Below are 110,754 nucleotides of genomic sequence, written 5' to 3'. Positions count from 1 at the left end.
CGAGGAGTGGGGGCCCGCTCTCGAGGCCCAGCTCGACGGGTCCGCCCGACGGGCGAGCCGCTGGCGCCGGATCCGGGCCGCCATCCCGACCAGTCCGCTCGCGATCACCGTCCTCGGACTTGTCGCTTGCGCTGCCTTCCAGGGCCTGTGGGCCATGGGTCGGGACGTTGACGCGACGATGGTGCGTGCGGTCGAGTACGCCGACGAGGGATACACCGACTGCGGGGTGCGGTGGCCCGACAGCATCGACGGGTCGGTCTCGGGCGGCTACGCCGAGGTCGACTGCTACGAGCCGTACCCCGCCGTCGGCGACACCGTCCCGGTTCGCGCCCTGGCCTTCCCGTTCGAGGGCAGCGCGTTGGACAAGGAAGGGACCTACGAGGGCCTGACCTCCGTCACCGCGGGTCCGGCACTGCTCAGCCTCCTCGTCCTGGGGGGAGTCACCCTGACCCGGTTGCGCCGTCCGGCGATCCGCCTGGGGCGGCTGGCCACCCCCGAGGTCAGGGTGGCGCCGGCCGTCGAGGTCGCTGCTGACGCGGACCTCCTCAGCCTCGTCGAGGCGCTCGAGGTCAGGGAGGGGTGGGACCGGGACGGTTCCGGAGCGCCGCCCGAGCAGTCGGCCTGGGCACCCATCCGCATCGCCCTCTCCAGTGCGTGGTGGTGGCCCGCGGTCGTGCTCGGGGCGGCCGCGTTCCTCGCCTTCGAGCTGCCGATGCCGCTGCAATACGGGCTGGGGGCAGGTGCGGTCGCCGCCTTGGCCTGGGCACTGGCGCGGTCGGTCGGGACGCTCCTGACGGTCCGACGCGCGTATGCCGGGCCGGTCACGTCCGAGTGGGACTACCGGCTCGTGCGTGACGTGGACGACGACTGGTGCGCGCTGCTGGTGCTGGGCCGCACCCCGCAGTGGATGGTCTACCTCGCCGGCCCGCAGCACCCACCGGTACGGGGCCGCTGCGGAGTGCGCGGTGAGCTGGTCGACGGTGGCGCCATCCACCTCCGGATGGCCGGAGAGTTCTGGCCGACGAGCTCACCCGTGCTGCGGGTGGACGAGGAGATCCTGTCCGACATCCGGGAGGACGTCGCCCACCGCCTCGGTCCCGCGGGTGGTCCGCAGGCGCGCCCCGGCAGCGGCGCGGTCGGGTAGGCCCCGGGAGCCCGATCCTCCGGCGCGGGGACGCCGCGCGAGCGGTCAGCCGGTCGCGCGGAACCCTCGCAGCCGCAGGCTGTTGGTCACGACGAACACCGACGACAGGGCCATCGCCGCACCGGCGAGCATCGGGTTGAGCAGGCCGGCCGCGGCCAGGGGGATCGCCGCGACGTTGTAGCCGAACGCCCAGAACAGGTTGCTCTTGATCGTGGACAGGGTGCGCCGGGCGAGGCGGATGGCGTCGGGCGCGACACGCAGGTCGCCGCGCACGAGGGTGAGGTCGCTCGCCTCGATGGCGACGTCGGTGCCGGTCCCCATGGCCATGCCGAGGTCGGCGGTGGCCAGGGCGGCCGCGTCGTTGACGCCGTCGCCGACCATCGCCACGACCCGGCCCTGCTCCTGGAGCCGTCGCACGACGTCGACCTTGTCGGCCGGCAGCACGTCGGCGATGACGTTGCCGGGGTCGATGCCGACCTCGGCCGCCACGGCTCGGGCGGCCTGCTCGTTGTCGCCGGTGAGGAGGTGGGGAGTCAGTCCCAGCTCGCGCAGGCGCGAGATCGCTTCTGCCGACGTGGGTTTCACGGTGTCGGCAACCGTGAGGATGCCGCGTGCCTGCCCGTCCCAGCCGATGACGACCGGCGTCGCGCCCGTGCTGCGGGCGTCGGAGAGTGCGGCCTCCAGCTCCGGTCCGACAGCGATCGACCAGTCGGTCAAGAGCTGGGGGCGGCCGACGACGACGGCCCGTCCGTCGACCACGCCCTGCACGCCGAGCCCGTCGGTGCTCGTGAAGCCCTCGACGGGGAGGCGGTCCAGGCGGGCGGCCTCGCCGCCGGTGACGATGGCCCGGGCGATCGGGTGCTCGGACCCGTGCTCGATCGAGGCGGCGACGGCCAGCACCGCGTCGCGGTCCTCCCCGGCGGCCGGGACGACGTCGCGCAGGGTCATCTGCCCGGTCGTCACGGTCCCGGTCTTGTCGAGGACGATCGTGTCCACGCGGCGGGTCGACTCGAGCACCTCGGGGCCCTTGATGAGGATGCCGAGCTGCGCGCCGCGCCCGGTGCCGACCATGAGGGCGGTCGGCGTGGCCAGTCCGAGGGCGCAGGGGCAGGCGATGATGAGCACCGCCACGGCAGCGGTGAACGCGGGCGTCCAGCCGCCACCGGTGCCCAGCCAGAACCCGAAGGTCCCGACGGCGAGGGCGATGACGACGGGGACGAAGACGCCGGAGATGCGGTCAGCGAGACGCTGCACCTCGGCCTTGCCGTTCTGCGCGTCCTCGACGAGCCGGGCCATCTGGGCGAGCTGGGTGTCTCCGCCGACGCGGGTGGCCCGCACGAGGAGCCGGCCACCGGAGTTGACGGTCGCGCCCACGACCGGGTCGCCGACACCCACCTCGACGGGCACGGACTCACCGGTGAGCATCGAGGTGTCGAGGGCCGAGGCGCCGTCGGTGACGACGCCGTCGGTCGCGACCTTCTCGCCCGGGCGGACGAGGAACTCGTCGCCGACGACGAGCTGCTCGACGGGGATGCGCTCCTCGCGGCCACCGCGGAGGACGGCGACGTCCTTGGCGCCCATCTCGAGCAGTGCGCGCAGGGCGGCGCCGGAGCGCCGCTTCGCCCGGGCCTCGGCGTAGCGCCCGGCGAGCAGGAAGGTGGTGACCCCGGCCGCGGCCTCGAGATAGATGTTGGAGCCACCGTCACTGCGCTCGATGGTGATCTCGAAGGGGTGCGTCATGCCCGGGGTCCCGGCGGTGCCGAGGAACAGCGCGTAGAGCGACCAGCCGAAGGCGGCCAGCGTCCCGACCGAGATGAGCGTGTCCATCGTCGTCGCGCCGTGCCGCAGGTTGACCCACGCGGCCCGGTGGAACGGCCAGGCGCCCCACACGACGACCGGCGCAGCGAGCACGAGCGAGAGCCACTGCCAGTACGTGAACTGCAGCGCCGGCACCATCGCCATCGCGACGACCGGCACCGTAAGCACGGTCGAGATGAGGAGGCGGTCACGCAGTGCCCGCGTCGGGTCGGCCGGCGCCCTGTCATCCCCCTCCGCGCGAGGCGCGTCGGGCGCGGGAGGCAGGGTCGCGGCATACCCGGCCTGTTCCACGGTCGTGAGCAGGTCGTCGGGTGAGATGGTCTCGGGGAACTCGACCCGCGCCTTCTCGGTGGAGTAGTTGACGCTCGCGGTGACGCCCTCGAGCTTGTTGAGCTTCTTCTCGATCCGGTTCGCGCACGAGGCGCAGGTCATCCCGGTGATGTCGAGGTCAATGCGCGTGGTCACTGCTGCCTCCTGACGGCAGGTCGGCGGGCGAGCCCGCGGTGACGGTGAAGGCGGCTGTGCGCACGACGCCGGCGTGCTGGAAGTCGAGGAAGAGCCGGTAGGTGCCGGGACTCGGCACGGCGGCGACGAAGGGGACCTCGGGCCCGGGCTTGGTGGTGCCGTCGCCGGGGTGCCCCTCGGGGTGCACGTGGAGGTAGGCCAGGTCACCGGTGCGCAGGGCCACGAGGTGGCCGTAGGCGCCGAGGTAGGGGTCGAGGTCGGTCACGGGGCGGCCCTCACGGCTCACCGAGAGGGTGAGGTCGGAGTCGCTGCCCGGTGTGAGGTCACCCGCGAGCGTCACGGTGTAGCCGTCGACCGTGGCGGTCCGCACGTCGTGCTCGGGTGGCGCGACGGGCACGGGGGCACCGGCGACCGAGACGTCGGCGCCGAGGGTGACCGGGTTGCCTCCACGGGGTGCCGTGTCGGCGAAGACCCGCCAGCTCCCGGGCGTCAGCGCGAGGGTGGTGCTCCACACCCCGTCGGCGTCCCGGGTCGGGTGGACGTGCTGGAAGCCCGAGAAGTCACGGCGGACCGCGATGAGGTGCAGCTCCTTCTCGTGCTGCGGGGTGTAGTCGAGCACGGGGGTCCCGCTGGGGCCCTCGATGAGCAGCTGCACCGGGGTGCGCGGGCCGGCGGGCAGGTCGGTGTCGAGCAGGCGCAGCGTGTAGCCGTCCTGGGAGACCTGGAGCCCACCGGGGAGCTCGGACGTGGCTTCGGGGCTGGGTGACGCCACCGACCCCGACGCGCTGGACGACTCGTGCGTCGCGCCGTCGTGTGCCGGCGCGGCCTCGACCGGCCCGAAGGCACGGCCGGCGGCGAGCGTGATGCCGAAGACGGCGGCGAGGGCGGCGAGGAAGCCGACGACCCGCAGGGAGGTGCTCATGCCAGCTGGTAGCCGGCCTCCTCGACGGCGGCGCGCACGGCGTCGTCCTCGAGTGGCTCGGTGCTGGTGACGGTGACGGCTCCGGTGGCGAGGTCGACGTCGACCTTCTCCACGCCGTCGAGCTCGGTGACCTCCTCGGTCACGGAGGCGACGCAGTGGCCGCAGGTCATGCCGGTGACGGTCCAGGTCTGGGTGTTCATCGTGTGCGCTTCCTTCTCTTTCATCTCGCCTCGTGTGCCTGAGCGGAAGTCCTGGCTTCCGGTGGGGCACACAAGGCGCGGGGTGGGGGTGGGGTCAGTGGGGTCAGGACTTCACGAGGCGGGCGATCGCGTCGCTCGCCTCCTTGAGCTTGACGTCGGCCTCGGGTCCGCCCTGACGCGCGGCGTCCGCGACGCAGTGGCTCATGTGCTCGTCGAGCAGCCCCAGCGCGACGGACTGGAGGGCCTTCGTCATCGCCGAGATCTGCGTGAGGATGTCGATGCAGTACTTCTCCTCGTCGACCATCTTCTGGATCCCGCGCGCCTGGCCCTCGATGCGGCGCAGTCGCTTGAGGTAGTCGTCCTTGTGGCCGGCCGCGATGTACGCGTGCTGGTGTCCGTCGTGCTCTGTCATGCGTCGATACTATACCCCCCTTGGGTATACCGCAAGGGGCGGAGGCGCGTCAGTGCCGCCCGTGGCGGTCGCGGCTGCGGAGGCGACCGGCCGGGAGCTCGGGAGCGGGCAGCCAGCTCAGCCGGCCGGCATACCCCTCGACCTCACCGAAACGCTCAGCGCGGGCCTGCCACTGCTCGCGGAAGGCGACGATCTCGTCGTGGTCCCGCCCGATGAAGTTCCACCACATGACGATCGCCTCGTCGTAGGGGGTGCCACCGAGCACCACGGCGCGCGTGGGCTCCTCGGCGACGACCGTGAGCTCGGCGAGCCCGGCGTCGACCACCCCGAGGTCGCCCCGCTCCAGCGGCGTCCCGCAGAACGTGACCCGCCCGGTGTCGACCAGTAGGGCGTGCTCGTATGCCGTGTCCGCCGGCACCGTCCACGACGCACCTGCCGCGAGCGTCACCTCGGCCCCGAGGAGGGGGGTGCGGGTGGTGATGGGTGAGGCGTGGCCGCCGAGCTGCCCGATGAAGACGCGCCCCTCGACGCCATCGGCCAGAGGCACCACTGGTGCGGCGTGGTGCTGGAACTCGCGCTCGAGGTCGCGGTCGGCCTCGGGTAGCACCACCCACAGCTGGACGCCGTGCAGGGTGCGTGTCGCCGACGTCGAGACCTCGGAGTGGGCGATGCCGTGCCCGCTCGTCATGAGGTTCACCTCGCCGGGGCGGACCATCGCGTGGACGCCCCCGCTGTCCCGGTGCTCGACCTCGCCCTCGAAGAGCCAGCTCACCGTCTGCAGGCCGGTGTGCGGGTGGGGCGGCACGTCCATGCCGCTCGTCGCGGCGACGTCGTCGGGTCCGTAGTGGTCGACGAAGCACCACGCGCCGACGAAGGAGCGGTCCCGGTGGGGCAGCGTGCGCCGCACCGTCATCGAGCGGGGGCCGCCCAGCGGCACCTCGCGGGGGGAGAGGACGTGGACCTCGGACATGGTGTTCCTCGGGGCTGGCGCGGTGGTGTGGTGGGGTGGTCTCATGACCAGCATGGCTGATGACGTCGTCGTGACGAACAACCCGGACCGCCACCGCTACGAGGCTCACCTCGATGGAGAGCTGGCCGGGTTCGCGGCCTACCACCTCTCGCCCGGAACCATCGCCTTCACCCACACCGAGGTGGACGACCGCTTCGAGGGGCGGGGCGTCGGGTCGGCGCTCGCCCGGGCGGCCCTCGACGACGTCCGTGACGCGGGCGGGCGCGAGGTCCTGCCGCTCTGCCCGTTCATCCGGTCGTGGATCGAGCGCCACCCGGACTACCGCTCGCTCGTGCACGTCGCCCCGGACGGCGAGGTCGCTGCCTGACCCGGGCTCAGCCGGGAGGGCCCTCGTCGCCGAGCGGCTTCTGGAACCACGTGACGTCACGCCACGCGCCGTGCTTCCAGCCGATCCGCTGGTAGGTGCCGACCTCGTCGAAACCCAGTGCCCGGTGCAGCGTGACGCTCGGGTCGTTGGGCATCGTCACGCCGCCGCACGCCATCCGCATGCCGAGCGACTCCAGGCGACCGAGCAGCGCGGCATACAGGGCGCGTCCGAGCCCACCACCGCGGGCGGTGACGTCGACGTAGACGCTCACCTCGCAGGAGAAGCGGTAGGCCTCCCGGGCCTTGAAGGGGCCGCCGTAGGCGTACCCGACGACGGCACCGCCGCGCTCGGCGACGAGCCACGCGTGTCGCTCCTGGGCGGCCGCGATCCGGCCGGCCATCTCGTCGGCGGAGGGCGCGACCTCCTCGAAGGTGGCCGTCGTGTGCTCGACGTAGTGCGCATAGATCGCTGCGCAGGCGGCGGCGTCCTCGCTCGTCGCGTCGCGCAGGAGCACGCCCGGGCCCGGGTCCATGGCGACATCCTCCCCGACGACACCGGCGCTCAGCGGGCGCGGCTCACCCGGGCCTCGTCCCACACCGGCTCGGGCGTCTCGACGACCCGGCCGTCGCTGCCGAAGACGAGGAAGCGCTCGAAGCTGCGCGCGAACCACCGGTCGTGGGTCACCGCGAGCACCGTGCCCTCGAACGCCGTGAGCGCCTGCTCCAGCGCCTCCGCCGAGTGCAGGTCGAGGTTGTCGGTGGGCTCGTCGAGCAGCAGCAGCGTCGCCCCGCTCAGCTCGAGCAGCAGGATCTGGAAGCGCGCCTGCTGCCCGCCCGAGAGCGAGTCGAAGGTCTGCTCGCCCTGCCGGGCCAGCTCGTAGCGGTCGAGCACCCGCGCCGCCTCCTCGCGGCCGCGGCCACTGCGGTGCTCGTCCCCGCGGTGGAGGATGTCGAGCAGGGTGCGGCCGCGCAGCGCGGGGGAGTCGTGCGTCTGGGCGAACCAGCCGGGACGGACCCGCGACCCCAGACGGGCGACGCCGCTGTGCCGCACGGGCTCCGGGGCGATGTCCCCGACGGGCCGGTGCTCGACGTCGGGGTCGCTCCCGCCGGAGGCGAGCAGCCGGAGGAAGTGCGACTTGCCCGAGCCGTTGGAGCCGAGCACCGCGACGCGCTCGCCGAACCACACCTCGAGGTCGAACGGCCGCATCAGCGAGTCACTCACGGGGGTGCCGGGGTCGGGAGCGAGCAGCTCGAGCCCGGTGCAGACGACCGCGCGCTTGGCGGTGCGGCCGCCGGTGAGGCGCATCTTCACGTTCTGGCCCAGCGCGACCTTCTCCGGCGGCCCCGCCTTCTCGAAGCGGTCGAGACGCGTCACCGCGGCCTGGAGCCGGGAGGCCATGTCGGAGTTGTATGCCGCCTTCTGCCGGTACATGACCACGAGGGCCTTGATCTTCGTGTGCTCGTCGTCCCAGCGGCGACGCATCTCCTCGAGCCGGTCGTTGCGGTCCACCCGGGCCTGGTGCCACGTCGCGAACGAGCCGGGGTGGGTCCAGGCCGTCGCACCGTTGGCGCCGGGCTCGAGGGTGACCACCGCCGTGGCCACCCGCGAGAGCAGCTCGCGGTCGTGGCTGATGAAGAGGACGGTCTTGTCCGAGGCGATGAGGCGCTCCTCGAGCCAGCGCTTGGCGGGCACGTCGAGGTAGTTGTCCGGCTCGTCGAGGAGCAGCAGGTCCGAGGGGCCGTCGAGCAGCGCCTCGAGCACGACCCGCTTCTGCTCGCCGCCCGACAGGGAGGTGACGGCACGCCACTGGGCCCGTTCGAACGGCATGCCGAGGGCCTGGGTGGTCACCGTGTCCCAGACGGTCGTCTCGAACTCGTAGCCGCCGGCGTCGCCCCAGTCGGCGAGGGCCTGGGCGTAGGCCATCTGCGACGGCTCGTCGTCGACCTCCATGATCCGCAGCTCGGCGGCGTCGACGGCGCGGGCGGCGGTGCGGATGCGCTCGGGCGCGACGGAGACGAGCAGGTCGCGCACGGTGGAGTCGTCACGCACCTTGCCGATGAACTGGTTCATCACGGCGAGGGTGCCGGAGAGGGTGATGGCCCCCTCGTGCGCGGCGAGGTCGCCGGAGATGATCCGGGTCAGGGTCGTCTTGCCGGTGCCGTTGGGGCCGATGAGCGCGACGCGCTGGCCCTCCCCGACCCGGAACTGGACCGCGTCGAGCAGGGGGCGGCCGTCGGGGAGAGTGAACCCGACCTGGTTGACCTCGAGATGTGCCACGGGAGTCGAGTCTCCCTCGTGGTGGGCCCGCCGTCACCCCGTTTTCGCACGGCGACCGCCGCCGCGGCGCGGGTAGGTTTGTGGACATGGCCACGGACGCGCAGCACCCCCTCGACCTGTTCGGCATCGACGGGCTCCTCGGTGCCGACGACCGGGACATGCGCGACACCGTGCGCACCTTCCTCGCCGCGGAGGTCCGCCCCCATGTGGCCGGCTGGTTCGAGTCCGGCTCCGTGCCGGTGCGCGAGCTGGCGCCGCGGCTCGGCGAGCTGGGCCTGCTCGGCATGCACCTCGAGGGGTACGGCTGCGCCGGGACGAGCGCGACGGCATACGGGCTGGCCTGTGCCGAGCTCGAGGCGGTCGACTCGGGCGTGCGCTCGCTCGTCTCCGTCCAGGGCTCGCTCGCGATGTTCGCGATCTGGCGGTTCGGGAGCGAGGAGCAGAAGCAGGAGTGGCTGCCGCGGATGGCGGCCGGCGAGGCGATCGGCTGCTTCGGCCTCACCGAGCCGGACTACGGGTCGAACCCGGCCGGCATGCGGACGCGCGCCCGTCGCGACGGTGACGACTGGGTCCTCGACGGCACGAAGATGTGGATCACCAACGGCTCCGTCGCCGACGTCGCGGTCGTCTGGGCCCGCACGGACTCCAGCGACGGTGAGACGGTGCGCGGGTTCGTCGTGCCGACCGACTCGCCCGGCTTCTCCGCGCCCGAGATCACCGGCAAGCTGTCCTTGCGCGCCTCCGTGACGTCCGAGCTCGTGCTCGAGGGCGTGCGGCTGCCCTCGTCGGCGATCCTCCCGGAGGCGCGCGGCCTCTCCGGCCCGCTGTCGTGCCTGTCGGAGGCGCGGTTCGGGATCATCTTCGGGGCGCTGGGAGCGGCTCGCGACTGCCTCGAGGTGGCCATCGCCTACACGCAGGACCGCGAGATCTTCGACAAGCCGCTCGCCGGCTACCAGATCACCCAGACCAAGCTCGCCGACATGACCCTGGAGCTGGGCAAGGGGATGCTCCTCGCGCTGCACCTCGGTGCGCTCAAGGACGCCGGCACGCTGCGGCCCGAGCAGGTGTCGCTGGGCAAGCTCAACTCGTGCCGTGAGGCGATCGCCATCGCCCGCGAGTGCCGGACCCTGCTGGGCGCGAACGGGATCGCGCTCGAGTACTCCCCGCTGCGGCATGCCAACAACCTCGAGTCGGTCCTCACCTACGAGGGCACCTCCGAGGTCCACCAGCTCGTCATCGGCCAGGCGCTCACCGGGCTGCCGGCGTTCCGCTGAGGGAAGAATCCGGCCGGATAGCGGTTTATCAGCTGGGGCCTAGACAGGCCTAGCGGCACACATCGAAGGAGAGACATGACGGAGAGCTCGTTCGTCACCGACTACGAGGCCGCCCGGGAGCTGTTCGCCCGGGGCGACTACCGCGAGGCCGGAGTGCTCTTCCTCGAGCTCGTCGACCGGAGCGCCCTCGAGCCGCCGCTGCACGGGACGACGGAGCTGCGGCTCTACCTCGCGCGGTCGTACTACCACTCGGCGCAGCTCACCCGTGCCGAGGAGATCCTGCGGGCGATGCTCGTGGACAACCCGGACGACCACTACGCGCTGCTGCTGCTCGGCCGCACGCTGCAGCGCCAGTCGCGCCACGACGAGGCAAAGCCGCACCTGGCGATGGCCAAGCTGCTCGGCGGCTACGACATCGACGGTCCGGAGCTCCCGGGGCGCTGACCAGGCCCGCTCATCCCTTCGCGTATGCCGTGGAGCTGCGCGGGTGCTCCCGCACGTAGTCCTTTCGGACCAACCGTGGACAAACCTTCGACAAAGCCTTGACAAAGGGTGGACAGGGGAGTTGTCTAGGCACAGCACCTCAGACCGCAGGGGCTCAACAAGACCAAGGAGAACGACATGAAGAAGCTCGCCACCACGGCCGCCGTCCTCGCCCTCGGAGCCGCCACCGTCGCGGTCGCCCCCGCCGCCAGTGCCAAGCCCGACACCGGGTGCATGCAGGCCGGCATCGCCGTCCTCAAGGACGCCGGACTCTTCTCCACCGTCGCCGAGAGCGGTCTGCCGATCGCGACCGCGGTCGCCGTGGGCGTCAAGCCCCGCGCCACCACCGACGTGGGCTCCCTTCCCGCCACCCTCCCGCTGAGCACGGTCCTCGCGGACCACCGCGCCGGCGACGACAGCCTGTTCATCTACCCCTGGTGCTGAGGTAAGCCCCGACCTCGAGCACCCGCCCCCACGCGCCGCCCCTCACCCCGTACACGGGTGGGGGGCGGCGTCCTGCTGCCTGGGAGCTCGCTCCACGGCGCCACGACGACGCCGGGGCCAGCCGGCGCAGGGGGAGCGGGTCAGGCGGGAACGGGACCGTCCGTGCTCGAGGGGACCGAGTCGAGAGCGACCCGGAGCGCGGCGATGCCCTCGCGGAGGCCGTGGCCCAGACGCTGGGCGCCCGTGACGTCGTCCTGGTACCCACCGCCCACGGCCACGACGAGCCCGGGGTGGTGCTCGACGAGCCGGTCCACCACGGCCTGAGCGGGGACGACGTCGGCGAGGCGGGGGACCGACATGACCGCGCCACCGGCCCGGCGCACGGAGACCGCCACCTGCCAGTCCTCAAGCGGCAGGTCGGCTCCGAGGTAGGCGGTGTTGAGCCCCGACTGGCGGGCGGCCACCGCGAAGGCGAGCAGCCCGAGCTCGTGACGTGAGCCCGGGGGGAGCCCGAGGACGACGAGGGGCCCGGTGCGCTCGCAGGCCGTCGCGTCGTACAGCCCGGCGAGGCGCCGCTGCACGGCATAGCTGATGAGGTGCTCGCCCGCGGCGGTCATGCGACCGTCGGCCCACGCGCCGCCGACGGCGTTGAGCACCGGCATGAGCCACTGCTCGGCGACGACGGTGAAGGTGTCGCGCGCGAGGGCGCGGTCGAGGACCGCCCCGACCCGCTCGACGTCGAGCTGTCCCGCGGCGTCGAGGAGCTCGTCGAGCTCGTCGAGCGACGCGTGGACCGGCGCGGACCCCCCGTTCGTCGCCTCCACCGCCGCGAGTGGCCGGGTCGCTCCTCCGCCCACGCGCCGGAGCGTCTCTGCTGCGGCCTCGCTCGCGGTCCACCCGTCGTTGACCAGGGCGGCCATGATCGAGAGCGCGCGCACGTCGTCGTCCGAGTAGAGGCGGTAGCGACCCTCGGAGCGGGAGGGCGCGACGACGCCGTAGCGGCGCTCCCACGCCCGGAGCGTGGCCACGCCGATGCTCGTGAGCTCGGCTGTGCGCTTGATCGTGTACATGGTTTGTACAGCGTAGTCCCGCCAGCCCCGGCTGGCTATCGCATCGTGGCGCTGCGGGCTTCGAGCGCCAGGAGGTGCTCCTTGGCAGCCGGCCCGCCGGCATACCCACCGACGTCCCCGTGCACCGCACCGCCGGCCGGCAGCACCCGGTGGCAGGGCACGACGACGCACACCGGGTTGGCCCCCAGGGCCGACCCCACGGCGCGCGCCGCACCCGGCCGGTCGATCGCCGCCGCGAGCGCGCCGTAGGTCGTCGCGGCGCCGTAGCCGACCCGCGAGGCCAACCGGGTGAGCACCGACCGCTGGAAGTCGCTGGCCAGCACGAGGTCCGGCGTCACCGAGAACTTCCTCGTCCGCCCGTCGAGGTAGTCGGCCAGCTCGCGCCGGACCCCGTCGAGCCGCGACGGGTGGCGCAGGACCCGCGGTGACACCACGTCGGCCACCCGCTGCAGCCACGCGGACTCCGCCGCGGCATCCGGGACGTAGACGCTCGTGACGAGACGACCGTCGGCCGTCATCGCGAGCAGCAGCCGGCCGACGGCGGTGTCCTCGAGGGCATACGACACGTCCGACTCGGGCAGGACGGGCGGGTGCACCGCCGGGTCGAAGGACGGAAACTCGGTGGTGGTCATCGCAGCTCCTCGGCGTCGAGTCGGAGGGTGGCGAGCGCGTCGGACACCAGCCGGCGGCTCATCGTCGGGGTGGTCCCCAGGGCGGCCGCGACGGCACGGTGGTCGAGGTCGCCGACGTACTTGAGCACGACCGCCTCACGCTGGCGGGGAGGCAGGGCGTCGACCCGAGCCCACAGCCCGTCGTCCGGCACCACCGGTCCGTCGATGACCGGGGCGGTGGGCAGCGTCGACGGGTCGTCATGGGCCACGGTGCGACGGCCGGCGCGGTGCGCGTCCATCGCGCAGCGGTGGGTGATCGTCAGCAGCCAGCCCTTGAGGTTGCGTGTGCTCGTGACGCGCGGATAGGCCGCGAGCGCCTGCGTCCACGCCTGTTGCGCGACGTCGTCGCCGAGGTTCGGCCCGGCGAGGGCGTGCGCGAGGCGACCGACGTCGCGCCAGTGCGCGTCGACGAGGCTCTGGAACGGGGGCAGGCTCACGATGGGACAACGGTATGCCGCGAGGTCGTGTGAGTCGTACGCCTCACCACGGGTGCCGCGGTGCCACGATGGAGGCGTGGATGCTCCGACAGCGAGGCACCTGCTCGAACGCACCCGTCCCGTCGTGGTGGCCCACCGGGGGGCGAGTGCCGAGGCCCCGGAGCACACCCTCGCCGCGTACACGACGGCCTTCGACCTCGGCGTCGGCGGGATCGAGTGCGACGTCCGGCTCACGGCCGACCACCACCTCGTGTGCGTGCACGACCGACGCGCCGACCGCACGAGCAACGGTGACGGAGTGATCTCGACGCTCGAGCTGGCGCACCTCGAGGGCCTCGACTGGGGCAGCTGGAAGCGGCTCGACGACGGGACCTCCGGCGAGCAGGCCGACCGCGACCCCGAGCGCGGGCGCCTGCTCACCCTCCGCAGGCTGCTCGACGCCCTGACCGCGCAGCACCACGAGCTGCTCACCCTCATCGAGACCAAGCACCCGACGCGCTACGGCGGCCTCGTGGAGCGCCAGCTCGTCACGGTGCTGCGGGAGTTCGGGCTCACCGGGGGCGACCGGCCACGCCTGCCGCACGTGCGCGTCATGTCGTTCTCGCTGCTGGCCCTCTTGCGCATGCGGGGCCTGGCTCCGGACGTCCCCCTCGTCTACCTCGTCGAGCACTCCGCTCCCCGGTTCTCGTGGGACGGCTCGCTGCCCACCGGCATCACGAGCGTGGGCCTCGACATGCGGATCGTCCGCCGCACGCCGTCGGTCGTGCGCGCCCACCAGCGACGGGGGCACACCGTCTACGTCTGGACCGTCAACGACGACGAGGACGTCGAGCGGTGCTTCGAGCTCGGCGTCGACGTCATCATCAGTGATCGGCCGCGTCACGTTCTCGCCCTGCTCGACTAGAGTCCCGCACGTGACCTCAGCGGACAGCGACGCGACCAGGACGCCACGGGACGGCGGTCCCGCCCTCGACGAGTTCGGCGGGACCATCGGCCAGGGCCAGGTCCGGACGATCCGGGCGCCCTGGGGCGCCTCGACGGTGACGCGGGTGCGCCACGCCGTCGTGCTCGACCTCAGGGCGCGCGACCTGGCCGAGCAGACCATCGACGAGTCCGAGATCGTCGTCTCCGAGCTGATGACCAACGCGATCCGTCACGCGCGTCCCCTCGCCGACGGCTGCCTCCGGGTGCGCTGGAAGGTGCGCGGCGAGGTCGTCGAGCTCGAGGTGACCGACGGTGGCGGCGACACCGCTCCCGTCCCCGCGCCGGCCGCCGTGTGGGTGTCGAGCGGCCGCGGGCTGCGCATCATCCGCTCGCTCGCCCACGAGTGGGGCGTCGGCGAGGACAAGGGCGGACAGACGGTGTGGGCCGCCGTCGGCGGCCCCAGCCGCCGCCGCGCCACCTGACCGGCGCCTGCCGCGCCGCCTGACCGGCGCCTGCCGCGCCGCCTGACCGGCGCCTGCCGCGCCGCCTGACCGGCGCCCGCGCGCCGCCTGACTTGAGCACTCCTCTCCCGGCACTACGCTGACCGCCATGGGCAAGGCTTCGCGACGACGCAGGACCACCGACGACTCTGGCGCACCCACCGCGCGGCAGCGCTCTGCGCCCGTCCCCTACGTGAACCGTCCCTTCGAGGGGCTGCCGCAGGAGACCGAGTGGGTGGCGATCCGCGAGATCCTTCCCGCGGCCACCGCCTCGGTGACCTTCGCTGACGGCCGGGCGCCGGAGGGTGCGGAGCGCGCGACCATCGCCACGGTGCTGCCCATGGCCTGGCCGGCCGTCCACCGTGCGGACGGCACCGTCCTCGTCGGCACCCAGTCCGGCTCGACGAGCGGTGACCCGAGCCGTGACCTCGCGGCCCAGCTCCTGGCCGGGGCCGCCGCCGAACCCGGCAGCGCCGTCCAGCACGTGCCCGCCGCCACCGGTGACACCCCGCGGCTCCAGGACCTGCTCGACACCACGGCGGCCTTCGAGGTGGAGGTGCACGAGGGCTTCGACTTCTGGGTCGAGGGCCAGGACCTCGACGAGGAGGGCCGCGCCTCCCTCGACCGCGCCAACGCGTCGGTCGTCCCGACCCGGCGCATGTCCGCGCTGCCCTCGGCCTACTGGGTGCGCATCGGTGAGCGCACCTACATCCGCCTCGTCCTGCCCGACGACGAGGACCACGCCACCGACGCGCTCGCCCGCCTGCACGCCGCCGGCGAGACCAGCCTGGGCGAGCACACGCGCCTCCTCGGCGCCTTCCGCGCCTGCGGGCTGCTCGTGCCCGTCTTCGAGGTCCCGGCCGACAGCGACCCGGACACCCACGAGGACGCGCTCGGCGCCTTCGGGACCCGGTATGCCGCGGCGCTCGCCTCCGCGGAGCCCCTCACCGCTGCCGAGCGCCGGGCCCGCTCGGGCCTGCTCAGCCGCCAGGTGACCCTGCGCTGATGCCGGCGCCTGACCGCACGGTCGCGGCGATCATCCCCTGCAAGGACGAGGCCGACCGCATCGCGGCCACGGTGCAGGCCGTGCTCGCCCTGCCCGGCGTCGACCGCGTGGTCGTCGTCGACGACGGGAGCAGCGACGACACCGCCGCCGTGGCCGACGCGGCCGGTGCGGACGTCGTGGTCCACGCGCGCAACGCCGGCAAGGCCGCGGCCCTCGAGACCGGCGTGCGCCACCTGCGCCTTCTCGAGGCGGCCGACGCCCACGGGCCCCGGCACCTGCTCTTCGTCGACGGGGACCTCGAGGACTCGGCGGCCAACCTGCACGTCCTCCTGCCGCCGGTGCTCGGTGGCCGGGCCGACATGACCATCGCGACCCTGCCGCCGCAGAAGGTCGCCGGCGGTGGCCACGGCTTCGTCGTGCGCCTGGCCCGCGAGGGCGTCGCGCGGCTCACCGGCTGGACCCCGGTCCAGCCGCTCTCCGGCATGCGCTGCCTCACCGCCGAGGCGTTCGAGGCGGCCAGCCCGCTCGCACCCGGGTGGGGGGTCGAGGTCGGCCTGACCGTCGACGTGCTCACCGCCGGCCTGCGCGTCGAGGAGGTCCCCTGCGAGCTCCAGCACCGCGTCTCGGGCCGGAACTGGCGCGGCCAGGTGCACCGCGCCGAGCAGTACCGCGACGTCTGGCGGGCCCTCACCCGACGTCGCCTGCGTCGGGCCCTCTCCGAGCGTGCACCCGGTGTCGCAGCCCGACTCTGACGGCGGGCGCCGCGGCGGCCGGCTGCGCACCGGCCTGCTCGTCACCTCCTTCGCCCTGCTCCTCCTCGTCGGCCTGAGCCTGCCGAACGCCGCCGCCTCCGACCTCGGCGACCGCGGCTGGGCCCCGGGGACGCTCCTGCCGTTCACGCTCGGCCCGGCGCTGGTCACCGTAGCCATGTGGACCGCATACACGCTCGGAGCGGCGGCGGTCGTCCTGTCCCTCGCACGCCGCGACGGCGAGCTGCCCCGAGCGGTCGTCGGCGTGCTGGCGGTCGCCGCGGCCCTCACCACCCCGTTCGGGTCGGGCGACCACGTGAGCTACGCGGCATACGGCCGCATCCTCAGCCTCGGCGACAACCCCTGGCTGGAGTCGCCGCAGGGGTGGCGCGGTGGCACCGACCCGGTCGTCAGTCGGGTCGAGGCGCCATGGACCGAGGAGCCCAGCGTCTACGGTCCCTTCGCGACCCTCGTGCAGGGGTTCACCTCGCTCGGCGGCGGGGACAACCTGCGCGAGACGGTCTGGCTGTGGCAGCTCGTCGTCGTCGCGTCGTGGCTCGCCGTCCGCTGGTGCCTGCGCCGGCTGCTGCCCGGCCGGGCCGCTCGCATCGACGCCGTGTGGACCGCGAACCCCCTCGTCTTCTCGGTCGGGGTGCTCGGCGCGCACGTCGACCTGCTCGCCACCGCGCTGGGCGTCGCGGCGGTGTGGGCGGCCCACCGGTGGGTCGGCACGGGTGGCGCCGTCCTGGCCGGCGCCCTCGCTGGGCTCGCCCTGTCGTCCAAGTTCACGTATGCCGTGTTCGTCCTCGCGCTGCTCCTCGCCCTCGGTGCGCGGCGGCTCGGCCGGGTGGCCGCCGTGGTCCTCTCCGCCGCCGTGGTCACCGGTGCACTGCACCTCTGGGCCGGGCCCCACGTCTACGAGCAGCTCGGGAGGTCGGCGCGGGCCGTCTCGCTGGCGTCACCGTGGCGCTGGCTGCTCGAGGTCAGCGGCGGTGGGGTCGGGGTCCGCATGGCGATCTCGGTGCTGGCGGCGCTCATGGCCCTCGTCTTCGCCGTGTGCCTCGCGCGGCTGGTGCGGCCCCGCCTCGGGCCACCGAGTGCCCCGGACGTGGGGCCGTCGGCGCTGGCGTGGGTCGTGGTGCTCGCGGGCGGGTACGCCCTGGCGGCGAGCTACTCCCTGCCGTGGTACGACCTCATGGTCTGGTCGGCGCTGCCCGCGGTGGCGGTGGGCGCCGTGGACGCCGTGCTGCTCGCGCGCCTCTGGGTGATGGCGGTGGCCTACACGCCCGGCCGGGTGCTCGGGATGACGCCGGGCGTCGAGGACGTGACGATGGCCGTCCGCACCAGGGTGGCTCCGCTGGTGCTGCTGGCGGCGTGGGCCTGGCTGCTCAGGAGCGCCTGGCGCGGCGGGTCGGTGCCACGGCGCGCAGGTCGTCCTGGAGGGTCCGCACCACGACGCTGACGATGAGCGGGACCGCGACGGTCGCGCCGACGGCGGGGATCGCCGTGCCGGAGTCGTTGATGAGGAAGCCGATGGTGAGCGTGATGACGAGCGCGATCAGCCCGGCCCGCAGCGTCGGCGCCGCGTCCGCCGACTTGCCGAGCCCGCGCGAGCCCCACGAGGTGGGCCGTGCGAGGACGTAGATGACGAAGAGCAGGGCGGCCGGCACGAGCAGGGTGAGCGGGGCGTTGCCGAGCAGGATGCTCCAGTTCTGCTCGGCCTTGCGGACGACGATGTCGAGGGCGTCACCCTCGAGGATCGACTGGATGAACCGCCCGAGGTGGCTGCGGTCGTCGGGGCTGCGCAGCCAGTCGAGGAGCGCCACGCCGAAGAAGAGTCCGACCGACCCCAGCCCGATGAGCAGGACCCGCTGCCACGTCATCCGCAGGCCGAGGATCGACAGGACGAGGTAGGCGATGCCGGGGATGTAGGCCGGGGGGCCACCGCCGTCGGCACCCCAGAACGGCGCACCGTCGATGACGACGGTGCCGACGCCCAGCGCGAGCACGACGGCCGCGGCGACACGGGGCCGCCGGGCCTTGACGAGGAAGCTCGAGACGGCCGTGGCCAGCAGGATCGAGGAGGTCGCGAAGAGGGCGAAGGTCACGTTGCCCATGCCGTAGAAGCGTCCGGCGACAACCGGCTGCAGGCCCATGAGCGAGGACTGCTGGAGGCGCGAGCCGGTGATGACGTCGCCGGCGAGGACCGCCATCGTCACGGCCGCGACGAACGCGAGCGGGCCGAGGGCCGCCCTGCCCCACGGGCCGCGCAGCGCGGCGAACGCGATGAGGGCGACGAACAGCCCCACGGCACCGACGATCGAGACCATCGGGACGGGGAAGCGCCACCACGGCAGGAGGTTGGCGAGGAAGGTCGAGGCCGGGACCGACGCCGCTGCCACCGCGACGACCCGGACGACGCCGAGGACACGACGTCGCGTGTCGGGTCCGCCGATCTTGCCCTTCCAGACGAGGAGGACGAGGAGGTAGATGACGAGCTGCCCGTAGGCGAAGGTGTTGAAGAACGGCGGGACGAGGCTGTGCACCTCGTGGCTCGCGAGGTCGTAGTCGACGAGCTTCTGCAGCCGCTCCCGCGCCCGCCGCTCGGAGTTGTCGGGAGCGGGGTCGCTCGTCATCCGCGTCCCGCCGAGGCCGGTCGGGACGTCGATGCCGGTGACCGCCATGACGGTGACGGGGATGTCCTGCGCCTGGACGAGGCCGGGCTGGCGCGTCGACGGGGCGTCGAGGCGGCCGGGGCCGAAGTTCGGGCCCCGGGCCACGGCGAGCCGCAGGCGCTCGGTCCGCCCGGCGTCGGACAGGCTCGCGACGACGAAGTCGGCACCGCCCGGGGCGGCCTCGATGACGGCCCCGATGCGCTTGTCGACCTCGGCGACCTGGGCGCTGCGACTGGCGCCGGGGGCCGTCTCACCCTCGGCGACGTCCTCCGGGTCCCGGACGCTGCCGACGTCGACGATCGTCAGCGGGCACGTGTTGAGGTCGACGAGCAGGGTCTCGTCGGACCACGGGGAGTAGCGGTCGACCGTGCCGTCCGCCATGGAGGCCGCGATCGCGGCCCCCGGCCCGACCGGCTTGATGCAGACGTCGGAGGCGGCGGCGGCCTCGCCGAGCATGCCCAGCCGGGCATCGAACTTCCGGCTGGCCGCGGCCTCGACGTAGGTCTGCCACTGCGGCACGACCCCGTCGGTCGGCTCCTCGAGAGGGGCGCAGGGCCGCTCCTTCACCGGTCCGGTCCCCTGGCGCGGGCCGGCGGCGCGGCCCCCGGCCGAGACGCCGAGCCAGCCGTCGACCGGGCAGGTGTTGGTGTCGACCGAGCGGATCGACATGGCCGCGCTGGAGCCGTCGCGCAGCAGCGTCCACAGGTTCGGCGTCGCCTCCTCGGAGACGTCGGTCCACGTGATGCCGCCGGTGCCGATGAGGACCGTCGCGCCGAACGGGGGAGCGGCCAGGGCGGGTGTCGCGGCCGACGCGACGCCGAGACCGAGCACCGCCGCGACAGCGGTCAGCAGGGCGGCCAGGGCTCGACGAGTCACGCGGCGGATCTTACGTGGGCCGTGTGGGCGCCATCCGGGCGTGCGCGGCGAGGTGCCGTCCTCAGTCGGTGAGCAGCTCGAGCAGGGCCTTCTCCGCGGCGGCCTGGCGGCGCTCGGGGCTGCGGAACCGTCGCGCCCCCACGTCGATCGTCTGCCCCGACTCGTACTTGTCGAGGACCCGCGGGTCGACGTAGGAGTTCTTCGCGATGGTCGGCGTGTTGCCGAGGTACTCGGCGACCTCGGCGACGGCGGTCTTGACGGCCCGTCGGCGCGAGGTCACGGTGTCACCCTTCTCCTCGGACTCGGCGAGCGAGAGTGCGGCGAGCACGGTGGCGTGCCAGGTCCGGAAGTCCTTGGCCGTGAGGTCACCGCCGAGCAGCTCGGCGAGGTAGGCGTTGACGTCGGGCGCGGTGAGGTCGGCCCACCTCCCGTCCTTCTCGTAGGCGAGGAGCCGCTTGCTCGCCGTGCGCCGCCGGCGCATCGGCTCGAGGGCCTCGATGGCGGCCGGGTCGTCGATCTCGATGGTGTGCTCGATGTTCGACTTGCCGACGAACCGGAAGACCAGGACCCCGCGCTCCTTGCGGACGTGGCTCCGCTCGAGGGTGGTGAGGCCGAAGGAGCCGTTCTCGTCGGTGTAGGTGTCGCTGCCGATGCGGAAGTAGCCGCGGTCGAGCAGGCGCACGGCCGCCGCCGCGGCCTTCTCGAACGGCGTGCCCTCACGCGTCAGGTCGCGGGCGACCCGCCGCCGGGCGGCCGGGAGCCGGGAGGCCACCGCGGTGATCCGGTCGAACTTCTCGCGGTCGCGGCGCTCGCGCCACACCGGGTGGTAGAGGTACTGACGACGACCCGCGGCGTCGGTCCCGACGGCCTGGATGTGGCCGTTGGGCAGGGGGCAGATCCACACGTCCTCCCACGCCGGCGGGATGGCGAGCGACTTGATCCGGTCGACCTCCTCGGCGGGCAGCCGAGCACCGTCGCAGTCGAGGAAGGTGAACCCCTTGCCCGCGCGGCGGCGGGTGCAGCCGGGGGTCCGGGGTGAGACGGTGCGCAGACGAGCCATGACGTGACCCTGCCACGCGGAGTTGCGGCATACGGGAACAATGGCCGGGTGACCTCGACGAAAGCGCCGCCGGCGCGCTGGCAGTGGCCGCTCGCGATCGCGCTCGTCGCGCTCGCGGCCGTGCCGGTGGTCCTGCGCTACCTCGTCTTCTGGCCGCTGGACCAGTGGCAGGTCGACGTCGAGGTCTACCGCGAGGCGGGCGTCTCGATCCTCACCGGCCGGCCGATCTACGCTGCCATGACCGAGGCCCCCCAGCTCCTGCCGTTCACCTACCCGCCCTTCGCGGCGATCCTCGCGATCCCGCTGGCGTGGGTGCCGTTCGGGGTGGCGGGCTGGCTGTGGACCGCCGCCCAGGTCGCCGCCACCACCGCGATCGTCTGGTATGCCGGGTGGCGGCTGCTGCACCGCGCCGGACCGTGGCTGCCCCTCGCGCTCGCGGCGCTCACCGCGCCGATGTTGTGGCTGCACCCCGTCTCCGACGGGATCCGCTTCGGGCAGGTCAACGCCTTCATGGTGCTCGCCTGCCTCATGGACCTGCGCCGGCCGCGGCCGGGGCTGCTGCGCCACGTCCCGCCGGGGGTGCTCGTCGGCATCGCGATGTCGATCAAGCTCACGCCCGGGGTCTTCGTCATCCACTACCTCGTGTGCCGTCGGTGGAAGGAGGCGGCGACGGCGGTCGGCACGGCGGTCGGCGTGACGCTCGGGGCGTGGGCGCTGCTGCCCGAGGCGTCGTTCGCCTTCTGGGGCGGGGCGCTGCAGGACCCGGCCCGGCTCGGGCCGAACTTCGGCACGTCCAACCAGTCGCTGCGCGGGTTCCTCCTGCGCGTGGGGCCCGACGGCGTCGGGGGCACGGCGATCTGGCTCGTGCTCGTCGCCGCCGTCGGGGTGTTCGGCTACCGGCTGGCTCGCGAGATGTGGCGCCGGGGCGACTCCGTCGCGGAGGTGGCCGTCGTGGGTCTGCTGGCCTGCCTGCTCTCACCGGTGGCGTGGATCCACCACTTCCACTGGGTGGTCGTCGTCGTCCTCGCGCTGCTCGGGGCCCAGCCGTGGCGTTCGCGTCGACGGCTCGTCGCGGGGCTGGTCGTCCTGGGGTGGTTCCTCATGCGGATGCCGTGGTGGGGCATCTCCTGGCTCAACCACCCGGAGTGGCCGGAGCTCCCCGGACGGGTGCTCCAGAACGCCGACGTGGCGGGCGGGCTGGTGGCGCTGGGGCTGCTGTGGTGGGTCAGCCGTGAGCCCGACCGGGCGGCCCGGCGATCAGACGACGCCGACGATCTGCAGCACGCTGACCGTGGCGAGCACGAGGCAGACGACGCCGCCGATGCGGCGGATCGTCGACAGCCGGATCCGCTGGAGCAGGGTGCGGCCCAGCAGGGCCGCGAGGCCTGAGACGGCGGCGAGCGCGAGGAACGCGCCGAGAAAGACGGAGAGCGGGTCGTCGAAGCGCAGCACCATCGAAGCGGTGAGGATCTGCGACAGGTCGCCCCACTCGGCGAGGAAGAGGATCGTGAAGCAGAACGTCACGACCTTCCAGCCGGCGAGCTGCTTGGCCGCGGACTTGGCACCGAACTCCTCCTCGGCCTCCGCCTCCTCCTCGTCGGCCTTGCTGGCACCGCGGAGCAGGATGATGCCGCCGATGAGGAAGAGCACGGCCGCGAAGATCTCGATCGGCTTCTTGGGCAGCTGGTTGAGCACCCCGCCGATGGCCACGGCGACGAGCGTCTGCACGAAGAACGCGGCGACGACGCCCACCCAGACGAGCAGCGGGCGGAACCGCGTCGACATCACCAGGGTCGCGATGAAGGTCTTGTCCGGGAGCTCGACGACGAAGATGGTCGCGAACACGATGGCGATGGTGACGAAGTCGATGCCCATGGTGGGCACAAGGGTACGAGCGGCCCTGAGCGGTCGTGGACGTGCCCGCGGGACGGGACGGCACGGCATACGCTGGCCGTCATGTTCGGGACCAACGGAGTCGAGGCGGTCGTCCTCCTCCTCGTCGCCCTGCTGCCGGTGGCGCTCCTCGTGGTGCTCGCGGTCCTCGGCGTGCTGGTGCTGCGGCTGCGACGGCAGGTCGACCACCTCGAGCGCCAGCGGCCGGTCGGTGCGGGCGACCTCGAGGCGCTGCGGGCCGACCTGGCGCAGGCGCTGCGGCACGTGGCCGTGGTCCGCTACGACGCCTTCGGTGACATGGGCGGCCGGCTGAGCTTCAGCGCCGCGATCGTCGACGACCGTGGCGACGGCGTGGTGCTCAGCTCGATCCACGCCCGCGGGGAGTCCCGGACCTATGCCAAGGGCATCGCCGCCGGCGGCTCCGACACGACCCTGACCCCCGAGGAGCAGCAGGCCCTCAGCGCCGCCCGGACCGGAAGGCAGCGATGACCACGCGCTACGGCTACCTCGGGCCCGAGGGCACCTTCACCCAGATGGCGCTGCTGTCGTGGACGTCGTCGCACGAGGGGGAGCACGTGCCGTTCGGGTCGGTCGACTCGGCGCTCGACGCGTTGCGGCGCAGCGAGATCGACGCCGCCATGGTCCCGATCGAGAACTCCGTCGAGGGAGGCGTGTCGGCGACCCTCGACGCGCTCGCCTCCGGCGACCCGCTCGTCGTCATCGGCGAGGTCAACGTGCCCATCACCTTCGTGCTGGCCGCCCGGGGCGGGATGCCGCTCGCCGACGTCCACGCGGTCGGCACGCACTCCCACGCCTGGGCGCAGGTCCGCGGGTGGATGGACCGGCACCTGCCGGGCGCGACCTACGTCCCGACGCTGTCGACGGCGGCGGCGGCTGCCGGCCTGGGCGCCGGTGAGGGTGCGCAGGGCTACGACGCAGCGGTGTGCGCGCCGGTCGCCGCCGCCAACCACGGCCTCGAGGTCCTCGCCGAGGACATCGGCGACCGGGCGGGAGCGGTGACGCGCTTCGTCCTCGTGGCGCGGCCCGGGTCGTTGCCCGAGCGGACCGGCGCCGACAAGACGACGGTGGTGCTCTTCCAGCGCGACGACCGTGCCGGTGGGCTGCTCGAGCTGCTGGAGCAGTTCTCGGTGCGGGGCATCAACATGACCCGGCTCGAGTCGCGCCCGACGAAGGACTCGCTCGGGTCCTACTGCTTCTCCATCGACTTCGAGGGGCACGTCCTCGACGAGCGCGTCGGTGAGGCGCTCATGGGGCTCAAGCGGGTCTGCGCGGAGGTGCGCTTCCTCGGCTCCTACCCCCGGGAGGACGGGGCCCTGACCGCCGTCGCGCCGCTCACCGGGGACGCCGACTTCAGTGCCGCCCGCGACTGGCTCCGCAGCCTCCGCAACACCTGACCCCTGCCTGACCTTCCCCGTTCGGGGTACTCAACAGCCCAGGCGCAGGCGGGCATGCCGCGCGGCAACCGCGCCGTTCCGGGCAGGCCACCCGCACGCCTGCCTGCGCAGCCCCGGGCTCGCAGCTCCTTTGCCGCGCATCGTGCTCGGCCGGATCGCCCACCCACCGTCCCGGCAGCACCTACGGTGAGCCCATGGAGCCGATGCCACCGCTGCAGGGCGCGGTCCGCCCGACGACGGTCGAGGTCGAGACTCCCCCGAGGCATCCGCGCCTCGCGGCTCTGGGCGACCTGGCGCTGGGCATCGTCTTCGTCGCGTTCATCACCGGTCGGCTGCACGACGAGGGCTTCAGCTGGTTCCTCGTCGTCCTGCTCATCGTCGCGTCAGCCGGCCTCGCCGCCAAGATCGCGACCCACAGCCGGCTCCTCTGGAACCGCCGGGCCGAGGGTCAGGGCGTCGCGGAGCCTTCGTAGGTCGCGACCCACGCGTCGATCTCGGTCCAGTGCTCGTCGAGCCAGCGCTCGATCCCGGCCGGTTCGTCGGGGACGTCGGACGCGGCATACGTCTGCGTCCTCACGAGGAACGGGCGGTCGGTGAACGGGATCGCGTCCCAGATCTCCTTGGGCGTCGACAGCTGCCCGAAGCCGGCGTGGGCGACGATCATGACGTCGGCGTCGGGGCGCTCGTCGAGGCAGGCGATGACGCCACGGGTCTTGGGCGGCAACGTGTTCCACAGCGAGATCGCCCGGCGGGCCTTGAGCTCGTGGCCTGCCTCGCGGAGCCGGTCGATGAGCCGCCGGCGACGGTCCGGTGAGAAGTTCTGCCCCTCCGGGAAGAGCAGCAGCACGTCGTCGTGCTTCAGCCCACGGGCGAGCGCGCGCACCCCGGTCGTCCGGTCGTCGCCCGCGCCGGTGCGGCTGGGCACGAAGTACGAGCGCATGCGCGTCAGCAGCGCGTCGACCGTCGGGTCCCAGCGGAGCGCCTCGGCGAGGACGATCTTGGGCATCCGCTCGGCGGTGTGGCCGAGCAGCCAGGCCAGCGCGAGGGAGTCACCGGGTCCGGCGTGACGGGCGAACGCGATGAGCGGCGACCCCTCGGACCCGAAGTGCATCCGACCGTCGAGCCGCACCTCGAACCCCACCCAGCGCCGGGCGAGGATCATCGCCCGGTTGAGCCCGGCGAGGAAGACCGCCTCGTGGTCGTCCTCCCACGACGGACCCTGCGTGCCGCGGTGGCACAGCGACAGTCGCCAGCACTCCATGAGCATCCGCACGTCGACCCAGACGAGGCCGACGCCCAGGCAGCTCACCCGGAACAGCCGGGCGCGCCGGTCGACGAAGGACGCGAACGCGCCGACGACGATGACCGGGGTCGCGAGCCCGGTGAGCGCCGCCGCTCCGACCGGCCACACGACGGGCAACACCCGTCGCACGACCGGTGGCGGTGGGGGGATGCCCGCGAGACCCATGCCGGGAGCGTATGCCGTCCGGTCAGGCCGGTGGGGACGTCTCGAGGTATGCCGACGACGCGGCGTAGGCCTGCTCGGCCCGGGCGGTGAGCCGCGAGCTGCGACCGTAGGCCAGCGCCACCGACGGGGACTCCGGGGCGCCGCTGGGGAGCACGTGCACCTCGACCCCGTCGGGGATGGACTCCATCTCGTGGACGTAGCGGTGGCGTCGGGAGATCTCGAACGCCACGACCCCCACCTCCCACGGCCGGCGCGGCGGCGCGAGCGGCTGCTCGACCCGGCCCACCTGAAGGACGAACACCCGCGTCGCCCCGAGCGCGAGGGCGCGGCCGACGGGGATCGAGTGGACGAGGCCGCCGTCGAGGTGGTGGCGCCCGTCGATCTCGACGGCGGGGAACAGCCCCGGCACCGAGCACGACGCGACCACCGGGTCGACGAGCCCGCCCGACGAGAACCACGCCGACCCGGCCGTCTCGATGCACGCTGCGACACACTGGAACTCGACCTCGAGCTCCTCGAACGTGTCGACCGGCAGGTGGTCGTCGATGATGGAGCGCAGGGGCGCGCTCGACAGCAGGTGCGTGCGGAAGCGCGCGAGCCGCGCCGCCGAGCGCATGGGGTTCTCGAGGAAGATCCCGCTCGACCCCACGGCCTGCCAGGCGTCGGCGAGGGTGCGGATCCCGGCGGGGGAGGGGTCGGCCGCGACGAACGCGCCGTTCATGGCACCGATGCTCGTGCCGACGACGAGGTCGGGCCGGACGCCCTGCTCGGCGAGCGCCCGCAGCATGCCGAGCTGCGTGGTGCCGAGGACCCCACCGCCGCCGAGCACGAACGCCGTCGTCATGACGGCCACCCTATGCACCGCCGGCAGCGACACCGACGGCAGCGGTCATAGGGTGAGGCATGCCCGGCGCCGCGTTCTTCGACCTCGACCGCACGCTGCTCCAGGGCGGCACCGGACCCCACCTCAGCCGGGCCATGGTCGACCTCGGCCTCGCGCCGCGCTCGCTGCCGGGGCAGGGGCTGCTCTTCAAGACGTTCGACCTGCTGGGCGAGAACCTCGCGTCGATCTTCCTCGCCCGGCAGGCCACGCTCGTGGCTCGCGGCAAGGACTCGCAGAGCTTCGACGACGCCGCGACCACGGCAGCCACGGTCATCGCGGAGCTGGTGCACCCGTTCGCCTTGGCCCTCATCGAGCAGCACAAGGCCGAGGGCCGCCCGGTGGTCATGGCCACGACGACGCCCGAGCACCTCATCAAGCCGCTCGCCGACCTCCTCGGCTTCGACCACGTCCTCGCGACCCGCTACGGCACGAGGGAGGACGGCCGCTTCGACGGCTCGATCCGTGGCCCGTTCGTCTGGTCGACGGGCAAGCTCGCCGCCGTCCGCCACTTCGCGGCGCAGCACGACATCGACCTGCGTGAGAGCTTCGCCTACTCCGACAGCATCTTCGACCTGCCTCTCCTCCAGGCCGTGGGCCAGCCGGCCGCCGTGAACCCGGACCCCCGACTGGCCCTGTATGCCGTGGCTCGCCGGTGGCCGATCGTGCACTTCGACGTGTCGCCGGGGGTGTTCAAGATCCCCGTGGTCGGCATCGAGCTGCAGCGCTTCGCGCTCGAGGCGCTGCGCTCGACGTTCTTCCCCTGCGCCCGCTTCGACATCCAGGGCATCGAGAACATCCCGCGGCACGGACCGGTCATCCTCGTCGGCAACCACCGCAGCTACTTCGACGTCGCGGCCATGGCCAATGTCATCCGCCGGTCGGGGCGCACCGCGCGGGTGCTCGCCAAGAAGGAGCTCTTCGAGGTGCCGGTCCTCGGACCGCTCGTCGGCGCCATCGGGGGCATCCGCGTCGACCGGGCCGAGGGTGGCCAGGAGTCCTACGACATGGCCGCGCTCGCCCTCGAGGGCGGCGAGATGGTGGCCCTCCTCCCGCAGGGCACCATCCCTCGGGGCAAGGCGTTCTTCGACCCGGTCCTCAAGGGCCGGACCGGCGCCGCCCGGCTCGCCGCCGCCTCCCGCGCACCGGTCGTCCCCGTCGGGCTGTGGGGCACCGAGAAGGTCTGGCCGCGCTCCTCGGCGATGCCCCACCTGCTGTCGCTGGCCAACCCCCCGACGGTGCGGGTCCGGGTCGGCGAGCCGGTCGAGCTCAACCACCGCTCACCGGCAGCGGACACGAAGCGGATCATGGAGGCCATCAGCGAGCTCCTCCCGCCCGAGGCGCACCAGCCGCACGAGCCGACGGAGGACGAGCTGCGGTCGACCTATCCCGGCGGTCGCCTTCCGAACTGACCCGTCGCCATGGGGCTGTGGAGGACGGCGGCACGGTGTCGGCAGCACGGCATACGGTGGTTCCCGGTTCGCGCGGACGGAGGAGGTGGGCCTGGTCGTGCCACAGGATCCCCGCACCCTCGCCGAGGTGCCCGACCGGATGCTCGTCGAGGCCTTCGGCGACACGACGTTCGAGCGCGGTCGGGCGTATGCCGGTGCCGGCCGGGTCACGAGCATCACCGTGTCCGACGCGGGTGCGTGGGCGTCGGCCCGGGTCATCGGCAGCGGCCCGCACATCTACCGGACCGAGCTCTCGCTGCGCCACGACGACCGCGGCCCCTGGGTCGAGGGCGGGTGCAGCTGCCCGATCGGGCGGGACTGCAAGCACGCCGCCGCCCTCGCGCTGATGCTGCGTGCCCAGCAGCCGTGGCGCCGGCTCGACGTCGTCTCGGACCGCGGGCCGACCGGCTCGGAGGAGGACGACGAGGCGGCGCGCACCCAGACCTGGCGGGACGCCCTCGACGAGCTGCTCGACGTGCCCGACCCCGCGACGGCGTCGTCGCCGGGCAGTGTCGGTCTGCTCCTCGACGTCGAGACGCCGACCGGGCGCGCCGCGCGCTGGGACATGCTGCCCCCGACCCCGTCCGTGCACCTGCGCCCGGTCGTGCCCGGCGCCGCCCCCGGCCGGTGGATCCGCACCGGCATCTCCTGGGAGTCGGTGAGCGGCGGCTACTACTCCTCCTACGCCCACCATCTCGAGGGCGCGCCGCTCGACGCGCTGACCGCCATCGCCGACGCGTTCCGGCGCAGCAGCCGGCTGTCCGGCTACGGCCGGATGCCCGCCGGCATCCCGCTCGGGCAGGTCGGCCGGGGCTGGGTCGAGCTCCTCACCCGGGCCCGCGACGCCGGCATCGTCCTGCTGACCGACGCGACGGGCACCGGGGAGGTGCACCTCGAGCCCGAGGTCGGCCACTTCGTCCTCGACCTCAGGCCGACCGGCAGCGGGGACGTCCGCGTGGTGCCGAGCCTCGACCTGCCCGGCGACGGCGACGTGGTCACCGTCGGTGAGCCGCCCACCGGCTGGTTCCGCCAGGAGGGCGCCGACCTGCGCCTCGGGGGCTTCGGTCCCGACGTCGACCTCGCCGCCACCCGGGTCGTCGAGCGCGGCCCCTTCACCATCCCGCAGGACGAGTGGTCGACCTTCGCCATCCAGACGCTGCCGGTGCTCCAGCGCCGGGCCGTGGTGCGCACGCACGACGGCCTGGAGCTGCCCGAGGTGGCCCCGCCACGCCTGCACCTCGCCGTGCGCTTCGCGGCCGACCACGTCGTCCACCTGGCCTGGGCCTTCCGCTACGGCCCGAGGGACGCGCCCGTCACCGTGCCACTGGCCCGGGAGCCTGGGGTGGTGCGTGACCCCGACGCCTTCCGCAGCGCCGCCCTCGAGAGCGAGCTCCTCGCCGCGGCCCCGTCACGTCACCAGCTGCCCGCGCTGTGGGAGCCGAGCCGGGCCGGCTGGGCGCTGCGCGAGGAGGCCACCCTCGGGGGGTTCGACACCGTGGCCCTCGCCGAGCTGCTGCCCTCGCTCGAGGCCGACGAGCGGGTGGAGGTCGAGGTCACGGGCACGCGGACGGCATACGCCGAAGTGACGCAGGCGCCACGGATCGCGGTCGGGACGAGCGAGAGCTCGGACGGCAACGACTGGTTCGACCTGCGGATCAGCGTCACCGTCGGCGAGCACGAGGTTCCGCTCGCCGACCTCGTCACCGCGCTCGCCCGCGAGGAGGATCGGCTGCTGCTGCCCGATGGCGCCTGGTTCACGCTCGACTCGCCCGAGCTGCAACGCCTCCGCTCGCTCGTCGAGGAGGCGCGCGCGCTCCAGGACCGGCCGACCGACCCGCTGAAGCTGTCGGTCCTGCACGCCGGTCTGTGGGACGAGCTCGTCGAGATCGGCGTCGTCGAGGAGCAGTCGGGCCGGTGGCGGCAGTCCGTCGACGCCCTGCTCGGGGTCGACGACGCCGACGCCCCGCCGCCGGCCGAGGTGCCGGGCGCGCTCAAGGCGACCCTGCGGCCCTACCAGGAGGAGGGCTTCCGCTGGCTCTCGCTGCTCTGGGACCTCGGCCTCGGTGGGGTCCTCGCCGACGACATGGGACTGGGCAAGACCCTCCAGGTCATCGCGACGGCGCTGCGCGCCAAGGAGCGCGGCGACCTCGCCGACCCGATGCTCATCGTCGCGCCCACCTCGGTCCTCGCCACCTGGGCCGGTGAGGTCGAGCGGTTCGCGCCCGACCTGTCCGTCGTCGTCCTCGACCGCACCCGTGGCAAGGCCCGGGTCCCGCTCGCGCAGGCCATCGCCGGCGCCGACCTCGTCGTCACGACCTATGCCGTCGCCCGCATCGACGCCGAGCAGTTCCGGACGGTGCGGTGGTCGGCCGCCGTGCTCGACGAGGCGCAGTTCGTCAAGAACCACCAGGCGAAGACGTATGCCGCGATCCGCCGGCTGCCCGCGCGGGTCACCTTCGCGCTCACCGGCACCCCGCTCGAGAACTCGCTCATGGACCTGTGGTCGCTGCTGTCGATCGTCGCGCCCGGCCTGCACCCGAGGCCCCAGGTCTTCCGCGACCAGTGGGCCCGGCCCATCGAGGCCGGGACGGCTCCCGAGCTGCTCACCACCCTGCGTCGGCGCATCCGGCCACTGCTGCTGCGCCGCACCAAGGACGCGGTCGCCTCCGACCTCCCGCCCAAGCAGGAGCAGGTGCTCCACGTCGCGCTGCACCCGCGCCACCGCGCGATCTACGACCGGCACCTGGCCCGCGAGCGGCAGCGCCTGCTCGGGCTCATCGACGACCTCGACGGCAACCGCATCGCCATCCTGCGGGCCCTCACCGTCCTGCGGCAGATGGCCCTCGACCCCGCCCTCGTCGACGCCGACGAGTACGGCGGGGTGGCGCCGAGCGCCAAGGTCGAGGCCCTCGTCGAGCAGGTCACCGAGCTCGCCTCCGAGGGGCACCGGGCGCTCGTCTTCAGCCAGTTCACCGGGTTCCTCGCCCTGGTGCGCGCCCGGCTGGATGCCGAGGGGATCGCCTATGCCTACCTCGACGGGTCCACGCGTAACCGCGCCGACGTGGTGCGGGACTTCCGCGAGGGCGAGGCGCCCGTGTTCCTCATCTCGCTCAAGGCCGGTGGCTTCGGCCTCACCTTGACCGAGGCCGACTATGTCTTCGTCCTCGACCCGTGGTGGAACCCGGCCGCCGAGAACCAGGCCATCGACCGGGCCCATCGCATCGGCCAGACGAAGTCGGTCAACGTCTACCGGCTCGTCTCGACCGACACCATCGAGGAGAAGGTCGTGGCACTGCAGGACCGCAAGCGCGACCTCTTCGCCCGGGTCGTCGACGACGGCAACCTGCTCTCGAGCGCCCTCACCGCCGACGACCTGCGCGGGCTCCTCGACCGCTGACACCCCATGGGCCCCCACGGGCCCCACGACCACGACAGTCGCGGGTGGACACCAGCACGCATGGGACAGTGACGGCATGAGCCAAGGGCCCTCGGACGAGACCGATCCGGACGACGCGGGGTCGGGTCCCGTCGAGCCGACCGTCGTCGAGCAGCGGCTCATGCGCGGGGTCGAGCACGTGGCCGGGGTGAGCGACCACCTGGTCCACCACCCGGCGCCCAACAGCGCGCGGGCCTTCGTCAACGCGTTCTTCGGGGACCGGCTCGACCTCTCCGGGTCCCCACTGGCGCACACGATGGGCGTGCGCCGGCGCGGGCGCTCCGTCCCGCTCACCGCAGAGGGGTTCGCCGCGGCCTTCCCGGGTGCGACCGGCGCGGTCGTCGTGCTCGTCCACGGGCTCGTCGTCCACGAGACCGCCTGGCAGCGGGGGCGGTTCGGCCACCGCCTCGAGGAGGACCTCGGGTTCACCTCGGTCGCGGTCCGCTACAACACCGGGCTGCGCATCTCGACCAACGGCCACGAGCTCGACCGAGTGCTCACGGCGCTCGTGGCGCACTGGCCGGTGCCCGTCACCCGGCTCGTCCTTCTCGGCCACTCGATGGGCGGGCTCGTCATCCACAGCGCCCTGGCCCAGGCCGACGTCGAGGCCGACTGGATCCCGCTCGTGAGCGACACCGTGACCCTCGGCTCACCCCACCTCGGCGCCCCGCTCGAGCGCTTTGCCAACGGGTCCGCGCGGGTGGCCGGCAGGCTGCGGCACTCGCGCCCGCTCGCCACGCTCCTGCGCGCCCGCAGCGTGGGGATCCAGGACCTGCGGCACGGCAACATCCTCGACGAGGAGTGGGACGGCCTCGCCCTCGACGACCGCACCGGCCGCCGTCTCGACGTGCCCCTCCACCCCGGCGTGCGCCACCTCGCGATCGTCGGCCTGCTCGGCCGGCGCATCGACGGCCCGGTCGCCCAGCTGCTCGGTGACGGGATGGTGCCGGCGTCCAGCGCCCGTGGCTCCGGCCGGCGCGCGCCCGGGAGCCGGCGCTTCGCCGAGGAGGACGTGGTCGTCCTGCCCGGGGTGGGTCACCTCGCGCTCGTCCACGAGCCGATCGTCTACGACGCCATCCGCGACCGGCTCAGCCGGGACCCGGGTGACGTCGAGGCTGGTCAGGAGGGTCCGGGCAGGTCAGGCTAGGCGCATGAGCGAACAGAAGACCGCGCCCACGACCGTCGTCCTGTTCGGTGCCACGGGGGACCTGTCCCGGCGCAAGCTCATCCCCGGCATGCTCCACCTCTTCCAGTCCGGCCTGCTCGACGACCTCCGCGTCGTCGGCACCTCGCTCGACGAGCTCTCGACCGAGGGCTTCCGGGACCTCGCGTACGAGGCGATCAAGGAGTTCTCGACCCGCGAGCTCGACGAGTCGGAGTGGGTCGAGTTCGCCCAGCGGCTGCACTACGTGCCCCTGTCGGCGGGCGCCGCGGCGCTCGGGGAGGCGGTCCGCGCGGCGGAGGACCTGCTGCCGGGGGACACCGAGCTGCGCCTGCACTACCTCTCCGTGCCGCCCAAGGCCGCCCTGTCCGCGGTGCAGACGATCGCCGAGGCCGGGCTCGTCGAGCGCAGCCGGGTCGTCATGGAGAAGCCCTTCGGCACCGACTACCGCTCCGCGGTCGAGCTCAACCGGCGCCTGCACGAGGTGTTCGCCGAGGAGCAGATCTTCCGCATCGACCACTTCCTCGGCAAGGAGCCGGCCCAGAACATCCTCGCGTTCCGCTTCGCCAACGGCCTCTTCGAGCCGATCTGGCACCGCAACTCGATCGCCCACGTGCAGATCGACGTGCCGGAGACCTTGGGGCTGGCCACGCGGGGAGACTTCTACGAGAACACCGGCGCCTACCGCGACATGGTCGTCACCCACCTCTTCCAGATCCTCGCGTTCACCGCGATGGAGCCGCCGACCTCGCTGGAGCCAGAGGCGATCAGCCGCGAGAAGAACAAGGTCTTCGAGTCGATGCAGCCCATCTCCCCGAACGACGTCGTGCGCGGCCAGTACATCGGCTACCTCGACGAGCCGGGGGTCGCGCCGGACTCGGACACCGAGACCTACATCGCGCTGCGCTGCCACATCGACAACTGGCGCTGGGCGGGGGTGCCGTTCTTCCTGCGCACCGGCAAGCGGATGGCCGAGGGTGCCCGGATCATCTCGATCGCGTTCCGTGAGCCGCCGCAGTCGATGTTCCCGCCGGGCTCCGGGGTCGGTGACCACGGCCCCGACCACCTCACCTTCGACCTCGCCGACAAGGCCCGGATGTCGCTGTCCTTCTACGGCAAGCGACCGGGACCGGGGATGAAGCTCGACAAGCTGTCGATGCAGTTCGCCATGCAGGAGACCCACTGGGCCGGGGCGGTGCTCGAGGCCTACGAACGGCTCATCTACGACGCGGTCCGGGGCGACCACACGCTCTTCACCTCGGCCGAGGGCATCGAGCGCCTCTGGCAGATCAGCACACCCCTGCTCGAGAACCCGCCGGTCGTCCGGCCCTACGCGCCGGGGACGTGGGGGCCGAACCAGATCCACCAGCTCGTCTCACCGCACACGTGGCGGTTGCCCTTCGAGCGCAGGTGGCGGGAGAAGAACCCCGACCCCGGTCCGCAGTCACCTGTCGAGGGTGGCGCCCGACGCTGAGGTCCGTCCAAGCGACGGGTCGGTGCGGACGATGAGCGACTTGGGCCGCACCTCGAAGCGGACCCGGCTCGCCTGGCCGATGACGTCGCCGTCGATCTCGACGAGCTGCGGCGCATCGAGCGAGACGAGGATCGACTGGCAGCGGTAGCGGTCCATCTTGGGGTGGTTGCGGCCACGCTTGGCGAGGATGTGGACGGCGACGCCGGCCCAGCCAACGATCCCCTTGGGGGTCACGGCGACGACGTCGAGGATGCCGTCGTCGATCTCGGCGTCGGGCATGAGGGTGATGCCCCCGGTCAGCCGGCCGCAGTTGCCGACGACGATCGTGCGGGCGGTGTGCGCGATCGGGTCGCCGCCGTCGATGCGCAGGCGGGTCGCGAAGCGGGCACCGAGGAGGTTGCGGGCGCCACTGGCGACGTAGGCGCCCCAGCCGATGCGGGCCTTGGCCTCCTCGGACGTGGCGTGCATGATGCTCGCGTCGAGGCCCAGGCCGGCCATGACGAGGAAGGCGTGCTGGTTGGCGGCGGGGTCGGACCCGTGCTCGTCGTCGGCGCCGACGTCGGGTTCGGTGGGGCCGTCGTGGGCGGGGTCGAGCTCCTCGGGCGAGCTCTGCCTGGCCGTGGGGTCGAGCGTGAGCCAGCCGACGTCGATGTGGCGGTTGCGCCCGGTGAGGGCGACCTCCAGTCCCTCCGCGAGGTCGAGCGGCAGCTCGAGGTTGCGCCCGAGCAGGTTGCCGGTCCCCGCGGGGATGAGGCCCATCGGGGTGGAGGTGCCGGTGAGGACGTGCGCGACCGTCCGCACCGTCCCGTCGCCGCCGATGGCACAGACGAGGTCGGGCTGGTCGGCCAGGGCCGCCCGGGTCTGCCCGTAGCCGGGGTCCTCGACCGTCGTCTCCCGGATCACCGGCTCGTCCCACTCGCCGTGGGCGGCGACGGTGCTGCGCACCAGTGCCCGGACGGACTCGGGGTCCTCGAACTTGCTCGGGTTGAGGATGACCGCGACCCGCTTGCGCGGGGGCGTCGGGGTGTCCTCCGCCCGGTCGGGCCGGAAGGACGAGCGTGACGGACGTGGGGACGAGGCGTGCCGTCCGGGGGACCGGGACGAGGAGGTCGCCACGAACACCACCGCTGCCAGGACGAGGAGGACGGCGAGGATCCCGAGGACCACGGGCCAGGAGTCGGTCACGTCAGGGACCGTACCTCACCTGCGAACACGTCACGGCAGCGTCGTTCGGACGCCTACCCTGAGGCAATGAGCAGCATCGAGCCGGACGCCAAGGACTGGACCTGGACGCTCGACCGGGCCTGTCCGGACTGTGGGTTCGACGCCGCAGCGGTCCCGCCGGACGACATCGCTCGGCTCGTCACGGCATACACGGAGCAGTGGGCGGGGGTGCTCGCCCGACCGGACGTGGCGACCCGGCCGGACCCGACGACGTGGTCCCCGCTGGAGTACGCGTGCCACGTCCGCGACGTCTGCGACCTCTTCGCCGACCGGGTGGGGCTCATGCTCGACGAGGACGGCGCCGCCTTCGCCAACTGGGACCAGGACGCGACGGCGGTCGAGAGCGACTACGCCTCACAGGACCCGCGCGTCGTCGCGGACGAGCTTGCCGTCGCCGCCGACCGTCTCGCGCAGGCGTATGCCGGCCTGTCCGGTCCCGCGTGGGAGCGCCGGGGGGTGCGGTCCAACGGGTCGGAGTTCACCGTGCTCACCCTCGGCCGCTACGGCCTGCACGACCTCGCCCACCACCTCTGGGACGTCCGGGCGTGAAGCCCGCCTGGATCTACGTCGCGCTGGGGCTCGCCCTCTTCCTCGCCGTCATCGTGCCGCCGGTCCTGCACCGGTGGAAGGTCAACGCCCCGATCGTCCTCGTGACCCTCGGCCTCGTCCTCGGGCTGCTGCCCGGCTTCCGCGACCTCGACCTCGACCCCACGTCGCACGAGGTGGCGGTCACCCACATCACCGAGTTCACCGTGCTCGTCTCGCTCATGGGCGTGGGGCTCGCGCTCGACCGGCCGCTCAGCCTGCGCGACGTCGGCTCGTGGCGGACGTGGTCACCGACGTGGCGCCTCCTCGGCATCGCCATGCCGCTGTGCATCACCGGTGTCGCGCTGTTCGCCTGGGGTGCGCTGGGGGTGGCGGTGCCGGCCGCACTGCTGCTGGGCGCGGCGCTCGCGCCGACCGATCCGGTGCTCGCGTCCGACGTCCAGGTCGGCGGCCCGAACGAGGGTGAGGGGGGCGGTGACGTCGAGGACTCCGAGGAGGTCGACGAGGACGACGAGGTCCGCTTCGCGCTGACGAGCGAGGCCGGGCTCAACGACGGGCTGGCGTTCCCGTTCGTGTACGCCGCGATCTTCCTCGCCACCATGGGGGGCGTGGCCGAGTGGGGTGGTCGCTGGGTGGCCTGGGAGCTCGTCGGCAAGATCGCCATCGGCGTCGCGGTGGGCGTCATATCCGGTTGGGCGGTCGCCCGGCTGGCGTTCACGGCCCGTGTGGAGGAGCTCCGTTTCGCGGCGACGGGCGAGCCGCTCATCGCCATCGCGGCCCTGCTCGCGACCTACGGCGTGGCGGAGGTGATCGGTGGCTATGGATTCCTCGCCGTCTTCACCTGCGCCATGGCGATGCGCAGCTTCGAGAGGGCGCACTCCTACCACCACGACATGCACGAGGTCATCGAGCGACTCGAGCGGCTGCTCACCCTCGTCGTGCTCCTGCTGCTCGGCATGGCCCTGACCAACGGGCTGCTCGCCAACCTCGACTGGCGCGGCGTCGCCATCTCGCTCTTCCTGCTGCTCGTGCTGCGTCCGCTCGCCGGGCTCGTGTCGTTCCTCGGCCACCCGCACCGCGAGGGGCCGCGCGACTTCGACCGGCGCGAGCGCGTCGTCGCCGCCGTCTTCGGCGTGCGTGGCGTGGGCTCGCTCTTCTACCTCGCGTATGCCGCGTCGCACGCCGAGTTCGACGAGATCCGCTGGCTGTGGTCGGTCGTGGCCTTCACGGTCGTCGTCTCCGTCTACCTGCACGGGTTCACCGCGCCCTTCGCCATGGCGTGGCAGGAGCGCGGCGAGCAGTCGACCAGGGACGCCGCCGCGCGCACCTGAGGGCACACTCCGCCTCGGTCCCGCGGAACGCGCGAGATGCCGCTCGTTCCGCAGGACGCGGGCACGGCCACGTCCACATGAACAGGTCGTCTCCGCAGACGCTGTCGGTGAGCGTGATGATGCTCTGCACTGTCGGCGCGCTGGCTCGGGTGTTCTAGGCCCATGCCGTCGACGAAGACACCTACGACACTGGTACGACGACATCCCCGACTTTATTGGGGAGTTCCCACAGATCTCATCGGTCTCGTCCATCCGGCTTGGTGAGCGCTGGGTGCTCCGGCAGAATCGGACGGCTGGGACGAGGAGCCACACGACCTTCTCCGCGCTCTCATACGCGTTCACGCTCGCAAGGTTGCAACTGCCCTCGAAGCCGACCTCACGGACAGCTGGTTGCTCGTCAACATGTGGGCGATCCGCAAGTGACGACGTTCCCTATCCCCTGCCTGAGAGCCACACCGCTTCGGCCGTAATGGTCGTGTGGCGTTGTCGGTGCTCGCATATAGCTTGAACGTATGGAGGCGACGCCAGCGGTAGAAGGGCCTGAGGTTCAGGTTCTCTCCGTCGTGTCGTCGTTGGCCGACCTGAACCCCGAAGGGCTGACCGAAGCCGAGCGTGTGTCGGTTGTGGCGGCGCTGGAGCGACTCAAGGGTGCCTCAGCCGCTGGCCAGGCGCGCCTGACTGCGGCTGCTGTGGTGGACCGCGAGGCACTCGGTGAGGACTCGCGCAGCGTTCGGGCGGACCTCGCGTTGGCGCGATGCTGTTCACCGACCTTGGCCGACCAGCACGCCGGCGTCGCCAGAGCGCTGGTCCACGAGATGCCGATGACGATGGCCGCGCTGGAGCGCGGGGACATCAGCGAGCGGCGCGCGACCATCGTCGTCCGGGAGACCGCCTGCCTGAGCCTCGAGCACCGCGCCGAGGTCGACCGGCGTCTCGCCCCGACGATCGCCTCCCTCGGTGACAAGGCCCTTGCTGCCGCCGCCCGCCGGGCCGGTGCCGCCCTGGACGCCGAGTCGCTGTCCGAGCGGAACCGGCGTGCTGTGGCGAGCCGGCGGGTGTCGGTGCGCCCTGCCGCCGACGGGATGGCCTGGTTGTCGATCCTTGGTCCGATGAAGGACGTCATCGGCGCCCACCTCGCCCTCACCGCCGAGGAGGGTCGCCGGAACGTTCTCGACCCCGACCTTCCCTCCGGCCAGTGGGAGGTTGCCGCGGCTACGGCCCGTGCCGATGTCCGCGGCAAGGGTGCGTGGCTCGCCGACCGAGCGCTGGAACTCCTGTCAGGGCGTGCGAAGGGACAGCCTCAGCCGGTCGAGGTCGGCCTCGTCATGACCGACCGCACCTTGCTGCCGGCCGCGTTCGGGGGTCAGGCGCCCACCGACGACGTGGCCAACATCCCCGGGTGGGCGCCGATGTCCGGCCGTGAGGCGCGCGCGGCCGTGGCCGACGTCCTCGATGCCGAGACGGGTCACGGCGAGGCGTTCGCCTGGTTGCGGCGGCTCTTCACCGACCCCACGGGTCGTGACCTCGCCGCGTGCCCTGGTGCGACGCGCCAGCCGTGCAGGCCGATCACGTGACCGCAGCCCACGCGAACGGCCCGACGGACGCTGCGAACGGCGCCGGGCTGTGCCAGCGGCACAACCTCATCAAGGAGCTCGACGGCTGGCACGTGAGGGTCGAGTCGACAGGTCTCGACGGGACCGGACCACACGGCGTACGCATCCAGACCCCGACCGGGCGCACCCACGACGCCACCGCACCACCGATCCTCGGCGCGGGCTGGCTCGAGCCCCACCGTGACGTCCACATCCAGGACCTGCCCCTCCCGGCAGACCCGTGGGGGGGCTGGATTCCGGACCCACCCGACGAGTGGTTCGTGCGCGACGACGAGATGCACGTCGCCTGACCACATCGAGGTCACCACTAGGCTGGCGCGCGTGATCGACCTCAAGCTGCTCCGCGAGAACCCCGACCGAGTGCGCGCCTCGCAGCGCGCGAGGGGTGAGGACGAGGGCGTCGTCGACGCCGTCCTCGCGGCGGAGGAGAAGCGGCGCTCGAGCCTCACGGCATACGAGCAGCTGCGGGCCGAGCAGAAGTCGATGGGCAAGGACGTCGCCAAGGCGCAGGGCGACGAGAAGCAGGCGCTGCTCGCACGCACCAAGGAGGTCGCGGCCCAGGTCAAGGCCAACCAGGCCGCCGCCGACGAGGCTGCCGATGAGCTCGCGACCCTCGCACGGACCATCGGCAACGTCATCGAGGACGGGGTCCCGGTCGGCGGCGAGGACGACTACGTCGTGCTCGACGAGGTCGGCACGCCGCGCGACTTCGCGGCCGAGGGCTTCGAGCCCAAGGACCACCTCACCCTCGCCGAGGGCCTCGGCGCCCTCGACATGGAGCGCGGCGCCAAGGTCTCGGGCTCACGCTTCTACTTCCTCAAGGGGGTGGGCGCGCGCCTCGAGATGGCGATGCTCAACCTCGCCATGCAGCGGGCCATCGAGGCCGGGTTCGTCCCGATGATCACGCCCACCCTCGTCAAGTCCGAGGTCATGGCCGGCGCCGGCTTCCTCGACCACCACGCCGACGAGGTCTACCGACTCGAGGCCGACGACCTCTACCTCACCGGGACGAGCGAGGTGGCGCTCGCCGGCTACCACGCCGACGAGATCCTCGACCTCGGCCAGGGTCCGGTCCGCTACGCCGGGCAGTCGACCTGCTACCGCCGCGAGGCCGGGAGCTACGGCAAGGACACCCGCGGCATCATCCGCGTCCACCAGTTCAACAAGATCGAGATGTTCGTCTACTGCCGGCCCGAGGACGCCACCGCCGAGCACGAGCGCCTCCTCACCTTCGAGCGGGAGATGCTCGAGGCCATGGAGCTCCCCTACCGCGTCATCGACACGGCGGCCGGTGACCTCGGTGGCCCGGCGGCGCGCAAGTACGACTGCGAGGCGTGGGTCCCCACCCAGGGCCGGCACCGCGAGCTGACCTCGACCTCGAACTGCACGACCTTCCAGGCCCGCCGCCTCAAGACGCGTTACCGCGTCGCCGGTGGTGGCACCGAGGTGGCGGCGACGCTCAACGGCACTCTCGCCACGACCCGCTGGCTCGTCGCGATCCTCGAGAACCACCAGCAGGCGGACGGCTCGGTGGTCGTGCCGGCAGCGCTGCGCCCGCTGGTCGGGCTCGACGTCCTCACCCCCGTGGGCTGATCCTCCCCGGAGTGAGGTCCGATACGGTCGCTCGATGGGAACCCGCCGCCGCCGTCCCCGCGTCCATGAGCTCGCGCCGCTGCTGCGGCCCAAGCCCATCGTGTGGAGCTCCCGACGCCGACGGCTCGACTCGGCGCTGACGATCGCCGACCTGCGCACGGTGGCCCGGCGACGGACCCCGCGCAGCGTCTTCGACTACACCGACGGCGCCGCCGAGGGCGAGATCAGCCTCCGCCGCGCGCGGGAGACGTTCGATGGCCTGACCTTCCACCCCTCCGTGCTGCGCGACGTCGGTGTGGTCGACACGTCCACCACGATCCTCGGCGCGCGCTCCGAGCTGCCCTTCTCGTTCGCCCCCACCGGGTTCACCCGGATGATGCAGCACGAGGGCGAACCGGCGGTCGCCCGCGTCGCCGAGCGGGCCGGCATACCGTATGCGCTGTCCACCATGGGGACGACGTCCATCGAGGAGGTCGCGGCAGCGGCACCCGGCGGCCGGCGCTGGTTCCAGCTCTACGTCTGGAAGGACCGCTCCGCCGGCGAGGCGCTCATGCGCCGGGCCGCCGCAGCGGGGTACGACGCCCTCGTCCTCACCGTCGACGTCCCGGTGGCCGGGGCGCGGCTGCGCGACGTGCGCAACGGCTTCTCCCTGCCGCCGGCCCTCACGGCGAAGACGGTGCTCGACGCGGCCATGCACCCGAACTGGTGGGTCGACCTGCTCACCACCGAGCCCCTCGAGTTCGCCTCGCTCACCTCGTGGGACGGCCCGGTCGCGGAGCTGCTCAACTCGCTCTTCGACCCGACGATGACGCTCGACGACCTCGCCTGGGTGCGGTCCGCCTGGGACGGGCCGCTCATCATCAAGGGTGTCCAGACGGTGGCCGACGCCCAGCGGGTCGTGGACGCCGGCGCCGACGCGATCGTGCTCTCGAACCACGGTGGCCGCCAGCTCGACCGCGCCCCGGTGCCGCTGCGGATCCTCCCCGAGGTCAGGGCGGCGCTCGGTGACGAGGCCGAGATCCTGCTCGACACCGGCGTCATGTCGGGGGCTGACATCGTCGCCGCCCTCGCCCTCGGGGCCGACAGCGTGATGGTCGGCCGCGCCTACCTCTACGGCCTCATGGCCGGTGGCGAGGAGGGCGTCCAGCGGGCGGTGGACATCCTCGGGAGCGAGGTGCGCCGGACGATGGCGCTGCTCGGCGTCGGCTCCGTGGCGGAGCTGACGCCCCAGCACGTCACCCTCTGAGGTGGAGCACGGCGGCCAGCCGGTCGCCACGGGCCGCCACGGCGGACGGGATTTGACAGAGTTAGGTAACCCTAAATTAGGGTCGCCTTACTGCTCTGTCGCCGCGCCTGCGTGGCCCGATCCCAGAAGGTTCCATGCTGACTCGCCGCACGATCGTCGCCGCCGCCTCCACGGCCGTCGCCGCCCTCGCCCTCACCGCCTGCTCCACCGGCCCGACCACTGAGGCCGCGGCCGACCCGGCGACGTCGTCGTCCGCCGGCGTCGACAAGGACGGCTTCCCCACGACGATTCGGCACGCGTTCGGCGAGACCACCGTCAGCGCCGAGCCGAAGCGCGTCGCCACCGTCGGCTGGAACGACGCCGACGTCGTCGTCTCGCTCGGTGTCGTCCCGGTGGGCGCCACGAAGATCACCTGGGGTGGCAACCCGAAGGGTTCGACCGACTGGTTCGACGCCGGCGTCACCGAGCTCGACCCCGACGCGCAGGTCACGCGCTACGACGACACCGCCGGTGTCCCCGTCGAGGAGATCGCGGCGACCAAGCCGGACCTCATCCTCGGCGTGAACTCGGGCATCTCCAAGGAGGAGTACGACAAGCTCTCCAAGATCGCGCCGACCGTGGCCTACCCCGGCGCTGCCTGGGGCACCTCGTGGGAGGACAGCGTCAAGCTCGTCGGCCAGGCCCTCGGCCGCACTACCGCGGCCACGCAGGTCACCGCGGACACCAACCAGCAGATCGACGAGGCCGTCGCGAAGTACCCCCAGATCAAGGGCAAGTCGGCCGCCTGGGCCTGGTTCACGCCGACCGACCTCTCCGTCGTCAGCCTCTACACGACGAGCGACCTTCGCCCGCAGATCCTGCGTCGCTTCGGCATGGTCGACTCCCCGACGGTCACGGCGCTGAGCAAGGGCAACACCCAGTTCAGCAGCAACCTCTCCGCCGAGAAGTCCTCGACGCTCGACGCCGACGTGCTCATCTTCTACGTCGAGAAGCCCGAGGAGGTTCACGTGCTGAAGAAGAACGCGCTCCTCGGCCAGATCCCGGCCCTGAAGTCCGACCGCTACGTCGCGAGCGCCGACAACGCCGTCGCCCTGACGATGTCGTCGCCGTCGCCGCTCTCGATGCCGGTGGCGCTCGAGAAGTTCCTCCCGAAGATCGCCTCGGCGGTGGACGGAACGCCCGCACAGTGACCGTCCGGGCCACCGTTGCGCCCGGTATGCCGGCCCACCCAGAGCGTGGGACCCGCGCCCAGCCGGCAGCCCCGGCCCACCTTCCCTCGAAGGTCGGCCGGGGTGGCCGCGTCCCCGCGACCGCTGTCGTCGTCGGCGGGCTGCTGGCCGTCGCCTCCGCGGTCGTGCTCTCACTGCTCGTGGGCACCCAGTCCGTCGCGCCCGCCGACGTCGTCGCCGCGCTCACCGGCACTGGGGTGTCCGAGGACGTGGCCGGCGTCGTCGCCTCGCGGGTCGACCGGACCCTCATCGCCCTCGTCGTCGGTGCCGCGGCCGCGGTCTGCGGCGTCGTCCTCCAGGGCCTGACCCGCAACCCCCTGGCCGAGCCGGGCATCCTCGGCATCAACTCCGGCGCGGCCCTGTCCGTCGTCATCGGGATCAAGCTCTTCGCGATCTCGGGAGTCGGCGGCTACGTCTGGTTCGCCCTCGCGGGAGCCTGCGTCACCGCGGTGCTCGTCCAGCTCCTCGCCCTGCTCGCGCCCGTGCGCGCCCAGCCGGTGACGATGGCCCTGGCCGGCGCCGCCGTCATGGCGACCTCGACGAGCATCGTCGGCGCGATCCTCGTCTCCGACCGGGGCGCCCTCGACGTCTTCCGCTTCTGGCAGGTCGGGTCGGTGGCCGGTCGTGGCGCCGGCATCATCCTCGACGTCGCCCCCTTCCTCCTCGTCGGCTTCGCCCTCGCCCTCTCGTCCGGCTCGGTGCTCAACACCGTCGCCCTCGGCGACGACCTCGCCCGGGGGCTGGGGCAGCGGGTCCTGCTCCACCGGGTCCTGGCCGCCGCCGGCGCCATCCTGCTCGCCGCCTCCGCCACGGCGCTCGCCGGGCCGATCGCCTTCGTCGGGCTGGTCGTGCCGCACGTCGTGCGGGCCGTCGTCGGGCCGGACCACCGGCGCATCCTGCTGGGCACGGTCTTCGCCGGGCCGGTGCTCGTCGTCGTCGCCGACACCCTGGGCCGCGTCGTCGCCGCGCCCAGCGAGGTGCAGGCCGGCATCATCTGCGCCGTCGTGGGCGCGCCCTTCCTCGTCGCGCTCGTGCGCCGGACGAACGTCGCATGAGCACCTCAGTGCTCTCGCTGCGCGCGGCGAGGCGAGGTGTCCACCGCCGCCAGCGGCTCCTCGTCGCCGCGCTGGTCGCCCTCGTCGTCGGCCTGTTCCTCGTGCGGGCACTCCTGGGCGACTACCGCATCTCGTTCGTGGACGGCATACGCATGGTCACCGGGACCACCATCCCCGGTGCCTCCTTCATCTTCCTCGAGTCGACGCTGCCGCGGGCCTGCATGGCCGTGCTCGCGGGTGCGGCGTTCGCCTCGGCGGGCGCGGCCTACCAGTCGATGCTCCGCAACCCGCTCGCCAGCCCCGACGTCCTCGGCATCAACCTCGGCGCCAGCGCTGCGGCCGTCTTCGCGGTCGTCCTGCTCGGCTGGACCGGCACCCCCGTGGCCGTCGTCGCCTTCCTCGGTGCGGTCGCGGTGGCCGCGACGATCCACGGCTTCGCCGGGCGCGGGGGTGCGGCCACCGGGCGGATGATCCTCGTCGGTGTCGGGCTGGCCGCGGTCCTCAGCTCGGTCGTGCACTGGGTCCTGCTGCGTGCCGACATCTACCGCGCGCAGGACGCCCTCGTCTGGCTCACCGGCAGCCTCGGCTCGGTCACGTGGAGCGAGATCTCCCGCCTCGCCGTCGTCGTGGCCGTCGGGCTGCCGCTGCTGGCCGTCGTCACCCGCCAGCTGGGCGTGCTCGGCCTGGGCGACGACCTCGCCGCCGGCCTGGGAGTGCGCGCCGGCCGGCTGCGCCTGCTCATCACCGCCCTCGTCGTCCTCCTCACCGCGTCGGCGACCGCCGTGTGCGGACCCGTCGCCTTCGTCGGCTTCCTCAGCGGCCCGATCGCCCGCCGCCTGGCGCGCGGCCGCACCTCCATCCCGGCCGCGGCGCTCGTCGGCGCCGCGATGGTCCTCGCGGCCGACTGGGTCAGTGCGTATGCCGTGCCCGGAACCGCCTACCCCGTCGGTGTCGTCACCGGGCTCGCCGGCGCCCCCGTCCTCGTCTGGCTGCTCGTCGCCGGCCGCCGATCGATCCAGGAGAGCTCATGAGCACGCTGCAGGCCGAACGCCTCACCCTCGCCTACGACAAGCGGGTCGTCGTCGAGGGCCTGGACATCGTCGTGCCGACCGGCCGGGTCACCGCCGTCGTCGGCCCCAACGGCTGCGGCAAGTCCACCCTCCTGCGCGGGCTCTCCCGCCTGCTCGCACCGACGGACGGGCGGGTCCTGCTCGACGGCCAGGTGATCGGCGAGCTCCCCACCAAGGAGGTCGCCAGGCGGCTGGGCCTGCTGCCGCAGCAGCCGATCGTCCCGGAGGGCATCACCGTCGCCGAGCTGGTCGAGCGCGGCCGCCACCCGCACCACGGCCTCTTCCGGCAGTGGTCACGCGAGGACGAGGCGGTCGTCGCCTCCGCGCTCGAGATGACCGAGCTCGTCGAGCTCGCCGGCGTGCCCGTCGACAGCCTCTCCGGAGGCCAGCGCCAGCGCGCGTGGATCGCCATGGCGCTGGCGCAGCGCACCCCCGTGCTGCTCCTCGACGAGCCCACGTCGTTCCTCGACATCGCCCACCAGATCGACGTGCTCGAGCTCGTCCGCGACCTCAACGAGCGCGAGGGCACCACCGTCGTCATGGTCCTGCACGACCTCGCGCTGGCCGCCCGCTACGCCGCCCACCTCGTCGCGATGTGCGGCGGGCGAATCGTCGCCGAGGGCGCCCCGTCCGAGATCGTCACTCCCACCGTCATCGAGTCGGTCTTCGGGATCGCGGCGTCCGTCGTCGCCGACCCCACCACCGGCGACCCGGTCGTCATCCCCCACCGCAGGAAGCGAGACCCGTCATGACCGTCCTCGACCGCGTCGCCATGAAGGCGGCCACGACCTACGCCCGGCTCACGATGGCCTCACCGATCTACCGCGAGGGGGACGCGCAGTTCGAGATGACCGTCGCCGCGGTCAGCGACCTCGGCGGCGGGATGCGCCGCATCACGTTCGTCGCGGACGAGCTGCGCGACTTCCGGCTCGTCGGCGCGGACGAGTACTTCGGGCTGCTCATGCCCCGGGCCGGCGCGGCCCTGACCCTGCCCGACGGCACCCGCGAGAACGTCCGCGCGGCCATCGCCGACATGCCGGAGGGCGAGCGACCGGACCTGCGCTGGTACACGGTTCGGGCCCACCACGCCCACAACGGCACCATCGACGTCGACGTCGTCACCCACGGGGACTCCGGCCCCGGGTCCGCCTGGGCCTGCGCCGCGACGGTCGGTGACCGCGTCGGGTTCCGCTCCGGCGGGGCGCTGTTCCGCGGGCACGAGTGCGACGGCCCGATGGTCCTCGTCGCCGACGAGACGGCGCTGCCGGCGCTCGCCGCGATCCTCGCCGCGCACCCCGAGGTCGTGGACCGGGCCACGATCCACGTCGAGGTGGCCGACCGGGCCGTGCTCGCGGCGTACGCCTTCGGCGGAGCCGACGTCCGGGTGCACGACCGCACCGACGGGGTGCCCGGCTCGGCCGTCCTGCCCGCCCTGCGGGCCGCCGAGCTCGGAACCATCGCCTACGCCTGGCTGTGCGGCGAGTCGGGGATGGTCACCGAGGGCCGACGCGAGCTCGTGCGGCACGCTGGGGCCGACCGGCGCCACGTGCTGTTCTCGGGCTACTGGAAGCTGGGGCAGCAGCGGGGCTGAGCCCGGGGCTGGATAGGTTGGCGCCATGACGGCCACCCCCCACCTCGTCGCCCTCGACGTCGACGGCACGACCATCAACCACGCCGGTGACATGTCACCGGCGGTGCACGCCGCCGTCCGCGCCGCCGTCGACGCCGGCCACCACGTCACCATCGCCACCGGGCGCGCGATCCTCGCGACCCTGCCGATCCTCGCGAAGCTCGGGATCAGCACGGGGTATGCCGTGTGCTCCAACGGTGCGGTCACCCTGCGTCTCGACCCGCAGGCCCCCGAGGGGTACGAGGTCATCGAGGCCGTGACGTTCGACCCGCGCCCGGCCCTGGAGCTGCTCCGTGGCGAGTGGCCCGACGCCGTGGTCGCCGTCGAGGAGCTCGGCGTGGGCTTCAAGGTCAGCGCGCCGTTCCCCGAGGGGGAGCTCGAGGGACAGATCACGGTGGTGCCGTGGGAGGAGCTGCTGTCCGAGCCGGTCACCCGCGTGACGTTCCGGTCGCCGGGCGGGACAAGCGAGGACTTCACCGAGCTGACCGAGCGGATCGGCCTGCACGGGGTCAACTACGCCGTCGGGTTCACGGCCTGGCTCGACATCAACCCCGAGGGCGTCAGCAAGGGCTCCGCCCTCGAGATCGTCCGCCGCCGGCTCGGGATCGAGCCGGTCCACACCGTCGCCGTGGGGGACCAGCGCAACGACCTCGAGATGCTGCACTGGGCCGCGCGGGGAGTGGCGATGGGCAACGCCCCGGACGAGGTCAAGGCCGTGGCCGACGAGACGACCCTCGACGTTGACGACGACGGCCTCGTTCCTGTGCTCCAATCACTGCTGTGACTGACACCGCGCGCAAGGTCGGCGACCACGACATCATCGAGAAGGGCGCGCGTCTCGGGATGGTGATGAGCGGTGTCATCCACCTCGTCATCGCGTGGATCGCCCTCAAGGTGGCGTGGGACCTCGGTGGTGGCTCCGACAGCGCCGACAAGTCCGGGGCGCTGGAGACCGTCGCCGGTGGGACGACCGGGCCGGTGCTGCTGTGGCTCACGGTGCTCGGCTTCGCGTTCCTCGCGGTCTGGCAGGCGAGCGAGGCCGTCGTCGGGCGGCACGGCGCCGAGGTGAGCGACCGGGCCAAGGCTGCCGGGAAGGCGGCCATGTACGTCTTCTTCGCCTACTCCGCCTATGCCGTGACCAAGGGCGCGATTTCCTCCGACGAGCAGAAGACCGACGAGGCCACCGCGGGACTGATGTCGAGCCCCGGCGGGCGCGTGGCCGTGGGCCTCCTCGCGCTCGCGATCCTCGGCGCCGCCGGCTACCACGCCTGGAAGGGCTGGACCAAGGGGTTCCTCGAGGAGCTGCGCTCGCACCCGGGGCCGTGGGCGGTTTCCGCCGGCCGCGCCGGCTACCTCGCCAAGAGCGTCGCCCTCGCGGTCGTCGGGCTGCTCTTCGCGTCGGCCGCCCTGTCGTCGCGCGCCGCCGACGCGGGCGGCATCGACGCGGCCCTCAAGGAGGTGCGCGACCAACCGTTCGGTCCGTACCTGCTCACGGTGGTGGCCCTGGGCATCGCCGCCTACGGCGTCTACTCGTTCGTCAAGGCGCGGCTCGCGAAGCTGTGAGGACAGGGCAGGATGGGGAACATGCCCAAGGCCCCCCTGCCGCCCGAGGTCGCCGAGCTCTTCGCGCGACCGAACCCCGCCGTCGTCGCCGTGCTGCTGCCGAGTGGCGCCCCGATGTCGGTCGCCACGTGGTACCTCGTCGAGGACGACGGCACCGTGCTGCTCAACATGGACGCCGGCCGCGCCCGGCTCGAGTGGATGCGCGAGCACCCCGACGTCGCACTGACCGCCCTCAAGGAGGGCGAGTGGTACACCCACGTCAGCATCCGCGGACAGGTCGTGCGCTGGGAGGACGACCCGAAGAAGGGCCTGGCCGACATCGACCGGCTGTCGGTGCACTACACCGGTGGTCCCTACCGCGTGCGCGACCGCCCGCGGGTGAGCTGCTGGGTCCGGGTGGACCACTGGCACGGCTGGGGCCAGGCCAAGGCCGAGTGATGTCGCCGCGTCCCGACCTCGAGATCACCTCGGCCGCGAACCCCCGGCTCAAGCAGCTCGTCGCCCTGCGCCGGCGCCGGGCCCGTGACGAGGCCGGCGTCACCGTCGTCGAGGGGTTCGAGGAGCTGGGGCTCGCGCTCGACGCCGGGGTCCGGCCGCGGACGCTGTTCTACGCGCCCGACCTCATGCTCGACCCGTCGGCGCAGCTGGCCGTCGTCGACGGCGCGCGGGCCTCCGGCGTCGAGACGGTCAAGGTCTCGCGGTCCGCCTTCGAGAAGGTCGCCTACCGCGAGGGACCCGACGGCTTCCTCGCGCTCGTACCGGCGGTCCGTGGCGATCTCGCCGACCTCCAACTGCCGCCTGCGCCACTGGTGCTCGTCTGCGAGGGCCTCGAGAAGCCGGGCAACCTCGGCGCCATGCTCCGGACCGCCGACGCCGCCGGTGTCGACGCGGTCATCGCCGTCGACCCCGTCACCGACTGGGGCAACCCCAACGTCGTGCGCGGCTCCAAGGGGACCGTCTTCTCGGTTCCGGTCGCGAGTGCCACGCTCGGTGAGACGGTCGCCTGGCTGCGGGCGGCCGGCATACGCCTGGTGGCGACCACCCCGGACACCGAGACCCTGCACACCGACGCCGACCTCACCGATGGCGTGGCGATCGCGGTCGGGACGGAGAAGTTCGGGTTGACCGACGAGGCGCTGCGCGCGGCGGACGTGCGGGTGCGGATCCCGATGCACGGCAACGTCAACTCGCTCAACGCCTCGGCGGCCGCGGCGATCGTCGTCTACGAGGCCGTGCGGCAACGGTCGGCGTCCTCGCAGGTCACGGCGCTCCCGCTCTGAGCGACCCGTGTCAGGAGCACCCCTCGTGGTGTGTCACGATTATCGGCATGCGAGTCGACCATGTTGTCTATGCCGCAGAGAGCGACGGTGCCCGGGCCACGGCTGAACGCCTGGCCGTGCAGCTGGGTGTCGAGGGGGTCGACGGGGGTGTGCACCCGAGGTTCGGGACGCGCAACGTCATCCTGCCGCTCCTCGGCGACCGTTATCTCGAGGTCGTCGAGGTCCTCGACCACCCCGCGTCCGACAAGGCGCCCTTCGGCCAGGTCGTGCGTGCCCGCTCGGCCGCCGGTGGCGGCTGGCTGGGCTGGGTGCTCTGCGTCGACGACATCTCCGTGCAGGAGCAGCGCTTCGGCCGCGAGGCCGTGATCGGCAGCCGGCACCGTCCCGACGGCGTCGAGCTGCGCTGGAAGCAGCTCGGCATCAAGGGTCTGCAGTCCGACCCCCAGCTCCCGTTCTTCGTCGAGTGGGACGCCGAGGTGCCTCACCCCTCTGGTGTCGGCCCGACCGAGGCCTCTCTCCGCTCGCTCGAGATCGCCGGCGACCCCGACCGCGTGCGCGACTGGATCGGCGTCGACCGCGACTACGTCCCCGAGGGCATCGACTTCAACTTCGTCGCCCCGCGCGGCAACCCGGGCATCCTCTCGGTGACCTTCGAGACCCCGAGCGGCTCCGTCACCATCTGACCCTCCCCGCGGACCGGCTCAGCCGAGGTGGTCCACCAGTGCGGGGGCGAGCCCGACGTAGGACTGCGGGGTCATCGCGGCGAGGCGCTTCTCGACGTCGGCCGGCAGGCCCAGGCCGCGGACGAACTCGACGAGCTCGGCCTGGCCGATCCGACGGCCTCGGGTGAGCTCCTTGAGCCGCTCGTAGGGCTCCTCCATGCCGGGCACGCCCTGCGCGCCCAGGGCCCGCATCGCCGACTGGATCGGCTCGCCGAGGACCTCCCAGTTGGCGTCGAGGTCGCGCTCCATCGCCTCCGGGACGGCGTCCAGCCCGGCGAGCCCGCGGGTGGCGTTGTCGAGGGCGAGCAGCGAGTGGCCGAGGGCCACGCCGATGTTGCGCTGCATCGAGGAGTCGGTGAGGTCGCGCTGGAGGCGGGACTGGACGAGGGTCGAGGCGAGGACGTCGAGGAGGGCGTTGGAGACCTCGAGGTTGGCCTCGGCGTTCTCGAAGCGGATCGGGTTGACCTTGTGCGGCATCGTGCTGCTGCCCACCGTGCCCTGCCCGCGGACCTGGGCGAAGTAGCCCATCGAGATGTAGGTCCAGACGTCGGTGCACATGTTGTGCAGCACCCGGTTGAAGCGGGCGACGTCGGCATAGAGCTCGGCCTGCCAGTCGTGGCTCTCGATCTGGGTGGTGAGCGGGTTCCAGGTCAGGCCGAGGCCCTCGACGAAGCTCTCGCTGACCTCCTCCCAGTCCGCCTCCGGCACGGCCGCGAGGTGCGCGCCGTAGGTGCCGGTCGCGCCGTTGAGCTTGCCGAGGAACTCGGCATCCTCGACCCGGCGCAGCTGGCGCTGGAGGCGCCACGCCAGCACGGCCAGCTCCTTGCCGAGGGTCGAGGGCGTCGCCGGCTGCCCGTGGGTGTGGGACAGGAGCGGGACCGAGCGCAGGTCCGAGGCCATCGTCGAGAGGGCCTCGACGAGCGCGGACGCCCGCGGCAGCCACACCTCCTCGATGGCGCCCTGGACCATGAGGGCGTAGGAGAGGTTGTTGACGTCCTCGCTCGTGCAGCAGAAGTGGATGAGCTCGGCCAGCCCCTTGTCCTCCGTGGCCGGCGCGATCTCGGTCAGGCGCTTCTTGAGGAAGTACTCGACCGCCTTGACGTCGTGCTGGGTGACCTTCTCGGTCTCCGCCATCTCGGCGATCTCGTCCGGGCCGAAGTCCTCGACGACGCGGCGCAGCCTGGCCTTCTCGTCGTCGGTGAGGCGACGCACGCCCGCCACGACCTCGCGGTCGGTGAGGTGGATGAGCCACTCGATCTCGACGTGGATCCGCTGACGGTTGAGCGCCGGCTCGGACAGGTGGTCGACGAGCGGGGCGACCGCGCCGCGGTAGCGGCCGTCGAGGGCGCCGAGCGCGATGGCAGGGGTGACGTCAGCGAGAGAGCCCATGATGCTCATCCTCCCACTGCGCCCGGGTCACGCAGGACCCGCCGGGGCCGACGCCCTTGTGGCACCTCCGGCGGAGGCGGAGGGTGGAGCCATGAGCAGAGTGGTCGCCGACATCACCATCTCCCTCGACGGCTTCGTCACCGGCCCCGACGCCGGTCCCGAGGCGGGCCTCGGCCGTGGCGGGGAGCGGCTGCACGCCTGGGTGGCGTCGAACCACGAGGTGGACCGCACCGTGCTCGAGCGGTCGACGGCGGCCACCGGCGCGGTCGTCATGGGTCGCCACCTCTTCGACGTCGTCGACAGCCCGTACGGGTGGAACGACGAGAGGGGCTACGGCGCCGACCAGGCCGCCACTCCACCCTTCTTCGTCGTCACGAGCAGCCGGCCCGAGAGCGTCCGCCTTGCCGCGACCCACGACTTCACCTTCGTCCTCGACGGCCCGGCGGCGGCGGTCGAGCTCGCCCGCTCGGCGGCCGGCGAGCGCGACGTCTACGTCATGGGTGGTGCACAGGTCGTCCGCGGCTGCCTCGAGGCCGGGGTCGTCGACGAGCTCCGGCTGCACCTTTCACCCCTGGTGCTGGGCAGCGGCACCTCACTCTTCGAGGGTGCGGGCCGTCGCCTGCTGACCCAGCGGGAGGTGCTCGTGTCACCGCTCGCCACGCACCTGAGCTACGACGTCGGCGACTGACCCCGCCGGGCCTCGTCGGGTCAGGGCGCCTGCGAAGGCTCCCGGGAGAGCAGCGCCTGGACGAACACGGTGAGCAGGTCGTCAGGAGTGTTGGCGCTGTAGCTCGAGCCGCCGGTGAGCGCCGAGATCCGCTCCAGCGCCTTGAGGTCCGCCTCGCCCATGCCAATGGTGATGACGCGCACCGGCTTGGCGGGGTCCTTCAGGCGGTTGATGTGCGAGACGAGCTGCTCGAGGCTGAGACCTCCACCGGGGTCGTCGTTCTTGCCGTCGGTGACGATGACGACCGAGTTGTAGTAGGCGGAGTCGTACGTCCGCGTCATCTCGCTGAACGCGGCGGCGGTCGTGTCGTAGAGACCGGTGTCGCCACTGATGTAGGTCGGGAACTTGCGCAGCGCGGTGACGATCGCGTCACGGTGGGTGCCGGAGTCCACGGGCTCGTCCAGCCGGGCCATGGGGGCGATCGGGACCCAGTCCTTGCCCTTGCCGCCCTTGTCGGTGGAGAAGATCCAGCCACCGACCTGGCTGCCGGCGGGCAGGCGCTGGACGGCCGTGATGAGCGACTCCTCGGCCACCTTGGCGCGGGTCTTGCCGCCGGTGTCCTTGGCCACGGTGGTCATCGACCCCGAGACGTCGACGATGGCGAGCATGCGGGCGTCGGCCTTGAGGACGTCCCACTGATGCAGGGCTCCTTGGCGTGCCGTGGCGGGTGGCTCGGCCAGGGCCGCGACCTCGACGGCCGGCTTCCCGTCGATCGAGGGGCCGGGGGCCTCGGGGCTGGGCCGGAAGCCGGCCGCGGTGAAGGCGTCGACCGCGGTCGTCGACGTGAGCGCCCGCCAGCCGGCCTCGGCCACCTGCTGCAGCTCCGGCGTGAGGTCCGGCGCGGGGATGTACGGGTAGTTGAGCCAGGGCGTGCCGCCCCGCGGGGCCAGCGCCTCGAGGAGGTCGGGGGTCGACGCGCTGAACGTCGCGAGGGACTGTTCGCCGATCGGGAACGGCTCACTGCGGGTGGTCGTCGACGTCGACGGGTCCTTGGCCCCCTCGAGCAGGTCGTCGGTGCTCGACGCCGCGAACCGCGAGAGCAGGATGATGCGTTGCCCGGCGGTGATGTCCTTGGCGGTGCTCGCACCCTGCGACGCGAGGAAGGCCAGCCGGCTGGCGGTGTCGAGGTGCGGGTTGGCGAGGTGCACGGCGCCGGACCTGTTGATGAGGTCGCCCCACGACGTGAACGCACCGGAGAGCCTGTCCTTGCTCGTCACCGGGTTGGCCAGGACGACGGGCGAGGCGGCGAGCGAGCCCCGCGAGGCCCAGTCGGCCGTGACGGAGGACCCCGGACTGCCGGCCTCGGTCTGGTCCAGCCACACCGTCGAGTCGGCGACCCAGACATCGGGGGCGCGGCCCTGCCTGATGCGGCTGGCCACCGTCGACGAGCGTGTGGCGCTCACCTCGTAGCGGTGGCACGGGTCGGCCTTCGTCGCCGCGGCGAGCTGGGCGGTGACGACCTCGGCGATCTCCGGCGCCACCTCCAGCTCAAGGGGTGCGCTGGTGCAGGCGACCGCGGGCCGCGACGCAGCGGTGTCCGGGTCGTCGGACCCGGTGCCCCGTTCGACCGCGTAGGCGGCTCCGGCGACGACGAGGGTGCCCGCGACCAGGGCGGCGATGACGCCGCGTCGGCCGGGAGCGTTGGAGGGAGCTTCGTGACGACCCATGGGGAATCTGTCCGTGACTCGGAGTGGGGCTCGGCCCGACGCCTCAGTCGTCGTCCTCGGGAAGGACGACGCTGAGGAGCCAGGAGACGAGCGTGATGATGACCGCGCCGAGGACCGCGTCCCAGAAGAACTCGTCGATGGTGAACGCCAGTCCGAGCGGCTCGGCGATCCACTCGGTGATCTGCAGCATGAACGCGTTGACGATGAAGGTGAACAGCCCCAGTGTGAGCACGATGACCGGGAACGACAGCACCTTGGCGATCGGCCGGATGACGGCGTTGACGAGGCCGAAGAGGAGCGCCACGAGCACGACCGTGACGATCTTGGCGGTCCACGCCTCCTCCTCGCCGAAGCTGATGCCGGAGATGAGGCCGGCCGCCGCCCACAGGGCGACGGCATTGATGAGGACGCGGATCAGGAAGTTCTGCACGCCGTCATGGTCCCACGAGGGCGGCGTCGTGGGAGGGGCATTCCGGTCTCTGCACCGGCCTCTACAGTGGCGGGCATGAGCGAGAGCACCCCCGCGGCCCCCTCCGTCCGCGTCCGGCTGCGTGACGCGCTGGACGCCGTGCCCGCCTACGTCGCGGGCCGGCCGGCGGTCGCCCAGGCCGGCACCACGGCATACAAGGTCTCCTCGAACGAGAACCCGTACCCGCCGCTGCCGTCGGTGCTCGAGGTCGTCCGCGAGCAGGCCGGCCAGATGAACCGCTATCCCGACATGGGCGTCTCGGCGCTGACCGAGGCGCTCGCCGCCCACCTCGACGTGCCCGCTGCCCGGATCGCGACCGGCCCCGGCAGCGTCGGCGTCCTCGGGCAGATCATCACCGCGTTCTGCGACCCCGGCGACGAGGTCGTCTTCGCCTGGCGCTCCTTCGAGGCGTACCCGATCCTCGTCGCGCTCTCCGGTGCCACCCCGGTCACGGTGCCGCTCACGAGCGAGGCCCGCCACGACCTCGACGCCATGGCCGCCGCCGTCACCGACCGGACCAAGGTGGTCCTCGTCTGCACCCCGAACAACCCGACCGGCCCGAGCGTGCGCCGCGACGAGCTCGAGGCCTTCCTCGACCGCGTCCCGGAGGACGTGCTCGTGGTGCTCGACGAGGCCTACCTCGAGTTCGTCTCCCGCGAGGACGCCCCCGACGCGCTCGCGATCCACCGCGCGCGCCCCAACGTCGCCGTGCTGCGCACCTTCTCCAAGGCCTACGGCCTCGCTGGACTGCGGGTCGGGTATGCCGTGGCGCACGAACCGGTGGCCGAGGCGTTGCGCAAGGCGGCCATCCCCTTCGGCGTCAACTCCCTCGCCCAGGCGGCGGCGGTCGCCTCGCTGGACGCGTTCGACGAGCTGGACGTGCGGGTCAAGGAGCTCGTGGCCGAGCGTGCACGGGTCCTCGCGGCCCTCGCCGAGCAGGGCTGGGACGTCCCGGACACCGACGCCAACTTCGTGTGGTTCCCGGTCGGCGAGCGCACCCCCGAGCTCGTGGCCGCCTGCCAGGCAGCGGGGCTGACCGTGCGCCCCTACGGCACCGACGGGGTGCGGGTGACCATCGCCGAGCCCGAGGCCAACGACCGGCTCCTCGAGGTCACCGCGGCCTTCCCGCAGGGCTGACTCCACCCCTAGGGGTGATTGCACAAGATTCTGTGCCAGACCTCTGGCGGGTCGAGCAACGAGAGGTCACACTTACGGTTCCGCCCGCCACCCGTGGTCGGGAAGTCGTGGGCGCAGACCGGTGTCCCACGAACTGAACCGAGAGGACACCCGACGTGACACGACGCACCCTGCGCCGCAGTTTCACGACGGTCGCCGGAATCGCTGCCGCGGCACTCGCCGCGACGGCCGCTGCCCCCCAGTCGGGGGCAGCGCCCGGAGACCGAGAGCTCAACGTCGCGAAGGCGCCCACCGCGCAGTCGCAGACCGACAAGGTCAAGGCCCCCAAGAAGGGCGACAAGCTCGGCCGCCACGACCGCGACCTTCTCGAGAAGGCCGTCGACAGCAAGGCTGCCCGCGTCGTCGTCATGATCGCCACCGAGAAGGGCCAGACCGCGGCAGCGGTCAAGGCCATCACGGCCAACGGCGGTGTCGTCGCCACGGTCAACGACAAGGTCGGCTACATCAGCGCCAGCGTCCCGACCGGCAAGGTGGACGCGGTCGCCAAGAACGCCGCCATCGTCGCCGTCGACCTCAACGAGCGCATCGACCTCCCGCGTCCCGTCGCCCAGACCAGCTCCGGTGCAGAGGCGGCGGGCACAGCCGCCCCGGGGGCGAGCACCCCCGACGACAACCCGTTCATGCCCACGCGCGACATCGGCTCCATCGCCTTCAAGAAGGCGAACCCGACCTTCGACGGTCGGGGCACCACGATCGGCGTCATCGACTCCGGCGTCGACCTCGACCACCCCGCGCTGCAGAAGACCTCTACGGGTCAGCGCAAGATCGTCGACTGGGTCACCGGCACCGACCCGTTGCTCGAGAGTGACGGCTCCTGGCGAGCGATGATCACGACCGTCACCGGGCCGACGTTCACCGTCGCCCCGACGGCCACCGTGAACGGCCCCGGATCTGGTGTCGGCACCTACACCGCTCCCGCAGGGACCTTCAAGTTCAACCGGGTCGCCGAGAACATCTCCGCCAACTCGGACGCCAAGGGTGACTTCAACCGCGACGGTGACACCAACGACCGCTGGGGCATCCTCTACGACGAGGAGACCAACGACATCTGGGTCGACGCCAACCAGGACCTCACCTTCTCGGCCTCCGAGAAGATGCGTCCCTACAAGGAGCAGTTCGACATCGGCCACTTCGGTGTCGACAACCCGGCCACGGAGATCGCCGAGTCGATGCCCTTCGTCGTCGAGTTCCGCACCGGCGTCGACCTGACGGCAGCGGGCCTGCCGAAGCAGAAGGCCGACTTCGTCAACATCGGCGTCGTCGAGTCCGCGCACGGCACCCACGTCGCCGGCATCACGGCGGCCAACGGCCTCTTCGGCGGCACGATGAACGGTCAGGCGCCCGGCGCCAAGATCGTCTCCACCCGCGCCTGCTCCTGGGGCGGCGGCTGCACCGCCGTCGCGCTGACCGACGGCATGGTCGACCTCGTCACGCGACGTGGCGTCGACGTCGTCAACATGTCGATCGGTGGCCTCCCGGCCCTCAACGACGGCAACAACGCCCGTGCCCGCCTCTACGACTCCCTCATCAAGGAGTACGGCGTCCAGATCGTCATCTCCGCCGGCAACAGCGGCCCCGGCATCAACTCGATCGGTGACCCGTCGGTCGCGACCGACGTCGTGTCCGTCGCGTCCTCGATCACCAAGGAGACGTGGAAGTCCAACTACGGCGCCGACGTGAGCTCGGACGTCGCCCTGCACAACTACTCCTCGCGCGGCCCGCGTGAGGACGGCGGCTTCAAGCCCAACGTCATGGCTCCCGGGTCGGCCGTCTCGACGATCCCGACCTGGCAGCCGGGTGGCCCCGTCCCCGAGGCCGGCTACGGCCTGCCCGCGGGCTACGCCCACTTCAACGGCACGTCGATGGCCGCCCCGCAGACCGCGGGTGGCACGGCCCTGCTTCTCTCGGCTGCCAAGGCGACCAAGGTGAAGGTCACCCCGCGCCAGATCCGCGACTCGCTCTACACGAGCGCGGACTACAAGGACAACGTCGAGGCCATCGGCCAGGGCGCCGGACTCGTCGACGTCCCCGGTGCGTGGACGCTGCTCAAGACCGCTCCGAAGTCGCAGGACTACACCGTGACGGCCCCCGTCTGCACCCCGCTCTCCGGCTTCCTCGCGACGCCGCACCAGGGCACCGGCGTCTACAACCGCTGTGACGCCGCCTCCGGTGGTCTGACGGCCGGTGTGCAGAAGGACTTCACCATCAAGTCCACCCGCACCTCGGGTGCGAAGGGCAACGTGCAGCACGCCCTGCGTCTCGTCGGCAACGACGGCACGTTCTCGCTGGTGCCTGCCCAGGTCTCCCAGCCCCTGGGTGGCACGGTCGACATCCCCGTCGCAGCCAAGACCTCGACGCCGGGTGTCCACTCGGCGATCCTCGAGATCGACGACCCGGCGACGTCCATCGTCGACAAGCGGGTCCTGCTGACCGTCGTCCTCGCACAGGACCTCGCGGCGCCGTCCTTCTCCGCCGAGAAGAGCGGCACGGTGGAGCGGAACCTCTTCCAGAAGTTCTTCGTCAACGTCCCGGCGGGCGCCAAGGCCCTCCAGGTCAACCTCGGCAAGTACGCCGACGGTTCGCAGGTCCGCTGGGTCGCCTACAACCCGTACGGCAACCCGGTCGAGTCCACCTCGTCGCTCGTGTGCTTCACGAACTACAACAACGGTGGCGGCTGCAACCCGACGTCGCGTGCCTACACCAACCCGCTCCCGGGCATCTGGGAGCTCCAGGTCGAGGCACGTCGCACCACTCCGCTGCTGGCCAACCCGTTCACCATCACCGCTCGTGCCCAGGGCGTGGCGGTCGAGCCGGCGACCCAGACGGTCGAGTCGGCCAAGGTCGGGGTCGCTGCCCCGGTCTCCTGGACGGTCACCAACCAGCTCGCTCCCGTGACGATCGCGCCGAAGGGCGGGCCGCTCGGCTCGGCCGTGGCCGGTCGCAAGACGATCGCGAACCACGAGCTGCAGAAGTTCACCGTCGAGGTTCCCGAGGGTGCGACCAAGCTCGTCGCCCGCATCGGCAACCCCGCCGACCCGGCCGCTGACCTCGACCTCTTCGTCCGCAACGCGGCGGGGACGATCGTGGCCCAGCAGGCCGACGGCGACAGCGAGGAGGCCGTGACGATCAACGGCGCCAAGGGCACGTACACCATCGAGGTCGACGGCTACTCGGTTCCGGCCGGGTCCACCGCCTACGACTACCTCGACGTGTTCTACTCGGCCGGTCTCGGCACCCTCTCGGTGTCGGCGACGACGACCGAGCTCGCCACCGGCGCGTCCACCACGGTGACGGGTGCCCTCACGGCGGCCGCGGCCGCGGCGCCGGGTCGCCAGCTGTCCGGAGAGATGCAGGTCCTCTCCGAGGCCGGCGCGCTCCTCGGCACCGGTCAGGTCCTCGTCGGATCGGTCACCCCGTGACCTCGGTCTGAGCAACGCAGAGGGCCCCGCGGCGAGCAGCTCGCCGCGGGGCCCTTCGCTGTCCCGGGTCAGCCCGCGGGTGTCATCGAAAGGACCTCGAGCACCGGGCCCTGCTGGCAGGTGCTCGCCCAGTCGAGCCGCTTGACGCCGCTGACCACGACGCGCGTGCCGTCGGCGACCGTGACCGCCCCGCTGAGGACGAAGGTGCCCTCGTCGGTCTGGAGCACCCGGCACCCGGCCTCGACGCCGGCCGTGACCAGGCCGGTGAGCCGCACGACCCCGCCGGCCGCCTTCGTCGCCGACGGCAGGGGCGTGAGGTCCTCGACGAGCTCGTTCGGCTCCGCCTTCGTGACGTGGAACGGCAGGGCCTGCGGACACCGGGGGTCCATCGCGTCCATCGCGACCCCCTCGACGACGTATGCCGTCCCGGCCAGCAGCCCCTCCACAGTCCCGACGAGGACCCACTGCCGCGCGTCGCGGTCGCTCTTGAACACCACGCACCCGCCCGTGGTGCTCGTCACCCGTCCGGTCATCGTCGTCGGACGCGCGCGCCCGCTCGGTGGCATCGCCGGCGAGGTGGAGGCCGACGGCGACCCGGACGACGAGGACGGGGTGCCGGAGGAGGAGGGCATGCTCGAGGATCCCACGCCGGAGCCGGCCTCTGACCCCTCCGCTCCGCACCCGCCCAGGAGGGCGACAGCGCAGAGCGCGCTCACGGCATACACGCTGGTGCGGGAGGCACGGACGGTCGGCATGGTCATGAACCTACGACGCGACGGACGGTGAGCAGGTTCCCTGACCGGCGCGTTTGGGAGCGAGCGGCACCCTCGCGGTACGTTGGCCCCAGCAGGCTTGGGAAGCCGTCCCACACCCGGGGACGACTCCCAGACACCGCCGTCCGGGCCGCGCGCGCACCAGCGTGAGGAGCCGGCGGCCCGAGCCGGGCGTCCGCCACGAACGGGTGCCCCGGGGAACAGGAGTGCCCGTGAGCGACACCGACGTCGCTGCGACCCCGCCCGTCGGCGGAATGGACCACCACGTCTCGGTGGACCCCGCAGTCGCAGTGCCCGAACCCCGAGCAGCCGCGGACGGTGGGCCGGACATGGTCCAGCTCCTCACGCCCGAGGGCGAGCGCGTCGCCAACCCGGACTACGACGCCATCATCGAGGCCCTGAGCAACGAGGACCTGCGTGGTCTCTACCGCGACCTCGTGCTCATCCGCCGCGTCGACCAAGAGGCCACGGCCCTCCAGCGCCAGGGCGAGCTCGGTCTGTGGGCCTCGCTGCTCGGCCAGGAGGCGGCCCAGATCGGCGCCGGCCGCGCGATGCGCACGCAGGACCACTGCTTCCCCGGCTACCGCGAGCATGGCATCGCGTGGGCCCGGGGGGTGGACCCGATGCGGCTCATCGCGATGTACCGCGGGGTCGACAAGGGCGCGTGGGACCCGGCCGAGTTCGGCTTCCACCCCTACACGATCGTCATCGGCAACCAGAGCCTGCTCGGCACCGGCTACGCCATGGGCATCCAGCGAGACGGCGCCGTCGGCACCGACGACCCCGAGAGGGACTCCGCCGTCATCGCCTGCATGGGCGACGGTGCGACGGCCCAGGGCGACAACAACGAGGCGTTCGTCTTCGCCGGCGTCTACAACAGCCCGGTCGTCTTCTTCTGCCAGAACAACCAGTGGGCCATCTCCGAGCCCAACGAGCGGCAGACCCGCGCGCCGATCTACAAGCGCGCCGACGGGTTCGGCTTCCCGGGCGTCCGGGTCGACGGCAACGACGTGCTCGGTGTGTATGCCGTGACGACGGCGATGCTCGACCGCGCGCGTTCCGGCAACGGCCCGTCGCTGATCGAGGCCTTCACCTACCGGATGGGCGCGCACACGACCTCCGACGACCCGACCAAGTACCGCGTCTCCGCGGAGGTCGAGATCTGGAAGCTGCGCGACCCGATCGCCCGCTACCGGCGCTGGCTCACCTCCGAGGGCATCGCCGACGCCGAGTTCTTCGAGACCGTCGACCGCGAGGCCGACGAGCTCGGCGAGCACGTGCGCAGCGCGACCATCTCGATGGCCGACCCGGACGTGTCCGACATCTTCGACCAGGTCTACGTCGAGCCGCACCGCCAGGTCGCGGACGACAAGGCGGCTTTCACGGCATACGCCGACTCCTTCGAGACCGCACAGGGGGCCTGACGATGGCGACCCAGAAGACCACGATCGCCAAGGCCCTCAACGCGGGCCTGCGCAAGGCGATGGAGAACGACCCCAAGGTGATCCTCCAGGGTGAGGACATCGGCAAGCTCGGCGGCGTCTTCCGCATCACCGAGCACCTGCAGAAGGACTTCGGCGAGGACCGGGTCATCGACACCCCGCTCGCCGAGTCCGGGATCATGGGCACCGGCATCGGCCTGGCCCTGCGGGGCTACCGGCCCGTCGTCGAGATCCAGTTCGACGGCTTCGTCTACCCGGCGTTCGACCAGATCGTCTCGCAGCTCTCCAAGCTGCACTCGCGCTCGCGCGGCGCCATCAAGGTGCCCGTCGTCGTGCGCATCCCGATGGGTGGTGGCATCGGCGCGGTCGAGCACCACAGCGAGTCCAACGAGGCCTACTTCGCGCACACCCTCGGGCTGCGCGTCGTCTTCTGCTCGAACCCCGAGGACGCCTACTGGATGATCCAGCAGGCCATCGAGTGCGACGACCCGGTGATCTTCTACGAGCCCAAGCGGCGCTACCACGAGAAGGGCGAGGTCGACTTCGACGCCCCCTCGGCGTCGCGCGACCTGTTCTCCGCGCACACCGTGCGTGAGGGCACCGACGTCACGCTCGCGTGCTGGGGCCCGATGGTCCGCACCTGCCTCGACGCGGCCAAGGTCGCCCAGGAGGAGGGCAGGTCCGTCGAGGTGATCGACCTGCGCTCGGTGAGCCCGCTGGACATCGACGCGATCACGCGCTCGGTCGAGAAGACGGGACGGCTCGTCGTCGCCCAGGAGGCGCCCTCGTTCGTCTCGGTCGGCTCCGAGATCGCGGCCCTCGTCACGGAGCGCTGCTTCTACTCGCTGGAGGCGCCGGTCATCCGCGTCGCCGGCTGGAACACGCCCTACCCGGCGAGCAAGCTCGAGGAGCACTACCTGCCCGACCTCGACCGCGTGCTCGACGGCGTCGACCGCGTGCTGTCCCACTGAGCCACCAGACCAGCTGAGGAGAGACCGACCACATGGGTGCGAAGCACTTCAACCTCCCCGACCCGGGTGAGGGCCTGCTCGAGGCAGAGATCGTCGAGTGGAAGGTCGCCGTCGGCGACACCGTCAAGGTCAACGACATCGTCGTCGAGATCGAGACCGCGAAGTCGCTCGTCGAGCTGCCCATCCCGTGGGCCGGCACGGTGTCGGCGCTGCACGTGAGCGTCGGCGACGAGGTCGAGGTCGGCACGCCGATCATCACCATCGACGACGGGCAGGGTGGCGACCCGGCGCCCTCCGCCGCTCCCGACGTGCAGGCCGGCGCGCAGAGCTCGGTCGAGGTCGGACCGGGCAACGCGGCCTCGGCTGCCGACGCCGAGGTCGAGGAGGAGCCGGTCAAGACCCTCGTCGGCTACGGCCCCAAGGCCGGTGGCACGACGCGCCGCGCGCGCAAGGCCGCCGCCCTGACTGCGCCGCAGGCCGCTCCGGCCCCGAGCGGCGGCAAGGTGCTCGCCAAGCCTCCGGTCCGCAAGCTCGCCAAGGACCTCGGCATCGACCTCGCGTCCGTCCCCGGCTCCGGTGACGGTGGCATCGTCACCCGCGCCGACGTCGAGTCGTATGCCGCGGGCCCGGGCTCCGCGGACGGCTCCGCCACCGCGGCCAGTGAGCCGGCAGCGGCAGGTGCGGCACCGGCATACGGCGGGTTCGGTCGGGCCGAGCGGGAAGTCCGCGTGCCGATCAAGGGCGTGCGCAAGATGACGGCGCAGGCGATGGTCGGCAGCGCGTTCACGGCGCCGCACGTCACCGAGTGGGTCACCGTCGACGTCACGGCGACGCTGGACCTCGTCGCGCGCCTCAAGCAGGACCGCGAGTTCAAGGACGTCAAGGTGACGCCGCTGCTCGTCCTGGCCAAGGCGATGATCCTCGCGGCCCGGCGCAACCCCGGCATCAACGCGTCGTGGGACGAGCAGGCGCAGGAGATCGTGCTCAAGAGCTACGTCAACCTCGGCATCGCCGCCGCCACCCCGCGCGGGCTCGTCGTGCCCAACATCAAGGACGCCGACCGGCTCTCGATGCGCGAGCTGGCCGAGGCGATCGGCGAGCTGACCGCGACCGCTCGCGCCGGGCGGACGCAGCCGGCGGACATGTCGGGTGGCACGGTGACGATCACGAACATCGGGGTCTTCGGCATCGACGCGGGCACGCCGATCCTCAATCCGGGGGAGGCGGCGATCCTCGCGTTCGGCACGATCACCCGCCGTCCGTGGGTCGTCACCGACGAGGCTGGCACCGAGAGCATCGAGCCGCGCTCGGTGACGACGCTCGCGCTGAGCTTCGACCACCGGCTCGTCGACGGCGAGCTCGGGTCGCGCTACCTCGCCGACGTCGCCGCGATCCTCGCCGACCCGTCGAGGGGTCTCGTCTGGGGCTGACGCACGACCGATCGACCCCGTGCGAGAGTGGGCCGGTGCTCGCGACCTACCGCCCCCTCTTCGCCATCCCGGGGGCCTCGCGGTTCGTCGCGGCGAGCGCCCTCTCGCGCGTCGGCGGGGCGATGTTCGGGGTCGCGATCATCGTCATGATCTCGACGCGGCGCGACTCCTACGGGCTCGCCGGCGCCGTCTCGGCCGGCGGCATCGTCGTCCTCGCCGTGGCCGGGCCGGTCATCGGGCGGCTCGTCGACAAGCACGGCCAGCGGCGCGCGTCGATGCCGTTCGTCCTCGGGACGTTCCTCGCGGGGCTCGTCACCGTGGTGCTGTCCGCGGTGGGCGCACCCGCGTGGACGCTCTTCGTCGGGTATGCCGTGTCGGCCTTCCTCCCCGAGATGGGGCCGATGTCGCGCGCCCGCTGGGCCCACCTGCTGCGGGAGGAGCCCGACGCCCTGCACGCCGCCATGTCGCTGGAGCAGGTCGTCGAGGAGGGTGCCTTCGTCCTCGGGCCGGTGCTCGGGGTACTGGCCGCGACGATGCTGTTCCCCGAGGCCGGGCTGCTCCTGGCCTATGTCGTCTTCACGGCCGGCGCCGTCCTCTTCCTCGCCGAGCGCCGGTCGGAGCCGCCGGTCGTGCCCCACGACGAGCGGCCGCACGGGCTGGCGATCCAGCGGCCGGGAGTCGCCCCGGTCGGCGCGGCCCTCTTCATGGTGGGGATGGTCTTCGGCGGGAACGAGGTCGTCGCCGTCGCCGTGGCCGAGGAGGCCGGGAGCACCGGGATGAGCTCGGTGATCCTCGGCGCCTTCGCCCTCGGGTCGGCCCTGTCGGCGGTCGTCTTCGGCACCCGGACCTTCTCCGGCTCCATCGCGCGGCGGTTCGTCTGGTGCGCGCTCGCGATGTTCCTGCTCGAGGTGCCGGTCCTGCTCGTCGAGAGCCTCTGGGGCCTGACCGTGCTGATGTTCGTCGCCGGCTCGGCCACGGCGCCGACGCTCATCACCGGCATCACGCTGGTGCAGCACCTCGTGCCGCGGGCCTTTCTCACCGAGGGCATGGCCGTGGCGATCACCGGTCTGCTCATCGGGCTGGCCTCGGGAACGGCACTGAGCGGCATCCTCGTCGACTCGTGGGGCGCCCACGAGACCTACGCCCTCCCCGTGGGAGCCGCGCTCGCCGCCGCCCTCATCGCCGCGGCCTGGGCCCGCCGCATCTCCCGCTCGGCCTGAAAACCCCCGCCTCGTGTGCCCCAGCGCGAGCCCCGGGTCGCGCTCAGGCACACAAGGCGGCGAGTCCGAGCGCTCTGAGGTCCGCGGCGAGCTGGAACGGCTCGTCCCGGACCTCCCGCGACGTGCACCTGACGACGATGCGGCCGGGCGCCGTGAGACCTCGTTGACGTCGGATGTCGTCCTCCCAGTGCTCCACCTCCATGTGAAAGGCCCCATCCACCTCGAGGACGAGCACGGTGCCGTCGGACAGGTCCCACTCGCAGTCGGTGTAGCGCCACCTGCCGGTCCGGTCCTTCCGGCGCCGCTGACGGGTGGGCGACGGGAGCCCGAAGTCGCGACACAGCCGCGTCACGTCGACCTCGGCGAGCGAGCCGGCGCCGCCCGCGATCTCGGTCAGGAGGATGCGGAAACGGGGCGCTCGACGCAGCGGCTTCATGCGTTCCAGCTGCTCACGAAGCCGTGCGGCAGTGGTCAGCCGTTGCTGGACGACCGCCGCCAGCAGACCCTGAGCCGTGCGCCACGACGGCTCGTATGCCGCACACAGCAGTGCTGCCGGCTCCACCCTTGCCATGGGCAGTGGGCTGGTGGACTTCCAGAGCTCGAGGGGCCGTCGTGTCCGAAACCAGTCGATCCCCGGAACAGGCTCCAGGTGGGCCCCCTCGTCGACGAGGACGGTGATGTCGTCCCGGTGCCAGTTCTTGAGGCCGTGCCGCTCGAGCGCACCGTACCCTCCGACGACCGCAGGTGGCCCGGCGTGCAGCACCCCCAGCCAGGCGCACTGCTCTCGGGACAGCTCCCCGGTGAAGGTGCTCACCACCACGGGACTGCGCTCAGCCCACCTCCCTGCGCGGACGTTCGAGGCCACCTGGTCGCGGTTCAGGCCGAGATCACGCAGCTGCCGTCGAGCGACCATCCCGTGCTGCCGCTGCGCAAGATCTCGCACCACTTCGGGAACGCGTGCCATGGCACGAGCGTGGCGGAAAGCGCCACGGGCGGCCGGGCGTCATCCACAACCCCCGCCTTGTGTGCCCCAGCGCGACCTCTAGGTCGCGCTGGGGCACACAAGGCGAAGGTGGAGGAGGGGGTCAGTGGGTGGTGGCTGCCTCCGCGTCGGCGTCCGCCTCGTTGCGCTCCTGGTAGGCCGAGCCCTTGCGCAGCTCGACCTCGGGCAGGAACCAGATGATGGCGAGCCCCAGCACCATGACGGCCGAGCCGACGAGGAACACGTGGTCCATCGCCTCCGAGAAGCCCATGAGGAACGGCCTGGCCAGTCGCTCGTCGAGCGTCGTGAGGAACGAGCTGTCCTGGAGCACGCCGCTGGCCTGCGCAGCGCCGCCACTCGCCTGCGACTCCGCGTACTGCCTGGCGAACTCGGCGTTCGCGGGGTCGCGCAGGGCTTCCTGGAAGTCCGGGGTCGGGGAGACCGTCCTCATCGCACCGCTGATCTTCTCCGGGACGAGCGAGAAGAGGATCGACAGGAAGACGGCGGTGCCGATGGTGCCGCCGATCTGGCGGGTGAAGGTCGCGGTCGAGGTGGCGACGCCGATCTGCTGCGGCGGGACGGCGTTCTGGACGGCGAGGGTGAGCGGCTGGAAGTTGAAGCCCAGTCCGAGGCCGAAGAAGACCATGACGACCATCGTCTGCCAGAGCGGGGTGTCGAACTCGACGTAGTGGAAGACGAACAGCGAGATCGTCAGCAGGGCGACGCCGGTGATGGGGAACCAGCGGTAGCGGCCGGTGCGGCTGATGATCTGCCCCGAGATGATCGAGCCCGACATGATGCCGAGGGTCATGGGCACGAGCTGCAGCCCGGCCTCGGTCGGGGAGGCGCCCTTGACGATCTGGAGGTAGAGCGGGAGCGAGGCGAGGCCACCGAACATCGCGATGCCGATGAGGATCGAGGCCGCCGACGAGACGCCGACCGTGCGGTTGCGGAACATGGCGAGCGGCAGGATCGCCTCCTCACCCATGCGGGCCTCCTGCCAGAAGAACAGGGCGGCGGCGACGAGGCCGACCGCGTAGCAGGCGATGGCGTTCGTCGAGGCCCAGCCCCACTCGCGGCCCTGCTCGGCGACGAGCAGCAGCGGCACGAGCGCGGCCGAGAGCAGCGCCGCGCCGGTCCAGTCGATGCGGTGGTCAAGGCGGGTGTGGCGCAGGTGCAGGGTCTTGCTGACGAGGACGAGGGCCGCGATGCCGATCGGGACGTTGACGAGGAAGACCCAGCGCCAGCCGGTGATGCCGAAGATGTCGTCCGACCCGGCGAGGAAGCCACCGACGACCGGCCCGAGCACCGACGAGGTCCCGAACACGGCGAGGAAGTAGCCCTGGTACTTCGCGCGCTCGCGCGGCGGAACGATGTCGCCGACGATGGCCAGCGCGAGCGAGAAGAGTCCCCCGGCGCCGAGCCCCTGCACCGCGCGGAAGGCGGCGAGCTGGAGCATCGAGGTGGAGAACGTGCAGAGGACCGACCCGAGGACGAAGATCGTGATGGCGGCGGTGAAGAACGTCTTGCGGCCGTAGATGTCGGAGAGCTTGCCGTAGAGCGGCGTGACGATCGTCGACGTGATGAGGTATGCCGTCGTCGCCCACGCCTGGTGCTCGAGACCCTTGAGGTCGTCGGCGATGGTGCGGATGGCGGTCGCGACGATCGTCTGGTCCAGGGCCGCGAGGAACATGCCGGACATGAGGCCGACGAGGATCGTGACGATCTGCCGGTGGGTCAGCGGCTGGTCGGTGGTGGCGGTCATGCGAGGTCCTTGGTGTGGAGGAGGGGGTGGGCCTCGACGTCGTCGGCGAACCGGCGAAGGAGGCGGTCGAAGTCGGCGAGGTCGGCGGCGCCCCACTCGGAGGTCACCTCGCCGAGCCACGTGTTGCGGCGCTCCCGGATCTCCACGAGGAGGTCGCGACCGGTCTCGGTGAGGGCGAGCACGTGGGCCCGGCCGTCGGACGCGTCGGGCAGCCGTTCGACGAACCCCTTGGCGACGAGCTGGCTGACCTGGCGGCTCACGGTCGAGACGTCGAGGTGGAGGGCGGCGGCGATGTCCGAGACGCGCCGCGGCTCCTCACGCAGGTTGAACATCAGCGGATAGCCGATGGGGTCCACGTCGGGGTGGGCCCGGGGGGCGCGCTGCTTGACCGCGGCCATGATCTTCATGACGCGGACCAGCCCGTCACCGAACGCGACGCGGCTGTCCGTCGTTTCTGTTGCTTGCGGCATACAACCAGTCTGCGCCCACACCCGCGGTTGGTGCAACTTTCACCTGTCGCGCGGGGGGAGGAGGAGTCAGGGAGTGATGACGAGCGCGTCGAGCACCCGGCGGGCGATGTCGTCGTCTCCGTGCACGACGTGGTGGGTGTCGTCGGTCGAGGCCCGGCCGGCGCAGCGGCGCGTGGCCGCCTGGGTCGACATGGTGATCGTCGTCGTCGAGATGTCGGCGTGGTGCTCGGCGTCACCGGTGAACAGCGGTGTGCCGAAAGGCTTCCCGTCGCGCTCCTCGACCCGCACGCCGGCCCGTCCGACCACGGGTCCGGTGAGGTCGAGGATCACCGCGTGACCCGCGGGCACACCGGCTCGGCGCGCCACGATCCGGGGCAGCGCGTCGAACAGCATCCGCACCGTGTGGGCGGCAGCCGGCCCGTCGAGGTTGCCGGGCCGGCCGATGGCCTCGCGGATGTCCTGCTCGTGCACCCACAGGTCGAAGACCCGGCTCTCCATGAGGCCGAGCAGCGTCGTGGGTCCGTACGGCCCGGTCCGGGGCTCGTCGGGCGAGGTGGTGTCCGCCCGGAGGTGTCGCACCTGGTCGGCGACGAGGCCGTCGAGCTCCTCGAGGAGCTCGGCCAGCGAGCGTCCACGGCGGGACTCGAGGAAGCGGTCGACGATCGCGTTGATGCCCTCCGCGGACGGGCCGTCCTCGAGGTCGACGTCCGGCACGTCCTCGCCCTGCACCCACGCCTCGAGGCTCACGACGTGGGCGAACTGGTCGAGCACCGTCCAGCCGGGACACGTGGTGGGCCGCTCCTCGTCGCCGGGGCGCAGTGAGTGGCCGAGGTCGCTGATCGCCTGCACCGTGTGGGCGTAGGCGGCGGCGAGGCCGTCGAGGCCTTCGGGGGCAGCCGGGTGGAGGGACATGTGGTCACCCTAACGAGTCGCTGCCTAGGGTGAGGCCATGACGACCGGCGCCTCGGCCCTGCTGCGGGCGGCCCACGCGCCGCCCGCGCTCGCGGTCACCGTGCTCGGCCTGCTCCTCGCTCTCACCGCCGACCTCGACCCGCCGCGCATCGCCCTCGTCACCGCCGCCGTCCTCACCGGCCAGCTGTCGATCGGGTGGTCCAACGACCTCCGGGACCGGGCTCGCGACACCGCCGTGGGTCGCTCCGACAAGCCGCTCGCGACCGGTGAGCTCTCGGTGTCGGTCGCCCGCGCGGCCTGTGCGCTCGCCCTCGTCGCCACCGTCGTCCTCTCCCTCGCCTGCGGGTGGCGGGCCGGCGCGGTCCACCTTGTGCTCGTCGCCTCCGGCTGGGCCTACAACCTCTGGCTCAAGTCCACCGTGCTCTCCTGGCTGCCGTATGCCGTGGCGTTCGGTGTGCTGCCCGTCTTCGTCCACCTCGCCGGAGACTCCCGAGCGCCGGCCGAGGTCGTCGTCGGGGCGTCGCTGCTCGGCGTCGGCGCCCACCTGCTCAACGTCGTGCCCGACCTCGACGAGGACGCCGCGACCGGCGTGCGCGGTCTGCCGCACCGCCTCGGTGCTCGTCGCAGCACCGTACTGGCGGTGGTGCTCCTCGTGGCCGCCAGCCTGAACCTGCTGGTCACGGGGTCGACGGGGGGCATCCCCGCCGTGATCGGCGGGATTCTCGTGGCAGGCTTGGCAGGGCTCGCGCTCGTCGGCACCGGACGGGCACCCTTCTACTCCGCCATCGGCATCGCGCTCGTAGACGTCGTGATCCTCGTGGCCCGATGAGCCGTCCGACCGAAGCGAGGCCCCTGTGAGCACCCGCCTGCTGTCCGTGGGGACGGCACTCCCGGCCCACCGCCACGACCAGAGCGAGATCACCGACGCGTTCGCGCGGGTGGTCGTCGCCAAGGGCGCCAGTGAGCGCCTCCTCCGGTCGGTCCACGCCAACGCCGGCGTCGAGCAGCGCCACTTCGCCCTGCCGCTGGAGAAGTACGAGAGCCTGGCCGACTTCGACGAGGCCAACGACCTCTTCATCGAGCACGCCGTGGACCTCGGCGCCCAGGCCCTGCTCGGCGCGCTGGCTCGCGCCGGCCTCGCGCCGGCCGACGTGGACCTCATCGTCTCCACGACGGTCACCGGGCTCGCGGTCCCCTCGCTGGACTCACGGATCGCCGCGGCCATCGGCCTGCGCGAGGACGTCAAGCGGGTGCCGCTGTTCGGGTTGGGCTGCGTCGCCGGGGCAGCGGGAGCTGCCCGTCTGCACGACTACCTGCTCGGTCACCCCGACGACGTCGCGGTCCTCGTCGCCGTCGAGCTCTGCTCGCTGACCGTGCAGCGGGACGACACCAGCGTGGCCAACCTCGTCGCGAGCGGGCTGTTCGGCGACGGCGCCGCCGCCATCGTCATGGGTGGCGCGGGCCGCCGGGAGGCAGCAGCGGGGATCGAGGTGCTCGACAGCCACAGCCGGCTCTATCCCGACAGCGAGCGCACCATGGGCTTCGACGTCGGCTCCTCGGGACTGCGCATCGTCCTCGACGCCCAGGTTCCCGCGATCGTGGGGCGCCACCTCGGCGGCGACGTCGACCGCTTCCTCGCGGACCACGGCCTCACCCGCGAGGACATCGGCTGGTGGGTGTGCCACCCCGGCGGACCCAAGGTCATCGACGCCCTGCGCGACACCCTCGGCCTCGCCGACCACGACGTCGCCCTGACCCGGGCCAGCTTGGCGCGCATCGGCAACCTCTCGTCGGCCTCGGTCCTGCACGTCCTCGCGGACACGCTCGCCCAGCGGCCACCCACCCCCGGGACCCACGGGCTCCTCATGGCGATGGGGCCGGGCTTCTGCTCGGAGCTCGTGCTGCTGCGCGCCCCCGCCGAACCGGTCGCGCCGTGACCACCCTGACCGCGTTCGTCGTCCTCGTGCTCCTCGTCGGCGTGGAGCGCCTGGCCGAGCTCGTCGTGTCGAAGCGCAACGCCGCGTGGAGCCTGTCGCAGGGCGGGGTCGAGTCGGGGCGTGGTCACTACCCCTTCATGGTCGTCCTGCACACCGGCTTCCTCGTGGCGATGCTCGTCGAGGCGGTCGTGCGCCGGCCCGACGTGCCGGCCTCCCTGGCCTGGTCGATGCTCGTGGTGGTCATCGCGGCCCAGGCCCTGCGCTGGTGGTGCATCGCCACCCTCGGCTGCCGCTGGAACACCCGCGTCATCGTCGTGCCCGGGCTGGCCCCGGTGCGCTCGGGTCCCTACCGCTGGCTGTCCCACCCCAACTACGTCGCCGTCGTCGCCGAGGGGGTCGCGCTGCCGCTTGTCCACGCCTCGTGGGTCACCGCCCTCGTCTTCACCGTCGCCAACGCCGCCCTGCTCACGGTCCGGTTGCGCGCGGAGAACGCCGCCCTCGCCACCCTGCCGCCCGTGGACGTGGCCCAGCATGCGTGACCTGCTCGTCGCCGGCGGCGGTCCGGTCGGCCTGGCCACTGCCCTGTATGCCGTCCGCGCCGGTCTCGACGTCACCGTGCGTGAGCCGCGCACCGGGACGATCGACAAGGCCTGCGGTGAGGGCCTCATGCCGGGGGCGCTGGCCGCCCTGCGCGACCTCGACGTCCCCGTCGAGGGACACCCGATCACCGGCATCCGCTACGTCGGCGGCCACCGACAGGTGGACGCCCCCTTCCGGTCGGGCCCGGGCCTCGGGGTCCGCCGCACCCTGCTGCACTCCGCCCTCGTGGAACGGGTGCGAGAGGCCGGGGTCAGCGTCACCGCGGCGCCCGTGACGACCATCGAGAACCGGAGCGACCACGTCGACGTCGACGGTGAACGGTTCCGCCACGTCATCGCCGCCGACGGGCTCCACTCTCCGGTGCGGCGCCTCCTCGGCCTCGACCGGCCGCGGACCCGGCTGCGCCGCTACGGGCAGCGGGCACACGTCGCCCGTGCTCCGTGGACGTCGATGGTCGAGGTGCACTGGTCCGCGGCCGGCGAGGCCTACGTGACCCCGGTCGGACCCGGCGAGATCGGGGTGGCCCTGCTCAGCTCCCAGCGCAGGCCCTTCGAGGACCTGCTCCGGGCGTTCCCGCTGCTCGCCGAGCGCCTCGCCGGCCATTCCCGCTCCGCGGTGCGCGGTGCCGGCCCCCTGCGGCAGCGGTCCTCCCGTCGGGTCCTCGGTGGGGTGCTCCTCGTCGGTGACGCGGCCGGCTACGTCGACGCCCTCACCGGGGAGGGCCTCGCCCTCGGAATGGCCCAGGCACGGGCGGCCGTCGACGCCATCGGGTCCGGCGACCCCAGCTCCTACGAGCAGGCCTGGCGCGGAACCCGGCGCCGCCACGACCTGCTGACCCTCGGCCTCGTCACCGCCACCCGCGTCCCGTCGGTGCGTCGCGGCGTCGTCCCCGCGGCCACCGTCGTTCCGGCCGTCTTCCGTGCCGCGGTCAACCAGCTGGCGCGTCCGGCATGAGCGTGCGGCAGGGCGTCGCGGGGGCCGACGTCGAGCGGGTCGTGCTTCTCTCGGAGGACGGGCGAGCCATCGGGACGGCGCCCAAGGCGCAGGTGCACCACCGCGACACCCCCCTGCACCTCGCCTTCTCCTGCTACGTCGTCGACTCGTCGGGCCGGCTGCTCCTCACTCGCCGGGCCTGGTCCAAGAGGACGTGGCCCGGGGTGTGGACCAACAGCTGCTGCGGCCACCCCGCCCCGGGGGAGGCGGCGGACGTCGCCGTGCGCCGTCGGGTGCGCCAGGAGCTCGGCGTCGAGCTGACCGACCTGCGCGTCGTGCTCCCCGACTTCCGCTACCGCGCGGTCATGGAGGACGGCACGGTCGAGAACGAGATCTGCCCCGTGTGGGTCGCGAGCTGCCCCGACCCGGCGTCGCTCGCGCCGGACCCGGACGAGGTGGTCGAGCACGAGTGGACCGACTGGGCCCGGTTCCGCGCGGACGTCCTCACCGGGACTCGCGACGTCAGCCCGTGGTGCCGTCTCCAGCTGGCCGCGATGGAGGAGCTGCCCGGCCCCGACGAGCTCGTGCCAGGGACCTGACCCGGCGCAGGCCCAACCACAGCACCGGTGCGTAGCCGGGCGCCCACCACGGGGCGGTGAACTCCACCCGGCACCCACCCTGGCGCTCGCGCACCGTGTGGCCCGTCGCCGTGACCCCGGCCACCCGCCACGACCAGTGGCGCACGGGCCCGTGCGGTTCCCACGCCTCGATCCGGAAGGGCAGCGGGGGCCCCGGCGTCGTCCACACCGTCCCGGTGGCACCCGCGGCGATCCGGTCGGCGCCGCCGTCGACGACGGCCCGTCGCACGGTCGGCCCCCAGCGCGGCCACTGGTCGACCCGCACGAGCAGGTCCCACGCGACGTCGGCCGGGGCGTCGACGTCGATGCCGAGGGTGAGGTGGGGAGGTGAGGGGGTCATCGAGCACCACTGTGCCACCGACCTAGGCTGTCGGCCATGAGCTCCACCGCCGTCGAGACGCGAACGGCGACGGGACCGGTCGCCGTCGTCACCCTGAGCGCGCTGGCCGTCACCCTGGTCGCCGCCTCGCTCTCCGGCGTCCTCGCGCCGCTCGTGCTCGACGACCCCGGGCCGCTCGTGCGCTGGGCGCTGCCGCTGGCCCGGGTGGCCAGCGACCTCTCCTCGGCGGCGACCCTCGGGCTGCTCCTGCTCGCGGCCTTCCTCGTTCCGGAGCGGCGGAGCACCGAGCGTCGGCAGCAGGCCGCACGCCTGGCCGCGGTGACGGGCGTCATCTGGTTCGTCGCGGCGGGCCTCGTCACCTTCCTCACCTTCGCCTCCCTCGCGGGGCTGCGCCTCGGTGACCCCGAGCTGGCGCGGCAGTTCCTCACCTTCGTCTGGTCGCTCGAGGTCACGCGCGTGCTCTCGATCGCGACGGGCGTCGCCCTCATCGTGACGACCGGAGCACTGCTGGCACGGTCGCGGACGGCATACGCCTGGCTGTCCGTCGTGGCACTGACCGGCATCGTCATCGTCGCGCTCACGGGGCACTCCGCCGGCAGCGCGAGCCACGAGGACGCGGTGAACTCGCTCGGGGTGCACCTCGTCGGCGTCACCGTCTGGGTCGGTGGTCTCCTGGCGATCGCCGTCATGCAGCCCCGGATCGGGTCCGACCTCGGCGCCACCGTCGCCCGCTACTCCGTCCTTGCCGGGTGGGCGTACGCCGCGGTGGCCGTCACGGGTCTGCAGCAGGCGGTGATCCGGCTCGGCTCGGTGAGCGGCATCGCCTCGGCCTACGGCGCGATGGTCGTCGCGAAGACGCTGATCCTTCTCGCGCTGGGTGTCATGGGCTGGCAGCAGCGGCGTCGGGTGATCGCCAGCATCGAGCACGACGGCAGCGGGTTCGCGCGGCTGGTCCTCGTCGAGCTGGCCCTCATGGCGGCGGCGTTCGGCCTCGGTGCGGTCCTCAGCCGCACCCCACCCCCGGTGCCCGAGTCCGAGCTCGACCCCAGCGCGGTGCTGTCGGTCACCGGCTTCCCCGACCCCGGTCCGATGTCGGCGGCGGACTGGGTCACCGCCTGGCGCCCGAGCTGGCTCATGATCGGCATCGCCCTCGTGTCGATCGGCCTGTATGCCGGCGGTGCGCGTCGCCTGTCCCGTCGCGGTGACGCGTGGCCGGTCCACCGCACCGTGCTCTGGGTCCTGGGCTGGCTCGTCTTCGTGTGGGCGACCAGCGGCGCGCCGGACATCTGGGGGCGGGTGCAGTTCTCGGTGCACATGGTGATGCACATGGTCGTCGCGATGATCGTGCCGCTGCTGCTCGTCCCCGCCGCGCCGCTCACCCTCGCCCTGCGCGCGCTGCCCGCGCGTCCAGACCGGACGTGGGGCCCGCGCGAGGTCATCCTCCAGGTCGTGCACTCCCGGGCGCTGCGGTTCCTCGCCAACCCGGTCGTCGCGGCGGTGCTCTTCTTCGCCAGCCTTGCCGCCTTCTACTGGTCGCCGCTGTTCGAGCTGGCCCTGACGACGCACACGGGCCACCTGCTGATGCTGGCCCACTTCCTCCTCACGGGCTACCTCTTCACGTGGGTTCTCATCGGCATCGACCCCGGACCGCCGAAGTGGTCGCCGGCGGTCCTGCTGCTCATCCTCTTCGCGACGATCACCTTCCACGCCTTCTTCGGTGTCGCGCTGACCGGCACGACGTTCGTCCTCGCCCCCGACTTCTTCCAGGGGATCAACCTGCCCTGGGCCCCGCCTCCGCTCGCCGACCAGGAGCGCGCCGGCGAGATCGCGTGGGGCTTCGGGGAGGCGCCGACGCTCGTCCTCGCGGTCCTCGTCGCGCGCCAGTGGTTCAGCCGCGACCGCCAGGAGTCGGTCCGGCTCGACCGCCAGGCCACGCGCGACGACGACGCAGCGCTGCGCGCCTACAACGAGCGGCTGGCTCGGCTGGGCCAGCAGGGCAGGAAGGACTCCTGATGCGGATCGCGGTCGTGCAGGTCGGCTACGGCGACGCGGAGCCGGTGCCCGAGCGGGTCGAGCGGGTGTGCGACCTCGTCCGCTCCACCGTCGAGGGTGCGTCCGGAGGGTCGCGGCCGGATCTCGTCGTGCTGCCGGAGCTGTGGGCGCCCACCGGCTTCGACTACCGCCGCTGGGAGGACCTGGCCGAGCCGCTCGACGGGCCCTGGGTCGAGCGCATGACGGCCCTGGCGCGGGAGCTGTCCCTCGCTCTGCACGCCGGCTCGTTCGTCGAGCGGCTCCCCGAGGCCGGGGCCGACGGCCGTCGGCTCGCGAACACCTCGGTCCTCGTCACCGCGGAGGGGGAGCGGACGGCATACCGCAAGATCCACCGGTTCGGCTTCGGCTCGGGTGAGCCGAAGCTGCTCGAGGCGGGCTCCGAGGTGGTCACCGCGCGCCTCGCCTCGGCGGCAGGTGAGGGCGCGACGGTCGGGCTGTCCACCTGCTACGACCTGCGCTTCCCCGAGCTCTACCGGCAGCAGGTGGACGCCGGCGCGGAGGTCTTCCTCGTGCCCGCGGCGTGGCCGGCCGCGAGGGTCTCCCACTGGACCCTGCTCGGACGGGCCCGGGCCGTCGAGGACCAGGCGTTCGTCGTGCAGTGCAACACCGCCGGCACCCACGCCCACACCGAGATGGGCGGGCGCAGCCAGGTCGTGGCCCCGAACGGTGACGTGCTCGCCGAGGCCGGGACGGACGAGGAGGTCCTCGTCGTCGACGTCGACCCGGGGGTCGTGGCCCGCACTCGCGAGGCCTTCCCGGTGCTGGGCGACCGCCGGCTCTGAGGGGTCCGGCTAGCGCTCGAGGTCGGCGAACGGCCAGCCGTCGACCATGCCCGGCTCGCGACCGGGCTCGAGATAGAACTCGGTGCCGAACCACTGCGCAAAGATCTCGGGCGGCATCTGCAGCATCATGCCGACGTCACTGGTCTGGCTCGCGTGGCACGACAGCGCGGCGCGCTTGGAGTCGATGTCACCCGACACGTCGACCCGCCAGGAGATCTCGCTCTCGGGCGTGCCGATCGGCTCGCCGTCCTCCATCGGCTGGTCGGCGTCGAAGTCGGGTTCGCGACCGGCCGCGCGCTCGGCCTCCTGACCGGCGCGCATGGCGTCACGGTTCATCGTCCCCTCGAGAAGGCGCGGTCGGCGGGCGGCGAGGTCGGCGGCCCGGTGGGCGACCCGGTGCACCTTGACGTGGTCGGGGTGGCCGTAGCCGCCGTGCCAGTCGTAGGCGACGAGCACGTCGGCGTCCTCCTCGTCGAGCACCTCCACGAGGCGCCCCGCGGCCTCGTCGAGGTCGGCGCCGTGGAAGGAGCCGTCGTGGGAGTTCTGCTCCCACCCGTGCATGCCGGAGTCGTGGTAGCCGAGCCAGACGATCCGCTCGGTGCCCGTCACGGCCGCCGACGCCTCGGCCTCGGCCCGCCGGAAGTCGGCGAGCGTCGTGCCCTCGGCGAGGTCCTCGGGCGCCGTCCCCAGCTCACCACCCGTCCCGTAGACCACGACGACCCGGTGGCCCTCCCGGGAGAGGCGGGTCATCGTCCCGGAGGTGCCGGAGGCCTCGTCGTCGGGATGGGCGTGCAGGAAGACGATCGTGGCCACGGCGCCCATCCTGCCTGCGCACGCCGACAGGGCCGACACCGTTCCTAGGATGGCCCCGTGACCGATCGCAGCGCTGCCGTCGCCGAGCTCGTCGCCCTTCTCCCGGAGGGGGTGGTGGCGACCGCGCCCGTCGCGCTCGAGAAGTACCGCCGGGACTGGGCCCGGGACCCCGACGCCGGTATGCCGTGTGCGGCCGTCCGCGCCGAGGTCGCGGACCACGTCCAGGTGGCCGTGCGCTGGGCCGCGAGCCACGGCATACCCGTCGTTCCCCGTGGTGCGGGCACCGGCCTCAGCGGGGGAGCGTCGGCGGTCGAGGGTGGGCTGGTGCTCAGCCTCGAGCGGATGACCGCCGTCGAGATCGACCCTGACGCGCGGTGCGCCGTCGTGGAGCCCGGCGCCTTCAACGCCGACGTCAAGAAGGCCGCCGCCGAGCACGGCCTCTGGTACCCCCCGGACCCGTCCTCGTTCGAGATCTGCTCGATCGGCGGCAACATCGCGACGAACGCCGGTGGGCTGTGCTGCGTCAAGTACGGCGTGACGACCGACTACGTCCTCGGGCTCGACGTCGTCCTCGCCGACGGGCGCCTCATCACCCTCGGCGGCAAGCGGGTCAAGGACGTCGCGGGACTCTCCCTCCTCAAGCTGTTCGTCGGCAGCGAGGGGACGCTGGGCATCGTCACCCGGGCCACGCTGCGGCTCGTCCCGGCCAAGCTCGCACCTTCGACCCTCGTCGCGACGTTCGACACGGTCCGCGCCGCGGCCGACGCCGTCGTCGCGATGGGCCGGGTCGTGCGCGCGTCGATGGTCGAGCTCATGGACCGGCCGACGGTGAACCAGGTCGAGGACTTCGCGCCGATGGGCCTGGACCGTGAGCGGGCGCTGCTGCTCGTCCAGTCCGACGCCCCCGCCGGCGCGCGCGAGGGCGAGATGGCCGTCATCGAGACGTCCTGCCGTGAGGCGGGTGCGGTCGACCTCTTCGTCACGCACGACCCGGTCGAGGGCGAGTCCTTCGTGCGGGCGCGGCGCCTGGCCTTCCCGGCGGCCGAGGCAGCCGGTTCACTGCTCCTCGAGGACGTCGGCGTCCCCGTGCCGCTGCTGCCCCAGCTCGTCGGCCGCGTGGAGGAGATCGGCCGCGAGCGTGGCGTCGACATCGTGTGCGTGGCGCACGCCGGTGACGGCAACACCCACCCGATCGTCATGTACGACGCGGCCGACCCCGACTCGACGGCACGCGCCCGGGCGGCCTTCGAGGACATCCTCGCGGCGGCCATCGCGCTGGGCGGCACGATCACCGGTGAGCACGGGGTCGGCCGGCTCAAGCGCGACGCCCTGCCGGCGATGCTCGGGCCGGACGTCATGGAGGTCAACCAGCGGATCAAGCACGCGCTCGACCCCGACGGGCTGCTCAACCCGGGCGCGCTCCTCCCGCTCGAACCCGCAGGTCAGCGGTAGAGTTGACCACCGATCCGGGGCCCCTTTCCCCGGACCCGGCCACAAGGAGTGACCATGTACATCGGACTCGGAATCGTCCTCATCGTTATCGGCGCGATCCTCGCGTTCGTCCTGCAGGTGGACATCCCCGGCCTGGACGACGGCATGCTCGGCTGGATCCTCATCGCCGCCGGCGTCCTCGCGATCCTGCTGTCCTTCGCCATGCGCGGCCGCACCCGCCCGGCGGGCTACACGGCGACCCGCTCCTCGCAGGTCGACCCCGTCTCGGGCTCGCGCGTCGACGAGACCCGCGTCGACCCGGACACCCGCTACTGAGCGGATCCCTCGCAGCACGACGAAGCCCCGGCGAGCAGCTCGCCGGGGCTTCGTCGTGCCTGCTCAGAAGGCGGACTCGGGCATGTCCATCAGCTCGTTGTCGGTGGCCTCGGCCATGGCCCGCTCGGCGGCCAGGCGCGGGAGGACCTGGCGGGCGTAGAACTGCGCCGCCGCCACCTTGCCGGTGTAGAAGTCGCGGTCTCTGTCACTGACCTCGCCCTCGAGGGCCGAGAGCGCGACGTCGGCCTGGCGCAGCAGCAGCCAGCCGACGACGAGGTCACCGGCGCCGAGCAGCAGGCGGGTCGTGTTCTGCCCGACCTTGTAAAGATTCCGAATATCGTTGTCGCCGGCTGCATTGCCACCGCGCGGGTCGGACTTCATCAGCTCACCGACCATGTAGCCGAGGATCCCCTGGACGTTCTCGAGGGCCTCGCCGAGCAGCTCGCGCTCGCGGTCGAGCCGGCCGCCGTGACCACCGAGGTCCTTGGCGAACTCCTGCACCTGCATGGAGATCGTCGTCAGGGCCTGCGCCTTGTCCTTGATGATCTTGCGGAAGAAGAAGTCGAGGCCCTGGATCGCGGTGGTGCCCTCGTAGAGGGTGTCGATCTTGGCGTCACGCACGTACTGCTCGACCGGGTAGTCCTGGAGGAAGCCGGAGCCGCCGAACGTCTGGAGCGACTCGGTGCCGAGCAGCACCCAGGCGCGCTCGGAGCCCAGGCCCTTGACGATGGGCAGGAGCAGGTCGTTGACCCGGTTGGCCAGCTCGGCAGGGGAGCCGGGCTCGAGCGACTCGGACCCGGTCCGCAGCTGCTCGGCGTCGACGATGTCCTGCTGGCTCGCGGTGAAGTGGACGAGGGCGCGCAGGCCTTCGGCGTAGGACTTCTGCAGCATGAGCGAGCGGCGCACGTCGGGGTGGTGGGTGATCGGCACGCGGGGCGCAGCCTTGTCGGTCTGCTGCGTGAGGTCGGCGCCCTGGACGCGCTCCTTGGCGTACTCGAGCGCGTTGAGGTAGCCGGTCGAGAGCGTGGCGATGGCCTTGGTGCCGACGAGCATCCGGGCGTTCTCGATGACTCGGAACATCTGGGCGATGCCGTCGTGGACGTCACCGAACAGCGTCCCGACGGCGGGCTTCTCGCCGCCGAAGGTGAGCTCGCAGGTCGTCGAGACCTTGAGGCCCATCTTCTTCTCGACGTTGGTGACGTAGACGCCGTTGCGCTCGCCGAGCTCACCGGTCTCGAGGTCGACGTCGTACTTGGACAGGACGAAGAGCGAGAGGCCCTTGGTGCCGGGGCCGGCGCCCTCGGGGCGGGCGAGGACGAAGTGGACGACGTTGTCGACCATGTCGGACTCGGCGCTGGTGATGAAGCGCTTCACGCCGGAGAGGGTCCAGGTGCCGTCCTCGTTCGGCACGGCCCTGGTGCGGCCGGCGCCGACGTCGGAGCCGGCGTCCGGCTCGGTCAGCACCATGGTGCAGTGCCAGTCCTTCTCGACGATCCAGCGCGCGAGCTTCTTCTGGTCCTCGGTGCCGAGGACGTACATGAGCTTGGCGAAGCCGTAGGAGGCGTTGAACATCGCCACCGCCGGGTTCGCGCCGAGCACGAGCTCGTTGACCGACCAGCGCAGGCTCGGCGGGGCCACGGTGCCGTCGAGACCGGCGGGCAGGTCGATGCCCCAGAAGCCGCTGTCGCGGTAGGCCTGGTAGGACTTCGCGAACGACTCCGGCATGGTGACGGCCTGCGTCTGCGGGTCGTAGACGGGCGGATTGCGGTCGGCGTCCTGGAAGGAGTCGGCCAGCTCGTTCTCGGCGAGGCGGGCGACCTCCTTGAGCATCTCCCGCGCCGTGTCGGCGTCGAGGTCCTCGTAGGGCCCGGAGCCCAGCACGTCACCGCGACCGAACACCTCGAAGAGGTTGAACTCGATGTCGCGCAGGTTGCTCTTGTAGTGACCCATGAACCCATGGTGCTACTCGCCAGTAGCGTCAGGCAAGGCGGGTTGCCGGTTTGTGACTGAGCGCACGCTCAGTGGCGCCGGTCACGTGGGCGGGGCGGGCGGCACACGCAGGTCGCCCCGTGCCAGCGGCGGTATGCCGTGTGCCGGTCGTGGAGACGGGCCCGGCGGTGTGGTTCGCTGGCTCTCATGCCCGACGAGAACCGCGACACCGTGACCGATGCTGCCCCGGACCCGGTCCTCGCCGAGGCCACCGAGGCGATCGAGCGCCACCAGCTCTGGAGGGCTCGCGACCTGCTCGCCGCCCACGTGCGCGAGGAGCGCGACCTCACGGCCCTGCGGCTGCTCGGCGAGGTGCACCACGGGATGGGCGACCTGCCCGCGGCCGGTGCGGTGTGGTTCGGCGCCGGCGTCAAGGGACCCGAGGTCGACGCGGCGGTTGCGGCATGGCGGGACTCGCACGGCGACGACTTCGGGGCCATGTGGCGCTCACTGCCCCGCTCGGTGCGGCAGGAGCCCCGCTCCAAGAAGGTCGAGGCCCTGCGGAGCAAGGCGCTCGAGGCCCGCGGCTCCGGCGAGTCGACCCCCGACCCGGCCGGCTCGGCCGTGTCCTCCGACGCGTCCGGTGGTGGCATCGACGCGGCGCAGATCATCGCCTGGGTCATCGCCGCGTTCGTCATCCTCTGCGCGGTCGTCGGCCTCGTCGAGATCCTGCGCTGGATGGTCCCCGGCGGCTGAGCCGACCCCGCGGGCCCCGCGGTGGCGAGCGTCGCTGTCGCGGTATGTGCAGGTTCCCCGCGGGGCGCCGCGAAGGTTGGTTCGCCCAATCCGTTGAGGGTGGGTCCGGAGGGGGAGCACACTCGAGGTGAGCCTCGACAGAGCACGGCCGGGGTGGGACGGAGGCTCCGGTGGACACGACTCTTGACGGGGAGGACACGGGGGAGTCCGCGGCGCTCGCGAGCGTGGGCACGACCGACGACCACCGCGAGATCCGCAGGCAGCTGGCGGCGACGAGCGAGATCCTCGCGATTCTGGCCGCGTCGTCGTCCGCGCCCGAGGACGTGTTCGGGGCGATCGTCGAGCGGGCCCGGGTCCTCTGCCACGCCGACGCCGCGCAGATCCACCTGTTCCGCAACGGTGCCTACCGACTGATCCGTGGCGTCGGGATGAGCGCGGAGTTCGTCGCGCTCTCGGAGGCCGACCCCGTCCACCGCGATCGTGACTCCCTCATCGGGCGGGTGAGCCTGGACCACACGACCCAGCAGATCGAGGACGTGCTGGCCGACCCGGAGTACGACCGGCCCGACTTCCAGCGGATCGAGGGCTACCGCACGATCCTCGGCGCCCCGATGCTCGTCGACGGCGAGGTCGTGGGCGTGCTGTCCGTCTGGCGGACGGCCGTCGCCCGGTTCGACGACCGGGTGTGCTCGCTGCTCACGACGTTCGCGGCCCAGGGAGCACTGGCGGTGCGCAACGTCGAGCTGGTGCGGGCGCTCGAGGCGCGGTCCAGCGAGCTGACCCGGCGGGTGGAGCAGCTCGAGGCGCTCTCCGAGGTGGGCAACGCCGTGAGCTCGAGCCTGGACGCCGACGAGGTGCTGGCGACGATCGTCAACGTCGCGGTCGGGCTGTCCGGCACGAGCGGCGGCTCGCTGGTCGACCTCGACGAGGACTCCGGCCTCTTCAGCGTGCGCGCGGCGACCGGGACGAGTGCCGAGGTGCTGCAGGCCCTGCGGGACAGCCGGATCCACATCGACGAGACGTTCATCGGGCGTGCCTGCCGCGAGCGCGGGCCGATCCAGGTCGCCGACCTGTCGCTGGTCGACGACCTCGACCCTCACCTCTCCATCCTGTATGCCGCAGGGTGGCGTTCTGTCGTCGCCGTCCCGCTCATCCGCTCGGGCCGGATCGTCGGCTCGCTCGTCGTGCGCCGCAAGAGCCCGGGGGAGTTCAGCGACGAGACGTGCGAGCTGCTCGAGGCCTTCGCCAACCAGTCGGCCATCGCCCTGACCAACGCCCGCATCCACCGCCAGCTCGAGGTCCAGAGCGCCGAGCTGGCGCAGGCCAGCCGGCACAAGTCGGAGTTCCTCGCGAGCATGTCGCACGAGCTCCGCACGCCACTCAACGCCGTCATCGGCTTCTCCGAGGTCCTGCTGGAGCGGATGTTCGGTGAGCTCAACGAGCGGCAGGAGGACTACCTGCGCGACATCCTCAGCTCCGGCCGTCACCTCCTCGACCTCCTCAACGACGTCCTCGACCTCAGCAAGGTCGAGGCCGGGCAGATGGAGCTCGAGCTCACCGACTTCTCGGTGGAGGAGGCGGTCACCTACGCCCTGTCCATGGTGCGGGAACGGGCCCTGAACCAGCGCGTGGCCCTGCGGACCGAGCTCCCCGAGGGGCTCGGGTCGGTCCACGCCGACGAGCTGCGCTTCAAGCAGGTGCTTCTCAACCTGCTCAGCAACGCGGTGAAGTTCACCCCGGATGGAGGCACCGTCGTCGTGGCCGCCACGCGTCGGCCGGACGGCCTCGAGGTGACGGTGTCCGACACCGGGGTCGGCATCGCCGCCGCCGACCAGGAGCGGATCTTCGACTCGTTCCAGCAGGGCAGTCGGGCCGCACGCAAGGTCGAGGGAACGGGGCTCGGGCTGACGCTCACCCGTCGCATCGTCGAGCTCCACGGCGGAACCGTCTGGCTGCGCAGCGAGCTGGGGCACGGCAGCACGTTCGGGTTCAGCATCCCGACCGTCCGGGCGCGGACCGACCCGCTGTCCGTGGCGACGCCTGCCCCGGCCGATGCTGCGGACGCGGGGGACGGACGACCGTTCGCCGTCATCATCGAGGACGACCCGAGCTCGGCGGAGCTGCTCTCGCTGCACCTCGGCGCCGCCGGGCTCCGGACCACCGTGGTCGCCGACGGGGTCGCCGGGCTGGCGACCGTGCGCGAGCAGCGTCCCGACGTCGTCGTGCTCGACATCCACCTCCCCGGGATGGACGGCTGGGACGTGCTCACCGAGATCAAGAGCGACCCGGAGGTCGCGGGCACACCGGTCGTCGTCGTCTCCGTCCTGCCGGACCGGAGCCGGGGGATGGCACTCGGCGCCTCGGACTACCTCGTCAAGCCGGTGGCCCGGGACGACCTCGTCGAGGCGCTGCGACGCCTCGTGCCGGTGCGTACTGAGCAGTCCGGGGCCAGGGTCGCGGTTCTCGTGGACGACGACCCGTCGGCCCTCGAGCTCGCCCGTCTCGCGCTGGACCCCGCCGGGTGGACGCTGCACACGTGCACCGAGGCCGAGGACGTCTTCGCGCTCGTCCGGGAGGCGCGGCCCTCCGTCGTCTTCGTCGACCTGCTTCTGCCGGACATGGACGGTTTCGAGGTCATCGACCGCCTGCGCAGCGACCCGGTCAGCGCCTCGGTGCCCATCGTCGTCCTGACCTCCAAGACGCTGACCGCCGCCGACCGGCGGATGCTGCAGGGCCGGATCGAGTTCGTGACGTCGAAGAACGCCGTGGACCTGGGTCTGCTGGCGAGCCGCCTCAGCGAGGTCACCGTGCCGAGGGCGGCGGCGGGAGGTGTCCCCCCATGAGCGGCAGCTCCCCGAACGGCGGGGTGGTGCTGCTCGTCGAGGACAACGAGAAGAACCTCAAGCTGGCGCGTGACGTCCTCGAGTTCGCGGGCTTCACCGTCCTTGTCGCCACGTGCGGTGAGGAGGCGGTGGAGCGTGCCCGGGCGGACCTGCCGGACATCGTCCTCATGGACCTCCAGCTGCCGGGGATCGACGGTCACGCCGCCCTGGCGCGGATGCGGTCCGACCGGCTCACGGCCGAGATCCCCGTGGTCGCGCTGACCGCCTTCGCGATGCAGCAGGACCACGACCGGGCGCGCGATGCGGGCTTCGACGGCTACCTCGAGAAGCCGATCAGCGTGCGGCACTTCCCCGACCAGGTCCGACGACACCTCCGAACGGAGCAGCCATGACCATGCAGGACGACACCCGTGACCCCGTGGTCCTCGTCGTCGACGACCTCGAGCCGAACCGCAAGCTGATGGATGCCGTGCTCTCGCCGCGCGGGTTCGCCGTGCACGCCACGGAGTCCGGCGAGGACGCACTCGACTGGCTCGCCGGGCAGCTGCCGGACATCGTGCTCCTCGACATCCAGATGCCCGGCATCGACGGGTACGAGACGTGCCGGCGGATCAGGTCGGACGACCGGACGGCATACCTGCCCGTCGTCATGGTCACGGCGTCCGGCAACGAGCAGAAGATCCGGGCGATCGAGGCCGGCGCCGACGACTTCGTCACCAAGCCCTTCGACCAGGCCGAGCTGCTCGCCCGGGTCCGGTCGCTGGTCCGGATCAAGCGCTACCACGACACCATCGAGCGCCAGAGCGCCGAGCTCGCCGCGTGGAACCGCGAGCTCGAGGCCAAGGTGCAGGCCCAGGTCGCGGAGCTCGAGCGGGTCGGCCGGCTGCGCCGGTTCCTGTCGCCGCAGGTGGCCGGGCTGGTCGTCGAGAGCGGTGACGAGGCGTTCCTCACCAGCCACCGCGCCGAGATCACGGCGACCTACTGCGACCTGCGCGGCTTCACCCCCTTCGCGGAGACGGCTGAGCCGGAGGAGGTCATGGCCGTGCTGCGCGACTACCACGAGGCGTTGGGGGAGCTCGTGTTCCGGTTCGAGGGAACGCTGGAGCACTTCGCAGGCGACGGCCTCCTCGTGTTCTTCAACGACCCGATCCCGTGTCCCGACGCCCCGGAGAGGGCGGTGCGCATGGCCGTCGCGATGCGCGGTCGCGTCGAGCAGCTGGCCGAGGGGTGGCGCAGACGAGGCCACGAGCTCGGCTTCGGGGTGGGCATCGCCCAGGGGTACGCGACCCTCGGGCGGGTGGGGTTCGAGGGCCGCTACGACTACGCCGCGATCGGCACGGTGACCAACGTCAGCGCCCGCCTCTCGGGCCTGGCCGAGGCGGGGCAGATCCTCGTCACGCAGCGGGTGGCTGCCGGGGCCGGCGAGGTCGCCGTGACGCGTCCGCTCGGTCCCGTCGAGCTGCGCGGGATCACCAAGCCGGTCGAGACCCACGAGGTCCTCGGCCTCGATGCCGCGCGGAGCGCGTCGTGACGTCGCTGAGCGGGTATGCCGGCCGGCCCGGTCGGGATCGGCAGGGTGACGAGCCGCGGCTGCTGGCCGACCTCGACGAGGACGGGCGCAACGCGGCGTTCGGGCGGCTGCAGGCCCGGCTGCCCGACGTGTGGAGGTCGATGCGGCTCAACGAGGCCGACGAGTCCGTCGTCGTCGTGCCGTCGGTGTCGCTCGACAGGGTCAACGCCAGGGCGGGGGCGGTCAACCAGGCGATGGAGGAGCGCTACCTCTTCCTGCTGCTGCTGCTCCGGCAGCCGCGGCTGCGCATGGTCTACGTGACCTCCGGGCCGGTCGACCCGGCCATCGTCGAGTACTACCTCGCGCTGCTGTCCGGCGTGATCCCGAGCCACGCGAAGGCCCGGCTCTCGATGGTGTCCGTCGGGGACCTGACGCCGCGGCCGCTGAGCGAGAAGCTCCTCGAGAGGCCACGCCTGCTCGCCGACATCGCGGCCCTCGTCCCGAACCCCCGACGCTCGCACCTGGTGCCCTACACGACGACCACCCTCGAGCGGGACCTCGCCATCGAGCTGGGCATCCCGATGTACGGAGCGGACCCGCGCCACCTCGCACTCGGCACCAAGTCCGGGTGCCGCAAGCTCTTCGACGAGTCCGGGGTGACCTACCCGGTCGGGTTCGAGGACCTGTCGTCGCTCGACGACATCGTCACGGCCCTGTCGGAGCTGCGGACGCGGCGGCCGGACGCGTCGGTCGCCATGGTCAAGCTCAACGAGGGCGTGTCCGGGTCCGGCAACGCCGTCGTGGACCTGTCCCGGCTGCCCGGACCCGGTTCGTCGGACGAGCGGGCGGCCCTGCTCGAGCGGGTGCACACCATGGAGCTCGAGGGCCGGACGGTGACGCACGAGACCTATCTCGCGAAGTTCCAGCAGAAGGGCGGCATCGTCGAGGAGCGCATCGTCGGTGACGAGGTCCTCAGCCCGAGCGTCCAGCTCCGGATCACGCCGATGGGCGAGCTCGAGGTGCTGTCCACGCACGACCAGATCCTCGGCGGCCCCACCGGCCAGTCCTACCTGGGGTGCACCTTCCCGGCGGCGCCCGGCTATGCGCGGCTCATCACCGACGAGGCGAAGGCCATCGGCGCCCGCCTGGCCGAGCTGGGGGTGCTGGGGCGGTTCGCCGTCGACTTCGTCGTGGTGCGCAACGAGGGCGCGTGGACGGCATACGCGATCGAGGTCAACCTGCGCAAGGGCGGCACGACGCACCCGTTCCTCACGCTCCAGTTCCTCACCGACGGTCGCTACCACGGGGACACGGGCCTGTTCACGACACCGGGCGGGCGGGAGAAGCACCTCATGGCGACCGACCACCTCGAGGACCCGAACCTGCGTGGCCTGCGCGTGGACGACCTCTTCGACATCGTCGCCCGGACGGGGCTGCACTTCGACCCGGCGAGCGGGACCGGGGTCGTCTTCCACATGATCAGCTCGGTCACCGAGGCCGGCCGGGTCGGGATGACGGCGGTCGGTGACTCCGCGCAGCAGGCCCGCCAGGTCTACGACCGGGCGGAGCGGATCCTGCTGGCCGAGGCGCTCGCCGCCATCGCGCCGCGGCCGGTGCGCGCGTGAGCCGGCCGCGACCTGAACTGTCCGGGCCCCGGCTGCGTATGAGTCGATGGGAGGTCGTATGCCGGACAGCGCCACCATGCTGATGAAGCAGCTGCACGACGAGCATGCGGCTGCCCTGTGGGGATACTGCCTGAGCCTCACCGGGCGCGACCACGCGCGGGCGCAGGACGTCGTTCAGGAGACCCTCCTGCGGGCGTGGCGCAACCACGACCGACTGCAGGAGGGACGCGGGTCCGTGCGGGCCTGGCTGTTCACCGTGGCGCGCAACATCGTCATCGACGACTGGCGGGCCAAGCGCACGCAGAGCGAGGTCTCGGTCGCCGAGGTGCCGGAGGGCCGGAACCCCAACGACCACACCGACCAGCTGCTGCTGTCGTGGGTGGTGGCGGACGCCATGCTCGCGCTGTCGCCGGAACACCGGGCGGTGCTCGTGGAGTGCTACTTTCGGGGGGCATCGGTCTCCGAGGCGGCCCATCGACTGGGGATCCCGGACGGCACCGTGAAGTCGCGCACGCACTACGCGCTGCGGGCACTGCGTCTGTCGCTGCAGGAGATGGGGGTCGGGGCATGAGCTGCGAGTTCGCGCACCACGACGGCTCCTACGTGCTCGGCGCCCTGGCTCCGAGCGAGCGACTCGAGTTCGAGCGGCACATGACGCGGTGCGACGACTGCAGCCGGTCGGTCCGCGAGCTGGCCGGCCTGCCCGGGCTCCTGTCGCAGGTCGACGCGGCCGACCTCGACGCGACCGCAGCACCCCCCCTGCCGAGCACCATCCTTCCCGCCCTCGTCCGCGACGTGCGGACGTCCCAACGCCGTCGCACCACGATCGTCGCCGGTGTGGCCGCGGCCGTGGCGGCGGTGGCGGTCGGGTCGGCGGCCCTGACCGCCGACGTGCTGCGGCGACCGGAGGTGACGGCCGGGCCGACCCCGACGTCGGTGACCAGCACCGTCCCTGCCAGGGCCATGGATGCCGTCGGAGCCACGCCGGTCCGGGCCGACGTCCGGGTCGCGGGCGTGAGCTGGGGCACCAAGCTCGACATGACCTGCACCTACGAGCAGGTGGAGGAGGGCTACGAAGCCTCGCCCGATGCGGTCTACGCCCTCGTCGTGCGGACGACGGACGGCCGTACGGAGCAGGTCGCCACGTGGAAGGGGCTCCCGGGCCGGACGATGCGCGTGTCCGGCGCGACGGCGACCAACCGCCAGGACATCGACACGGTGGAGCTGCGCACCGCCGGCGGGATCCTGGTCCTCCAGCTCACCGTCTGAGGCCCGCGCGGGCAGGGCCTCACCGGTCAGCGGGCGCGAGCCATGCCCTTCGGTGCCCGCGAGGTGCGCGGGTGGCCGGCCAGCCCGGCGCGCAGGAGCACCAGCCCGCCGATGATGCAGACGACCTCCGAGACGGCGGCCGTGAGCACCCAGCCACCGGTCCACTGCTCGTTGACGCCGAACAGCCCGACGGTCGTCGAGAGCACGAACGCACCCAGGGTGCTCGCACCGAACCCGGTGACGAGGAAGGCCGGCATCCAGTGCCACCACCGCACGAGCAGCACGGCGATGACCGCCCCGGCGACGGCGTTGAGCAGGAAGGCGGGGCCGATCACCTCGATGTCCCGGTAGCCGTCGAACCACAGGACAAGGTGTACCGCCGCCGAGACGAGGGCGGCCAGAGCCGTCACGATGCGCACCCACATGGGGATCTCCTCCGATCCATGGGGCGACACGGTCACGGCGGCGGTATGCCGTCATGGCGCCGCAGCGCGGCCGTCGCCCGCCTTCCCCATCACGGTGCGGACGGCCCGATGGTTCAGGCCGTTGAACCACGTGCGCGCGCTGCTCGTGTGTCAGTCGTGCGAGAGGTCCGTGGGTGACGGTGTCCGCCCGAGCGTTCTGGCTGCGTGAGCCGGGCGCGGGCGAGATCAGGTCGGTCGAGCTGAGGGACCCGGGGCCGGGTGAGGTGCTCGTGCGGACCCTGCGGTCGGCCGTCAGCCGGGGGACGGAGACCCTCGTCTTCCGGGGCGAGGTCCCGGTCGAGCAGTACGCCGCGATGCGGGCTCCCTTCCAGGAGGGCACGTTCCCGGGTCCGGTGAAGTACGGCTACCTCAGCGTCGGGGTGGTCGAGGGAGGGCCCGCCGAGCTGGTGGGACGCACGGTGTTCTGCCTGCATCCGCACCAGACGGCCTACGTGGTCGGTCGGGACGCGGTCGTGCCGGTGCCCGCGGGCGTGCCCGTGGACCGGGCGGTGCTCGCCGGGACGGTCGAGACCGCCGTGAACGCGCTGTGGGACGCTGCGCCGCGCGTCGGAGATCGCGTCGCCGTCGTCGGTGGCGGGATGGTCGGCCTGTGCGTCGCCCGCCTGCTCGTCGGCATCCCCGGGGCGGAGGTGACCGTGGTCGACGTCGACGAGGCACGCGCCGAGGTGGCCCACGCTCTCGGCGCCGACTTCGCGCTGCCCGCCGATGCTCCCCGGGGACGGGACCTCGTCGTCCACGCCAGCGCGTCGTCGGCCGGGCTGCAGCACTCGCTCGACCTGCTCGCGGACGAGGGGACCGTGCTGGACCTCAGCTGGTACGGCGACGCCACGGTGACCCTGAGCCTGGGTGGGCGGTTCCACTCCGGGCGGCTCGCCATCCGGTCCAGCCAGGTCGGCATGGTCTCGCCGTCGCGTCGGACGAGCAGGTCGACGGCCGACCGCCTCACCCTCGCGCTCGAGCTGCTCCGTGACCCGGCGTTCGACGTGCTCGTCAGCGGCAGCTCACCCTTCGACGACCTCCCGGACCTGCTGCGGACTCTGGCTGACGGCAGCCGGGCGGCGCTCTGCCACACCATCACCTATGACCAGGAGGTCGGTGGATGTTCAGCGTGACCGTGCGCGACCACATGATGATCGCCCACAGCCTGCCGGGAGAGGTGTTCGGTCCGGCCCAGCGGCTGCACGGGGCGACGTACGTCGTCGACCTCACCTTCCGCGCGGCGGCCCTCGACGACGACGGCCTCGTCGTCGACATCGGGCGGGCCGCCGTGGTCCTGGGGGCGGTCATGGGTGAGCTGTCCTACCGCAACCTCGACGACGAGCCCACCCTGACCGACGTCATCACGACGACCGAGCGCCTCGCCCAGGTCGTCGCGGACCGGGTCGCGGACCGGGCGGGGGCCGGGGAGCTCGGCACGGATGTCGCACACGTCGTCGCCATCGCGGTCACGCTGCGGGAGTCGCACGTGGCCTGGGCCTCGTACGAGCGCGCACCATGAGCGCCCTGCACGTCGTCGTGCCCGACGGAGTGGATGACCCGCGGCGACCCAGCGGTGGCAACACCTACGACCGCAGGGTGTGCACCGGCCTGCGGGACCGCGGCTGGGTCGTGCGCCGACGCGAGGTCGCAGGCCCGTGGCCCGGACCCGACCCGGTGTCGCGAGCGGCGCTCCGGAGCACCCTCGCCTCGATCCCCGACGGGGCGGTGGTTCTCCTCGACGGACTCGTGACCTCGGCGGTCCCCGAGGTGGTGGTGCCCGAGGGGAGGCGCCTCAGGCTCGTCGTCCTCGTGCACCTGCCCCTCGGCCACGGGTCCGGGACCCGTGGGGACGGGGCACGGGGCGAGAGGGAGCGGGCCGCGCTCGGGGCTGCGCACCACGTCGTCGCGACCAGCGGGTGGACCCGCGACTGGCTGGTGGACGCCTACTCGCTGAGCCCGTCGCGGGTGAGCGTGGTGGCTCCCGGTGCCGACCCGGCGGCCGTGGTGCAGGGCAGTGCCGGTGGCGGCCGGCTGCTCTGCGTCGGGGCCGTGACGGCCACGAAGGGGCACGACGTGCTCGTCGACGCCCTCGGCGAGCTCGCCGACCTGGACTGGTCCTGCCGGTGCGTGGGGGCGGTGACGGTCGACGGGCCGTTCGCGGACGGCATACGGGCGAAGGCCCTGACCGGTCCGGTCGGCGCGCGGATCGCGATGCCCGGACCGCGTGTGGGTCCTGCCCTGGACGCCGAGTACGCCGCGGCGGATCTCGTCCTGGCTCCGTCGAGGACGGAGACCTATGGCATGACCGTCACCGAGGCCCTGGCGCGCGGGGTGCCCGTGCTGGGCTCGCGTGTCGGTGGGCTCCCCGAGGCGATGGGGACCTCGCCGGAGGGACAAGTGCCCGGACTCCTCGTCCGGGCGGGTGATGCCGGAGCCCTCGCCGGCGCCCTGCGGACGTGGCTCACCGACGCCGGGCTGCGCAACCGGCTCCGCAGCGTGGCGCTGGGGCGGCGGGCCACGTTGAGCGACTGGTCCGAGACGACGGCCGGCCTGGACCGGGTCCTCTCGGAGGTGGCGGCGTGACCGCCGTGGCCGCAGGTGTCACGCCGCAGTGGCTCCGGCTGCGCGAGCCGGCTGACGCCGAGGCGCGCTCCCCGGCCCTGGCCCGGATGCTCGTTCGGGCGCTGGAGGGGCGATCTCCCGTCGCCGTGGTGCACGACCTCGGCTCCGGCACCGGGTCCATGGGTCGGTGGCTGGCGCCGCTGCTCCCCGGCCCCCAGCACTGGGTGCTTCACGACCGGGACAGGGGCCTGCTCGCCGCCGCCGCTGCCGATCCTCCCGCCGCGGCCGCCGACGGGGCTGCCGTCACGGTCGAGACGCGGGAGGGCGACCTCACCCGGCTGCGTGCCGCGGACCTCACCGGTGCCGCCCTGGTCACGGCCTCGGCACTGCTCGACATGCTCACCGCGGAGGAGCTCGAACGCACGGTCCGGTCGTGTGTCGCGGCCGCCTGCCCGGCGCTGCTCACCCTGTCGGTCACCGGTCACGTGCGTCTGACCCCGGCGGAGGACCTCGATACCAGGCTTGAGGCGGCCTTCAACGACCACCAGCGCCGGACGACGGACGGCCGCTCGTTGCTCGGACCGGACGCGGCCGCGGCGGCCGTCGGCCTCTTCACGAACGCCGGGTGGCGCGTGCACGGGCGCCCCAGCCCGTGGCGGCTCGACGCCGCCAGCGCGGACCTCACGGCCGAGTGGCTCGACGGCTGGGTGGGCGCGGCCTGCGAGCAGCGGCCGGAGCTCGCCGCGGGCGGTGCCGACCACCTGGCCCGTCGGCGCGCAGAGCTCGGCCAGGGTCGGCTCAGCGTGGCCGTCGGGCACCTCGACCTGCTGGCCCTGCCGCCGGGGAGCGGCGAATGAACCCCCGCGCCCGGCGGCTCGTGACAGAGGGAGAGACGGGGATGCGACGGGGCACCCGGCGGCGGACGGGCACAGCTCGAGGATCGGAGGCCGACATCGCAACGGCGTGGTGGTCGTGGGCACGCCCCCTGGGCGGCGCTGCGATCCTTGGTGCCGTCACCGTCCAGCTCGGCACCGACGCGTTCGCCGACGCCGTCCGGGCTGTCGACGGCGTCGCTCTCGCCGGCGGCACCGTGGTCGCCGCCGTGGCCACCGCGGCCGGTGCCTGGCGGTGGCGGGTCGTCGCGAGGCAGCTGGGTGTCGAGCTCGACCTGTCGTCGGCGCTCGCGGCCTGCTACCGCGCCCAGTTCCTCAACGCGACCCTTCCGGGTGGCGTGCTCGGGGACGTCCACCGGGGCGTGCGCCACGGCCGCGCCGTCGACGACGTCGGCGGGGGCCTGCGCGGCGTCGTGTGGGAGCGAACCTGCGGCCAGCTCGTCCTCGTCGCCCTCACGGTGGTCGCGCTCCTGGCCGGTGGACCGTTCGGTTCGCTGCCACTGGGCGTCGGCGCGGTGGCCGTCGCCCTGCTGGCGGTGCTCCTCCTCGGAGTCGCACGCCTGGCGCGGCGACGCCGACCGGGTGCGCTGACGCGGATGTCGCAGGTGGCCGCAGCCGATGCCCGAGGGCTGCTGGCCCCCTCCGCGGCCCTGTCCATCATCGGTGCGTCCATCGTGGCCCTGGCGGCCCACGTCGCCACCTTCGCGATCGCCGCGCGCACGGTCGGTGTGCGTATGCCGGTGTCGGACTTCGTGCCCCTCACCCTGCTCGTCCTGCTGGTGGCGGCGGTGCCGCTCAACCTCGCCGGATGGGGACCGCGCGAGGGCGCCGCGGCCTGGGCGTTCGGCGCTGCCGGGGCGAGCTCGAGCCAGGGGTTGGCCGTGGCCGTGGCCTACGGCGTGATCGTCGTCGTCGCGACGCTGCCGGGAGCGGTCCTGCTCCTCGTGGGTCGCTCACGAGGAGCCTCCGCAACGCCGGTCGGGCCGCGGGAGGTGGTCGTCCATGACTGACCTGCCCTACACGGTGCTCAGCTGCGCCATGTCGCTCGACGGCTACCTCGACGATGCGTCCGGCAAGCGGCTGGTGCTGTCGAACGCCGCGGACCTCGACCGGGTGGACGCCGTCCGGGCACGGTGCGACGCCATCCTCGTCGGAGCAGGAACCGTGCGCGCCGACAACCCCAGGCTCCTCGTGCGCGCCGAGCACCGCCGGGCCCGCAGGGTCACCGAGGGGCGCCCGCCGTCGCCCCGCAAGGTGACGGTCACCCGGCACGCGACGTTCGACCCCTCGGCAGCGTTCTTCGCGACGGGCGATAGCGAGCGGCTGGTCTACTGCGCCAGCCGCTCGGTCGCCGGAACCCGTGAACGCCTCGGCGCTGCCGCGACCGTGGTCGACGCGGGGGCCGACCCGTCGATGTGCGTCGTGAGCGAGGACCTCGCGGGCAAAGGCGTGCGCCGGCTCCTCGTCGAGGGGGGCCAGAGCGTGCACACCCAGTTCCTCAGCACCGGTCTGGCCGACGAGCTGCACGTCGTGGTGGCGCCCTTCTTCGTCGGGGACTCCCGGGCGCACCGCGTCGTCGCGGACGGACCGCTGCCGTGGAACCGCAGTCGCAGGGCCTGCCTCGCCGACGTGCGCCGGATCGGGGACGTCGTGCTCCTGCGCTACGCGCTCTCGGACCGTTTCGAGCAGCACGAGCCGACGGAGGAAGGCCCATGAGCACGAGACCACCCACGGCATCGATCCGCACCCAGGTGAGCGTGCCGCTGCGGTTCGCGGACGGCTTCACCGCCGTCGGACGGGTGCTGACCTTCGGCGGCCTCATCGACGGCCGTGAGCACCTCGCCGTCGGGTTGGGGTGCTTCGCCCTCGAGGGCCCGACCGTCGCGGACCCTCTCGCTCCGCTGCCTCTCGTCCGGCTCCACAGCGAGTGCCTCACCGGTGACGTCTTCGGGAGCCAGCGTTGCGACTGCGGCCCGCAGATGAGGGAGGCGGTCGAGCGGATCTCGGAGGTGGGCGGCTACCTCCTCTACCTCAGGCAGGAGGGCCGCGGGATCGGGCTGTACGGCAAGCTCGACGCGTACGCCCTGCAGGACCTCGGCCTCGACACGTACGAGGCCAACGTCGCGCTCGGCTTCCGGAAGGACGCGCGCGACTACACGGTGGCGGCGCAGATGATCCACGCCGTGGGGCTGTCCTGCGTCGCCCTGTTGAGCAACAACCCGGACAAGGCCGAGCAGCTCGGCCGGCACGGGGTCGTCGTCGGTGAGCGCGTGCCCACCGGGGTGCACTGGAGCCCCGCGAACGCGCGCTACCTCGCCACGAAGGCGACCCGCGGCGCCCACACCTTCGAGCTCCTCGACCCCGTCCGGCTCGAAGCCTGATCCGCGAGCCGGTGACACCGATGAGCCGAACGTCCGTGCTGCCGGGAGATCTGAGCAGCGCTTCGTCGCGGTCGGCCACGGCGTCGCTCGCGGGGTCGGTTCCGGCCACGGTGCGGCTGTCCGCTGCGGGCGCGGTGCCGGTCGGGATGACCGGACTGGTCGCGCTCCTCGCGGTGCTCGCCGTGCTGGTGGACATCGGTGCTCTCGGGTGGGTGGTCGGGCTGGGGTGCGGCGGCGTGCTCGTCGGTCTTCTGACGCTGGCGCTGGCGCGCGACGGGCGGGACGCACTGGGCCCGGCGGACACCATCACCCTGGGGCGGGGCCTGATGGCCTGCGCGGTCGCGACACTGACGGTGGAGTCGTTGCTGGGTCAGCACGTCAGCCCGGCCCTCGTCGGCCTGGCCGTCCCCGCTCTGGCCCTGGACGCGGTGGACGGGGTCGTCGCCCGCCGGACGGGCACCGTCTCGGCCGTCGGCGCACGCTTCGACGGTGAGGTCGATGCCTTCCTCATCCTCGTCCTCAGCGCCGCGGTCGCCCCGTCGGTCGGGTGGTGGGTGCTCGCCGGTGGCCTCGCGCGGTATGCGTTCGGCCTGGCCGGGTGGGTCCTGCCCTGGATGCGCGGATCGCTCGCCTTCCGCTACTGGCGCAAGGTGGTGACGGCGACCGTCGGCGTGGTCCTCGCGATCGCTGCCGCAGGAGTCCTGCCGGGGTGGCTGACGGTGACGACGCTCGCCGGGGCGCACGTGCTCCTCGCGGAGTCGTTCGGCCGCGACGTCCGCTCGTTGTGGGCGCGACGCGACCGCACGGAACGGGGGGCCGCCGCGAGCCGCAGGCACCCCGCCCGCCGGAGGCGCTGGGTCCGCGTCCTGACCACCACTGCGGTGACGTCGCTCGTGGTGGCCATCCTGTGGTTCGCGCTGGTGGCGCCGAACCAGCTCGACCGGTTCTCGGCCGTCGGCTTCATCCGCCTCCCCGTCGAGGTCGCCGCGGTGGCGGCCACGGTCATCGTGGTGCCTGCGCGCTGGCGCAGGACGGTGACCGTGATCCTCGGGTCGGTGCTCGGCGCCATCACCCTGCTCAAGGTGCTCGACCTGGCGGCCTTCGCGGTGCTCAGCCGGCCCTTCGACGTCGTGACCGACCGTGGTCTGCTCGGGTCGGGCCTGGCCTTCGTGCGGGACTCCTGGGGGCCGTGGGTCGCCGCCGCCGTCGTCGTCACCACCCTCCTCGTTGCGGTGGGAGCGGTGGTGGGCCCCGCCTGGGCGCTCTCCCGGCTCGCCCGCGCGGTCACCCGGAACCGCTCCCGCGGCGCCCAGGCGGTCCTGGTGCTGACATCGGTGTGGGTCCTCTGCGCGGTCTCCGGGGCCCAGGTCGTCGCAGGCGTGCCGGTCGCACTCAGCGGTGCGGGCCCCTTCGTGGCAGGGAAGGTCGAAGCCGGCGTCACGGCATACCGTGACCGCGAACGGTTCGTGCGGGAGATGAAGGTCGACGCCTTCCGGTCGCCGGCGTCCGCGGACCTGGCCGGTCTCGCGGGCAAGGACGTGGTGGTCGTGTTCGTCGAGAGCTACGGACGCGTGGCCCTGGAGGGGACAGGGTCGGAGCCGGTGAGGGCGCTGCTCGACGCGGGTGCGGACCGGTTGGGCTCGGTCGGCGTGGAGGCACGCAGCGGGTACCTCACGTCCTCGACCTTCGGGGGCAGCAGCTGGCTGGCCCACTCCACCTTCCAGTCGGGACTGAGCGTGAGCGACCAGGTCCGGTACGACCTGCTCCTCGCGACGGACCGCACGACCCTCTCCTCGGCCTTCTCCCGCCAGGGCTGGCGCACGGTCGCCGTGCTGCCGTCGACGCACGGGAACTGGCCCGAGGGACAGGCCTTCTACGGGTTCGACCAGGTCTACGGCCGGGGTGACCTGGGGTATGCCGGGCCGACGTTCGGCTTCTCGGCCGTCCCGGACCAGTTCGCGCTGTCGGCGCTGGCGCGACTGGAGCTCGGGTCCGGCCGAGCCGAGCCGGTGATGGCCGAGGTCGAGCTCACCTCCAGCCACGGGCCGTGGGCGCCGGTGCCGACGATGGTCGACGACGCAGCGCTCGGCGACGGGTCGGTCTTCCGGTCGGTGCACCGTGAGGCGGTCACCTCGGCCGAGCTCTGGGGCGACCGTGCGTCGGTACCCGCGGCATACCGGGCCTCGATCGAGTACTCCCTCGCGAGCGTGCTGTCCTTCGTGGAGCAGCGGGCCGACGACGACCTCGTGGTCGTCGTCCTCGGCGACCACCAGCCCGCGACCATCGTGAGCGGCTTCGGGGGCAACCGTGACGTCCCCATCAGCGTCATCGCGCGCGACCCCCGGGTCCTCGACCAGGTCTCGGCCTGGGGATGGACCGACGGCCTGCGGCCGGGCGAGGGGGCGCCCGTGTGGCCCATGGCCGACTTCCGCGACCGGTTCCTGGGGGCGTTCAGCAGCACGCCCTCGCTCGTCGCGAGCGGAGCTCGGCCGTGACGGTCGACTCATGGTCCCCCCTTGCCCGGTTGCTCTGGCGGACGCGCGAGTCGGCCTTCCCTGCCGGGGAGTTCGTCGGCCAGGAGAGCTTCGTGAGCGCCAGTGAGGTCCGGTGGCTCGCCGGCCGGGCCGGCGTCGGGACGGGGGTGTCCGTCCTCGACCTGTGCTGCGGGGAGGCGGGGCCGGGGATCTTCGTCGCTCGGACCTTCGGGTGCCGCTACCTGGGCGTGGACGCGGATGCGGGCTCCATCGCCCGGGCTCGTGCGCGCGCCGTGGACGAGGGGGTCGATGCGGCCTTCGAGGTGCGCACGGTCCCGCCGGTGCCGAGGGGGGCCTTCGACGTCGTGTTCCTGCTGGAGACCCTGCTCGCGTTCGCGGACAAGCCGGCGCTGGTGCACGAGGTCGCGTCCGCCCTGCCGGTCGGAGGTCGCTTCGCCTTCACGCTCGAGGCCGGCCGCCCCCTCAGTGCGGCAGAACGGGCGGCGATGCCGGGGGCCGACACGGTGTGGCTCACGACCCTCACCGACCTCCGGCGGGCTCTGCGGGGCGCGGGGTTCCGTGTGCGGTCGCTGCGGGACACGAGCCACGCACACCGCCGAGTGGTGGACGGGCTTGTCGCCGCGTATGCCGGGGCTGCGCCCGACATTCGTGCGGCCGCCTCCGGGTCCGCTCTCGTCGTCGACGACCTGCTGACGGCGCACCGTCTCTGGAGCGAATGGCTGCGGACCGGCCGGGTCCGCAAGTTCGCGGTCGTCACCGAGAAGGTGGTCCAGGGCGCGCCGTTGATGTAGTCACGGCCGGGTCCGCACGCGAACCCGGCCGCGCGTTGCGGTTCAGTGCTCGTCGTCGGGCATGGCGACCGCACTGGCGATGTAGGCGGTGGCGTTCGGCTGGATCAGGACGGTGGCCATGTCGCACTTGTCCGGCACCATCAGCATGACGCGGAACTCGGCGTCGCCTCCGGGAACCGACAGCGGTTGTGGTCCGCTGTCGGTGACCCTCAGGCCGTCGCAGTAGAGCACCGCTCGGATGCTCGCGACGGGGTTGTCCTCGCCCCCGTTGCGAGGAATCTGCAGGCCCTCCAGCTCCACGTCCATGCGGCCGCTCTCACGGACACGGACCTCGCCGTCGTCGAGGACCCAGGGCAGCCCGCCCGGGTTGATGCCGTTGATCTGTGGATCCGTGGGCAGGCTGGGGGTGAAGTCGGCGCGGATCAGGTCGTCGCCTCCGCCCCTCGCGAGGGCCGCCGACGGGGTGATGGCCAGCGTGAGGACGGAGACGGCTCCGACCAACGCCGCGCGGGAGTGCAAAGACATGTCGTGACCTCCAGGTTGGGGATGCGGTGGGGACCTGTTCCGAGGTGCTGCCGGCGCGGTGCGCCGGAGGTCCCACAGATGACACGAGCGGGCGGCCTCGATGGATCAATGTCGGGCCACCCGGCTTCGGCCCCGTGGACGCCAGGCTGGCACTGATGCGGCCCGAGGCAGACCTGATCGCGTTCAGGTGGTGGACTCGTTGAGGGGCTCGCCGTCCACGGAGCAACCAGCCCGGTCGAGCAGGGCAGCGGATGCGTCGTCGTTGGCGTGGACGAACCCACGCTCCGTGACGACGGTGAACTGGATCTGCTCGTCCCCAGAGGTCACCGTGACCACATGGAACTCGTCCCCGTTGCCGAACGTCCTCGCCTCCACGCCGTCAGCCAGCGCGGCGGCGTCCCTGATGTTGTAGCCCGCCTTGTCGAGGCAGGAGTTGAGAGTGCTGCCGTCGGCCAACGTCGTGCCGCGAACCAGGGCGACGGAGTCGGGGGCGCCCTCGACACTGCCGGCGCAGCCCGTGAACGACAACACGGCCGCACCTGCCAGGGCGAGGGACGTGAGCGCGCGGCGCATGGCGACAGGCCTTTCGTGGACGTCGGCCCCGGGGTGACCCGAATCATTGAACCTGGTCGTGGAGCCGGTGACGAGAATCGAACTCGCGTGTCCAGCTTGGGAAGCTGGCGCTCTACCATTGAGCTACACCGGCAGGCGCCTCCCCGGGCGGTCGAGCAGGCCCGGGAGGGTGGCGCGGCAGGAAGTCTAACCCGCCGCCCGACCCGTCTCGTGAGGTGACCCGGCCACGTTCGGCAGGCACCCGGCATACGCCCTCGGGTTAGTCTCTCCCCGTGCTGCTGAGTGACAGGGACATCAAGGCCGAGGTCGACGCCGGGCGCGTGGTCCTCGACCCGTGGGACCCCGCGATGATCCAGCCGAGCAGCATCGACGTGCGCCTCGACCGCTACTTCCGGCTGTTCGACAACCACAAGTACCCCTACATCGATCCACGCGAGGACCAGCCCGACCTCACGCGGCTCGTCGAGGTCGAGCCGGACGAGGCGTTCGTGCTGCACCCGGGGGAGTTCGTGCTCGGTTCGATCTACGAGACCGTCACCCTCCCCGACGACGTCGCCGCCCGCGTCGAGGGCAAGTCGAGCCTGGGCCGCCTCGGCCTGCTCACGCACGCGACGGCCGGCTTCGTCGACCCCGGCTTCAGCGGGCACGTCACGCTGGAGCTGAGCAACGTCGCCACCCTGCCGATCAAGCTCTGGCCGGGCATGAAGGTCGGCCAGCTCTGCTTCTTCCGCCTCTCCAGCCCGGTGGACAACCCCTACGGGTCCACCGCGTACGGCTCCCACTACCAGGGCCAGCGGGGCCCGACGGCGAGCCGGTCCTTCAAGAACTTCCACCGCACCAAGGTCTGAGGCCCATGACCAGCGACCACGGCATCCTCGAGGTGCGCATCGCCGCCCCGGCCGAGCACGCGGCGCACATCGCCCAGCTCCTCGTCACGGAACGCCTCGCCGCCTGCGCCCAGGTGCTCCCCGGGATGACGTCGACCTACCGCTGGGACGGCGAGGTCGTCAGCTCCGACGAGCACCTCGTCCTCGCGAAGTCGCACCGCGGCCGCTTCGACCGCATCTGCGAGCGCGTCGGCGAGGTCCACCCCTACGAGACGCCCGAGATCATCGCCGTGCCGGTGATCGACGCCAGTGCCTCGTATGCCGCGTGGCTGCTCGCCGAGATCGGCGGCGGCGAGCCCCTGTGACGGACCCGACTGACCCGACCGACCCGACAAACGACGCGGTCGCGCACGAGCTCAAGGGCAGCACCCCCGCCTCGCCCGAGGCCGTCGTCCTCGTGCTCCACGGTGGCGGCGAGACCGGCTACGGCCCGGTCGAGTGGATGCGGGGACCCGTCCTGCGGATGTGGCCGTTCGCCAAGGCGATCGAGCACCGGGCTGGCGACCGGCTCGCCGTGCTGCGCCTCAAGAACCGCTACTTCGGCTGGAACGGCTCCGACGCAACGCCGTTGGTCGACGCGCGCTGGGCGCTCGACCAGGTCCGGGAGCGGTATGCCGGGTTGCCCGTCGCGCTCGTCGGGCACTCCATGGGTGGCCGGGTCGCCCTGCACCTGGCCGGCGAGCCCGATGTCGCCGCGGTGGCGGGTCTGGCGCCGTGGGTGAACGGCGGGGACCCGGTCCACGGACGCCCCGGCCTCGACGTCCTGCTCATGCACGGCGTGCGCGACCGGATCACCGACCCCAGGCGGAGCAAGGCGCTCGCCGAACGCCTCCGCGCCCAGGGGGCCGACGTGACGTGGCGACCGGTCGACGGTGACGGGCACGCGATGCTCCGCCACCCGCTGACCTGGCACCGCGAGGTCGCCGAGTTCGTCACCGGCTCGCTGCTGACCTGACCTGACCTGAGCTGACCACGCGTGGCGCGCGGGCCTGCGGGAGTCGCTAGAGGGCGTCCTCGAGCACCCGACCCGAGGTCCTGGCGAGGCCGAACCAGCTGACGACCCCGCCGACCGCGAGCAGCCCGGCACAGATGACCATGGCGGCGCGGAAGCCCGACGTCATCGCGGTCGGGTCGAGGTAGTCGTCGCCGGACAGCCCCACGAGCGCCGGGAGCGCGGCGACGGCGAGCAGTGAGCCGGCGCGCGCGACGGCGTTGTTCACGCCACTGGCGACGCCGGCATACCGGTCGGGTGCAGCGGCGAGCACGGTCGAGGTGAGCGGGGAGACGAGCAGCGCCAGCCCGAGCGAGAACACGACCAGTCCCGGCAGGACCGTCCACCACGTCGCGCCCCGCCCGGCGGGCAGGAGCAGCAGCACCCCGACGGCGCAGACCAGCGGGCCGAGGGCCATCGGGATGCGCGGCCCGATCCGCTCCGAGAGCTGGGAGGCGCGCGACGACAGGAACATCAGCGCGATCGTCGTCGGCAGGCCGGTGAGCCCGGCCGACAACGCGGACCAGCCGGCCGAGACCTGGAGCTGCAGGACGAGGATGAAGAAGACGACGCCGAGCGCTCCGTAGACCACGAGGGTCATCGCGTTGGCCGCCGAGAACACCCGGTCGCGGAAGAGCGCCAGCTGCACCAGTGGTGTCCGGGCGCGTGACTCCACCACGACGAAGCCGACCGCCGCCAGGATCGCCACGACGGACACGAGCACGAGCAGCCCGAGGCTCATCGTCGACGACGCCGTGAGGGCATAGGTCAGCGCGCCCAGCGACAGGACGGTGAGCCCGCCGCCGAGGACGTCGAACCCGCGGCCGGTCGCCTCGGTGTCGCGGCTCTCCGGCGTGGCCCACAGCGTCATCGCGATGACGGCCAGGCACAGGGGCACGTTGATCCCGAAGATCCAGCGCCAGCCACCGTTGTCGACGAGCCACCCGCCGACGAACGGGCCGATCGCGGCGGAGATACCGGACAGCCCGGCCCACGTCCCGATCGCCGCCGCCCGGTCCTCGCGGGCGAAGACCGACTGGATGATCGCCAGGCCCCCGGGGGTGAGCAGGGCGGCGCCGATGCCCTGCAGGACCCGGGTCGCGACGAGCTGACCCGGCGTCTGGGCGACGGCGCACAGGACGCTGGCGACGAGGAACCAGCCCATGCCCCAGAGGTAGACGCGCCGGCGGCCGAGCCGGTCACCGAGGGCGCCGCCCACCAGGACGAGCGAGGCGAGCGCCAGCATGTAGCCGTTGATCACCCACTGGAGCTGCTGGAGCGAGGCGTCCAGCTCGGTGCCGATGGTGCGCAGGGCGACGTTGACGACGGACCCGTCGAGGATCGCGATCCCGGACCCGAGGGTGACGGCGGTGAGGGTGAGGCGACCACGCTGCGAGTCGCGGGTGAGGAGTTCGGTCACCGGCCCATTCTGACCCCGGGTGCCGCGAACACCCGCGGTATACCGAGAACGCCCCCTCGGGACCGGTGTGGTCTCGAGGGGGCGCCGTCGGTGAAGGGTGGCCGGGGGGTCAGCCCACCGAGTCGTTGTACTGCGTGATCTGCGCGCTCAGCGACTCCGCGGCCTTGGTCATGGCCTGCTGCGGGTCGGTGCCGTTGAGGGCGGCCTCGAGACCGTCCTCGGAGGCCTTGCGGGCCTGCGGCATGACGCCGAGGAGGCAGCCCTGCGTCGCCTTGCTCAGCTTGGTGTTCTCGAGCTGGTTCACAGCCACGTCGAACAGCGGGTTGGCCTTGCGGTAGGTGACGTCCTCGGGCTCCTCGAGGGCGCCCTTGCTGATCGGGAAGTAGCCGGTGCCGATGTGCCACTGGGCCTGGCTCTTGGGGTCGGCGAGGAACTTCACGAACTGCCACGCCGCTTCCTTGTTGGCGTCCTCGTGGTTCTCACCGTTGATCCACAGCGAGGCGCCGCCGATGATCGGGCCGCCCTCGGTACCGGCCTTGATCTGCGGGTAGTTGGCAGCGCCGAGCTCCCAGCCGCCCTCCTTGGCCGCCTTGCTGAAGCCGCCGAGCTGGCCGGTCGACTCGAGCGTGATCGCGAGCTGGCCGGACTTGAACGCGGCCTGGGCGGCCTTGGTGTCGCGACCGGTGTTGGCGGCGAAGCCGTCCTTGACCATGCCCTGCCACCACTTGACGACCTCGACGGCCTCGGGCTGGTCGAAGAGGACCTTGGTGGCCTTGCCGTCGCGGCCGTTGCCCTGGTCGCAGTACTCCTTGCCGTCCGTGGCGATGAACTGCTCGAGCAGCCACCCGTAGATCGCGGCGCCGAAGCCGTAGTCGGCCGGGCCACCACCCTTCTTGGCGAGCTTCTCCGCGGCGGTGCGGATCGCGGCGAGGTCCTGCGGCGGCTTCTCCGGGTCGAGGCCGGCCTTCTTGAAGAGGCTCTTGTTGTAGTAGAGCACCGGCATCGAGGTGTTGAACGGCATCGAGTTCAGCTTGTCGTCGATGCTGTAGTAGCCGGTGATGTTGGGCTGGAGGTCGGACACGTCGACCTTGTCGCGGTCGATGAACGCCTGCATCGGGATGGTCTGCTTGGCGTCGATCATGAAGCGGGTGCCGATGTCGTAGATCTGGATGACGTCGGGCGTCGACTTGCTCTGGATCGCCGCCTTGTACTTGGTGATCGCGTCGTCGTACTTGCCGGCATAGGTCGCCTTGACCTCGATCTTGCCGGTGTTCTTGCTGTTGAAGTCGCTGACGAGCTTGGTCAGCGCCTCGGCGTTGGTGCCGTCCATGGCGTGCCAGAACGCGACCGTCGTGACCCCGCTGGCCTTGTCGAGGACGTCGGCTGCCGGCGCCCCGCTGCTCGCGCCCTCGCCGTCCCCCGTGCTGCCGTCGCCCGTGCCACCGCCGCCGCAGGCGGCCAGGAACAGCGACGCGGACACGATCCCGGCGGGGACGGCATACCTCAGTCGGCGCGAGTGGGCGCCCTTGTTCGTGGTCTTCACGTCGAACTCCTTCAACTACTTGACGGCGCCCGTGGTGAGCCCACGAACGATGAATCGCTGCCCGAAGATGACGAGCAGAAGGGTCGGGAACAGGGCGAGCATGACGCCCGCGAGAACCATGCCGGGGGAGTCGGAGTCCGAGCTCTGCAGCTGGCTGATGCCGATCTGGATGGTCTGGTGCTTCGGGTCCTCGGTGGCGAGCAGCGGCCAGAAGTACATGTTCCAGGCCGACAGCGCGGACCAGATGCCGAGCGCGGCGAGGCTGGGACGGCTGAGCGGCAGCAGGATCGAGAAGAGGAACCGGACGTGCCCCGCCCCGTCGACCCGGGCCGCGTCACGCAGCTCCATCGGGAACGAGAGGAAGGACTGGCGCAGCAGGAAGGTGCCGAAGCCGGTCGCGAGGAACGGCAGGGTCAGCCCGGCGATGGTGTCCTTGAGCCCCCACTGCGAGATGAGCAGGTAGTTGGGGATGATGATCGACTCGAACGGGATCATCATCGTCGAGAGGAACACCGCGAACCAGAACCCGCGCCAGCGCAGGTTGAGGAAGACGAACGCGTAGGCCGCGAGGGCGCTCGTGACCATCTGCCCGAGCGTGATGCCCAGGGTCTGCAGAACGCTCGTGAGGTACTGGTTGCCGAGCGGGATGATGTCGAGGGCCTTGGAGTAGTTCTCGGGGTGGACGCCGTTCTTGGGGTAGAGCGCCGGCGGGAAGCTGTTGGTGTCGCGCTCGCCCATGAGCGAGCCGACGAGCCCGTAGTAGACCGGGAACAGCACGATGAGGAACAGCACCCCGAGGATGAGGTAGGTCCCGATGTTGCTCTTGCGCCTCGCGGGGCGTCGCTTCCTGGGCTCGGCCGCCCTCGGTGCGGCGACCGGCTCCTTCGTCGCCGTGGTCACCGGTAGAACACCCGCCTCTCGAGGACGCCGAACTGCAGCGCGGTGATGATGAGCACGATGATGAGCAGGACCATCGCCTGCGCCGATGCGTAGCCGTAGTTGCTGTTGTTGTTGGCGAACGCCTGCTCGTAGATCGAGTACACGAGGGTCGTCGTGCGGTCCTCGGGACCACCCACGGTGAGGATCTTGATCTGACCGAAGCTCTGCAGCGAGTGGATCGTGCCGACGACGACGAGGAAGAACAGCTGCGGTGTCAGCAGTGGCATGACGATCGAGCGCTGCAGCCGCAGACCCGACGCCCCGTCGAGGCGGGCCGCCTCGAGCACGTCCTCGGGCAGGGCGCCGAGGCCCGCGGAGAGGACGAGCAGGTTGTAGCCGATCTGCATCCACACGGTCGCACCCGAGACCGACCACAGCGCGAGGTCGGGGTTGGTCAGCCAGTTGACCTTGTCGACGCCGAAGGTGTTGAGGATCCCGTTGAGGACCCCTGACGCCGGGTTGAACAGGACCCCGAAGATCACCGAGGCCGTCGCCACCGAGAAGGCGAACGGCAGGGCGAACGCGGTCCGGAAGAACTTCACCCCCCGGATCCGGGACTGCAGGAGCAGCGCGATGAGCAGGGCGATGGCGATGCTGGGGATGACGGTGAGGATCGTGAACGCGAAGGTCACCCACAGCACCTGCAGGAAGTCGGGGTCGCTGAACAGCCGGGTGTAGTTGACGAAGCCGACGAACCCGCTCGGGTTGCCGAGGATGTCGGTGCCCTGCACGGACAGGAGGATCGACTTCACCAGCGGCCAGAAGATGAAGACCCCGAAGATGACCAGCGCCGGCAGCAGGTAGAGGACGGCGACGAAGGGCTCGCGCCGCGCCTCCCGGCCCGCCGGGGTGGGTGCGGGGGTGCTCTGGCGCTCGCCGGAGTCGCCTCCCGGTCCGTGCTCCGAGAGCACCGTCTCGCCGGACGTCGTCGTCACGTGTCCCCCCGTCCTCGTCGTTGCGGTGTCGCGTCATGCTAGGCCGGTTTGTCCATCAACTGTCCACCTGCGCGCAACCTCCGTGGCTTCTCTTCGGTCACGTTTCCCCGGCCCGAACAGCACGTATGCCGTCCTCCCCGGTTAGTTTGGACGACGTCATCACCCGCTCGGGAGGAACTGCGCAATGATCCGGTTCGACGACGTGACGAAGCAGTACCCCGACGGGACGGTGGCAGTCGACCACCTGACCCTCACGGCTCCCGCGGGCAAGATCACCGTCCTCGTCGGTCCCTCCGGGTGCGGCAAGACCACGTCGCTGCGCATGGTCAACCGGATGATCGAGCCGACGAGCGGCACGATCACCCTCGACGGGCAGGACACCGGGTCCATGGACGAGGCGGAGCTGCGGCGGGGCATCGGCTACGTCATCCAGCACGCCGGGCTCTTCCCGCACCGGACCGTCCTCGACAACGTCGGCACGGTGCCGCGCCTCCTCGGCTGGGACAAGAAGAAGACGCGGGACCGGTCGCGAGAGCTTCTGGAGCGGGTGGGCCTGGCTCCCGAGCTCGCCGACCGCTACCCCACCCAGCTCTCGGGAGGGCAGCAGCAGCGGGTCGGGGTCGCCCGGGCGCTCGCGGCCGACCCGCCGGTCATGCTCATGGACGAGCCCTTCAGCGCCGTCGACCCGGTCGTGCGCGACCAGCTGCAGGACGTGTTCCTCGACCTCCAGTCCGAGCTCGGCAAGACCATCGTGTTCGTCACCCACGACATCGACGAGGCGATCAAGCTCGGTGACCAGGTGGCGGTGCTCCGGGTCGGGGGCAAGCTGGCCCAGATGTCCGACCCCGCCTACCTGCTCGCGCACCCGGTGGACGACTTCGTCGCGGACTTCGTCGGGCGCGACCGCGGCTACCGGTCCCTCCAGTTCCAGCCGTCGCCCACGCTGCCGCTGCGCTCCGAGCGCACCCTCGTCGTCGGGGAGTCGACGAGGGGGGTGGGCGAGCCCTGGGTGCTCGTCGTGGACGACGCCCGCCACCCCCTGGGCTGGGTGGAGCCCTCGCGGGTCGACGGCGAGGTCACGTCCGCGGCGCTGCACCGAGGCGGGACCGTCGCGCGCGCGTCGGGCTCGCTGCGCGGGGTGCTCGATGCGGCCCTGTCGTCGCCGTCACGGCGTGGTGTCGTGGTCGACGACTCCGGCGCCCTGGTGGGCACGGTGCTGGCGCACGAGGTGCTCTCGCTCATCGAGTCCGCCGACCGCCCGGACGTGGACCAGCCGAATGCCCACGCCGAGCGCCTCGTCGAGGACTCGGCATGACCTGGGTCAACGACCACTGGGGCGAGATCTTCACCCTCGCTCGCAGCCACGTCTGGCTCGCCGGGGTGCCGCTCCTGCTGGGGCTGCTCATCGCCCTGCCGCTGGGCTGGGCGGCGCGGCGCTGGTCGCGGCTCTATCCGGTGCTCATCTCCACGTCGGGCCTGCTCTACACGATCCCCAGCCTGGCGCTGTTCGTCATGATGCCGATCCTGCTCGGCACCAAGGTGCTTGACCCCGTCAACGTCGTGGTCGCGATGACGATCTACACCGTCGCCCTCCTCGTGCGGACGGTGGCGGACGGGCTCGGGTCGGTTCCCGACCACGTCCTCCAGGCCGCGCGGGCGATGGGCTACGGCGGGCTCCGTCGCTTCTTCGGGGTGGAGCTGCCGCTCGCGGTGCCCGTCATCGCGGCCGGCCTTCGCGTCGCGGCGGTCAGCAACGTCAGCATCGTGTCGGTGGCCTCGCTCATCGGGGTACCCCAGCTCGGCAACCTGCTCACCGACGGCTACGACCGGTTCATCACGGCCGAGATTCTCGCCGGGATCGTCGCCTGCGTCGTGCTGGCCCTGCTGTTCGACGGCGCGATCCAGGTCGGTCAGCGGATGCTCACCCCGTGGCTGCGCGCGTCAGGAGCCCGGCCGTGATCCCCAGCATCCTCGAGTGGCTCACCTCGGCGCAGACGTGGTCGGGGGACTCCGGTCTCGGCGCCCGCATCGTGCAGCACCTCTGGTACAGCCTGCTCGCGGTGGTGATCGCCGCGGTGTTCGCCATCCCGCTCGGGCTCTGGGTCGGGCACACCGGTCGCGCCAGGTGGTTGGTGACGCTCGCCAACTCGCTGCGAGCCGTGCCCACGCTCGGCCTGCTCTTCGCCGTGGCGCTGTGGCTGGGACCGAAGTTCTCGTCCGAGCTCGCGTTCCTCATCCCGAGCATCGTCGTCCTCGTCGTCCTCGTGATCCCGCCGATCCTCTCCGGTGTGTATGCCGGCGTCGAGGCGGTCGACCCCGCCGCCCGTGACGCGGCCCGTGGGATGGGGATGCGCGGCATGCAGGTGGTGCGCCAGGTCGAGATCCCGAACGCCCTGCCGCTGATGCTGTCCGGGCTCCGGTCGGCGTTCCTCCAGGTCATCGCGACGGCGACGGTCGCGGCATACGTGGGTCTCGGCGGCCTCGGCCGCTACCTCATCGACGGGATCAAGACGGGGGACTACGTGTCGACCGCCGGTGGGGCGATCGTCGTCTCGCTGCTGGCGCTCGTCGTCGACGGGCTGCTTGCGCTGGTCCAGCGCCGTGTGGTCTCTCCGGGCCTCACCGGTGGCAGGGGCGGCCGGGCCCGCCGTGGCCGTGTCCTCCCCGAGGATCTCGAGGCCGCTGACAAAGCCCGCGACCCGGCAACGGATGGGTCACAACGTCCCACTGCCGGAATGTCCGGGGTTGGGGGCAGAGTTGACACCCCCAAGGTCTGATCCCGGGTCCTCCGTGCCCTGGCGCCCGGACCCACCGAGCTCGCACCGCTGCCACGTCGGGCAGCACGTTCCAGAACCGGTCTAACAAAAGGACACCTCATGAAGCGCATGACCTCGGTACTCGCCGTCACCACGGCCGCCATCCTCGGACTGAGCGCCTGTGGCGGCGGCTCGGACCCGCTCGACACCTCCTCGCCCGCCGCCAGTGGCAGCGCGTCCGGTGGCGGCTCGGTCGTCATCGGCTCCGCCGACTTCCCCGAGTCCGAGCTGCTTGCCGAGATCTACGCCGGCGCGCTCAAGGCGAAGGGCATCGAGGCGACGACCAAGCCGCGCATCGGCTCGCGCGAGATCTACCTCAAGGCGCTCGAGGACGGGTCGATCCAGGCCGTGCCCGAGTACACCGGCGCGCTCGGCTTCTTCTACGACAAGGCGTTCGCCGAGACCGACCCGGAGAAGGTCTACACCTCGGTCCAGGAGCTCCTCCCGGAGGAGTTCACGATGCTCGAGAAGTCCGCGGCGGAGGACAACGACTCGATCGTCGTCACCAAGGAGACGGCCGACTCGCAGCAGCTCAAGACCATCGCCGACCTCAAGGGCAAGGCCGGCGAGCTGTCGCTCGGAGCCCCGCCGGAGTTCAAGGCGCGGCCGCAGGGCGTGCCCGGACTGACCAAGACCTACGGCGTGACGTTCGGGTCGTTCCGCGAGCTCACCGGTCAGGCGCTCGTCCAGGCGCTCAAGAACGGCCAGGTCGACGCGGCCAACATCTTCACCACCGACCCGTCGATCGCCGAGAACGGCTTCGTCTCGCTCGAGGACACCGAGAAGCTGTTCGGGTCGCAGAACATCGTGCCGCTCGTCGCCAAGGACCAGTCGGAGCAGATGGCGCCGGCGCTCAACGCCGTGTCTGCAGCGCTCACGACCGAGGTGATCTCCGGGCTGCTCAAGCAGACGGTCACGGACAAGAAGGACGCCAAGGACGTGGCGGCTGAGTTCCTGAAGTCCAACAACCTGGGCTGAGTCGTCTGACGCTCATATGAAGGGGTGCCACGAGCGCGGAATCTCGCGCTTTGGGCGCCCCTTCGTGTTGGCTGGTCCTTCTCGCCCCGGCTGGTGGGTGCAGCCTGCCCCTGCTTTGTTCCAGACACCCTTGTGGCCCCGGCGCCGGGTGGCTGTCGGGGTGTGGGGCGGGGTCATGGTCGGTGCCAGAGGTCGGGGTCGCCGGAGGCCCGGCGCAAGGGCCCGTGACCTAGTGGTGGCGAGGGCGTTGGTTGCTGGTGGGCCCCTTCGCGGCCTTGGCCGGAGTCCAGTCGGGCGAGGGCGGTGTCGTAGGCGCCTCGGGTGCGGTCCCACACCACGTGGGACCGGCCGTCGTTGTCGGCGGCGACCCAGCCGTGGAAGCGCTGCGAGTGCACGGTGGTGTGGTGGCGTTGGCAGAGGAGGGCGGCGTTGGACAGGTCGCTCGGGCCGCCGTCGGCCCAGTGGATGAGGTGGTGCGCGTCGCACCACGAGGCGGGGGCGTCGCATCCGGGGTAGGTGCAGTGCCGGTCGCGCAGCCAGAGCCGCTTGATCTGCGCCGGTGAGAAGTAGCGTTCTGCCCGGCCGAGGTCGACGACCTCGCCATGGCTGCCGAGAACGACCGGGAGGATGGTGGCGTCGCAGGCCCACCGGCGCACGGTCTCGGGGGTGGCGAGCTCCCCGGCGGTCAGGCCGCCGAGGAGGGTTCCGGCGCCGGCCCGGCGCTGCAGGTCCTCCAGCGAGATGGTGACGAACACCTGTGCCTTGGTCGAGGACCAGCTCGAGTCACCGGCCTCCTGGGCGCGGCCCAGGACCGCGACCAGCGCTTCGGCGCGGCGCTGGTCGTGCGGGCGCAGGTCCGCCTCCCCGTCGACCGGCTGCGGCGCGGACAGCGGCCCGATCGCGGCCTCG

At 72.3% G+C, this 110,754-nt stretch carries 108 protein-coding genes, 1 tRNA gene and 1 pseudogene (1 of these 110 only partly in view); 74 read left to right on the top strand and 36 right to left on the bottom strand.

Annotated features, from left to right (window positions below; all coding sequences use genetic code 11):
* Positions 1-1,144 carry the 3' portion of a hypothetical protein gene (locus tag ACOJV9_RS11305; RefSeq protein WP_420185315.1) on the top strand. It extends 362 nt beyond the left edge of the window, so only the last 1,144 of its 1,506 coding nucleotides appear in the window; its start codon lies off the left edge, out of view; it ends in the stop codon at positions 1,142-1,144.
* Between the two features lie 45 nt (positions 1,145-1,189).
* Here the strand turns inward: ACOJV9_RS11305 and ACOJV9_RS11300 are convergent, their stop codons facing one another.
* The 5 genes from ACOJV9_RS11300 to ACOJV9_RS11280 all read right to left on the bottom strand — a co-directional run bounded on the left by ACOJV9_RS11300 (position 1,190) and on the right by ACOJV9_RS11280 (position 5,931).
* Entirely contained in the window at positions 1,190-3,394 is a 2,205-nt protein-coding gene (locus ACOJV9_RS11300) for a heavy metal translocating P-type ATPase (protein ID WP_420185417.1), read from the bottom strand.
* Positions 3,395-3,410: 16 nt separating this feature from the next.
* Entirely contained in the window at positions 3,411-4,349 is a 939-nt protein-coding gene (locus ACOJV9_RS11295; protein ID WP_420185314.1) for a hypothetical protein, read from the bottom strand.
* Positions 4,346-4,549: a heavy-metal-associated domain-containing protein gene (locus ACOJV9_RS11290; RefSeq protein WP_420185416.1), complete on the bottom strand. Its 204-nt coding sequence runs from the start codon at positions 4,547-4,549 to the stop codon at positions 4,346-4,348. The genes ACOJV9_RS11295 and ACOJV9_RS11290 overlap by 4 nt, the downstream gene beginning before the upstream one ends.
* Before the next feature lie 103 nt (positions 4,550-4,652).
* Positions 4,653-4,961, bottom strand: a complete 309-nt coding sequence (locus ACOJV9_RS11285; RefSeq protein WP_420185313.1) for a metal-sensitive transcriptional regulator — start codon at positions 4,959-4,961, stop codon at positions 4,653-4,655.
* A gap of 49 nt (positions 4,962-5,010) precedes the next feature.
* Positions 5,011-5,931 (bottom strand): pirin family protein, encoded by a 921-nt coding sequence (locus ACOJV9_RS11280; protein WP_420185312.1) that lies wholly within the window; start codon positions 5,929-5,931, stop codon positions 5,011-5,013.
* A 52-nt stretch (positions 5,932-5,983) separates the two neighbouring features.
* Here ACOJV9_RS11280 and ACOJV9_RS11275 point away from each other — a divergent pair, with 52 nt between their 5' ends.
* Positions 5,984-6,298 carry a GNAT family N-acetyltransferase gene (locus ACOJV9_RS11275; protein WP_420185311.1) on the top strand — a complete coding sequence of 105 codons (315 nt, stop codon included), beginning with the start codon at positions 5,984-5,986 and terminating at the stop codon, positions 6,296-6,298.
* Between the two features lie 7 nt (positions 6,299-6,305).
* Here the strand turns inward: ACOJV9_RS11275 and ACOJV9_RS11270 are convergent, their stop codons facing one another.
* On the bottom strand, positions 6,306-6,830 hold the full coding sequence (locus tag ACOJV9_RS11270) for a GNAT family N-acetyltransferase (RefSeq protein WP_420185310.1): 525 nt from the start codon (positions 6,828-6,830) through the stop codon (positions 6,306-6,308).
* 29 nt (positions 6,831-6,859) lie between these two features.
* The gene (locus tag ACOJV9_RS11265) at positions 6,860-8,575 is read right to left on the bottom strand and encodes an ABC-F family ATP-binding cassette domain-containing protein (RefSeq protein ID WP_420185309.1); all 1,716 of its coding nucleotides are present in this window, start codon (positions 8,573-8,575) and stop codon (positions 6,860-6,862) included.
* Between the two features lie 86 nt (positions 8,576-8,661).
* Between ACOJV9_RS11265 and ACOJV9_RS11260 the strand changes: the two genes are divergently transcribed.
* The 3 genes from ACOJV9_RS11260 (at position 8,662) to ACOJV9_RS11250 (ending at position 10,776) form a co-directional block, all read left to right on the top strand.
* Positions 8,662-9,849 carry an acyl-CoA dehydrogenase family protein gene (locus ACOJV9_RS11260; RefSeq protein WP_420185308.1) on the top strand — a complete coding sequence of 396 codons (1,188 nt, stop codon included), beginning with the start codon at positions 8,662-8,664 and terminating at the stop codon, positions 9,847-9,849.
* A 75-nt stretch (positions 9,850-9,924) separates the two neighbouring features.
* A complete protein-coding gene (locus ACOJV9_RS11255) occupies positions 9,925-10,293 on the top strand; it encodes a tetratricopeptide repeat protein (RefSeq protein WP_420185307.1) in 369 nt (122 codons plus the stop codon).
* Between the two features lie 177 nt (positions 10,294-10,470).
* The gene (locus ACOJV9_RS11250) at positions 10,471-10,776 is read left to right on the top strand and encodes a hypothetical protein (protein WP_420185306.1); all 306 of its coding nucleotides are present in this window, start codon (positions 10,471-10,473) and stop codon (positions 10,774-10,776) included.
* A gap of 140 nt (positions 10,777-10,916) precedes the next feature.
* Here the strand turns inward: ACOJV9_RS11250 and ACOJV9_RS11245 are convergent, their stop codons facing one another.
* From ACOJV9_RS11245 to ACOJV9_RS11235, 3 genes are read right to left on the bottom strand one after another with little or no spacing between them, the layout of a single operon-like run.
* Complete coding sequence (locus ACOJV9_RS11245) at positions 10,917-11,846, bottom strand: MerR family transcriptional regulator (protein ID WP_420185305.1); 930 nt, start codon at positions 11,844-11,846, stop codon at positions 10,917-10,919.
* A gap of 35 nt (positions 11,847-11,881) precedes the next feature.
* The gene (locus tag ACOJV9_RS11240; protein ID WP_420185304.1) at positions 11,882-12,478 is read right to left on the bottom strand and encodes a methylated-DNA--[protein]-cysteine S-methyltransferase; all 597 of its coding nucleotides are present in this window, start codon (positions 12,476-12,478) and stop codon (positions 11,882-11,884) included.
* On the bottom strand, positions 12,475-12,954 hold the full coding sequence (locus ACOJV9_RS11235; RefSeq protein WP_420185303.1) for an RNA polymerase sigma factor: 480 nt from the start codon (positions 12,952-12,954) through the stop codon (positions 12,475-12,477). The genes ACOJV9_RS11240 and ACOJV9_RS11235 overlap by 4 nt, the downstream gene beginning before the upstream one ends.
* Before the next feature lie 76 nt (positions 12,955-13,030).
* Here ACOJV9_RS11235 and ACOJV9_RS11230 point away from each other — a divergent pair, with 76 nt between their 5' ends.
* From ACOJV9_RS11230 to ACOJV9_RS11210, 5 genes are all read left to right on the top strand, one after another.
* The gene (locus ACOJV9_RS11230; RefSeq protein ID WP_420185302.1) at positions 13,031-13,858 is read left to right on the top strand and encodes a glycerophosphodiester phosphodiesterase; all 828 of its coding nucleotides are present in this window, start codon (positions 13,031-13,033) and stop codon (positions 13,856-13,858) included.
* A gap of 10 nt (positions 13,859-13,868) precedes the next feature.
* Positions 13,869-14,360: an ATP-binding protein gene (locus tag ACOJV9_RS11225; RefSeq protein ID WP_420185301.1), complete on the top strand. Its 492-nt coding sequence runs from the start codon at positions 13,869-13,871 to the stop codon at positions 14,358-14,360.
* Positions 14,361-14,487: 127 nt separating this feature from the next.
* Positions 14,488-15,384, top strand: a complete 897-nt coding sequence (locus ACOJV9_RS11220) for a DUF5926 family protein (RefSeq protein WP_420185300.1) — start codon at positions 14,488-14,490, stop codon at positions 15,382-15,384.
* Positions 15,384-16,136: a glycosyltransferase gene (locus tag ACOJV9_RS11215; RefSeq protein WP_420185299.1), complete on the top strand. Its 753-nt coding sequence runs from the start codon at positions 15,384-15,386 to the stop codon at positions 16,134-16,136. Before ACOJV9_RS11220 ends, ACOJV9_RS11215 begins: the two co-directional genes overlap by 1 nt.
* Positions 16,117-17,595, top strand: a complete 1,479-nt coding sequence (locus ACOJV9_RS11210; protein ID WP_420185298.1) for an MptA/MptB family glycosyltransferase — start codon at positions 16,117-16,119, stop codon at positions 17,593-17,595. Before ACOJV9_RS11215 ends, ACOJV9_RS11210 begins: the two co-directional genes overlap by 20 nt.
* Here the strand turns inward: ACOJV9_RS11210 and ACOJV9_RS11205 are convergent.
* Together ACOJV9_RS11205 and ACOJV9_RS11200 are read right to left on the bottom strand one after the other, a co-directional pair.
* Complete coding sequence (locus ACOJV9_RS11205) at positions 17,522-19,684, bottom strand: hypothetical protein (RefSeq protein WP_420185297.1); 2,163 nt, start codon at positions 19,682-19,684, stop codon at positions 17,522-17,524. The genes ACOJV9_RS11210 and ACOJV9_RS11205 overlap by 74 nt on opposite strands.
* A 61-nt stretch (positions 19,685-19,745) precedes the next feature.
* Positions 19,746-20,744, bottom strand: coding sequence for a DNA topoisomerase IB (locus ACOJV9_RS11200; RefSeq protein WP_420185296.1), 999 nt, complete (start codon positions 20,742-20,744; stop codon positions 19,746-19,748).
* A 237-nt stretch (positions 20,745-20,981) separates the two neighbouring features.
* On the opposite strand from ACOJV9_RS11200, the pseudogene ACOJV9_RS11195 reads away from it, so the two are divergent.
* Positions 20,982-21,713: pseudogene (locus ACOJV9_RS11195) on the top strand (glycosyltransferase 87 family protein); the annotation flags it as partial.
* Between the two features lie 288 nt (positions 21,714-22,001).
* Here the strand turns inward: ACOJV9_RS11195 and ACOJV9_RS11190 are convergent.
* Entirely contained in the window at positions 22,002-22,619 is a 618-nt protein-coding gene (locus ACOJV9_RS11190) for a TMEM165/GDT1 family protein (RefSeq protein WP_420185295.1), read from the bottom strand.
* An 81-nt stretch (positions 22,620-22,700) separates the two neighbouring features.
* Here ACOJV9_RS11190 and ACOJV9_RS11185 point away from each other — a divergent pair, with 81 nt between their 5' ends.
* The 3 genes from ACOJV9_RS11185 (at position 22,701) to ACOJV9_RS11175 (ending at position 24,525) form a co-directional block, all read left to right on the top strand.
* A complete protein-coding gene (locus ACOJV9_RS11185; RefSeq protein ID WP_420185294.1) occupies positions 22,701-23,126 on the top strand; it encodes a DUF4446 family protein in 426 nt (141 codons plus the stop codon).
* Complete coding sequence (gene pheA, locus ACOJV9_RS11180) at positions 23,123-24,052, top strand: prephenate dehydratase (protein ID WP_420185293.1); 930 nt, start codon at positions 23,123-23,125, stop codon at positions 24,050-24,052. The genes ACOJV9_RS11185 and pheA overlap by 4 nt, the downstream gene beginning before the upstream one ends.
* A 194-nt stretch (positions 24,053-24,246) precedes the next feature.
* Positions 24,247-24,525, top strand: a complete 279-nt coding sequence (locus ACOJV9_RS11175) for a hypothetical protein (RefSeq protein WP_420185292.1) — start codon at positions 24,247-24,249, stop codon at positions 24,523-24,525.
* Here the strand turns inward: ACOJV9_RS11175 and ACOJV9_RS11170 are convergent.
* Positions 24,501-25,520 (bottom strand): 1-acyl-sn-glycerol-3-phosphate acyltransferase, encoded by a 1,020-nt coding sequence (locus ACOJV9_RS11170; protein WP_420185291.1) that lies wholly within the window; start codon positions 25,518-25,520, stop codon positions 24,501-24,503. The two genes, ACOJV9_RS11175 and ACOJV9_RS11170, sit on opposite strands and share 25 nt — an antisense overlap.
* A gap of 22 nt (positions 25,521-25,542) precedes the next feature.
* Positions 25,543-26,364: a patatin-like phospholipase family protein gene (locus ACOJV9_RS11165; protein WP_420185290.1), complete on the bottom strand. Its 822-nt coding sequence runs from the start codon at positions 26,362-26,364 to the stop codon at positions 25,543-25,545.
* A gap of 59 nt (positions 26,365-26,423) precedes the next feature.
* Between ACOJV9_RS11165 and ACOJV9_RS11160 the strand changes: the two genes are divergently transcribed.
* The 4 genes from ACOJV9_RS11160 (at position 26,424) to zwf (ending at position 33,923) form a co-directional block, all read left to right on the top strand.
* A complete protein-coding gene (locus ACOJV9_RS11160; RefSeq protein ID WP_420185289.1) occupies positions 26,424-27,812 on the top strand; it encodes an HAD-IB family hydrolase in 1,389 nt (462 codons plus the stop codon).
* A 97-nt stretch (positions 27,813-27,909) separates the two neighbouring features.
* On the top strand, positions 27,910-31,248 hold the full coding sequence (locus tag ACOJV9_RS11155) for a DEAD/DEAH box helicase (protein WP_420185288.1): 3,339 nt from the start codon (positions 27,910-27,912) through the stop codon (positions 31,246-31,248).
* A gap of 76 nt (positions 31,249-31,324) precedes the next feature.
* Positions 31,325-32,434: a lipase family alpha/beta hydrolase gene (locus tag ACOJV9_RS11150; RefSeq protein ID WP_420185287.1), complete on the top strand. Its 1,110-nt coding sequence runs from the start codon at positions 31,325-31,327 to the stop codon at positions 32,432-32,434.
* Positions 32,435-32,438: 4 nt separating this feature from the next.
* Complete coding sequence (gene zwf, locus ACOJV9_RS11145) at positions 32,439-33,923, top strand: glucose-6-phosphate dehydrogenase (RefSeq protein WP_420185286.1); 1,485 nt, start codon at positions 32,439-32,441, stop codon at positions 33,921-33,923.
* Here the strand turns inward: zwf and ACOJV9_RS11140 are convergent.
* Positions 33,894-35,108, bottom strand: coding sequence for a diacylglycerol/lipid kinase family protein (locus ACOJV9_RS11140; RefSeq protein WP_420185285.1), 1,215 nt, complete (start codon positions 35,106-35,108; stop codon positions 33,894-33,896). The genes zwf and ACOJV9_RS11140 overlap by 30 nt on opposite strands.
* Before the next feature lie 66 nt (positions 35,109-35,174).
* Here ACOJV9_RS11140 and ACOJV9_RS11135 point away from each other — a divergent pair, with 66 nt between their 5' ends.
* From ACOJV9_RS11135 to ACOJV9_RS11060, 16 genes are all read left to right on the top strand, one after another.
* The gene (locus ACOJV9_RS11135) at positions 35,175-35,696 is read left to right on the top strand and encodes a DinB family protein (RefSeq protein WP_420185284.1); all 522 of its coding nucleotides are present in this window, start codon (positions 35,175-35,177) and stop codon (positions 35,694-35,696) included.
* Complete coding sequence (locus ACOJV9_RS11130) at positions 35,693-37,024, top strand: cation:proton antiporter domain-containing protein (RefSeq protein ID WP_420185283.1); 1,332 nt, start codon at positions 35,693-35,695, stop codon at positions 37,022-37,024. Before ACOJV9_RS11135 ends, ACOJV9_RS11130 begins: the two co-directional genes overlap by 4 nt.
* A 512-nt stretch (positions 37,025-37,536) precedes the next feature.
* Positions 37,537-38,598, top strand: coding sequence for a DUF222 domain-containing protein (locus ACOJV9_RS11125; protein ID WP_420185282.1), 1,062 nt, complete (start codon positions 37,537-37,539; stop codon positions 38,596-38,598).
* Positions 38,595-38,927, top strand: coding sequence for a hypothetical protein (locus ACOJV9_RS11120; protein ID WP_420185281.1), 333 nt, complete (start codon positions 38,595-38,597; stop codon positions 38,925-38,927). Before ACOJV9_RS11125 ends, ACOJV9_RS11120 begins: the two co-directional genes overlap by 4 nt.
* 31 nt (positions 38,928-38,958) lie before the next feature.
* Complete coding sequence (gene serS, locus ACOJV9_RS11115; RefSeq protein ID WP_420185280.1) at positions 38,959-40,230, top strand: serine--tRNA ligase; 1,272 nt, start codon at positions 38,959-38,961, stop codon at positions 40,228-40,230.
* 34 nt (positions 40,231-40,264) lie between these two features.
* Positions 40,265-41,476 (top strand): alpha-hydroxy acid oxidase, encoded by a 1,212-nt coding sequence (locus ACOJV9_RS11110; RefSeq protein ID WP_420185279.1) that lies wholly within the window; start codon positions 40,265-40,267, stop codon positions 41,474-41,476.
* 134 nt (positions 41,477-41,610) lie between these two features.
* Complete coding sequence (locus tag ACOJV9_RS11105) at positions 41,611-42,666, top strand: ABC transporter substrate-binding protein (protein ID WP_420185278.1); 1,056 nt, start codon at positions 41,611-41,613, stop codon at positions 42,664-42,666.
* Between the two features lie 26 nt (positions 42,667-42,692).
* Entirely contained in the window at positions 42,693-43,760 is a 1,068-nt protein-coding gene (locus ACOJV9_RS11100) for a FecCD family ABC transporter permease (RefSeq protein ID WP_420185277.1), read from the top strand.
* On the top strand, positions 43,757-44,791 hold the full coding sequence (locus ACOJV9_RS11095) for a FecCD family ABC transporter permease (RefSeq protein ID WP_420185276.1): 1,035 nt from the start codon (positions 43,757-43,759) through the stop codon (positions 44,789-44,791). Before ACOJV9_RS11100 ends, ACOJV9_RS11095 begins: the two co-directional genes overlap by 4 nt.
* Positions 44,788-45,582 (top strand): ABC transporter ATP-binding protein, encoded by a 795-nt coding sequence (locus tag ACOJV9_RS11090; RefSeq protein WP_420185275.1) that lies wholly within the window; start codon positions 44,788-44,790, stop codon positions 45,580-45,582. Before ACOJV9_RS11095 ends, ACOJV9_RS11090 begins: the two co-directional genes overlap by 4 nt.
* On the top strand, positions 45,579-46,421 hold the full coding sequence (locus ACOJV9_RS11085) for a siderophore-interacting protein (protein WP_420185274.1): 843 nt from the start codon (positions 45,579-45,581) through the stop codon (positions 46,419-46,421). Before ACOJV9_RS11090 ends, ACOJV9_RS11085 begins: the two co-directional genes overlap by 4 nt.
* A gap of 25 nt (positions 46,422-46,446) precedes the next feature.
* On the top strand, positions 46,447-47,244 hold the full coding sequence (locus ACOJV9_RS11080) for an HAD family hydrolase (RefSeq protein ID WP_420185273.1): 798 nt from the start codon (positions 46,447-46,449) through the stop codon (positions 47,242-47,244).
* Positions 47,241-48,023, top strand: coding sequence for a DUF1206 domain-containing protein (locus ACOJV9_RS11075; RefSeq protein ID WP_420185272.1), 783 nt, complete (start codon positions 47,241-47,243; stop codon positions 48,021-48,023). The genes ACOJV9_RS11080 and ACOJV9_RS11075 overlap by 4 nt, the downstream gene beginning before the upstream one ends.
* Before the next feature lie 21 nt (positions 48,024-48,044).
* Positions 48,045-48,461 carry a pyridoxamine 5'-phosphate oxidase family protein gene (locus tag ACOJV9_RS11070; RefSeq protein ID WP_420185271.1) on the top strand — a complete coding sequence of 139 codons (417 nt, stop codon included), beginning with the start codon at positions 48,045-48,047 and terminating at the stop codon, positions 48,459-48,461.
* A complete protein-coding gene (locus ACOJV9_RS11065) occupies positions 48,461-49,303 on the top strand; it encodes a TrmH family RNA methyltransferase (RefSeq protein ID WP_420185270.1) in 843 nt (280 codons plus the stop codon). The genes ACOJV9_RS11070 and ACOJV9_RS11065 overlap by 1 nt, the downstream gene beginning before the upstream one ends.
* A 47-nt stretch (positions 49,304-49,350) precedes the next feature.
* On the top strand, positions 49,351-49,986 hold the full coding sequence (locus tag ACOJV9_RS11060) for a VOC family protein (RefSeq protein ID WP_420185269.1): 636 nt from the start codon (positions 49,351-49,353) through the stop codon (positions 49,984-49,986).
* Positions 49,987-50,004: 18 nt separating this feature from the next.
* Here the strand turns inward: ACOJV9_RS11060 and purB are convergent, their stop codons facing one another.
* Complete coding sequence (gene purB / locus ACOJV9_RS11055) at positions 50,005-51,414, bottom strand: adenylosuccinate lyase (protein WP_420185268.1); 1,410 nt, start codon at positions 51,412-51,414, stop codon at positions 50,005-50,007.
* A 91-nt stretch (positions 51,415-51,505) separates the two neighbouring features.
* Between purB and ACOJV9_RS11050 the strand changes: the two genes are divergently transcribed.
* Complete coding sequence (locus tag ACOJV9_RS11050; RefSeq protein ID WP_420185267.1) at positions 51,506-52,102, top strand: dihydrofolate reductase family protein; 597 nt, start codon at positions 51,506-51,508, stop codon at positions 52,100-52,102.
* A 20-nt stretch (positions 52,103-52,122) separates the two neighbouring features.
* On the opposite strand, the gene ACOJV9_RS11045 is transcribed toward ACOJV9_RS11050, so the two are convergent.
* Together ACOJV9_RS11045 and ACOJV9_RS11040 are read right to left on the bottom strand one after the other, a co-directional pair.
* Positions 52,123-53,808, bottom strand: coding sequence for a substrate-binding domain-containing protein (locus tag ACOJV9_RS11045; RefSeq protein ID WP_420185266.1), 1,686 nt, complete (start codon positions 53,806-53,808; stop codon positions 52,123-52,125).
* Positions 53,809-53,851: 43 nt separating this feature from the next.
* Positions 53,852-54,238, bottom strand: a complete 387-nt coding sequence (locus ACOJV9_RS11040; RefSeq protein ID WP_420185265.1) for a phage holin family protein — start codon at positions 54,236-54,238, stop codon at positions 53,852-53,854.
* 75 nt (positions 54,239-54,313) lie between these two features.
* On the opposite strand from ACOJV9_RS11040, the gene hisC reads away from it, so the two are divergent.
* Together hisC and ACOJV9_RS11030 are read left to right on the top strand one after the other, a co-directional pair.
* Complete coding sequence (hisC, locus tag ACOJV9_RS11035) at positions 54,314-55,414, top strand: histidinol-phosphate transaminase (RefSeq protein WP_420185264.1); 1,101 nt, start codon at positions 54,314-54,316, stop codon at positions 55,412-55,414.
* A 155-nt stretch (positions 55,415-55,569) separates the two neighbouring features.
* Entirely contained in the window at positions 55,570-58,893 is a 3,324-nt protein-coding gene (locus ACOJV9_RS11030; RefSeq protein ID WP_420185263.1) for a S8 family serine peptidase, read from the top strand.
* A 68-nt stretch (positions 58,894-58,961) separates the two neighbouring features.
* Here the strand turns inward: ACOJV9_RS11030 and ACOJV9_RS11025 are convergent, their stop codons facing one another.
* Positions 58,962-59,414, bottom strand: coding sequence for a hypothetical protein (locus ACOJV9_RS11025; RefSeq protein ID WP_420185262.1), 453 nt, complete (start codon positions 59,412-59,414; stop codon positions 58,962-58,964).
* Between ACOJV9_RS11025 and ACOJV9_RS11020 the strand changes: the two genes are divergently transcribed.
* The 5 genes from ACOJV9_RS11020 (at position 59,401) to ACOJV9_RS11000 (ending at position 64,729) form a co-directional block, all read left to right on the top strand.
* A complete protein-coding gene (locus tag ACOJV9_RS11020) occupies positions 59,401-59,679 on the top strand; it encodes a hypothetical protein (RefSeq protein ID WP_420185261.1) in 279 nt (92 codons plus the stop codon). The two genes, ACOJV9_RS11025 and ACOJV9_RS11020, sit on opposite strands and share 14 nt — an antisense overlap.
* Before the next feature lie 199 nt (positions 59,680-59,878).
* Positions 59,879-61,090, top strand: a complete 1,212-nt coding sequence (gene pdhA / locus ACOJV9_RS11015; RefSeq protein ID WP_420185260.1) for a pyruvate dehydrogenase (acetyl-transferring) E1 component subunit alpha — start codon at positions 59,879-59,881, stop codon at positions 61,088-61,090.
* Between the two features lie 2 nt (positions 61,091-61,092).
* Complete coding sequence (locus ACOJV9_RS11010; protein WP_420185259.1) at positions 61,093-62,079, top strand: alpha-ketoacid dehydrogenase subunit beta; 987 nt, start codon at positions 61,093-61,095, stop codon at positions 62,077-62,079.
* Positions 62,080-62,111: 32 nt separating this feature from the next.
* Complete coding sequence (locus ACOJV9_RS11005) at positions 62,112-63,509, top strand: dihydrolipoamide acetyltransferase family protein (protein ID WP_420185258.1); 1,398 nt, start codon at positions 62,112-62,114, stop codon at positions 63,507-63,509.
* A 35-nt stretch (positions 63,510-63,544) separates the two neighbouring features.
* Positions 63,545-64,729: an MFS transporter gene (locus ACOJV9_RS11000; RefSeq protein ID WP_420185257.1), complete on the top strand. Its 1,185-nt coding sequence runs from the start codon at positions 63,545-63,547 to the stop codon at positions 64,727-64,729.
* 43 nt (positions 64,730-64,772) lie between these two features.
* On the opposite strand, the gene ACOJV9_RS10995 is transcribed toward ACOJV9_RS11000, so the two are convergent.
* The 4 genes from ACOJV9_RS10995 to ACOJV9_RS10980 form a co-directional block, all read right to left on the bottom strand.
* Positions 64,773-65,693, bottom strand: coding sequence for a hypothetical protein (locus tag ACOJV9_RS10995; protein ID WP_420185256.1), 921 nt, complete (start codon positions 65,691-65,693; stop codon positions 64,773-64,775).
* Positions 65,694-65,814: 121 nt separating this feature from the next.
* A complete protein-coding gene (locus ACOJV9_RS10990) occupies positions 65,815-67,476 on the bottom strand; it encodes an MDR family MFS transporter (protein WP_420185255.1) in 1,662 nt (553 codons plus the stop codon).
* Positions 67,473-67,946, bottom strand: coding sequence for a MarR family winged helix-turn-helix transcriptional regulator (locus tag ACOJV9_RS10985; RefSeq protein ID WP_420185254.1), 474 nt, complete (start codon positions 67,944-67,946; stop codon positions 67,473-67,475). The genes ACOJV9_RS10990 and ACOJV9_RS10985 overlap by 4 nt, the downstream gene beginning before the upstream one ends.
* Before the next feature lie 66 nt (positions 67,947-68,012).
* Positions 68,013-68,858, bottom strand: coding sequence for a maleylpyruvate isomerase family mycothiol-dependent enzyme (locus tag ACOJV9_RS10980; protein ID WP_420185253.1), 846 nt, complete (start codon positions 68,856-68,858; stop codon positions 68,013-68,015).
* A gap of 37 nt (positions 68,859-68,895) precedes the next feature.
* Between ACOJV9_RS10980 and ACOJV9_RS10975 the strand changes: the two genes are divergently transcribed.
* The 5 genes from ACOJV9_RS10975 to idi are packed head-to-tail and all read left to right on the top strand — an operon-like array spanning position 68,896 to position 72,927.
* Entirely contained in the window at positions 68,896-69,687 is a 792-nt protein-coding gene (locus ACOJV9_RS10975; protein WP_420185252.1) for a UbiA family prenyltransferase, read from the top strand.
* Positions 69,688-69,712: 25 nt separating this feature from the next.
* A complete protein-coding gene (locus tag ACOJV9_RS10970; RefSeq protein ID WP_420185251.1) occupies positions 69,713-70,795 on the top strand; it encodes a type III polyketide synthase in 1,083 nt (360 codons plus the stop codon).
* A 5-nt stretch (positions 70,796-70,800) separates the two neighbouring features.
* Complete coding sequence (locus tag ACOJV9_RS10965; RefSeq protein ID WP_420185415.1) at positions 70,801-71,334, top strand: isoprenylcysteine carboxyl methyltransferase family protein; 534 nt, start codon at positions 70,801-70,803, stop codon at positions 71,332-71,334.
* Positions 71,327-72,349, top strand: coding sequence for an NAD(P)/FAD-dependent oxidoreductase (locus ACOJV9_RS10960; RefSeq protein ID WP_420185250.1), 1,023 nt, complete (start codon positions 71,327-71,329; stop codon positions 72,347-72,349). The genes ACOJV9_RS10965 and ACOJV9_RS10960 overlap by 8 nt, the downstream gene beginning before the upstream one ends.
* The gene (gene idi / locus ACOJV9_RS10955) at positions 72,346-72,927 is read left to right on the top strand and encodes an isopentenyl-diphosphate Delta-isomerase (RefSeq protein WP_420185249.1); all 582 of its coding nucleotides are present in this window, start codon (positions 72,346-72,348) and stop codon (positions 72,925-72,927) included. Before ACOJV9_RS10960 ends, idi begins: the two co-directional genes overlap by 4 nt.
* Here the strand turns inward: idi and ACOJV9_RS10950 are convergent.
* Positions 72,851-73,306 carry an SRPBCC family protein gene (locus tag ACOJV9_RS10950; protein ID WP_420185248.1) on the bottom strand — a complete coding sequence of 152 codons (456 nt, stop codon included), beginning with the start codon at positions 73,304-73,306 and terminating at the stop codon, positions 72,851-72,853. The genes idi and ACOJV9_RS10950 overlap by 77 nt on opposite strands.
* Before the next feature lie 36 nt (positions 73,307-73,342).
* Here ACOJV9_RS10950 and ACOJV9_RS10945 point away from each other — a divergent pair, with 36 nt between their 5' ends.
* Together ACOJV9_RS10945 and ACOJV9_RS10940 are read left to right on the top strand one after the other, a co-directional pair.
* A complete protein-coding gene (locus ACOJV9_RS10945) occupies positions 73,343-75,319 on the top strand; it encodes a bifunctional copper resistance protein CopD/cytochrome c oxidase assembly protein (RefSeq protein ID WP_420185247.1) in 1,977 nt (658 codons plus the stop codon).
* Positions 75,319-76,140: a carbon-nitrogen family hydrolase gene (locus tag ACOJV9_RS10940; protein WP_420185246.1), complete on the top strand. Its 822-nt coding sequence runs from the start codon at positions 75,319-75,321 to the stop codon at positions 76,138-76,140. Before ACOJV9_RS10945 ends, ACOJV9_RS10940 begins: the two co-directional genes overlap by 1 nt.
* Before the next feature lie 9 nt (positions 76,141-76,149).
* On the opposite strand, the gene ACOJV9_RS10935 is transcribed toward ACOJV9_RS10940, so the two are convergent.
* Positions 76,150-76,962, bottom strand: a complete 813-nt coding sequence (locus ACOJV9_RS10935) for a PIG-L family deacetylase (RefSeq protein ID WP_420185414.1) — start codon at positions 76,960-76,962, stop codon at positions 76,150-76,152.
* A 48-nt stretch (positions 76,963-77,010) separates the two neighbouring features.
* On the opposite strand from ACOJV9_RS10935, the gene ACOJV9_RS10930 reads away from it, so the two are divergent.
* Together ACOJV9_RS10930 and ACOJV9_RS10925 are read left to right on the top strand one after the other, a co-directional pair.
* Positions 77,011-78,405 carry an FAD-binding oxidoreductase gene (locus ACOJV9_RS10930; protein ID WP_420185245.1) on the top strand — a complete coding sequence of 465 codons (1,395 nt, stop codon included), beginning with the start codon at positions 77,011-77,013 and terminating at the stop codon, positions 78,403-78,405.
* 54 nt (positions 78,406-78,459) lie between these two features.
* Complete coding sequence (locus tag ACOJV9_RS10925; protein WP_420185244.1) at positions 78,460-78,720, top strand: DUF6458 family protein; 261 nt, start codon at positions 78,460-78,462, stop codon at positions 78,718-78,720.
* A 63-nt stretch (positions 78,721-78,783) separates the two neighbouring features.
* Here ACOJV9_RS10925 and ACOJV9_RS10920 read toward each other — a convergent pair whose 3' ends face one another.
* Complete coding sequence (locus tag ACOJV9_RS10920; RefSeq protein ID WP_420185243.1) at positions 78,784-80,670, bottom strand: acyl-CoA dehydrogenase; 1,887 nt, start codon at positions 80,668-80,670, stop codon at positions 78,784-78,786.
* 186 nt (positions 80,671-80,856) lie between these two features.
* On the opposite strand from ACOJV9_RS10920, the gene ACOJV9_RS10915 reads away from it, so the two are divergent.
* From ACOJV9_RS10915 to ACOJV9_RS10885, 7 genes are all read left to right on the top strand, one after another.
* On the top strand, positions 80,857-81,405 hold the full coding sequence (locus tag ACOJV9_RS10915) for a hypothetical protein (RefSeq protein WP_420185242.1): 549 nt from the start codon (positions 80,857-80,859) through the stop codon (positions 81,403-81,405).
* A gap of 170 nt (positions 81,406-81,575) precedes the next feature.
* Positions 81,576-84,248, top strand: coding sequence for a response regulator (locus tag ACOJV9_RS10910; RefSeq protein ID WP_420185241.1), 2,673 nt, complete (start codon positions 81,576-81,578; stop codon positions 84,246-84,248).
* Positions 84,245-84,640, top strand: coding sequence for a response regulator (locus ACOJV9_RS10905; RefSeq protein ID WP_420185240.1), 396 nt, complete (start codon positions 84,245-84,247; stop codon positions 84,638-84,640). Before ACOJV9_RS10910 ends, ACOJV9_RS10905 begins: the two co-directional genes overlap by 4 nt.
* Positions 84,637-85,779: a response regulator gene (locus ACOJV9_RS10900; RefSeq protein ID WP_420185239.1), complete on the top strand. Its 1,143-nt coding sequence runs from the start codon at positions 84,637-84,639 to the stop codon at positions 85,777-85,779. The genes ACOJV9_RS10905 and ACOJV9_RS10900 overlap by 4 nt, the downstream gene beginning before the upstream one ends.
* Positions 85,776-87,383 carry a peptide ligase PGM1-related protein gene (locus ACOJV9_RS10895; protein WP_420185238.1) on the top strand — a complete coding sequence of 536 codons (1,608 nt, stop codon included), beginning with the start codon at positions 85,776-85,778 and terminating at the stop codon, positions 87,381-87,383. The genes ACOJV9_RS10900 and ACOJV9_RS10895 overlap by 4 nt, the downstream gene beginning before the upstream one ends.
* Positions 87,384-87,441: 58 nt before the next feature.
* Positions 87,442-87,954: a sigma-70 family RNA polymerase sigma factor gene (locus ACOJV9_RS10890; protein WP_420185237.1), complete on the top strand. Its 513-nt coding sequence runs from the start codon at positions 87,442-87,444 to the stop codon at positions 87,952-87,954.
* On the top strand, positions 87,951-88,652 hold the full coding sequence (locus ACOJV9_RS10885; RefSeq protein WP_420185236.1) for an anti-sigma factor family protein: 702 nt from the start codon (positions 87,951-87,953) through the stop codon (positions 88,650-88,652). The genes ACOJV9_RS10890 and ACOJV9_RS10885 overlap by 4 nt, the downstream gene beginning before the upstream one ends.
* Before the next feature lie 26 nt (positions 88,653-88,678).
* Here the strand turns inward: ACOJV9_RS10885 and ACOJV9_RS10880 are convergent, their stop codons facing one another.
* Positions 88,679-89,077: a hypothetical protein gene (locus ACOJV9_RS10880; RefSeq protein WP_420185235.1), complete on the bottom strand. Its 399-nt coding sequence runs from the start codon at positions 89,075-89,077 to the stop codon at positions 88,679-88,681.
* A 173-nt stretch (positions 89,078-89,250) separates the two neighbouring features.
* Between ACOJV9_RS10880 and ACOJV9_RS10875 the strand changes: the two genes are divergently transcribed.
* Genes ACOJV9_RS10875 through ACOJV9_RS10835 form a run of 9 tightly spaced genes read left to right on the top strand, consistent with a single transcriptional unit; the run spans position 89,251 to position 98,238 of the window.
* Positions 89,251-90,249, top strand: coding sequence for a zinc-dependent alcohol dehydrogenase (locus tag ACOJV9_RS10875; RefSeq protein ID WP_420185234.1), 999 nt, complete (start codon positions 89,251-89,253; stop codon positions 90,247-90,249).
* The gene (locus ACOJV9_RS10870) at positions 90,237-90,635 is read left to right on the top strand and encodes a 6-pyruvoyl trahydropterin synthase family protein (protein ID WP_420185233.1); all 399 of its coding nucleotides are present in this window, start codon (positions 90,237-90,239) and stop codon (positions 90,633-90,635) included. The genes ACOJV9_RS10875 and ACOJV9_RS10870 overlap by 13 nt, the downstream gene beginning before the upstream one ends.
* On the top strand, positions 90,632-91,699 hold the full coding sequence (locus tag ACOJV9_RS10865; RefSeq protein ID WP_420185232.1) for a glycosyltransferase family 4 protein: 1,068 nt from the start codon (positions 90,632-90,634) through the stop codon (positions 91,697-91,699). Before ACOJV9_RS10870 ends, ACOJV9_RS10865 begins: the two co-directional genes overlap by 4 nt.
* Positions 91,696-92,535, top strand: coding sequence for an SAM-dependent methyltransferase (locus ACOJV9_RS10860; RefSeq protein WP_420185231.1), 840 nt, complete (start codon positions 91,696-91,698; stop codon positions 92,533-92,535). The genes ACOJV9_RS10865 and ACOJV9_RS10860 overlap by 4 nt, the downstream gene beginning before the upstream one ends.
* Before the next feature lie 41 nt (positions 92,536-92,576).
* Positions 92,577-93,581 carry a lysylphosphatidylglycerol synthase domain-containing protein gene (locus tag ACOJV9_RS10855; protein ID WP_420185230.1) on the top strand — a complete coding sequence of 335 codons (1,005 nt, stop codon included), beginning with the start codon at positions 92,577-92,579 and terminating at the stop codon, positions 93,579-93,581.
* Complete coding sequence (locus tag ACOJV9_RS10850) at positions 93,574-94,287, top strand: RibD family protein (protein ID WP_420185229.1); 714 nt, start codon at positions 93,574-93,576, stop codon at positions 94,285-94,287. The genes ACOJV9_RS10855 and ACOJV9_RS10850 overlap by 8 nt, the downstream gene beginning before the upstream one ends.
* A complete protein-coding gene (locus ACOJV9_RS10845; protein WP_420185228.1) occupies positions 94,284-94,952 on the top strand; it encodes a GTP cyclohydrolase II in 669 nt (222 codons plus the stop codon). Before ACOJV9_RS10850 ends, ACOJV9_RS10845 begins: the two co-directional genes overlap by 4 nt.
* Before the next feature lie 20 nt (positions 94,953-94,972).
* Positions 94,973-97,447 carry a CDP-alcohol phosphatidyltransferase family protein gene (locus ACOJV9_RS10840; RefSeq protein WP_420185227.1) on the top strand — a complete coding sequence of 825 codons (2,475 nt, stop codon included), beginning with the start codon at positions 94,973-94,975 and terminating at the stop codon, positions 97,445-97,447.
* Positions 97,444-98,238, top strand: coding sequence for an SAM-dependent methyltransferase (locus ACOJV9_RS10835; RefSeq protein ID WP_420185226.1), 795 nt, complete (start codon positions 97,444-97,446; stop codon positions 98,236-98,238). The genes ACOJV9_RS10840 and ACOJV9_RS10835 overlap by 4 nt, the downstream gene beginning before the upstream one ends.
* A gap of 42 nt (positions 98,239-98,280) precedes the next feature.
* Here ACOJV9_RS10835 and ACOJV9_RS10830 read toward each other — a convergent pair whose 3' ends face one another.
* From ACOJV9_RS10830 to ACOJV9_RS10820, 3 genes are all read right to left on the bottom strand, one after another.
* Positions 98,281-98,763 carry a hypothetical protein gene (locus ACOJV9_RS10830; RefSeq protein WP_420185225.1) on the bottom strand — a complete coding sequence of 161 codons (483 nt, stop codon included), beginning with the start codon at positions 98,761-98,763 and terminating at the stop codon, positions 98,281-98,283.
* 183 nt (positions 98,764-98,946) lie between these two features.
* On the bottom strand, positions 98,947-99,336 hold the full coding sequence (locus tag ACOJV9_RS10825; RefSeq protein ID WP_420185224.1) for a hypothetical protein: 390 nt from the start codon (positions 99,334-99,336) through the stop codon (positions 98,947-98,949).
* Between the two features lie 59 nt (positions 99,337-99,395).
* A tRNA-Gly gene (locus ACOJV9_RS10820) sits at positions 99,396-99,469 on the bottom strand.
* A gap of 139 nt (positions 99,470-99,608) precedes the next feature.
* On the opposite strand from ACOJV9_RS10820, the gene dcd reads away from it, so the two are divergent.
* Genes dcd through ACOJV9_RS10805 form a run of 3 tightly spaced genes read left to right on the top strand, consistent with a single transcriptional unit; the run spans position 99,609 to position 101,178 of the window.
* On the top strand, positions 99,609-100,184 hold the full coding sequence (gene dcd, locus ACOJV9_RS10815; protein WP_420185223.1) for a dCTP deaminase: 576 nt from the start codon (positions 99,609-99,611) through the stop codon (positions 100,182-100,184).
* A 5-nt stretch (positions 100,185-100,189) separates the two neighbouring features.
* Positions 100,190-100,528 carry a divalent-cation tolerance protein CutA gene (gene cutA / locus ACOJV9_RS10810; protein WP_420185222.1) on the top strand — a complete coding sequence of 113 codons (339 nt, stop codon included), beginning with the start codon at positions 100,190-100,192 and terminating at the stop codon, positions 100,526-100,528.
* A complete protein-coding gene (locus ACOJV9_RS10805; RefSeq protein WP_420185221.1) occupies positions 100,525-101,178 on the top strand; it encodes an alpha/beta hydrolase in 654 nt (217 codons plus the stop codon). Before cutA ends, ACOJV9_RS10805 begins: the two co-directional genes overlap by 4 nt.
* Positions 101,179-101,224: 46 nt before the next feature.
* Here ACOJV9_RS10805 and ACOJV9_RS10800 read toward each other — a convergent pair whose 3' ends face one another.
* From ACOJV9_RS10800 to ACOJV9_RS10785, 4 genes are all read right to left on the bottom strand, one after another.
* Positions 101,225-102,634 carry an MFS transporter gene (locus ACOJV9_RS10800; RefSeq protein ID WP_420185220.1) on the bottom strand — a complete coding sequence of 470 codons (1,410 nt, stop codon included), beginning with the start codon at positions 102,632-102,634 and terminating at the stop codon, positions 101,225-101,227.
* 109 nt (positions 102,635-102,743) lie between these two features.
* Entirely contained in the window at positions 102,744-104,177 is a 1,434-nt protein-coding gene (locus ACOJV9_RS10795; RefSeq protein ID WP_420185219.1) for an ABC transporter substrate-binding protein, read from the bottom strand.
* A gap of 15 nt (positions 104,178-104,192) precedes the next feature.
* Positions 104,193-105,077, bottom strand: coding sequence for a carbohydrate ABC transporter permease (locus tag ACOJV9_RS10790; protein ID WP_420185218.1), 885 nt, complete (start codon positions 105,075-105,077; stop codon positions 104,193-104,195).
* Positions 105,074-106,051, bottom strand: a complete 978-nt coding sequence (locus tag ACOJV9_RS10785; protein WP_420185217.1) for a carbohydrate ABC transporter permease — start codon at positions 106,049-106,051, stop codon at positions 105,074-105,076. Before ACOJV9_RS10785 ends, ACOJV9_RS10790 begins: the two co-directional genes overlap by 4 nt.
* A gap of 184 nt (positions 106,052-106,235) precedes the next feature.
* On the opposite strand from ACOJV9_RS10785, the gene ACOJV9_RS10780 reads away from it, so the two are divergent.
* The 4 genes from ACOJV9_RS10780 (at position 106,236) to ACOJV9_RS10765 (ending at position 109,845) form a co-directional block, all read left to right on the top strand.
* Entirely contained in the window at positions 106,236-107,366 is a 1,131-nt protein-coding gene (locus ACOJV9_RS10780) for an ABC transporter ATP-binding protein (RefSeq protein ID WP_420185216.1), read from the top strand.
* On the top strand, positions 107,363-108,010 hold the full coding sequence (locus ACOJV9_RS10775) for an ABC transporter permease (protein WP_420185215.1): 648 nt from the start codon (positions 107,363-107,365) through the stop codon (positions 108,008-108,010). Before ACOJV9_RS10780 ends, ACOJV9_RS10775 begins: the two co-directional genes overlap by 4 nt.
* Positions 108,007-108,828, top strand: coding sequence for an ABC transporter permease (locus tag ACOJV9_RS10770; RefSeq protein WP_420185214.1), 822 nt, complete (start codon positions 108,007-108,009; stop codon positions 108,826-108,828). Before ACOJV9_RS10775 ends, ACOJV9_RS10770 begins: the two co-directional genes overlap by 4 nt.
* A gap of 99 nt (positions 108,829-108,927) precedes the next feature.
* Positions 108,928-109,845, top strand: coding sequence for an ABC transporter substrate-binding protein (locus ACOJV9_RS10765; RefSeq protein ID WP_420185213.1), 918 nt, complete (start codon positions 108,928-108,930; stop codon positions 109,843-109,845).
* Positions 109,846-110,018: 173 nt separating this feature from the next.
* Here ACOJV9_RS10765 and ACOJV9_RS10760 read toward each other — a convergent pair.
* On the bottom strand, positions 110,019-110,754 hold a 736-nt coding region (locus ACOJV9_RS10760), incomplete at its 5' end, for an HNH endonuclease signature motif containing protein (RefSeq protein WP_420185212.1).

Source organism: Knoellia terrae, assembly GCF_048606435.1.
Classification (GTDB): domain Bacteria; phylum Actinomycetota; class Actinomycetes; order Actinomycetales; family Dermatophilaceae; genus Knoellia; species Knoellia terrae.
Note: the sequence above shows the minus strand (reverse complement) of the source record. Positions and strands in the feature narration are given on the sequence as shown.

What these genes read in the sequence shown, in the direction of transcription:
- ACOJV9_RS11300 (WP_420185417.1), bottom strand. Translation starts at nt 3,394, where the DNA reads ATGACCTGCGCCTCGTGCGCGAACCGGATCGAGAAGAAGCTCAACAAG.
- ACOJV9_RS11295 (WP_420185314.1), bottom strand. Translation starts at nt 4,349, where the DNA reads ATGAGCACCTCCCTGCGGGTCGTCGGCTTCCTCGCCGCCCTCGCCGCC.
- ACOJV9_RS11290 (WP_420185416.1), bottom strand. Translation starts at nt 4,549, where the DNA reads ATGAACACCCAGACCTGGACCGTCACCGGCATGACCTGCGGCCACTGC.
- ACOJV9_RS11285 (WP_420185313.1), bottom strand. Translation starts at nt 4,961, where the DNA reads ATGACAGAGCACGACGGACACCAGCACGCGTACATCGCGGCCGGCCAC.
- ACOJV9_RS11280 (WP_420185312.1), bottom strand. Translation starts at nt 5,931, where the DNA reads ATGTCCGAGGTCCACGTCCTCTCCCCCCGCGAGGTGCCGCTGGGCGGC.
- ACOJV9_RS11275 (WP_420185311.1), top strand. Translation starts at nt 5,984, where the DNA reads ATGGCTGATGACGTCGTCGTGACGAACAACCCGGACCGCCACCGCTAC.
- ACOJV9_RS11270 (WP_420185310.1), bottom strand. Translation starts at nt 6,830, where the DNA reads ATGGACCCGGGCCCGGGCGTGCTCCTGCGCGACGCGACGAGCGAGGAC.
- ACOJV9_RS11260 (WP_420185308.1), top strand. Translation starts at nt 8,662, where the DNA reads ATGGCCACGGACGCGCAGCACCCCCTCGACCTGTTCGGCATCGACGGG.
- ACOJV9_RS11255 (WP_420185307.1), top strand. Translation starts at nt 9,925, where the DNA reads ATGACGGAGAGCTCGTTCGTCACCGACTACGAGGCCGCCCGGGAGCTG.
- ACOJV9_RS11250 (WP_420185306.1), top strand. Translation starts at nt 10,471, where the DNA reads ATGAAGAAGCTCGCCACCACGGCCGCCGTCCTCGCCCTCGGAGCCGCC.
- ACOJV9_RS11245 (WP_420185305.1), bottom strand. Translation starts at nt 11,846, where the DNA reads ATGTACACGATCAAGCGCACAGCCGAGCTCACGAGCATCGGCGTGGCC.
- ACOJV9_RS11240 (WP_420185304.1), bottom strand. Translation starts at nt 12,478, where the DNA reads ATGACCACCACCGAGTTTCCGTCCTTCGACCCGGCGGTGCACCCGCCC.
- ACOJV9_RS11220 (WP_420185300.1), top strand. Translation starts at nt 14,488, where the DNA reads ATGGGCAAGGCTTCGCGACGACGCAGGACCACCGACGACTCTGGCGCA.
- ACOJV9_RS11215 (WP_420185299.1), top strand. Translation starts at nt 15,384, where the DNA reads ATGCCGGCGCCTGACCGCACGGTCGCGGCGATCATCCCCTGCAAGGAC.
- ACOJV9_RS11200 (WP_420185296.1), bottom strand. Translation starts at nt 20,744, where the DNA reads ATGGCTCGTCTGCGCACCGTCTCACCCCGGACCCCCGGCTGCACCCGC.
- ACOJV9_RS11190 (WP_420185295.1), bottom strand. Translation starts at nt 22,619, where the DNA reads ATGGGCATCGACTTCGTCACCATCGCCATCGTGTTCGCGACCATCTTC.
- ACOJV9_RS11185 (WP_420185294.1), top strand. Translation starts at nt 22,701, where the DNA reads ATGTTCGGGACCAACGGAGTCGAGGCGGTCGTCCTCCTCCTCGTCGCC.
- pheA (WP_420185293.1), top strand. Translation starts at nt 23,123, where the DNA reads ATGACCACGCGCTACGGCTACCTCGGGCCCGAGGGCACCTTCACCCAG.
- ACOJV9_RS11175 (WP_420185292.1), top strand. Translation starts at nt 24,247, where the DNA reads ATGGAGCCGATGCCACCGCTGCAGGGCGCGGTCCGCCCGACGACGGTC.
- ACOJV9_RS11170 (WP_420185291.1), bottom strand. Translation starts at nt 25,520, where the DNA reads ATGGGTCTCGCGGGCATCCCCCCACCGCCACCGGTCGTGCGACGGGTG.
- ACOJV9_RS11165 (WP_420185290.1), bottom strand. Translation starts at nt 26,364, where the DNA reads ATGACGACGGCGTTCGTGCTCGGCGGCGGTGGGGTCCTCGGCACCACG.
- ACOJV9_RS11160 (WP_420185289.1), top strand. Translation starts at nt 26,424, where the DNA reads ATGCCCGGCGCCGCGTTCTTCGACCTCGACCGCACGCTGCTCCAGGGC.
- ACOJV9_RS11150 (WP_420185287.1), top strand. Translation starts at nt 31,325, where the DNA reads ATGAGCCAAGGGCCCTCGGACGAGACCGATCCGGACGACGCGGGGTCG.
- zwf (WP_420185286.1), top strand. Translation starts at nt 32,439, where the DNA reads ATGAGCGAACAGAAGACCGCGCCCACGACCGTCGTCCTGTTCGGTGCC.
- ACOJV9_RS11135 (WP_420185284.1), top strand. Translation starts at nt 35,175, where the DNA reads ATGAGCAGCATCGAGCCGGACGCCAAGGACTGGACCTGGACGCTCGAC.
- ACOJV9_RS11125 (WP_420185282.1), top strand. Translation starts at nt 37,537, where the DNA reads ATGGAGGCGACGCCAGCGGTAGAAGGGCCTGAGGTTCAGGTTCTCTCC.
- ACOJV9_RS11110 (WP_420185279.1), top strand. Translation starts at nt 40,265, where the DNA reads ATGGGAACCCGCCGCCGCCGTCCCCGCGTCCATGAGCTCGCGCCGCTG.
- ACOJV9_RS11105 (WP_420185278.1), top strand. Translation starts at nt 41,611, where the DNA reads ATGCTGACTCGCCGCACGATCGTCGCCGCCGCCTCCACGGCCGTCGCC.
- ACOJV9_RS11100 (WP_420185277.1), top strand. Translation starts at nt 42,693, where the DNA reads ATGCCGGCCCACCCAGAGCGTGGGACCCGCGCCCAGCCGGCAGCCCCG.
- ACOJV9_RS11095 (WP_420185276.1), top strand. Translation starts at nt 43,757, where the DNA reads ATGAGCACCTCAGTGCTCTCGCTGCGCGCGGCGAGGCGAGGTGTCCAC.
- ACOJV9_RS11090 (WP_420185275.1), top strand. Translation starts at nt 44,788, where the DNA reads ATGAGCACGCTGCAGGCCGAACGCCTCACCCTCGCCTACGACAAGCGG.
- ACOJV9_RS11085 (WP_420185274.1), top strand. Translation starts at nt 45,579, where the DNA reads ATGACCGTCCTCGACCGCGTCGCCATGAAGGCGGCCACGACCTACGCC.
- ACOJV9_RS11080 (WP_420185273.1), top strand. Translation starts at nt 46,447, where the DNA reads ATGACGGCCACCCCCCACCTCGTCGCCCTCGACGTCGACGGCACGACC.
- ACOJV9_RS11070 (WP_420185271.1), top strand. Translation starts at nt 48,045, where the DNA reads ATGCCCAAGGCCCCCCTGCCGCCCGAGGTCGCCGAGCTCTTCGCGCGA.
- ACOJV9_RS11065 (WP_420185270.1), top strand. Translation starts at nt 48,461, where the DNA reads ATGTCGCCGCGTCCCGACCTCGAGATCACCTCGGCCGCGAACCCCCGG.
- ACOJV9_RS11060 (WP_420185269.1), top strand. Translation starts at nt 49,351, where the DNA reads ATGCGAGTCGACCATGTTGTCTATGCCGCAGAGAGCGACGGTGCCCGG.
- purB (WP_420185268.1), bottom strand. Translation starts at nt 51,414, where the DNA reads ATGGGCTCTCTCGCTGACGTCACCCCTGCCATCGCGCTCGGCGCCCTC.
- ACOJV9_RS11050 (WP_420185267.1), top strand. Translation starts at nt 51,506, where the DNA reads ATGAGCAGAGTGGTCGCCGACATCACCATCTCCCTCGACGGCTTCGTC.
- ACOJV9_RS11045 (WP_420185266.1), bottom strand. Translation starts at nt 53,808, where the DNA reads ATGGGTCGTCACGAAGCTCCCTCCAACGCTCCCGGCCGACGCGGCGTC.
- hisC (WP_420185264.1), top strand. Translation starts at nt 54,314, where the DNA reads ATGAGCGAGAGCACCCCCGCGGCCCCCTCCGTCCGCGTCCGGCTGCGT.
- ACOJV9_RS11010 (WP_420185259.1), top strand. Translation starts at nt 61,093, where the DNA reads ATGGCGACCCAGAAGACCACGATCGCCAAGGCCCTCAACGCGGGCCTG.
- ACOJV9_RS11005 (WP_420185258.1), top strand. Translation starts at nt 62,112, where the DNA reads ATGGGTGCGAAGCACTTCAACCTCCCCGACCCGGGTGAGGGCCTGCTC.
- ACOJV9_RS10995 (WP_420185256.1), bottom strand. Translation starts at nt 65,693, where the DNA reads ATGGCACGCGTTCCCGAAGTGGTGCGAGATCTTGCGCAGCGGCAGCAC.
- ACOJV9_RS10990 (WP_420185255.1), bottom strand. Translation starts at nt 67,476, where the DNA reads ATGACCGCCACCACCGACCAGCCGCTGACCCACCGGCAGATCGTCACG.
- ACOJV9_RS10985 (WP_420185254.1), bottom strand. Translation starts at nt 67,946, where the DNA reads ATGCCGCAAGCAACAGAAACGACGGACAGCCGCGTCGCGTTCGGTGAC.
- ACOJV9_RS10980 (WP_420185253.1), bottom strand. Translation starts at nt 68,858, where the DNA reads ATGTCCCTCCACCCGGCTGCCCCCGAAGGCCTCGACGGCCTCGCCGCC.
- ACOJV9_RS10975 (WP_420185252.1), top strand. Translation starts at nt 68,896, where the DNA reads ATGACGACCGGCGCCTCGGCCCTGCTGCGGGCGGCCCACGCGCCGCCC.
- ACOJV9_RS10960 (WP_420185250.1), top strand. Translation starts at nt 71,327, where the DNA reads ATGCGTGACCTGCTCGTCGCCGGCGGCGGTCCGGTCGGCCTGGCCACT.
- idi (WP_420185249.1), top strand. Translation starts at nt 72,346, where the DNA reads ATGAGCGTGCGGCAGGGCGTCGCGGGGGCCGACGTCGAGCGGGTCGTG.
- ACOJV9_RS10950 (WP_420185248.1), bottom strand. Translation starts at nt 73,306, where the DNA reads ATGACCCCCTCACCTCCCCACCTCACCCTCGGCATCGACGTCGACGCC.
- ACOJV9_RS10945 (WP_420185247.1), top strand. Translation starts at nt 73,343, where the DNA reads ATGAGCTCCACCGCCGTCGAGACGCGAACGGCGACGGGACCGGTCGCC.
- ACOJV9_RS10940 (WP_420185246.1), top strand. Translation starts at nt 75,319, where the DNA reads ATGCGGATCGCGGTCGTGCAGGTCGGCTACGGCGACGCGGAGCCGGTG.
- ACOJV9_RS10935 (WP_420185414.1), bottom strand. Translation starts at nt 76,962, where the DNA reads ATGGGCGCCGTGGCCACGATCGTCTTCCTGCACGCCCATCCCGACGAC.
- ACOJV9_RS10925 (WP_420185244.1), top strand. Translation starts at nt 78,460, where the DNA reads ATGTACATCGGACTCGGAATCGTCCTCATCGTTATCGGCGCGATCCTC.
- ACOJV9_RS10920 (WP_420185243.1), bottom strand. Translation starts at nt 80,670, where the DNA reads ATGGGTCACTACAAGAGCAACCTGCGCGACATCGAGTTCAACCTCTTC.
- ACOJV9_RS10915 (WP_420185242.1), top strand. Translation starts at nt 80,857, where the DNA reads ATGCCCGACGAGAACCGCGACACCGTGACCGATGCTGCCCCGGACCCG.
- ACOJV9_RS10905 (WP_420185240.1), top strand. Translation starts at nt 84,245, where the DNA reads ATGAGCGGCAGCTCCCCGAACGGCGGGGTGGTGCTGCTCGTCGAGGAC.
- ACOJV9_RS10900 (WP_420185239.1), top strand. Translation starts at nt 84,637, where the DNA reads ATGACCATGCAGGACGACACCCGTGACCCCGTGGTCCTCGTCGTCGAC.
- ACOJV9_RS10890 (WP_420185237.1), top strand. Translation starts at nt 87,442, where the DNA reads ATGCCGGACAGCGCCACCATGCTGATGAAGCAGCTGCACGACGAGCAT.
- ACOJV9_RS10885 (WP_420185236.1), top strand. Translation starts at nt 87,951, where the DNA reads ATGAGCTGCGAGTTCGCGCACCACGACGGCTCCTACGTGCTCGGCGCC.
- ACOJV9_RS10880 (WP_420185235.1), bottom strand. Translation starts at nt 89,077, where the DNA reads ATGTGGGTGCGCATCGTGACGGCTCTGGCCGCCCTCGTCTCGGCGGCG.
- ACOJV9_RS10870 (WP_420185233.1), top strand. Translation starts at nt 90,237, where the DNA reads ATGTTCAGCGTGACCGTGCGCGACCACATGATGATCGCCCACAGCCTG.
- ACOJV9_RS10865 (WP_420185232.1), top strand. Translation starts at nt 90,632, where the DNA reads ATGAGCGCCCTGCACGTCGTCGTGCCCGACGGAGTGGATGACCCGCGG.
- ACOJV9_RS10855 (WP_420185230.1), top strand. Translation starts at nt 92,577, where the DNA reads ATGCGACGGGGCACCCGGCGGCGGACGGGCACAGCTCGAGGATCGGAG.
- ACOJV9_RS10850 (WP_420185229.1), top strand. Translation starts at nt 93,574, where the DNA reads ATGACTGACCTGCCCTACACGGTGCTCAGCTGCGCCATGTCGCTCGAC.
- ACOJV9_RS10845 (WP_420185228.1), top strand. Translation starts at nt 94,284, where the DNA reads ATGAGCACGAGACCACCCACGGCATCGATCCGCACCCAGGTGAGCGTG.
- ACOJV9_RS10840 (WP_420185227.1), top strand. Translation starts at nt 94,973, where the DNA reads ATGAGCCGAACGTCCGTGCTGCCGGGAGATCTGAGCAGCGCTTCGTCG.
- ACOJV9_RS10830 (WP_420185225.1), bottom strand. Translation starts at nt 98,763, where the DNA reads ATGTCTTTGCACTCCCGCGCGGCGTTGGTCGGAGCCGTCTCCGTCCTC.
- ACOJV9_RS10825 (WP_420185224.1), bottom strand. Translation starts at nt 99,336, where the DNA reads ATGCGCCGCGCGCTCACGTCCCTCGCCCTGGCAGGTGCGGCCGTGTTG.
- cutA (WP_420185222.1), top strand. Translation starts at nt 100,190, where the DNA reads ATGACCAGCGACCACGGCATCCTCGAGGTGCGCATCGCCGCCCCGGCC.
- ACOJV9_RS10780 (WP_420185216.1), top strand. Translation starts at nt 106,236, where the DNA reads ATGATCCGGTTCGACGACGTGACGAAGCAGTACCCCGACGGGACGGTG.
- ACOJV9_RS10775 (WP_420185215.1), top strand. Translation starts at nt 107,363, where the DNA reads ATGACCTGGGTCAACGACCACTGGGGCGAGATCTTCACCCTCGCTCGC.
- ACOJV9_RS10765 (WP_420185213.1), top strand. Translation starts at nt 108,928, where the DNA reads ATGAAGCGCATGACCTCGGTACTCGCCGTCACCACGGCCGCCATCCTC.